The sequence below is a fragment of the Sphaerotilus mobilis genome (assembly GCF_004216565.1).
Lineage (GTDB): Bacteria > Pseudomonadota > Gammaproteobacteria > Burkholderiales > Burkholderiaceae_C > Sphaerotilus > Sphaerotilus mobilis.
In genome coordinates, this window is the sequence record NZ_SGWV01000012.1 from 144190 (window position 1) to 256743 (window position 112554).

Annotated in this window: 109 protein-coding genes and 2 other RNA genes (1 of these 111 only partly in view); 48 read left to right on the forward strand and 63 right to left on the reverse strand. The window is 67.4% G+C overall.

What is annotated here, in order from left to right; genetic code table 11:
* Positions 1-1659: 1659 nt before the first annotated feature.
* From EV685_RS18425 to EV685_RS18435, 3 genes are all read right to left on the reverse strand, one after another.
* Positions 1660-3030, reverse strand: a complete 1371-nt coding sequence (locus EV685_RS18425; RefSeq protein ID WP_338054464.1) for a tyrosine-type recombinase/integrase — start codon at positions 3028-3030, stop codon at positions 1660-1662.
* A 283-nt stretch (positions 3031-3313) separates the two neighbouring features.
* Positions 3314-3688, reverse strand: a transfer-messenger RNA (tmRNA) gene (gene ssrA, locus EV685_RS18430).
* Positions 3689-3877: 189 nt separating this feature from the next.
* Positions 3878-4111 carry a type II toxin-antitoxin system CcdA family antitoxin gene (locus tag EV685_RS18435; protein WP_130483525.1) on the reverse strand — a complete coding sequence of 78 codons (234 nt, stop codon included), beginning with the start codon at positions 4109-4111 and terminating at the stop codon, positions 3878-3880.
* Positions 4112-4316: 205 nt separating this feature from the next.
* Here EV685_RS18435 and EV685_RS18440 point away from each other — a divergent pair, with 205 nt between their 5' ends.
* Entirely contained in the window at positions 4317-4862 is a 546-nt protein-coding gene (locus EV685_RS18440; protein WP_130483635.1) for a recombinase family protein, read from the forward strand.
* Positions 4863-5143: 281 nt separating this feature from the next.
* On the opposite strand, the gene EV685_RS18445 is transcribed toward EV685_RS18440, so the two are convergent.
* From EV685_RS18445 to EV685_RS18500, 12 genes are all read right to left on the reverse strand, one after another.
* Positions 5144-5821: a hypothetical protein gene (locus tag EV685_RS18445; RefSeq protein ID WP_130483526.1), complete on the reverse strand. Its 678-nt coding sequence runs from the start codon at positions 5819-5821 to the stop codon at positions 5144-5146.
* 180 nt (positions 5822-6001) lie between these two features.
* On the reverse strand, positions 6002-6265 hold the full coding sequence (locus EV685_RS18450; protein WP_130483527.1) for a DUF433 domain-containing protein: 264 nt from the start codon (positions 6263-6265) through the stop codon (positions 6002-6004).
* Between the two features lie 240 nt (positions 6266-6505).
* Positions 6506-9676 (reverse strand): efflux RND transporter permease subunit, encoded by a 3171-nt coding sequence (locus EV685_RS18455; RefSeq protein ID WP_130483528.1) that lies wholly within the window; start codon positions 9674-9676, stop codon positions 6506-6508.
* Positions 9673-11208, reverse strand: a complete 1536-nt coding sequence (locus EV685_RS18460) for an efflux RND transporter periplasmic adaptor subunit (RefSeq protein ID WP_130483529.1) — start codon at positions 11206-11208, stop codon at positions 9673-9675. The genes EV685_RS18455 and EV685_RS18460 overlap by 4 nt, the downstream gene beginning before the upstream one ends.
* Entirely contained in the window at positions 11205-12488 is a 1284-nt protein-coding gene (locus tag EV685_RS18465) for a TolC family protein (RefSeq protein ID WP_242615665.1), read from the reverse strand. Before EV685_RS18465 ends, EV685_RS18460 begins: the two co-directional genes overlap by 4 nt.
* A 31-nt stretch (positions 12489-12519) precedes the next feature.
* On the reverse strand, positions 12520-12903 hold the full coding sequence (locus EV685_RS18470; RefSeq protein WP_130483530.1) for a hypothetical protein: 384 nt from the start codon (positions 12901-12903) through the stop codon (positions 12520-12522).
* 70 nt (positions 12904-12973) lie between these two features.
* The gene (locus tag EV685_RS18475) at positions 12974-13312 is read right to left on the reverse strand and encodes a copper-binding protein (RefSeq protein ID WP_130483531.1); all 339 of its coding nucleotides are present in this window, start codon (positions 13310-13312) and stop codon (positions 12974-12976) included.
* Between the two features lie 12 nt (positions 13313-13324).
* Positions 13325-13783 carry a DUF411 domain-containing protein gene (locus tag EV685_RS18480; protein ID WP_130483532.1) on the reverse strand — a complete coding sequence of 153 codons (459 nt, stop codon included), beginning with the start codon at positions 13781-13783 and terminating at the stop codon, positions 13325-13327.
* Positions 13780-14277, reverse strand: coding sequence for a cupredoxin domain-containing protein (locus tag EV685_RS18485; RefSeq protein WP_130483533.1), 498 nt, complete (start codon positions 14275-14277; stop codon positions 13780-13782). Before EV685_RS18485 ends, EV685_RS18480 begins: the two co-directional genes overlap by 4 nt.
* A gap of 14 nt (positions 14278-14291) precedes the next feature.
* Positions 14292-15659: a multicopper oxidase family protein gene (locus tag EV685_RS18490; protein WP_130483534.1), complete on the reverse strand. Its 1368-nt coding sequence runs from the start codon at positions 15657-15659 to the stop codon at positions 14292-14294.
* Positions 15660-15673: 14 nt separating this feature from the next.
* Positions 15674-17074, reverse strand: a complete 1401-nt coding sequence (locus EV685_RS18495) for a TolC family protein (protein WP_130483535.1) — start codon at positions 17072-17074, stop codon at positions 15674-15676.
* A complete protein-coding gene (locus EV685_RS18500; RefSeq protein ID WP_165396862.1) occupies positions 17071-17358 on the reverse strand; it encodes a hypothetical protein in 288 nt (95 codons plus the stop codon). The genes EV685_RS18495 and EV685_RS18500 overlap by 4 nt, the downstream gene beginning before the upstream one ends.
* A 306-nt stretch (positions 17359-17664) precedes the next feature.
* On the opposite strand from EV685_RS18500, the gene EV685_RS18505 reads away from it, so the two are divergent.
* Positions 17665-17904, forward strand: coding sequence for a hypothetical protein (locus EV685_RS18505; RefSeq protein WP_130483537.1), 240 nt, complete (start codon positions 17665-17667; stop codon positions 17902-17904).
* Positions 17905-17969: 65 nt separating this feature from the next.
* Here EV685_RS18505 and cueR read toward each other — a convergent pair whose 3' ends face one another.
* The gene (gene cueR, locus EV685_RS18510) at positions 17970-18425 is read right to left on the reverse strand and encodes a Cu(I)-responsive transcriptional regulator (RefSeq protein ID WP_130483538.1); all 456 of its coding nucleotides are present in this window, start codon (positions 18423-18425) and stop codon (positions 17970-17972) included.
* 172 nt (positions 18426-18597) lie between these two features.
* Here cueR and EV685_RS18515 point away from each other — a divergent pair, with 172 nt between their 5' ends.
* The 7 genes from EV685_RS18515 to EV685_RS18540 all read left to right on the forward strand — a co-directional run bounded on the left by EV685_RS18515 (position 18598) and on the right by EV685_RS18540 (position 23472).
* Positions 18598-18876 (forward strand): heavy-metal-associated domain-containing protein, encoded by a 279-nt coding sequence (locus EV685_RS18515; RefSeq protein WP_130483539.1) that lies wholly within the window; start codon positions 18598-18600, stop codon positions 18874-18876.
* Between the two features lie 60 nt (positions 18877-18936).
* Positions 18937-19428 (forward strand): hypothetical protein, encoded by a 492-nt coding sequence (locus tag EV685_RS18520; protein WP_130483540.1) that lies wholly within the window; start codon positions 18937-18939, stop codon positions 19426-19428.
* Between the two features lie 15 nt (positions 19429-19443).
* Positions 19444-19683 (forward strand): DUF2933 domain-containing protein, encoded by a 240-nt coding sequence (locus tag EV685_RS18525; protein WP_130483541.1) that lies wholly within the window; start codon positions 19444-19446, stop codon positions 19681-19683.
* Positions 19664-20329 (forward strand): methyltransferase family protein, encoded by a 666-nt coding sequence (locus tag EV685_RS18530; RefSeq protein ID WP_130483542.1) that lies wholly within the window; start codon positions 19664-19666, stop codon positions 20327-20329. Before EV685_RS18525 ends, EV685_RS18530 begins: the two co-directional genes overlap by 20 nt.
* A 19-nt stretch (positions 20330-20348) precedes the next feature.
* Positions 20349-20600 carry a DUF2933 domain-containing protein gene (locus tag EV685_RS18535; protein WP_130483543.1) on the forward strand — a complete coding sequence of 84 codons (252 nt, stop codon included), beginning with the start codon at positions 20349-20351 and terminating at the stop codon, positions 20598-20600.
* Between the two features lie 31 nt (positions 20601-20631).
* A complete protein-coding gene (locus EV685_RS20715) occupies positions 20632-20769 on the forward strand; it encodes a hypothetical protein (RefSeq protein ID WP_207224871.1) in 138 nt (45 codons plus the stop codon).
* 459 nt (positions 20770-21228) lie between these two features.
* The gene (locus EV685_RS18540; protein ID WP_130483637.1) at positions 21229-23472 is read left to right on the forward strand and encodes a copper-transporting P-type ATPase; all 2244 of its coding nucleotides are present in this window, start codon (positions 21229-21231) and stop codon (positions 23470-23472) included.
* Positions 23473-23497: 25 nt separating this feature from the next.
* On the opposite strand, the gene EV685_RS18545 is transcribed toward EV685_RS18540, so the two are convergent.
* From EV685_RS18545 to ompA, 9 genes are all read right to left on the reverse strand, one after another.
* Positions 23498-25741, reverse strand: a complete 2244-nt coding sequence (locus EV685_RS18545; protein WP_130483544.1) for an ATP-dependent DNA helicase — start codon at positions 25739-25741, stop codon at positions 23498-23500.
* Positions 25738-26196, reverse strand: coding sequence for a VPA1267 family protein (locus EV685_RS18550; RefSeq protein ID WP_242615666.1), 459 nt, complete (start codon positions 26194-26196; stop codon positions 25738-25740). The genes EV685_RS18545 and EV685_RS18550 overlap by 4 nt, the downstream gene beginning before the upstream one ends.
* 1 nt (position 26197) lies before the next feature.
* Positions 26198-26815 (reverse strand): hypothetical protein, encoded by a 618-nt coding sequence (locus tag EV685_RS18555; RefSeq protein ID WP_130483545.1) that lies wholly within the window; start codon positions 26813-26815, stop codon positions 26198-26200.
* 1 nt (position 26816) lies between these two features.
* The gene (locus EV685_RS18560; protein WP_130483546.1) at positions 26817-30164 is read right to left on the reverse strand and encodes a site-specific integrase; all 3348 of its coding nucleotides are present in this window, start codon (positions 30162-30164) and stop codon (positions 26817-26819) included.
* Between the two features lie 11 nt (positions 30165-30175).
* Complete coding sequence (locus tag EV685_RS18565; RefSeq protein ID WP_130483547.1) at positions 30176-31627, reverse strand: tyrosine-type recombinase/integrase; 1452 nt, start codon at positions 31625-31627, stop codon at positions 30176-30178.
* Between the two features lie 91 nt (positions 31628-31718).
* Positions 31719-32104, reverse strand: a transfer-messenger RNA (tmRNA) gene (gene ssrA, locus EV685_RS18570).
* A gap of 14 nt (positions 32105-32118) precedes the next feature.
* Positions 32119-32790: a phosphoglycolate phosphatase gene (gene gph, locus EV685_RS18575; protein WP_130483548.1), complete on the reverse strand. Its 672-nt coding sequence runs from the start codon at positions 32788-32790 to the stop codon at positions 32119-32121.
* Positions 32787-33503, reverse strand: a complete 717-nt coding sequence (gene ubiG, locus EV685_RS18580; protein WP_130483549.1) for a bifunctional 2-polyprenyl-6-hydroxyphenol methylase/3-demethylubiquinol 3-O-methyltransferase UbiG — start codon at positions 33501-33503, stop codon at positions 32787-32789. Before ubiG ends, gph begins: the two co-directional genes overlap by 4 nt.
* Positions 33504-33655: 152 nt before the next feature.
* Entirely contained in the window at positions 33656-34399 is a 744-nt protein-coding gene (gene ompA / locus EV685_RS18585; RefSeq protein ID WP_130483550.1) for an outer membrane protein OmpA, read from the reverse strand.
* A 274-nt stretch (positions 34400-34673) separates the two neighbouring features.
* Here ompA and gyrA point away from each other — a divergent pair, with 274 nt between their 5' ends.
* The 9 genes from gyrA to lapB all read left to right on the forward strand — a co-directional run bounded on the left by gyrA (position 34674) and on the right by lapB (position 46194).
* Positions 34674-37346: a DNA gyrase subunit A gene (gene gyrA / locus EV685_RS18590; protein WP_130483551.1), complete on the forward strand. Its 2673-nt coding sequence runs from the start codon at positions 34674-34676 to the stop codon at positions 37344-37346.
* Positions 37346-37990, forward strand: coding sequence for a hypothetical protein (locus EV685_RS18595; RefSeq protein ID WP_242615667.1), 645 nt, complete (start codon positions 37346-37348; stop codon positions 37988-37990). Before gyrA ends, EV685_RS18595 begins: the two co-directional genes overlap by 1 nt.
* Before the next feature lie 40 nt (positions 37991-38030).
* Positions 38031-39170 carry a prephenate dehydratase gene (pheA, locus tag EV685_RS18600; protein ID WP_242615668.1) on the forward strand — a complete coding sequence of 380 codons (1140 nt, stop codon included), beginning with the start codon at positions 38031-38033 and terminating at the stop codon, positions 39168-39170.
* Positions 39171-39253: 83 nt separating this feature from the next.
* Positions 39254-40135, forward strand: coding sequence for a prephenate dehydrogenase (locus tag EV685_RS18605; RefSeq protein WP_130483552.1), 882 nt, complete (start codon positions 39254-39256; stop codon positions 40133-40135).
* A gap of 84 nt (positions 40136-40219) precedes the next feature.
* Complete coding sequence (locus tag EV685_RS18610) at positions 40220-42238, forward strand: bifunctional 3-phosphoshikimate 1-carboxyvinyltransferase/cytidylate kinase (RefSeq protein ID WP_130483553.1); 2019 nt, start codon at positions 40220-40222, stop codon at positions 42236-42238.
* A complete protein-coding gene (gene rpsA, locus EV685_RS18615) occupies positions 42135-44108 on the forward strand; it encodes a 30S ribosomal protein S1 (protein ID WP_275938359.1) in 1974 nt (657 codons plus the stop codon). Before EV685_RS18610 ends, rpsA begins: the two co-directional genes overlap by 104 nt.
* Before the next feature lie 60 nt (positions 44109-44168).
* Positions 44169-44555: an integration host factor subunit beta gene (locus EV685_RS18620; protein ID WP_130483555.1), complete on the forward strand. Its 387-nt coding sequence runs from the start codon at positions 44169-44171 to the stop codon at positions 44553-44555.
* Between the two features lie 147 nt (positions 44556-44702).
* The gene (locus tag EV685_RS18625) at positions 44703-45050 is read left to right on the forward strand and encodes a LapA family protein (protein WP_130483556.1); all 348 of its coding nucleotides are present in this window, start codon (positions 44703-44705) and stop codon (positions 45048-45050) included.
* Positions 45040-46194 carry a lipopolysaccharide assembly protein LapB gene (gene lapB, locus EV685_RS18630; RefSeq protein ID WP_130483557.1) on the forward strand — a complete coding sequence of 385 codons (1155 nt, stop codon included), beginning with the start codon at positions 45040-45042 and terminating at the stop codon, positions 46192-46194. Before EV685_RS18625 ends, lapB begins: the two co-directional genes overlap by 11 nt.
* Before the next feature lie 33 nt (positions 46195-46227).
* Here lapB and waaC read toward each other — a convergent pair whose 3' ends face one another.
* The 6 genes from waaC to EV685_RS18660 are packed head-to-tail and all read right to left on the reverse strand — an operon-like array spanning position 46228 to position 52494.
* On the reverse strand, positions 46228-47226 hold the full coding sequence (waaC, locus tag EV685_RS18635; RefSeq protein ID WP_130483558.1) for a lipopolysaccharide heptosyltransferase I: 999 nt from the start codon (positions 47224-47226) through the stop codon (positions 46228-46230).
* Positions 47219-47887 carry a DUF4254 domain-containing protein gene (locus EV685_RS18640; protein WP_130483559.1) on the reverse strand — a complete coding sequence of 223 codons (669 nt, stop codon included), beginning with the start codon at positions 47885-47887 and terminating at the stop codon, positions 47219-47221. The genes waaC and EV685_RS18640 overlap by 8 nt, the downstream gene beginning before the upstream one ends.
* 33 nt (positions 47888-47920) lie before the next feature.
* Positions 47921-48958, reverse strand: a complete 1038-nt coding sequence (locus EV685_RS18645) for an alginate O-acetyltransferase AlgX-related protein (RefSeq protein ID WP_130483560.1) — start codon at positions 48956-48958, stop codon at positions 47921-47923.
* 3 nt (positions 48959-48961) lie between these two features.
* Positions 48962-50446 (reverse strand): MBOAT family O-acyltransferase, encoded by a 1485-nt coding sequence (locus EV685_RS18650; RefSeq protein WP_130483561.1) that lies wholly within the window; start codon positions 50444-50446, stop codon positions 48962-48964.
* A 21-nt stretch (positions 50447-50467) separates the two neighbouring features.
* On the reverse strand, positions 50468-51511 hold the full coding sequence (locus EV685_RS18655) for a glycosyltransferase family protein (RefSeq protein ID WP_130483562.1): 1044 nt from the start codon (positions 51509-51511) through the stop codon (positions 50468-50470).
* Positions 51508-52494 (reverse strand): class I SAM-dependent methyltransferase, encoded by a 987-nt coding sequence (locus EV685_RS18660; protein WP_165396864.1) that lies wholly within the window; start codon positions 52492-52494, stop codon positions 51508-51510. Before EV685_RS18660 ends, EV685_RS18655 begins: the two co-directional genes overlap by 4 nt.
* Positions 52495-52664: 170 nt before the next feature.
* Here EV685_RS18660 and EV685_RS18665 point away from each other — a divergent pair, with 170 nt between their 5' ends.
* Both EV685_RS18665 and EV685_RS18670 read left to right on the forward strand, forming a co-directional pair.
* A complete protein-coding gene (locus EV685_RS18665; protein WP_242615677.1) occupies positions 52665-53327 on the forward strand; it encodes a glycosyltransferase in 663 nt (220 codons plus the stop codon).
* A gap of 37 nt (positions 53328-53364) precedes the next feature.
* A complete protein-coding gene (locus EV685_RS18670) occupies positions 53365-54240 on the forward strand; it encodes a hypothetical protein (protein ID WP_130483565.1) in 876 nt (291 codons plus the stop codon).
* A 12-nt stretch (positions 54241-54252) separates the two neighbouring features.
* Here the strand turns inward: EV685_RS18670 and EV685_RS18675 are convergent, their stop codons facing one another.
* From EV685_RS18675 to EV685_RS18685, 3 genes are read right to left on the reverse strand one after another with little or no spacing between them, the layout of a single operon-like run.
* Positions 54253-55077: a DUF5672 family protein gene (locus tag EV685_RS18675; RefSeq protein ID WP_130483566.1), complete on the reverse strand. Its 825-nt coding sequence runs from the start codon at positions 55075-55077 to the stop codon at positions 54253-54255.
* Between the two features lie 13 nt (positions 55078-55090).
* Positions 55091-56179, reverse strand: a complete 1089-nt coding sequence (locus tag EV685_RS18680; RefSeq protein WP_130483567.1) for a glycosyltransferase family 4 protein — start codon at positions 56177-56179, stop codon at positions 55091-55093.
* Positions 56176-57123 carry a glycosyltransferase family 9 protein gene (locus EV685_RS18685; RefSeq protein WP_130483568.1) on the reverse strand — a complete coding sequence of 316 codons (948 nt, stop codon included), beginning with the start codon at positions 57121-57123 and terminating at the stop codon, positions 56176-56178. Before EV685_RS18685 ends, EV685_RS18680 begins: the two co-directional genes overlap by 4 nt.
* A gap of 322 nt (positions 57124-57445) precedes the next feature.
* Here EV685_RS18685 and EV685_RS18690 point away from each other — a divergent pair, with 322 nt between their 5' ends.
* Positions 57446-57781 (forward strand): ComEA family DNA-binding protein, encoded by a 336-nt coding sequence (locus EV685_RS18690; protein WP_242615669.1) that lies wholly within the window; start codon positions 57446-57448, stop codon positions 57779-57781.
* A gap of 156 nt (positions 57782-57937) precedes the next feature.
* Here EV685_RS18690 and EV685_RS18695 read toward each other — a convergent pair whose 3' ends face one another.
* The 3 genes from EV685_RS18695 to dnaE all read right to left on the reverse strand — a co-directional run bounded on the left by EV685_RS18695 (position 57938) and on the right by dnaE (position 63612).
* On the reverse strand, positions 57938-59308 hold the full coding sequence (locus tag EV685_RS18695) for a patatin-like phospholipase family protein (protein ID WP_130483569.1): 1371 nt from the start codon (positions 59306-59308) through the stop codon (positions 57938-57940).
* 35 nt (positions 59309-59343) lie between these two features.
* On the reverse strand, positions 59344-59874 hold the full coding sequence (locus EV685_RS20835; protein WP_207224872.1) for a hypothetical protein: 531 nt from the start codon (positions 59872-59874) through the stop codon (positions 59344-59346).
* 171 nt (positions 59875-60045) lie between these two features.
* Positions 60046-63612, reverse strand: coding sequence for a DNA polymerase III subunit alpha (gene dnaE / locus EV685_RS18705; RefSeq protein WP_130483570.1), 3567 nt, complete (start codon positions 63610-63612; stop codon positions 60046-60048).
* Positions 63613-63652: 40 nt separating this feature from the next.
* Here dnaE and EV685_RS18710 point away from each other — a divergent pair, with 40 nt between their 5' ends.
* Entirely contained in the window at positions 63653-64408 is a 756-nt protein-coding gene (locus tag EV685_RS18710) for a sulfurtransferase (protein ID WP_130483571.1), read from the forward strand.
* A gap of 27 nt (positions 64409-64435) precedes the next feature.
* On the opposite strand, the gene EV685_RS18715 is transcribed toward EV685_RS18710, so the two are convergent.
* Entirely contained in the window at positions 64436-65107 is a 672-nt protein-coding gene (locus EV685_RS18715; protein ID WP_130483572.1) for a LysE/ArgO family amino acid transporter, read from the reverse strand.
* Between the two features lie 81 nt (positions 65108-65188).
* On the opposite strand from EV685_RS18715, the gene EV685_RS18720 reads away from it, so the two are divergent.
* Positions 65189-66088: a LysR family transcriptional regulator ArgP gene (locus EV685_RS18720; RefSeq protein WP_130483573.1), complete on the forward strand. Its 900-nt coding sequence runs from the start codon at positions 65189-65191 to the stop codon at positions 66086-66088.
* A gap of 92 nt (positions 66089-66180) precedes the next feature.
* Here the strand turns inward: EV685_RS18720 and rsgA are convergent, their stop codons facing one another.
* On the reverse strand, positions 66181-67098 hold the full coding sequence (gene rsgA, locus EV685_RS18725; RefSeq protein WP_130483574.1) for a ribosome small subunit-dependent GTPase A: 918 nt from the start codon (positions 67096-67098) through the stop codon (positions 66181-66183).
* Positions 67095-68372 (reverse strand): M48 family metallopeptidase, encoded by a 1278-nt coding sequence (locus EV685_RS18730; RefSeq protein ID WP_130483575.1) that lies wholly within the window; start codon positions 68370-68372, stop codon positions 67095-67097. The genes rsgA and EV685_RS18730 overlap by 4 nt, the downstream gene beginning before the upstream one ends.
* 95 nt (positions 68373-68467) lie before the next feature.
* On the opposite strand from EV685_RS18730, the gene orn reads away from it, so the two are divergent.
* Positions 68468-69043 (forward strand): oligoribonuclease, encoded by a 576-nt coding sequence (gene orn / locus EV685_RS18735; RefSeq protein WP_130483576.1) that lies wholly within the window; start codon positions 68468-68470, stop codon positions 69041-69043.
* Positions 69044-69055: 12 nt separating this feature from the next.
* Here orn and EV685_RS18740 read toward each other — a convergent pair whose 3' ends face one another.
* From EV685_RS18740 to EV685_RS18780, 9 genes are all read right to left on the reverse strand, one after another.
* On the reverse strand, positions 69056-69529 hold the full coding sequence (locus EV685_RS18740; protein WP_242615670.1) for a MarR family winged helix-turn-helix transcriptional regulator: 474 nt from the start codon (positions 69527-69529) through the stop codon (positions 69056-69058).
* A 65-nt stretch (positions 69530-69594) separates the two neighbouring features.
* On the reverse strand, positions 69595-71406 hold the full coding sequence (locus EV685_RS18745) for an acyl-CoA dehydrogenase family protein (RefSeq protein WP_130483577.1): 1812 nt from the start codon (positions 71404-71406) through the stop codon (positions 69595-69597).
* The gene (locus tag EV685_RS18750) at positions 71403-72164 is read right to left on the reverse strand and encodes an ABC transporter ATP-binding protein (RefSeq protein WP_130483578.1); all 762 of its coding nucleotides are present in this window, start codon (positions 72162-72164) and stop codon (positions 71403-71405) included. Before EV685_RS18750 ends, EV685_RS18745 begins: the two co-directional genes overlap by 4 nt.
* 19 nt (positions 72165-72183) lie before the next feature.
* Positions 72184-73974 carry a branched-chain amino acid ABC transporter ATP-binding protein/permease gene (locus tag EV685_RS18755; protein WP_130483579.1) on the reverse strand — a complete coding sequence of 597 codons (1791 nt, stop codon included), beginning with the start codon at positions 73972-73974 and terminating at the stop codon, positions 72184-72186.
* A gap of 1 nt (position 73975) precedes the next feature.
* Positions 73976-75013: a branched-chain amino acid ABC transporter permease gene (locus EV685_RS18760; RefSeq protein WP_130483580.1), complete on the reverse strand. Its 1038-nt coding sequence runs from the start codon at positions 75011-75013 to the stop codon at positions 73976-73978.
* A gap of 70 nt (positions 75014-75083) precedes the next feature.
* The gene (locus EV685_RS18765; protein ID WP_130483581.1) at positions 75084-76223 is read right to left on the reverse strand and encodes an ABC transporter substrate-binding protein; all 1140 of its coding nucleotides are present in this window, start codon (positions 76221-76223) and stop codon (positions 75084-75086) included.
* Between the two features lie 126 nt (positions 76224-76349).
* Complete coding sequence (locus tag EV685_RS18770; protein WP_130483582.1) at positions 76350-77138, reverse strand: SDR family NAD(P)-dependent oxidoreductase; 789 nt, start codon at positions 77136-77138, stop codon at positions 76350-76352.
* Between the two features lie 25 nt (positions 77139-77163).
* Complete coding sequence (locus EV685_RS18775) at positions 77164-79077, reverse strand: feruloyl-CoA synthase (RefSeq protein WP_130483583.1); 1914 nt, start codon at positions 79075-79077, stop codon at positions 77164-77166.
* Positions 79074-79901 (reverse strand): crotonase/enoyl-CoA hydratase family protein, encoded by an 828-nt coding sequence (locus tag EV685_RS18780; RefSeq protein ID WP_130483584.1) that lies wholly within the window; start codon positions 79899-79901, stop codon positions 79074-79076. The genes EV685_RS18775 and EV685_RS18780 overlap by 4 nt, the downstream gene beginning before the upstream one ends.
* Before the next feature lie 171 nt (positions 79902-80072).
* Between EV685_RS18780 and EV685_RS18785 the strand changes: the two genes are divergently transcribed.
* On the forward strand, positions 80073-80951 hold the full coding sequence (locus EV685_RS18785) for an amidohydrolase family protein (protein WP_130483585.1): 879 nt from the start codon (positions 80073-80075) through the stop codon (positions 80949-80951).
* Positions 80952-81151: 200 nt separating this feature from the next.
* Positions 81152-81463 carry a c-type cytochrome gene (locus tag EV685_RS18790; RefSeq protein WP_130483586.1) on the forward strand — a complete coding sequence of 104 codons (312 nt, stop codon included), beginning with the start codon at positions 81152-81154 and terminating at the stop codon, positions 81461-81463.
* A gap of 151 nt (positions 81464-81614) precedes the next feature.
* Here EV685_RS18790 and EV685_RS18795 read toward each other — a convergent pair whose 3' ends face one another.
* The 12 genes from EV685_RS18795 to fliB all read right to left on the reverse strand — a co-directional run bounded on the left by EV685_RS18795 (position 81615) and on the right by fliB (position 92427).
* Positions 81615-82388 carry a ferredoxin--NADP reductase gene (locus EV685_RS18795; protein ID WP_130483587.1) on the reverse strand — a complete coding sequence of 258 codons (774 nt, stop codon included), beginning with the start codon at positions 82386-82388 and terminating at the stop codon, positions 81615-81617.
* A gap of 98 nt (positions 82389-82486) precedes the next feature.
* Positions 82487-82753: an acyl-CoA-binding protein gene (locus EV685_RS18800; protein WP_130483588.1), complete on the reverse strand. Its 267-nt coding sequence runs from the start codon at positions 82751-82753 to the stop codon at positions 82487-82489.
* 58 nt (positions 82754-82811) lie between these two features.
* Complete coding sequence (locus tag EV685_RS18805) at positions 82812-83444, reverse strand: protein phosphatase CheZ (RefSeq protein WP_130483589.1); 633 nt, start codon at positions 83442-83444, stop codon at positions 82812-82814.
* Between the two features lie 16 nt (positions 83445-83460).
* Positions 83461-83859: a chemotaxis response regulator CheY gene (gene cheY / locus EV685_RS18810; protein ID WP_130483590.1), complete on the reverse strand. Its 399-nt coding sequence runs from the start codon at positions 83857-83859 to the stop codon at positions 83461-83463.
* 100 nt (positions 83860-83959) lie between these two features.
* Complete coding sequence (motB, locus tag EV685_RS18815; protein ID WP_130483591.1) at positions 83960-84931, reverse strand: flagellar motor protein MotB; 972 nt, start codon at positions 84929-84931, stop codon at positions 83960-83962.
* A gap of 9 nt (positions 84932-84940) precedes the next feature.
* Positions 84941-85798 (reverse strand): flagellar motor stator protein MotA, encoded by an 858-nt coding sequence (gene motA, locus EV685_RS18820; protein ID WP_130483592.1) that lies wholly within the window; start codon positions 85796-85798, stop codon positions 84941-84943.
* 33 nt (positions 85799-85831) lie between these two features.
* Positions 85832-86710, reverse strand: a complete 879-nt coding sequence (locus EV685_RS18825; RefSeq protein ID WP_242615671.1) for a class I SAM-dependent methyltransferase — start codon at positions 86708-86710, stop codon at positions 85832-85834.
* Between the two features lie 90 nt (positions 86711-86800).
* A complete protein-coding gene (locus EV685_RS18830) occupies positions 86801-88063 on the reverse strand; it encodes an HD-GYP domain-containing protein (protein ID WP_130483593.1) in 1263 nt (420 codons plus the stop codon).
* 243 nt (positions 88064-88306) lie between these two features.
* Positions 88307-88843, reverse strand: a complete 537-nt coding sequence (gene flhC, locus EV685_RS18835) for a flagellar transcriptional regulator FlhC (RefSeq protein ID WP_130483594.1) — start codon at positions 88841-88843, stop codon at positions 88307-88309.
* A 97-nt stretch (positions 88844-88940) separates the two neighbouring features.
* Positions 88941-89264: a flagellar transcriptional regulator FlhD gene (gene flhD, locus EV685_RS18840; RefSeq protein ID WP_130483595.1), complete on the reverse strand. Its 324-nt coding sequence runs from the start codon at positions 89262-89264 to the stop codon at positions 88941-88943.
* 388 nt (positions 89265-89652) lie between these two features.
* On the reverse strand, positions 89653-91038 hold the full coding sequence (locus EV685_RS18845; protein ID WP_130483596.1) for a tetratricopeptide repeat protein: 1386 nt from the start codon (positions 91036-91038) through the stop codon (positions 89653-89655).
* Between the two features lie 108 nt (positions 91039-91146).
* Positions 91147-92427, reverse strand: a complete 1281-nt coding sequence (gene fliB, locus EV685_RS18850; RefSeq protein ID WP_130483597.1) for a flagellin lysine-N-methylase — start codon at positions 92425-92427, stop codon at positions 91147-91149.
* Positions 92428-92820: 393 nt separating this feature from the next.
* On the opposite strand from fliB, the gene EV685_RS18855 reads away from it, so the two are divergent.
* The 6 genes from EV685_RS18855 (at position 92821) to EV685_RS18880 (ending at position 98314) form a co-directional block, all read left to right on the forward strand.
* On the forward strand, positions 92821-93663 hold the full coding sequence (locus EV685_RS18855) for a flagellin N-terminal helical domain-containing protein (RefSeq protein WP_130483598.1): 843 nt from the start codon (positions 92821-92823) through the stop codon (positions 93661-93663).
* Positions 93664-93970: 307 nt separating this feature from the next.
* Positions 93971-94831 carry a flagellin N-terminal helical domain-containing protein gene (locus tag EV685_RS18860; protein ID WP_130483599.1) on the forward strand — a complete coding sequence of 287 codons (861 nt, stop codon included), beginning with the start codon at positions 93971-93973 and terminating at the stop codon, positions 94829-94831.
* A 164-nt stretch (positions 94832-94995) separates the two neighbouring features.
* Complete coding sequence (gene fliD / locus EV685_RS18865) at positions 94996-96414, forward strand: flagellar filament capping protein FliD (RefSeq protein ID WP_130483600.1); 1419 nt, start codon at positions 94996-94998, stop codon at positions 96412-96414.
* A 205-nt stretch (positions 96415-96619) separates the two neighbouring features.
* Positions 96620-97039 carry a flagellar export chaperone FliS gene (fliS, locus tag EV685_RS18870; protein ID WP_130483601.1) on the forward strand — a complete coding sequence of 140 codons (420 nt, stop codon included), beginning with the start codon at positions 96620-96622 and terminating at the stop codon, positions 97037-97039.
* Between the two features lie 71 nt (positions 97040-97110).
* Positions 97111-97470: a flagellar protein FliT gene (locus EV685_RS18875; RefSeq protein WP_420820840.1), complete on the forward strand. Its 360-nt coding sequence runs from the start codon at positions 97111-97113 to the stop codon at positions 97468-97470.
* Positions 97471-97537: 67 nt separating this feature from the next.
* On the forward strand, positions 97538-98314 hold the full coding sequence (locus tag EV685_RS18880) for a flagellar brake protein (protein WP_165396865.1): 777 nt from the start codon (positions 97538-97540) through the stop codon (positions 98312-98314).
* Positions 98315-98402: 88 nt separating this feature from the next.
* Here the strand turns inward: EV685_RS18880 and EV685_RS18885 are convergent, their stop codons facing one another.
* Both EV685_RS18885 and fliE read right to left on the reverse strand, forming a co-directional pair.
* On the reverse strand, positions 98403-98621 hold the full coding sequence (locus EV685_RS18885) for a hypothetical protein (RefSeq protein ID WP_165396866.1): 219 nt from the start codon (positions 98619-98621) through the stop codon (positions 98403-98405).
* 217 nt (positions 98622-98838) lie between these two features.
* Entirely contained in the window at positions 98839-99213 is a 375-nt protein-coding gene (gene fliE / locus EV685_RS18890; RefSeq protein WP_130483644.1) for a flagellar hook-basal body complex protein FliE, read from the reverse strand.
* Positions 99214-99414: 201 nt separating this feature from the next.
* Here fliE and fliF point away from each other — a divergent pair, with 201 nt between their 5' ends.
* From fliF to EV685_RS18970, 16 genes are all read left to right on the forward strand, one after another.
* Positions 99415-101166, forward strand: coding sequence for a flagellar basal-body MS-ring/collar protein FliF (gene fliF / locus EV685_RS18895; RefSeq protein ID WP_130483604.1), 1752 nt, complete (start codon positions 99415-99417; stop codon positions 101164-101166).
* Positions 101167-101196: 30 nt separating this feature from the next.
* A complete protein-coding gene (gene fliG / locus EV685_RS18900; RefSeq protein WP_130483605.1) occupies positions 101197-102192 on the forward strand; it encodes a flagellar motor switch protein FliG in 996 nt (331 codons plus the stop codon).
* The gene (locus tag EV685_RS18905; protein WP_130483606.1) at positions 102176-103114 is read left to right on the forward strand and encodes a FliH/SctL family protein; all 939 of its coding nucleotides are present in this window, start codon (positions 102176-102178) and stop codon (positions 103112-103114) included. Before fliG ends, EV685_RS18905 begins: the two co-directional genes overlap by 17 nt.
* 17 nt (positions 103115-103131) lie before the next feature.
* The gene (fliI, locus tag EV685_RS18910; protein WP_130483607.1) at positions 103132-104562 is read left to right on the forward strand and encodes a flagellar protein export ATPase FliI; all 1431 of its coding nucleotides are present in this window, start codon (positions 103132-103134) and stop codon (positions 104560-104562) included.
* 33 nt (positions 104563-104595) lie between these two features.
* A complete protein-coding gene (gene fliJ / locus EV685_RS18915; protein WP_130483608.1) occupies positions 104596-105069 on the forward strand; it encodes a flagellar export protein FliJ in 474 nt (157 codons plus the stop codon).
* Between the two features lie 50 nt (positions 105070-105119).
* Positions 105120-106625: a flagellar hook-length control protein FliK gene (locus EV685_RS18920; RefSeq protein WP_130483609.1), complete on the forward strand. Its 1506-nt coding sequence runs from the start codon at positions 105120-105122 to the stop codon at positions 106623-106625.
* A gap of 194 nt (positions 106626-106819) precedes the next feature.
* Positions 106820-107434 (forward strand): flagellar basal body-associated FliL family protein, encoded by a 615-nt coding sequence (locus EV685_RS18925; RefSeq protein WP_130483610.1) that lies wholly within the window; start codon positions 106820-106822, stop codon positions 107432-107434.
* 37 nt (positions 107435-107471) lie between these two features.
* Positions 107472-108479: a flagellar motor switch protein FliM gene (fliM, locus tag EV685_RS18930; protein ID WP_130483611.1), complete on the forward strand. Its 1008-nt coding sequence runs from the start codon at positions 107472-107474 to the stop codon at positions 108477-108479.
* Complete coding sequence (fliN, locus tag EV685_RS18935) at positions 108469-108927, forward strand: flagellar motor switch protein FliN (protein ID WP_130483612.1); 459 nt, start codon at positions 108469-108471, stop codon at positions 108925-108927. Before fliM ends, fliN begins: the two co-directional genes overlap by 11 nt.
* Before the next feature lie 34 nt (positions 108928-108961).
* The gene (locus EV685_RS18940; RefSeq protein ID WP_130483613.1) at positions 108962-109345 is read left to right on the forward strand and encodes a FliO/MopB family protein; all 384 of its coding nucleotides are present in this window, start codon (positions 108962-108964) and stop codon (positions 109343-109345) included.
* A complete protein-coding gene (gene fliP, locus EV685_RS18945) occupies positions 109338-110135 on the forward strand; it encodes a flagellar type III secretion system pore protein FliP (RefSeq protein WP_130483614.1) in 798 nt (265 codons plus the stop codon). The genes EV685_RS18940 and fliP overlap by 8 nt, the downstream gene beginning before the upstream one ends.
* A 16-nt stretch (positions 110136-110151) precedes the next feature.
* Positions 110152-110421, forward strand: a complete 270-nt coding sequence (gene fliQ, locus EV685_RS18950) for a flagellar biosynthesis protein FliQ (protein WP_130483615.1) — start codon at positions 110152-110154, stop codon at positions 110419-110421.
* A 22-nt stretch (positions 110422-110443) separates the two neighbouring features.
* Positions 110444-111214, forward strand: a complete 771-nt coding sequence (gene fliR, locus EV685_RS18955) for a flagellar biosynthetic protein FliR (RefSeq protein ID WP_130483616.1) — start codon at positions 110444-110446, stop codon at positions 111212-111214.
* 48 nt (positions 111215-111262) lie between these two features.
* A complete protein-coding gene (locus EV685_RS18960) occupies positions 111263-111796 on the forward strand; it encodes a hypothetical protein (RefSeq protein WP_165396867.1) in 534 nt (177 codons plus the stop codon).
* Between the two features lie 98 nt (positions 111797-111894).
* A complete protein-coding gene (locus EV685_RS18965; RefSeq protein ID WP_130483618.1) occupies positions 111895-112350 on the forward strand; it encodes a PTS sugar transporter subunit IIA in 456 nt (151 codons plus the stop codon).
* Positions 112319-112554: the 5' portion of an HPr family phosphocarrier protein gene (locus EV685_RS18970; protein ID WP_130483619.1), read on the forward strand. Its footprint extends 34 nt past the window's final position; 236 of the gene's 270 nt are visible here — the first part of the coding sequence; the start codon lies at positions 112319-112321; its stop codon lies beyond the right edge, outside the window. Before EV685_RS18965 ends, EV685_RS18970 begins: the two co-directional genes overlap by 32 nt.

The following is a 112554-nucleotide window of genomic DNA, read 5'->3' on the forward strand; positions in this document are numbered from 1 at the left end:
CGGGGCCTCGACCTCGACCAGGTGCGTGAGCTGGTGCCGCTGCAGCCGGCGGTGGCCGGGGCCTCGACCTCGACCAGGTGCGCGAGCTGGTGCCGCTGCAGCCGGCGGTGGCCGGGGCCTCATCCAGGTGCGCGGGCTGGTGCCGCTGCAGCCGCAGTGGCCGGGCCTCGTCCAGGTGCGCGGGCTGGCACATGCCCATCAGGAAGAAGAAAAAATCCAAAACTCCCGCACGCAAAAATTTGGCTACCAGATCGGTTTCCGGTCGGGCAGTTGCAGAGATTCACCACCCCCCCTCCCTTGCGCTCTCCGCGCGCCGACTCGGCGGCCGTCTTGGCATCGCTGCACGGCCGGCACAGCAGCGGCTGCACGTTGTCGGCCTGGCCGGCTGGACCTGGCTCCTTCAGGGCCTGATCCAGGACGGCGCAGTCGCGATCGCGCTGTCAACGGCACAGGCGCGGATGTAGATGACGCCTGAGTCGGGCAGCGGCCCAGGTTGCCGGCGGACGAGTCGCCGGCCTCGCGGGTGGACTCGGTCCAGGCCACGACCTCGACCAGGTGCACGGCTGGCGCGGTGCCAGCGGCGGCAGGCCATGACCTCGACCAGGTGCGCAAGCTGGTCCCGCTGCGGCCGGCGGCAGGCCACGACCTCGACCAGGTGCACGGCTGGCGCGGTGCCAGCGGCGGCAGGCCACGACCTCGACCAGGTGCACGAGCTGGTGCCCGGCCAGCATCGGCAGGCCTCGACCTCGACCAGGTGCACGAGCTGGTGCCCGGCCAGCATCGGCAGGCCTCGACCTCGACCAGGTGCGCGAGCTGGTGCCCGGCCGGCGGCGGCAGGCCTCGACCTCGACCAGGTGCGCGAGCTGGTGCCCGGCCGGCGGCGGCAGGCCTCGACCTCGACCAGGTGCACGGCTGGCGCGGTGCCAGCGGCGGCAGGCCTCGACCTCGACCAGGTGCGCGAGCTGGTGCCGCGCGGCCGGCGGTGGCCGGGGCCTCGACCTCGACCAGGCGCACGAGCCGGCGCCCGGCCAGTGCGGTGCCCGCGGCGGCAGGCGTCGACCCCCCCCACCCCCGAAACCTGCGCGCGCAGAAAAATGAGGAGCAGGCCGGTCCTCTAGACGAGGCCTCTAGAGTTTCGACGCCCCCCCCGGGGGCATGTTGAAGGCAGGTGATCGGCAAGATTCATCGCGAAAAGCACCGCAAACGCTGGTGAAGCGAGCAGAAGAAGACAAGAAGATGTGATTGAGTCAACTCATCTTCTCTTCCTTCCTGCCCCCGCTGCCCCCGCTTTGCCCCCGCCTCTGCCCCCGGTAGCCTGATCGGGCTGGAAGCCGCGCCAATACTGGGTTTCCGGCCGATTCAGCGCCGCTGCCCCCGTTGCCCCCGGTGCCTGATGCACGTCGGCCAAACGTGCACGCCACCGTTCGGCCATCTGGTGCCCTCGATCGCGTCGCGCCGAGTGCAGCGCGAAGAAGAAACCGCCCCGCCGCCTCCCCCGGCGGCCCGGGGATCGGACCCTGTCCGGGTCTGCTGCAGGCGAAGGATCAGCCCCTAGCCCTGCAGGTCAGGCTAGATGGACAACGCCCGGCGCAAGGCCGGGCGGGTGGTGTGCGTCGGTTGTCGGCCTGGCGGCAGGCGATGTGCCTCGGCCCGGTAGAGCTATCCGGCCTTGAAGGCGAGCACCTGTGCCCCGGCTCGCAGCCGGTCGAGGTAGTCGGCCCATCGGGTCATCATGTCGCGCCGCTGCTCGAGGTACTGCGTCCGGTTGTAGGCCCGGCCCAGGGCATCGGGCACGGCGTGCGCGAGCTGCGCCTCGATCACCTCGGGCGCGATGCCCAGCCGCTCGGCAATCATGGTGCGAGCCATCGCCCGGAAGCCATGCGCCGTCATGTCGTCATTGCCGTAGCCCAGGCGACGCAGGGCGCTGCGCACGGTGTTCTCGCTCATGCAGCGCTTGGATGTGCTCAGGGCCGGGAACACGTACTGCCCGGACCCGGTCAGCGGCTGCAGCTCGGCCAGCGCCGCGAGGGCCTGAGCAGACAGCGGCACCAGGTGCGGAGGGCCGTTCACCTTGTCTGCCTTGTTCCGCTTCATGGCGTCGCCAGGAATGGTCAAGAGGGCGTCGGCGGTGTCGACCCAGGACCATTCCATGTGCCGCAGTTCGCCAGGCCGCAGCAGCAGCAGTGCCGACAGGGTCAGCGCGCAGCGGGTGACCGGGTGCCCCTGATATCCCGCCATGTCGCGCAGCAGCGCGCCGACCTGGCCTGGGTCTGTAATGGCTGCATGGTGACGTGTGACCACAGGCCGCAGGGCGTCGCGCAGGTCGGCAGCCGGGTTGCGGGTGCATGCCCCGGTGGCGATGCCGTACCGGAAGACCTGGCCGCATGCGTCCTTGACCCGGTGCGCTGTCTCGATCGCGCCTCGTTCCTCGACGCGTCGCAGGCACTGCAGCAACTCGGGCGCCTCGATCTCGTCCAGCGGTCGCCGGCCGATCCACGGGAAGGCGTCCTGTTCCAGGCGGATGCGTGTCCGCGTAGCGTGGCCGTCGCTCACCTTGGCGGTGTGGACTGTGGCCAGCCACTCGCGGGCCACGGCCTCGAACGATCCAGCCGGCGGCAGGCCTGCGTCGGCGGTCTTCTTCTCCGCCAGCCGCTGCCGGGCCTCTTGCTTCGCAGTCTTCCGGGCGTCGCTCGGGTCGATGCCTGCGCTGACCATCGCCCGCGCCTCGTTCGCCTTCTTCCTGGCCAGCGCCAGGCCGGTGTCCGGGTAGGTGCCCAGACTCAGGTTCTTGCGGACGCCGTTGATCCTGTAGTCGAGCCGCCAGCCGTGCGAACCGCCCTTGACGAACAGGCGCAGGTAAAGGCCGTCGCCGTCGCTCAGCCGCGTGCGAGGGTCGCCGGGCTTGATGCTTCGGATCGTGACGTCGCCGGGGATGAGGTCGCGCGGCATGCAGGAACTTTTCTTGTGCAGGAACCCGGATTGTGGAGTTCCTGCCAAAGTTCCTGCTTCGAGGGCTGGAAGTCCATGCACTTCGGTGCACGTCTATGGACGAAAAAAAGGCCTAAGTGATTGATTCACTTAGGCCTTCTGGACTTCTATGGCCCTTGATGGACCCTGCAATGGTGGAGCCGGGGGGAATTGAAGCTTTATCTCAGGACTTTTGCTCCACTTCGCTCGATGTGAGTGACTGACTACGAGAGAAGTGCCAATGTGCACAAGTGTGCAGTCATATTCTCAAGCCATATCGGACGTGCACTTTGTGCTGTCCAGAAACACTGAAGCCCGCACAAGGCGGGCTTCAGATGAGGAAAGGGTATGGAGGTGGCGGGGTTCGAACCCGCGTCCGCAAGCCTTTTCCGTCCAGTTCTACATGCGTAGCCGTCTGATTTGAGTCTCACCCTCCCAGTCGCGCAGTGGCACGCTACTGGGAGAGCCAGCACCCTTGAGTCTCGTCAGCGTCCAAGGTGCACGGGCGCTGACCAGCCAATGTGAATGACCTCTCTGTCTAACGTCTTGCGACTTCAGACGCGGCCCATTGGCCTACCGCTGAGAGGCTCACCGGTTTTAAGCGGCGAGGGCGTACGAGGTATCGTTCGCAGTTACTTTGTTTCCAGTGGTTTTACGAGCGAACTGGTGCTCGGCATGCCCTGATACGAATCCGTACCTACGTCGAAGCCAATTCACCCCCATAGATGTGCTTGACGAACAGGACAGTATAGCGCAAGTAGCGAGCATGAGAGCGCCGACGCCCGAAATCGGCCAAACGCACGCCCCACCTTAGGCCAGCTCACTGCATTGGCGGCTGGGGTGCCCCGCCAGCTTCTCCGGAAAGGCTGCGCATGAGGCGTTGGCCCCGCAGCGCAAAGCTGCGCGACGCTCAGAAGTTGCGATAGCGACTCAGCGGCAGCCCGTGCCGTTCGACGAATGCATTGGAGCTCTGCAGGGCCACCTGGTTGTCAGTGAGCCATTGCTCTTGTAGGCGTGTCCCCGCTGCCGCATGGCCTACCTGACCTGTTCGCGCGCCGGGGGCTCCCTCGTCACGGGCTTCGACCGGAATCGGGACAACAGCTTCGTTGCGAGGACGGTGAGCGGTGGGCATGTTCGAGTCCATCAGAGCTGAGTTCAGTCTATGCCACGCACAGCTGCTTGGCCGAGGCGTTCGACTCCGTCCCACAAACCAGGGTTTGTGAGACACCTGAGTTGGGCAGCCAGGAACGAGCTTAGGCGGCTCGTTTTGTGTCTCGATTGCCTGTCTTGTTTTCTATGTCCCGTTTCTGTAGAGTTCAACGGGAATCGAGACACTTCCTCACATGTCTATGCTCATTGGCTACGCCCGAGTCTCCACGGACGAACAGAACTTGGACCTCCAAACGGACGCACTGACGAAAGTCGGATGCGAGCGGCTGTTCAGCGACCAGGTCAGCGGCGCCGCCGCAGTGAAGACCGGCCTTGATGAGGCGCTGGCCTACCTTCGAGAAGGCGACACCTTGGTTGTCTGGAAGCTGGACCGGCTCGGGCGCACAGTGAAAGGGCTAGTAGAGCTGGTCGACTTGCTGAAGGGCCGCGGCATCCAGTTCCGCAGCCTGACAGATGGCATCGACACCAGCACGCCCGCCGGCCGGTTCTTCTTCCACATGATGGCGGCCCTCGCTGAAATGGAGCGGGACTTGATTCGCGAGCGTACGACGGCCGGCTTGGCTGCGGCCCGAGCTCGCGGGCGCAAAGGTGGGCGCAAGTCGAAGTTGGATGAGGCAAAGCTCGACGCCGCCCGAAAGCTGCTCACGGCCGGCACGCCGGCCGTCGATGTCGCAAAGACCCTGGGTGTTGGGCGCGCCACGCTGTATCGGCGGTTGAGTGGATGACTGTGCAGGGACAGCTACGGGGCACAGCCTGAGCTGCAGCTCAGCACTGGGGCGACGAGTCGCCTCGGGGGGCAAGTCGCTGAGTGCTATACTTTTGAGACCTTGCATCAGAGAGACCCGGAAAGGCGTCCCGGTGGCCAAGCCCGTGCACAGGGTTAGGCGCTGATGAGGAAAATGTGCATCCTTGCGAGGGCGACCTCGGACGAGGCGACCGACCAAGGTGTCGGAAGCTGGGTGCGCAGCCGCTCCTCCTCAGGTGCAAGGTTCTTTCTTTTACGACCTCACTTCTTGAGCATGTCTGCTCGAAGTTTGGACACGCTGCCGGGCTTCGTCCAATAAGCCGTCACCAGTTTCAGGTGCACATACGGGGCCCCCGTATGCTGCAGGATTCCTGCTGGAGTCTCACCCATCGCGCTAGGTTCAAGGGCTTTGTAGGTGGCGTCGAACATCACAAGCTGGTTCTGGTACCCCTTGCCATGCTCTCCCTTGCTCGTATTTGGCGCGTAGTTCGGACTACCGTGCACGAACAGCTGGGTTAGCAGCTCGGTGACTGCAGGCTGACTTACCCCTTGGAGCGCCCGATGGTCTCGGCAGTGCTCGACGGCCGCTCTTGAAACGATGACGCAGCCAGTTCCCGCTGGAGACCGCGGCTCAAGCGCCGCAAGCTTTTTCGACGTCAACCAAAAGTTGATGAGGGCATTTGCCCGCTTGCTCAAAAACCACGAGAGTTCATCCTGGTCTGGGCCTAGGCACGGGGCAGCGCCTGTGACCCATTCGGTCAACATTTGGGCCATGGCTGCCTTAACTGCCGTCCCGGCCGCTGCAGCTACCCCCTGGAAGGCGGCCCCTTCTGTCGTCAGTCCCGCAGTCACAACAGTGCTGACGTACGACGCGGCCAGGTTGCCTTGTTGTGCTTGTGGCACCGTCAGGGCATTGGATACCCCGTGGTTGGTGGTCATGCTGGTCGGTGAGGTCAATCTCCCAGCATTGTCGCTGCGCCATGTTGGAGCCAGTCTTCAAGCGCCAACGCTGAGTGCACGGATGCGTTTCGGCCAGATTGGAATGACGAACAGTGGGCTAAGCTGAGGCCATAGCCTGCGAACCCGGCGGCCAATGTCGCCAGCAATCTTGGCCGCCGGTCACTTCCACCGACGCGCGGCGTTGAACGCACCAAGAGCCCACGGTCTCACGCGAATGTCATGCTCAGCCGCGTAGATGCGCGCCGCCTCGACATGTGCTTGCGTGAGCCAGGGCCAACTTTCTAGCAGCCGCTCCCAGGTCACCCCTGCGTCTACGCTCGCGAGCACGTTGGCAATCGGAAGGCGCGAACCTGCAAATACCGGCGTGCCGCCCATGACGTCCGCGTCGACCTCGACTTCAGGTGGATGTATGTCGAAGCTCATGCTGCTTTCCCCTAACGATGTCTTCTGATGGACCGGTATGTGTCGAATCCAGCCACTCCGCGGTGCGACGTCATGCACAGACCATCGTCCCCACAGGTAATCAGCCGGTACGCGCACCGAGTACAGCGAACTGACCGCACTCCGAAATGCGATTCAGCCCACCTTAACAAACGCCGTTGGGCTGTGGCAAAGCGCCGACCGGCTCGATGCTCGACCACAGCGTCCACGGCGCAACTGCCGTCAGTTTGAATCGGCATGCAGGACGTGCACGGGTTGACTCTTCGCGACAAAACCGTGCCTCCTTCGATGCAGCAGATACCACGCCGCCGGCACCACCAGCATCGACAGCAGAGGCGCGGTCACCATGCCACCGACCATCGGTGCGGCGATGCGCCCCATGATTTCCGAGCCGGTGCCGTGGCCCCACATCATCGGCACCAGGCCGGCCATCACGATGGCCACGGTCATGGCCTTGGGGCGCACGCGCAGCACGGCCCCCTCACGGATGGCGGCCAGCAGCGTCGCTTCGTTGTCCGGCTCGCCCGCAGCCAGGCGCTGTTTCAGCGCGTTCTCCAGGTAGACCAGCATCACCACGCCAAACTCGGCCGCCACGCCGGCCAGCGCGATGAAGCCCACGGCCGTGGCCACCGAGATGGCGTGCCCCAGCAGCCAGACCAGCCAGAAGCCGCCGACCAGCGAGAACGGCACCGCCGCCATCACCAGCACCGCGTCCGCCGCGTTGCGGAACAGCAGGTAGAGCAGCACGAAGATGACGGCCAGCGTGGCAGGCACCACGACCTTCATGCGCTCGGTGGCTCGCTCCAGGTACTCGAACTGCCCCGACCAGGAGATGGCGTAGCCCGCCGGCATGACGACCTCCTTCGCCACGGCCGCTTGCATGTCGTGCACCACCGAACGCAGGTCGCGGCCGCGCACGTCGACATAGACCCAGCCGGACAGACGCGCATTTTCGCTGCGCAGCATCGGCGGGCCTTCTTCCAGCCGGACATGGGCGACATCCTGCAGCAGCAGTTGCGCGCCCTTTTCGGTCACGAAGGGCAGCGTGCGCAGGCGCTCCAGCGAGTCGCGTATCTCGCGCGGGTAGCGCAGGTTGATGGGGAAGCGCTCCCGGCCGCTCACCACCTCGCCGACGTTCTCACCGCCGATGGCGGTGGCGACGATGGCCTGTACGTCGGCGACCGACATGCCATAGCGTGCAGCGGCTGCACGGTCCACGTCGATGTCGACGTAGCGCCCGCCGGTCAACCGTTCGGCCAATGCCGACGAGACGCCGGGCACGTTCTTCACCACGGATTCAATCTGCGTGGCCAGCTTGTCGATGGTGGCCAGGTCGGTGCCGGCGACCTTGATGCCCACCGGGCTCTTGATGCCGGTGGCCAGCATGTCGATGCGGTTGCGGATGGGTGGCACCCAGATGTTGGACAGGCCCGGCACCTTGACCGCGCGGTCCAGCTCCTCGACCAGCTTGTCCGGCGTCATGCCCGCGCGCCATTGCTCGCGCGGCTTGAACTGGATGGTGGTCTCGAACATCTCCAGCGGCGCCGGGTCGGTCGCGCTGTCGGCGCGGCCGGCCTTGCCGAAGACGCGTTCGACCTCGGGCACCGTCTTGATGAGCCTGTCGGTCTGCTGCAACAACTCGGTCGCCTTCGAGACCGACAGGCCCGGCAGGGCCGACGGCATGTAGAGCAGGTCACCTTCGTCCAGAGGCGGCATGAACTCGCCACCCAGCCGCATGACCGGGATGGCGGTCAGCGCTAACACCAGCCCCGCAATGAGCAGCGTGGCCTTCGGGAAGCGCAGCACGGCCTCCAACGCTGGGCGGTAGAGGCGCATCAGGAAGCGGTTCAGCGGGTTCGCGTTCTCGTGCGGAATCCGGCCCCGCACCAGCAGGCCCATCAGCACCGGCACCAGCGTCACGGACAGCGCTGCGGCCGCCGCCATCGTGTAGGTCTTGGTGAAGGCCAGCGGCGAGAACATCCGGCCCTCCTGCGCCTCCAGCGTGAACACCGGCAGGAAGGACAGCGTGATGACCAACAGCGAGAAGAACAGCGCCGGGCCGACTTCCACGGCAGAGTCGGTCACCAGCGCCCAGCGCTCCGGCGTGGTCGGCATCCGGCCGTGCTGGTGCTCGAAGGCCTCGATGTGCTTGTGGGCCGCTTCCAGCAGCACCACCACGCCGTCGAGTGCCGCGCCGCAGGCCAGCGCGATGCCGGCCAGGCTGAGGATGTTGGCGTTCAGTCCCTGCCAGTGCATGACCACGAAGGCGATGCCCACCGCGATAGGCAGCGAAATGACCGCCACCAGTGCAGAGCGCAGGTGGAACAGAAAGATGGCGCAGACCACCGTCACCGCGATGAACTCCTCGGTCAGCTTCAGCTTGAGGTTGTCGATGGAGCGGTCGATGAGCTTCGAGCGGTCATAGGTCTCGACCACCTCGACGCCCGGCGGCAGGCTGGGCTTGAGCTGTTCGAACTTGGCCTTGACCCCAGCGATGGCGGCTCGTGCGTTCTTGCCCGAGCGCATGACCACGACACCGCCGGTCACCTCGCCTTGCCCGTCCAGCTCGGCGATGCCGCGCCGCATCTCCGGCCCGAGCTGGACGATGGCGACATCGCGCAGCAGGACCGGCGTGGCGCCGGTGAGGGTGACCGGTATGCCGCGGAAGTCGTCGAGCGACTTCAGGAAGCCGCGCGAGCGCACCATGTACTCGGTCTCGGCCAGCTCGACCACCGAGCCACCGGACGACTGGTTTGCCTTCTGAAGCGCCTCCATCACCATGCCCTGCGTGACACCGACCTGGCGCATGCGGTCCGGGTCGAGCACGACCTGGTACTGACGCACCATGCCGCCGATGCTGGCGACCTCGGCCACGTCGGGCACCGTCTTCAGCTCGAACTTCAGGAACCAGTCGTTGAGTGCGCGCAGCTGGGCAATGTCGGTCTTGCCCGTCTTGTCGACCAGCGCATATTCGTAGACCCAGCCCACACCAGTCGCATCGGGCCCGAGTGCCGCGGTGGCGCCCGCCGGCAGGCGGCTCTGCACCTGGTTGAGGTACTCGACCACACGCGAGCGCGCCCAGTACGGGTCGGTCTTGTCGTCGAACAGGATGTAGACGAAGGAGTCGCCGAAGAACGAGTAGCCCCGCACCACCTTGGCGCCCGGCACGCTGAGCATCGTCGTCGTCAGCGGATAGGTCACGAGGTCCTCGACCACCTGTGGCGGCTTGCCCGGGTAGCTGGTGCGCACGATGACCTGGGTGTCCGACACGTCCGGCAGGGCGTCCACCGGCGTGTTGGCCACCGAGAACAGCGCGGCGGCGACAAGAAAGGCCGTGGCGATGAGGACCAGGAAGCGGTTCGCGACCGACCAGCGGATGAGTGCGGCAATCACTTGGCGCCTCCCAGGCGGTGGACCGAGACCAGCTCGTAGTCGTCGCCCTTCTTCTTGAACTCGAAGTGCACCGAGTCACCGGGCTTCACGTCCGGGAAGGCCTTGGCGCTGGGCTTGTTGAAGCCCATGGTCATCGCAGGCCACTTGAGCTCGGCGATGGCACCGTGGGAGATGGTCAGGCTGTCGGCCTCGACGCTCTCGACCTTGCCTTGCGCCATGTAGCTCGCAGCGGCAGGGGCGGCAGCCTTCGATGCCGGCATTGAGGCCGGCGCGGACGCTTGCGTCGCTGCGGGTTCGGCCGCAGCCAGGCTGCCCAGCACAGAGCGCAGTCGCGCCTCGGAGTCGACGAGGAACTGGCCGCTGGCCACCACCTGGTCGCCCTCCGCCAATCCTTGAAGAACCTCCAGCTGGTCCCCGAGTTCAGCCCCCAGCTTGACCTCACGCGGCTCAAAGGCCCCGTTGTCCTTGCGCACGATGGCGACTGCACGCGTGCCGGTGCGGATGATGGCCTCGGACGGCACCACCAGCCGCGATGCGGTCGGGCCGGCCACCTGCAGGCGCAGCAGCATGCCTGGGACCAGCTTGCCGCCCCGGTTGTCGACCTCGAAGCGGGCCTGCAGCGTGCGCGTCGTAGCGTTCACCTGGGGCAGGATTTCCTGCATCGTTCCCGTGAACGTCTGGCCGGGGTCGGCCTGCAGCGCTGCCGAGACCTTCTGTCCGCGCTTGAGTTGCACGGCTTGGGCCTCTGGCACTTCGGCCACAGCCCAGACCTTCTCCAGGCCGGCGATGCGGAACAGCGTCATGCCGGGCGACACGGCGACGCCCTCGCGCACCCCGAGTTCGGCGATGACGCCGCCGGCGGGTGCGACCAGGGTGTAGCGGGCGTTGGGCGTGCTGCCTTCCTCGGCCTGGCGGACCAGGTCGGCCGGGATGGACATCGCCCGCGTGCGCTCGCGCGCTGCCGCCACCAGCTCGCCCGATGCGCCCGAGCGCTTCAGCGCGATGAGCTCGTTCAGCGGCCCCAGCCATTCCGGTGCGAACACGGTGCCCAGCGCTTGTCCCTTGGCCACGCGCTCCATCGGCGCGCGTACAGCCAGGCGCTCCAGGTAGCCGGCGGTGCGCGTCTGCACCGCGACGTTCAGGCGCTCGTCGAACTGCACCGCGCCGACCGCGTCGAAGGATGCGCTGACATCGGCCCGCTTCACGACTGCGGTGCGGATGCCGAGGTTCTGCTGCACCTGCGAACTCACCTTGACGCCGGTGTCGCTGGCTTCATCGGCGTAGACGGGCTGCAGCTGCATGTCCATGAACGGCGACTTGCCCGGCTTGTCGAATCGGGCACCGGGGGTCATCGGGTCCTGCCAATACAGGACCTTGCGTTCACCGGCGGCGGATGCAGCCGCAGCAGGGGCCTGGCCCTGCGCACCGACGCCATGCGAGGAGACGGCGCTGCTGCGGCCCAGATAGAAGGCGCCGCCGCCAATGACGAGAGCAGCAGCCAGGGCCACGACAGAAAGTTGGACGCGGCTCATTGCGCTGCTCCTTGGGACATTGGCTTGAACACGAGTTGCGCTTGGGTTTTGGCCAGGTCGCGCTTCAGGTTGAGGACCTTGCGCTGAGCCTCAACCTCGGCGTGGCGGGCCTCGAACACCATCACGAGGCTGGCTTGGTTGGAGCGGTAGGCCGCGAGCGTGGCGGCGGTGCGCTGCTTCAAGGGCTCCAGCACGGCGGTCTGGAAGCGCTCGACGCGTTCCTGCAGGCGTCGAGCGTCGCTGGACAGCGCGGCGTACTCGCCCGCGGCGGCACGGCGGGCCTCTTCGGCGTCGGCCTCGGCCTTCTCGACCAGGGCCAGCTTGGCTGCGGTCTCGCGGTCCTGGCGTGCTGCCGGCGCCACCGGGAGCGGAATGCTCACGCCGAAGGACATCAGGTCCGGGCGGCCGACCCGCTGGCCGTAGGACACCTCATAGCTCCAGTTCGGCTTCCGGCTTAGGCGCGCCACTTCGACCTCCTGGCGGGCCACGTCGATGTCGCGCTGCTTGGCGACGACGAGGGGGTGCGCGGCCACAAAGGCGTCGGACGTGGGCGCGATGGCCACGTTCGGTGCGGCGAGTTCTTCGGCAGGTTCTCCCGTCCAGCGACTCAGGCCAGCGACGGCCGCTGCCTGCTGCTGACGGGTGTCGGCGGATTCATCCTCGGCAGCACCTACGGCGCTGGTCAGCCCCAGCACCTCGGCACTGTTGCCGGACAGGGTCGCTAGGCGGCCCTTGCCAGTCTCGAGCTCCTCGCGGGCGTGCTTCTCATTGAGCGCGGTGAGCTTGAGCGCTTCGCCGGCGTAGTAGGCCTCGATGTAGGCCATCGCGGTCTGCATGCGGGCGTCCGCCGCTGCGACGCCTTCCATCACCGTTTCGCGCCGGTGCATCGCGCTCGAGACGGCCTCGCGTGCCGAGCGCTTGTCGGCTGAGACCCACTCCTGGGCGATGCCGATGCGCTTCATCGTCATGTCCTCGGCGTTGGTGCTGAACCGGCCGCTGCCCGTGACGGGCAAGTTGTCGATGCCAACGGTCAGCATCGGGTCGGGCTGCTGGCCGGAGGCGCGGGCCATCTCGGCGGCGCTCATGGCGCCGGCGCGGGCCGCGCGTGCCATCTGCGAGCGCTGGACCGCCAGGTCAACGGCCTGGTCGAGGGTGAAGGGTTCTGCAACCGCCCTGATGGCTGGCAGCAAGGCGGCAGCCAGGGCGACTGCGCGCAGGATGTTTTTGGGCACGGGGAGACTCCGAAGACGAACGGGAAGGACGCTGGCCTGCGGACGCACCGCAGCAGCACCGGTCAGTCGACGGAGTGGCTCAGACTCGGAATCGGAGCGTGGTGAGGAACAGTGGGTCCGGGGGCGGATGCACCTCGGACGACGCGGTGGCAGGCACGGCGTGCGCCTCCAAAGCGTCCAGCACGAACGGCAGCTCAAGCGCCTGGATGACCGCCACCAGGACGACGGCCGGCAACTTGACCGCCTCAAAAGTCTTGGCGGGGTTGGCCGAGTGCTCGTGGCAGAGCGCCGGCTGCTGCGTGTCCATGCCCTCGCATGGCTGGCCCGCCTGCACCATGGCGGCCATCGCTTCGGCCCCCACTTCCTGCGGGCAGACGTAGCTCGCCAATGCCAGCTGCGAGAACAGCAGCGACAACACCACGAAGAACGCGGTGGTCAGGCGGTGGAGGCGCAGGCTGAGCATGGATAGAGGTAGCTTAGAGGGGCTGAGCCAGGCGGGGCTTGTCTTAGGTCAAGCTCCGCCTGGCTTCGGCTTACTTCGCCACTTCGATGGCGGTCACGGTCAGCGCACCGTTGAGGTTCTCGGCAGCGAACTTGACCTTGTCTCCGGCCTTGACGGCGTCCAGCAGCTTGCGGTCGGCCACCTTGAAGACCATCGTCATGCCGGGCATGTCGAGGTTGGCAATCGGGCCGTGCTTGAGGGTGAGCTTGCCCTGGTCCTTGTCGACCTTGCGGACTTCACCGTCGCTCGCCGGTGCCGCTGCAGCGGATGCACCAGCCGGGTGGTGGGCGGAGTGGTCCACGTTGGACTGGGCGTGCGCCGCGGTGGCCAGGGCGAACAGGGCGGCTGCGGTGATGTGAATGAGTTTCATGAGTAGGTTCCTTCAAGCTTTGGGGTAGGCGGCGAACACGGTCTCGTGCCCGCTCTTGTCGATGAGAAAGACGTTGTAGGGGTCCTTGCGGGCGCCCATTTCCATGCCGGGTGAGCCGGGCGGCATGCTGGGTACGGCCAAGCCGACGGCCTTGGGCTTCAAGACCAGCAGGCGCTTGACTTCCTCAGCCGGGACGTGTCCCTCCAAGGTATAGCTCGCGACGGTCGCCGTGTGGCAGCTGCCGAACCGGTCAGGCATCCCGAGTCGTTGACGAACGGCACTGGTGTCTTCGACCAACGTCACTTTGACTGGGAACCCAGCAACCTTCAGATGGTCGACCCAGGCGCCACAGCAGCCGCAAGACGGGTTCTTGAAAACCTCGACTTGCGGCAGCGAGGTCGCCGCAATGGCCGGGAGCGAGGCGAGCGCCGTCGCACCCCAGGCCAGGGAGATAAGACGGCGCCGGTTCACTTGACGACGACCTTGCCGACCATGCCCGCTTCGAAGTGTGCAGGCATTAGGCAGGCGAACTGGTACTCGCCGGCCTTCGTGAATTGCCAAACGATGTCGCCCTTCATGCCCGGCTTGACGTGCGCCATGTTCGCGTCGGCATGTTCCATGTTCGGGAACTTGCGCATCATCTCAGCGTGTTCCTTCAGCTCCGAGACGGTGCCCAGGACCATCTCGTGCATCACCGCGCCATTATTGGCAGCGATGAACTTCACGGTCTCGCCACGCTTGATGGTGACCAGGTCAGGTGTGAAACGCATCGTGTCACTCATGTCGACCTTGATGGTCCGGGTCACCTTCTTCGGGTCGCCCTCGCGACCGAACGCGCGCTCTTCAACCTTGGATGCGTCGAAGACGTGCGCCTTCATCGGGTGACTTTCGTCGCCATGGGCGTAGGCGCCCGCAGCGCTCAGGGCAGCCAAGGCGGCGATGGTGAGGATGTGAAGCTTTTTCATGGGAATTCTTTCGTTCAGTGGCCGGTGTGGCCGTTGGGCTTGCGAACTTGCAGGGTGTTGGCGTCAGCGACGGGCGCGGTCGCCCGGGGTGCCTCGGACACTTCGGCGGTGTATTCAGATGCGACGGTGCCGGCGGGGTGCTGGTACCAGCCCGGGTCCTTGTAGTCGCCAGGGGCGAGGTTGTCGCGGACCTTCACGACGCTGAACATGCCACCCATACCGACGGGGCCGAAGGGCCCGGTGCCGGTCATCATCGGCAGCGTGTTGTCGGGGATGGGCATCTCCATCTCGGCCATGTCATGCATGCCGCGCTCGCCCATCACCATGTAGTCGGGCACCAGGCTCGAAATCCTCTTGGCAACGTCCCGGTGGTCCACGCCAATCATGGTCGGGACGTTGTGCCCCATCGCGTTCATGGTGTGGTGGGACTTGTGGCAATGGATGGCCCAGTCGCCGGCGATGGCGTCGAACTCGATGGCCCGCATCTGGCCCACGGCGATGTCGGTCGTCACCTCGGGCCAACGCGCCGACTTCTGCACCCAGCCGCCATCCGTGCCCGTCACCTCGAAGTGAGGCCCGTGCATGTGGATGGGGTGGTTGGTCATCGTCAGGTTGCCGACCCGGATGCGGACCTTGTCGCCCGTGCGGGCGACGAACGGGTCGATGCCCGGGAAGGCCCTGCTGTTCCACGTCCACAGGTTGAAGTCGAGCATGGTGTTGACCTTGGGCGTCGCACTGCCCGGCTCGATGTCGTAGGCGTTCAGGATGAAGCCGTAGTCGCGGTCGACCTTGAACTGCTTGATGTCCTTCGGGTGGACGATGAACAGGCCCATCATGCCCATCGCCATCTGCGTCATCTCGTCGGCATGCGGGTGGTACATGAAGGTGCCCGAGCGCTGCAGCACGAACTCGTACATGAAGGTCTTGCCGACCTGGATGGGCGGTTGCGTCAGGCCCGTCACGCCGTCCATGCCCGAAGGCAGGAGGATGCCGTGCCAGTGCACCGAGGTGACCTCGGGCAGCTTGTTGGTGACGAAGATGCGAATGCGGTCACCCTCGACGGCTTCGATGGTCGGGCCGGGGCTGGAACCGTTGTAGCCCCAGAGATTGGCCTTCATGCCGGGCGCGATTTCGCGCACCACCGGCTCGGCGACAAGGTGGAATTCCTTGACGCCGTTCTTCATGCGCCAGGGCAGAGACCAGCCGTTGAGGGTCACGATGGGCTGGAAGGGGCGGCCATCAGGGGGAGCGGGAGGCGGCAGGGTGGCGGCTGAGGTCTGGATGACGGCCTCGGGCAGCAGCGCTGCTCCAGCCTTGCTGACGGCGGCGGCCCCAAGGAGGGACGCGCCTGCGGCCTTGAAGAAGGTTCTACGGTTGCTCATGCTTGTTGTCTTTCTCAGTGGCCGCCAGATTGGCTCGATTCGGTCGCCTTGGCGGCGCCGACGCCGCTACCGCCACTGGGCGAGCGCCCCGTGACCGCGGTTTGCAGGTTGGTCTCAGCCACCCAGAAGTCGCGCAGTGCCTCGACGGCCCCCACGACGCCTGTCACCTGGTCCTTGGAGTCGGACAACAGGTCGAACACGCTGGCCAGCATCCCGTTGTAGCGAAGCAGGTTTTCCTCGGAGATGCGCTTGCGCAGCGGCACTACCTCATCCCGGAAGTGCTTCGCTACGTCATAGGACGTCCGGTAGGCCGAGTACGACTCGCGCACCTCGGAGCGGGCCTTGATGGCCACCGCGGCCGTGCGATTCACCGCCTGCATGTAGGTCGATTCCGCACGCGCAACCCGTGCAGAGCCGAAATCGAAGAGCGGCAGTTCCAACTCGATTTCGTAGCCCTGGCTGAGCGCTTCGCCTGTGGCGCTCTTGTTCTGGTAGCCCACATGCAAGACGTTCACGAAGCGCGTGGCCTTGCTCAGGCCGAGTGACTTGGCAGTGGCCTCGGTCGAACGCTTGGCCATGAGCACGTCCAGCCGCTTGTCCATGGCCGTCTGCTCGGCGTCCTTGGGCTCCGCAGGCGCCGTAGGCAGGTCAGGCAATCGGTCCGGCAGCTTCACGTCGAGCTGACTGCCCGAGAGGCCGAGCGCGCGCACAAGTGCCTCGCGCGCCGCGACGGCCTGGTGCTGCGCCTTGGCCAGGTTGGTGACGGCGTCCGAGTAGAAGGACTGCTCGCGCATCTGGGCCAGCTTGCTGAAGTTGCCCGCCAGGACCATGCGCTTGGCGAGGTCGTTGGAGGCATCGGCGGCTGCCTTCACCTGCGCGAAGTAGCCCACCAACTGCTGGGCCGCCACCGCCTCGAAGAATGCCTTACGCGCCTCAGCAGCGGTACCGACGGACTCGTAGGCCGCCTGGAGCTGTGCCTGTTCGAACCGACGCTGCTCGACCTGCTTGGCCAGCGGCATGGTCAACAGCCCAAGGACGTTGAAGACGACGGCACGGTCGATTTCGACCACGCCGTTGCCACTCAGCCGCCCGAAAGTGAAAGAGGGGTTGGCCAGGCGTCCAGCGCGAACCAGGTCGGCCTCGGCGATGCCCAAATCGGCGTAACTGGCCTGCAGCTCCTTGTTGTTCAGGAGCGCGACTTCAACGGCTGCATCTGCGGTCAGCGGCTGCTTGAGCAGTTCAGCCACGCGCGTTGCCGCCGAATCCGCCTGGTCAGCAGACCGCTGATAGGACGGCGACTGGCCGATGCGGTCCTTGGTGAGCTTGTCGACGGAGTCGAACCCGCCATCCTGCGAGAAAGAGGCGCAGCCAGTCAGCACCAGGCTGGCCACGGCAACAGCAGTGAGCCGAATCATGGCTTGCCTCCCTGCATCGGATGGTTCATCCCTGGCATGGACTTCATGTCATGCGCGGGCATACCGGCTTTCGGTGTTGCTGGAGGGACGGTCGCGGGGGCGGTTTGGCTGGGCTGGCTGGGTTGAACACCCTGCTTGGCGGCAGCCGCGCCGACGGCATCGTTCAAGGCTCGCCAGTCGCCTGGTTCGAGGTCCTTGAACGGCTTGAAGTCCGCGAAGGCCGAGATGTACTTGAGCTGAGTGGCCGGTCTGGTCGGCTCAGCGGGCTGGGCAATTGCCAGCATTGGGGCACAGGCACTGAGACCTGCGACCCACAACAAAGTGGATTTCTGCATGGATTGAACACATCTGACGAACCGAGCGGAAAGCTCGGAAATACCTCGCACGCTGGACGTGCGAGTCCCTGTCAGCCTGCTACGGCAGGCTAGGCGGGGTCAGATGGCTCTGGGAGGGCGGTCCTGGCCTTCCGACTGGAAGTCGGGCGCAGGCGCACTGAGAGCGGGAAACACGATGGAAGCAACCGGCATGGCATCCGGGGCGGACGGCAGTTCCGTCACCATCGCAGCGGCGTGACATCCACTGGCACAGATGTGGCAGCTGTCACTCTTGGCTCCATCGTCGGCAGCGGTCACGCCTTTGTCTGCGTGCCCCTGGTCTACGTGGGCAGCAACGTCGTCGCCGTGCATGCCATGGTGCGCATGGCCGACTGCGGCGGTGAACTCACTCGTCTGGCCCGGTTCTGCACAAAGCATGGTCGCGGCCACCGCACCCCGGAAGGGGAGCAGCACGCAAACAAGCAGCAGAACGAGGATGCGAAAAAGTCTCACTGACAAAAGCCTAGCAGAGGTTGGTCAAGCCAATATGTCAAATAGGGCCGAAGTTTAGCGTTCAGGTGTCAGTTCTCACGCTTGGTCGTCGCTTGCACAAGGTGCGAGTGGTGGGCGTGGTTATCTCCACAAGGCACCTCGGACGCGAGCGAGTCGATGATGGGGCACTCGGGTCGGTCATCGCCCTTGCAGCCATGCACCAGATGTTCGAGAGCTGCTTTCATGGCCAGAAGTTCCTTGGCCTTCTTGTCCAGTTCCTGGATGTGTTGAAGGGCGAGCGACTTGACCTCGCGGCTGGGTCGCCCTCGGTCATGCCAAAGACCCACGAGTTGTCCCACCGTCTGCAGTGAGAAGCCCAGGTCACGAGCGTGCCGGATGAAGCGAAGCGTCTCCACATCAGCCGCACCGTATTGGCGATACCCAGAGTCGGTCCGCTGGGCCGCAGGCAGCAGACCTACCTCTTCGTAGTTCCGAATCATCTTGGCCGACACGCCAGATGCAGCAGCTGCCTGACCGATGTTCATCATCAACAAGTTCCTTGAACCGACTTCTCGGTCAGTCTAAACCTTCCCCCTATGGGAGGGTCAAGCGGTCCCGGTGGTGAGATGACAGAGGTCAAACGGGGACCGTGCTTCGCTTGACCTTCCTGCGGAGGGAAGGTTCAAAGTGACCTCACCAACAGCGAAGGAGCTTGTGATGTTCACCTACCAAGTCAACGACATGACCTGCGGTCACTGCGTCAGCGCCATCACGAAGGCGGTCTTGGCCATCGACAACGGTGCGAAGGTCGATGTGGACCTTGCCGAGCACATCGTGCGCATCGAATCGGCCAACGCCGCAGACGACACGCTCAGGCAGGCCATCCAGGCCGCTGGCTACGAGCCCACCGCCGTCAAACCGACCGTTGGGCGTCCCGAAGCGCAGCGCACCGGTGGTTGCTGCTGCGGTACTGGCGCCGCTCGGTGCGGTGCTTGATGCCGGTCAATTGAAGCCCGGCGAAAGCTGCCAGTCTTGTCACATCTTCAGGAGATAACCATGCGTTCGATTCTCGTTCTCGCTACCGCCGCCACGTTTGCAGCCGGTGCGTTCGCCCAGGCCGCCCCGTCTGACAAGGACCATGCGGCACATCATCCCGCAGGTGCTTCGGCACCTGCCGCCTCTGTCAAGGCACCAGCGAAGCCCGCAGCAAAGGCGGCACAGAGGCCAGCTACCGCAGCCAGCACCCCGTCGCCTGCGCAGATGGACACCATGATGAAGTCGATGCAGGAGATGCACGACAAGATGATGGCGGCCAAGACTCCCGAAGAGCGCCAGGCCCTGATGGCCGACCACATGAAGGCCATGAAGGACGGCATGGACATGATGGGGCAGATGAAGGGCGGCAAGTCCTCGATGGGGATGGGTGGCATGGGCGCCAAAGGCGGCATGGAGGGCATGCAGGGTCACCACGACATGATGTCCCAGCGCATGGACATGATGGAAATGATGATGGACCGCGAGGCAACTCGCTCCGCGCCTGCGAAGTGACACCCAGGGGCTGCCATGGACCACGACCATCATGACGTGCCGCCTTTCTGGCGCTCACCTGCGGGACTGACGCTGCTGGTAGCCCTTGCGGTCGGCGGCTTCTTTCTGGTCACGGAGCACACCGCCCACTTGTTGGGTGCTCTGCCTTACCTGCTCTTGCTGGCCTGCCCGCTGATGCATGTGTTCATGCACCGCGGCCATGGTCACCAACACGGGCAACCAAGGAGTACGGATGATGACCAACGTCGGCAATGACTACGGCCTTTGGGGCATGGTTCTCGTCAACTCCGTCGTCTTCGTCGGGTTCGCGTACAGCTTCTTCAAGCCGACGAACCTGCGGGACTGGCGCAGCTTTGGCGCGTACAGCGCCTTCGTGGTTGCCCTGTTCGCCGAGATGTACGGATTCCCGCTGACCATCTACCTGCTGTCGGGCTGGCTGGGGACCAAGTTCCCGGGTGTGAACATCTACGGGCATGACGCCGGTCATCTGTGGTGGGTCCTGACTGGCCGACAAGTTGACCCGCACTTCGGGGTCCTGCACATCCTGAGCTTCGTCTTCCTCTTTGCTGGGTTCACCTTGCTCTCGAACGCCTGGCATGTGCTGTACCACGCGCAGCGCCGGCATCAGCTGGCCAAAGCTGGCCCGTATCGCCGAGTTCGACATCCCCAATACATCGGCTTCGTGGCCATCATGTTCGGGTTCCTGCTGCAGTGGCCGACCTTGCTGACGCTCGCGATGTTCCCGGTGCTCGTGGTGATGTACGTGCGCCTGGCGATTGCGGAGGAGCGTGACTCCGAGATGGCCTTCGGCCAGGCTTGGCGCGACTACGCGTCCCAGACCCCGCGCTTCATTCCCAAGCTGTCGGGTTGGAACACCGACCGACCGGTCAACAGTCACTGAATACACCTCGGACCGCCCCATGAACCAGAACCCCACCCCTCCGTCCCGCTGGCGTTCACCGATGGGCATCTTCATGCTCATCGCTGGAGCGGTCGGTATTTACTACCTCCTGACGGAGCACCTGACGCACGTCACCCAGGCGATTCCGTACTTGTTCCTCCTGGCGTGCCCGTTGATGCATCTGTTCGGACACCACCACGGTGGGCACGGCGGACACGGAAGCCACGGCGAGCAGAGCCAGAGCGACGCCAAGCCTGACAAGCGGGAGTGACGTGAACGGGGGTAGCTGCCCAACGGGCACCTTGAAGGCTGCCGAACTGGCCTCCGGCCTGGGGGCCATCGTGCTGGGAGCGGGGCTGGCCCTGATGCTGCCCGACTGGCTGCGCAACTACGCGCTGCCGCTGCTCGTCGTCGGCGTGGTCGTCCACGGACTGGCATGAGCCTGAAATACCAATTGGCGCGCCGGGATGGGCCTCCCTTTTGGTGGGAGCGGACGCTGTTCTGGCTGTGCTGGACCTGCCTGGCTGGGCTTGTCGTCTGGATTGCCATCGCAGCCATCGCTGTTCAGCCGTGAAACTGGGTTTCGAGAACCGTCGATAGAACTCCGCTTGACCTTCCCGCTCGGGCAAGGTTGAAACTGCGAAGAAGAACAGGAGCACGCCATGCCGTCATCGAACACAGAACACCGCGCCCACGCTGGGCATGAGCACGTCCACCCCGCTGCTGAGCTGCCTTTGGCGGACGGCCACGGACCGGTGGCAGGCCATGACCACCAGGCCCGTGTTGGCCATGGTGGTCACGCAGGTAACGCAGGTAACGCAGGTAACGCAGGTAACGCAGGTAACGCGCATGCACAGGGCGACGTCACCCATCACAACGCGGAGCCCGGAACACATGTGATGCCAGATGGCACGGTGATGAAGGGTTCGCACTGCGACCACGCTCACCATCCCGCAGGTCACGACCACGTCGGGCATGAGCACCACCACTCGGTCGCCTCCTTGCCGGCACCTCAGGGCGACCTGAGCCAGGTCGAATACACCTGCCCGATGCACCCGCAGGTGCGCCAGATGAACCCCGGAAACTGCCCCCTCTGCGGCATGGCCCTGGAGCCGGTGCTGGCCACGGCCGAACAGGGCGAAAGCCCCGAGTTGCGCGACATGACTCGGCGCTTCTGGATTGGGACCGCGCTCACGGTGCCGGTCTTCGCGCTCGAGATGGGGGGGCACTTCTTCAATGTCCACCAGTTCATTGCGCAGCAGGCCTCGAACTGGGTGCAACTCCTACTGGGTACGCCTGTCGTGCTCTGGGCGGGGTGGCCGTTCTTCGTCCGCGCGGTCGCATCGGTGAAGAACCGCAGCCTGAACATGTTCTCGCTCATCGCACTGGGCACCGGTGCGGCCTGGCTGTACAGCATCGTCGGCACGGTGGTTCCTGCGCTGTTCCCCGCCGAGTTGCGCTTGGCGGACGGTGCGGTGCCCATCTACTTCGAGGCCGCGGCCGTCATCACCGTGTTGGTGCTGCTCGGGCAGGTGCTCGAACTGCGGGCGCGCGAGAAAACGTCCGGCGCCATCAAGGCGCTGCTGGGCCTGGCGCCCAAGACGGCGGTCAAGGTCAACGCCGACGGCCGTGACGAGACGGTCCAGGTCGACGCCATCCAGGTCGGCCACTTGTTGCGTGTGCGTCCTGGCGAGAAGGTCCCGGTCGACGGCGAACTCACCGAGGGCAAGGGCAACGTCGACGAGTCGATGGTGACTGGCGAGCCGATTCCGGTGGCCAAGGCCGTGGGGTCCAAGGTCACGGCCGGGACGTTGAACCAGACCGGCGGCTTCGTGATGCGGGCCGAGAAAGTCGGTGCCGACACGCTGCTGTCCCAAATCGTGCACATGGTCGCTGCTGCCCAGCGCAGCCGTGCACCCATCCAGCGCATGGCCGACCAGGTGGCGGGCTGGTTCGTGCCCGTGGTCATGCTGGTGGCCGCGCTGACCTTCGCAGTCTGGCTGGTCTGGGGGCCCTCGCCGGCGTTCAGCTATGCGCTCATCACCGCAGTGGCGGTGCTCATCATTGCCTGCCCGTGTGCGCTGGGGCTGGCGACGCCGATGTCCATCATGGTCGGCGTGGGCAAGGGCGCGCAGCACGGCGTGCTCATCCGTGATGCCGAGGCGCTGGAAAAGATGGAGAAGGTCGACACGCTGGTGGTCGACAAGACGGGAACGCTCACTGAGGGGCGCCCGAAGGTCGTTCACATTGAAGCAGCGGCTGGCTTCGGCGCCGATGATGTGCTGCAGAAGCTGGCGAGCGTCGAACGGGCCAGCGAACATCCCTTGGCAATGGCCATCGTGATGGATGCGCAAGAGCGCAAGCTGACGCTGTTGCCGGTCACCGACTTCGACTCTCCGGTCGGCAAGGGGGTCGTCGGCACCGTCGATGCGCAAGTCGTTGTCTCTGGCAGCGCGAAGTTCCTGGCCGAGCACGCCATCGACTCAGGCCGCCTGGCCGCAGCAGCCGAAGCGCAACGGCAGAAGGCTGCCACGGTCATCTTCGTGGGCATCGGAGGCCAGCTGGCCGGTTTCGTCGCGATTGCCGACCCCATCAAGGCCACGACGCCACAGGCGCTGAAGGCTCTCCAGGCCGCCGGCGTGCGCGTGGTCATGCTGACGGGCGACGGCAAGACGACGGCCGAGGCTGTGGGCCGCGAACTGGGTATCGACGAGGTGGTGGCCGAGGTATTCCCAGAGGACAAGGCGGCCGTGGTCAAGCGCCTGCAGAGCGAAGGCCGCGTGGTGGCCATGGCAGGCGATGGTGTCAACGATGCGCCCGCGCTGGCCGAGGCCACCGTAGGAGTTGCGATGGGGACCGGAACCGACGTGGCGATGGAAAGCGCTGGCATCACGCTGCTCAAGGGCGACCTGATGGGCATCGTGCGGGCGCGCACGCTGTCCCAGGCCACCATGAGGAACATCCGGCAGAACCTGTTCCTGAGCTTCGCCTACAACGTGGCGGGCATTCCGCTCGCCGCGGGCGTGCTCTACCCGTTTTTCGGGCTGCTGCTCTCGCCGGTAGTTGCTGCGGCGGCGATGGCGTTGTCGTCGGTGAGCGTCATCGCGAACGCGTTGCGCCTGCGTACGGCGAAGGTCGAGTGACCGGGAGCGTGGCGTGGCGTCTTGCTTAGCGCAGCAAGTCTGCAAGATGAAGGTCCAGTGAGACTTGGCGACTTTGGGCTCGCGGCAACCCTTCGACAGCCGCCTTCGCCGCCACCTCATCACCGACGAGCAGCACCTGCCGCTGCGCGCGCGTGACAGCCGTGTAGACCAATGTTCGGTCCAACAGGCGGTGGCCGGTCAGTGGCACGATGACGCGCGGCCATTGCGAGCCCTGGGCCTTGTGCACCGTGATGGCGTAGCCCAGTTCGAGGTCGTCGAGCATGTCCTGCACGATAGGCCGGCGCACGCCGTCGTCCCAATCGACCCAGGCCAGCGCCACGCTGGTCGCCTCGCCATCCTCGTTTGTCAGCATGCGCGGCTCATCGTCGACCTGGACGACGACGCCGAGCGAGCCGTTCTGTAAGCCACGGTCCCAGAGGTTGCGCGTGCACAGCACCGGGTCGCCGAGGTGGAGTCCGACCCGGGCGAAGGCCTCATGCCGTTCGTCCCACACCTGAACGGCCTTGGCCTCGGCCGTGAGCGCCGACTGGCACAGGGCGTTGAGCCCCTTGGCGCCGTCGACGCCATTGCGCCGCGCGCAGAGCACCTGGGTGTTCACCGGGTCCTGCCTGTACAGGCGCAGGACCGTCTCGGGGAGGGAGGCTTCCGCTCCGGCCGAGGGGTGGACCCCGCAAGGTATGAACCCGATTGCCGCCTCTGGGTCGGGCGAAAGTGCTGGCCAGCGGCCCTCGCGAATGGAGGTCGCCGCGGCCGCGATGGCGCCGCCGTAGCGCTTGACCACCGTGAGCTGCGCCACGGGCACTTGCGGCACCGCTGTGAGCGCGTGGAGCACCAAGCCGGGCCCGACAGGCATCAGCTGCGCGGGGTCACCTACCAGCAACAGGCGTGGCGCAGGCCCGAGCACCTCGCACATCCGGCTCATCGTGATGATGTCGACCATGCTGGCCTCGTCGACGACGACCACGCTGCGTTCGTCGAAGGTACCCTCTGCTGCAGTGCGCAAAAAGCTTGCGATGGTCGAGGCGGGGCGGCCGGTGGCTTCCTGCATGCGCTTGGTCGCTCGACCTGCCAGGGCCAGTTGCGTGACGGAGATACCGGCACTGTCGTACACGTCGTAGAGAGCCTTGAGCACGGTCGTCTTGCCGACGCCGGCGCCGCCCGTGATGAGGGCGAACGAACTGGCTGCCGCGAGGTGGACCGCTTCCCACTGCTGGGGGTTCAGCTCGATGCCCTCAGCCTTCTCGTAGTGCAGCAGCAGCTCGTCGACATCGTCCGTGGGCAGGAGCGCCGGCCCCGTGGCCGTGAGGCGGTCGGCGACCGCCTGCGCGACCTGGCGCTCCATCACCATGGCACCCAGTGGCTGAACGCCGTGCAGGCCGACCACGAAGCTGCCGTTGGACAGGCCCTGCGACAGCGCGGTCGGGATGAGGCTGCGCCAACGGAAGGTCTTGGTCTGCGCGCCCAGGACGCCCTGAAGTACGTCCATCAGCTTGGACGAGAGCACCGAGGTGTGTCCAGCGGCGAAGACGCGGTAGCAGGCCTCCTCGATGGCGCCCTGAAGGCGGCGAGGGTCGTCCACGGCCACGCCGAAGTGCGTGCGAGCCAGGGCATCCGTCTGGCGCCACGTGGCGCAGAAGCTCAACAGTCGGTAGGGGTCTTCCTCGAGCTTCTCGGCCGTGTCGGAGCCGAAGAACTGCAGCACCTTCCGGCCGAGCGCCAAGTCAAAGCCCTGGGCCTGCAGCCACTGCAGTGTGCGGCTGTCGCCGTGCTGCGCCCAGGCCGCGACAACCTGCGCCGCGCTGTCTTGGGTGAGCACCTTCGCCAGCTCGGCAGCGTTTCGGGCATCCAGGTGGTTGTAGAGCGTCTCCCCGAACGCTTCCCAGAGCTTCCGCGCTTTGACCTGGCCGATGCCCTCGAAAGCGGGGCTGTCAGCCATGAAGGCGATGATGTGCTCGCCCGACGGGCGCAGCAGAACGGCGCTGGAGGCGTCAATCTGCGTCTCGGCCACCTGGTAGCCATTGACCTCCAGCAGGCGCTTAGAGGTCTCGCCAGCCACTTTCCACCATTGGCCAGGCTCGACTCGGGACCCACCCAGCGCTGCGCCCGAAGCCTTGACGACGAAGTAGCCGGTGGCGTCTTGCACCCGACCCTGGTCGTCGATGGGCTTGGCGGAGAAGATGCAGCCGCCGAAACCGCGCGGGTTCTGGCTGCGGATGGAGGCGACCCGAAGGTTCTGCTCGACGGTCAACGCGGCAGCCTCCCCGTCAGGGACAGGGCGTCGCGTAGAACGGCGTACCTCTCTATCGTGCGCTTGAGCTCCGACACCTCGGCTTTGAGGCCGGCGTTCTCCTGCTCCAGGCGTCGGAGCCGTTCGGTCTCCTGGGCGGCACGAAGGCGGCCCGGCTCGCGCACCGTCGACGCTTGGGGGGCGTCAGGGTCGCGCTCAACGGCCGGAGGCAGGACGCCTCGCAGGCGCAGTGCGTCCTCCAACTCGCGAAGGGCGGCCTTGATGCGAGGATTCTGGTCGAGCGCCGACTTGGCGAAACCGCACTCCTTGGCGACCTCAACGCGAGACAACACGCCGCGGCTGGCCATCGCTCGGAAATCGTCGTCGGTCTTGCTCGCGACCCAAGTGGCAAACGTCCGGACGTTCTGCTCAGCCAATTGCTGCCCACTTGCCACTATTTCGTCCTCCTGTCGCAACTCATCGCTCCTGCTCCTTCAGCCGCCGCAGCGCGTCGAGGAAGGGGCGAAGTCGAGGGCCTGAGACAACAACCCGCCGGCCTGGCGCTGCCGCAAGGTCTCGAATCTCTGCCTTGTCCATGTCCACTTCAAAAACATCGCCATCCATGTTGACGCGGTCAATCACCGCTCTGAGCGCCCAGACCGTATCTGCGTAGGCCACATGTGCCTCAGACTCGGATAAGGCCGGTCCTCCGGCCCCAGGACGCACCACATTTCCAGCGTGTTCGCGTACTCGGGCGGCCAACTGCTCCTTCAAGGAACCAAGTTCCATTTGCGCGTCGACGAGTTTCGCCCGCAGCAGTTCAGGGGGGGCATCCTTGTCTGCAACAAAGGTAGACGCTCCGGACTGCCCCGCCAAGAACTCCAGCAGCATTCGGTGATAGAGCGGGTTTCGAATCAAGGTCGTCCGGTGAATCTTGGTCCGCTCTGCCATGTCCGAGACGAGGGTGGCCTTGTCGGGGTACGGCATCTTCCTTCGTCGAGCCTTTTCCAGTTCCGCGCGAAGCAACTCGACCGAGGTTCCCTGCTGGGCCGCCCGGAATGCCTTGAAGTTGTCGGTTCCCTTGGGTACGCCCACCTCAAGCTCCTGCCAACAACGGGGTGGTGCTTGCGGAGGGCAATGCCACGATGCGCGGGAGCTCTTCCACCGCAGAGGCCACCTGCTCGAGCGTGAGGCCGTTCGCGTCGACGTAGGGCTTCATCAACGACGCGAAAACAGTCAGTTCACTGTGGGGAGGAACGTCCAGGAAGGCTGCTTCATCAAGCCGGCCTTGCTTGGCGAGAATCAACCTGGTGTATCGCAGAGCCTTGGCACGCACCTCTGGCGATTCAAGCGACGGGTACGCGTTCGAGTCGGCAATGCGCTGCAGGAAGAACTCGCTCTCAGAGCGGTTGCGGGTGACCAGCTCCAACTGCTTGCGCACCAGTTCCGGCTGGTCCACGTGGTAAGTCTTGTCACCTTCGCCGAATTCCCGCTGCGCAGACCGAAGAATTTCAGCTGACAGCTTCCACCCCAAGAGCTCCTTGGTGTCAAGACTCATCTCTCGGTGCAAGTTGTCGATGTCGGTCTGGTTGCACCCCTTGCGTTCAAGTAGTTGTTGCCTTGCAGCCGCTGTCCGGATGCGCTCATGCAGTTCAGCCTGCTTAGCTTCTATCCCTGGGAGGTGGTCTATGCATTTGGCGGCCAAGGGACAGATACCGCAGCGATTCATACCCCCAGTGTTCGCGATGACTTCCTTTGGGCACTGATTCCCTACAGGGCAAGCGTGAGTCGGATGCCAGCGAATGATGCTCGACGGGCTTTGTCTTAGGAGGTTGAGGGTCGAGGCATCTCCGTCCAGTTCAGACAGGGACCACAAGGCAACCCCAGGTATGAACCTGAAGTCAGCTATGGCCTGCTCCCTGTTTCTCTCGAATGCCAACCGAACGGAGCTGTCCTTGCGCTCAGGGTGGAGGCGCGCTGAACTCTCGCCTGTGGGGTCGTAGGCCTCCCCTTCCATGGTTCGCGCGTCGATGGCCTTAAGTTTGGCCAGCAGCCGCTTGATTTGAGGAACTTGATACGTATTGGTTACTATGGTATTCGAATGACCCAACTGTTCTGCAATCTCAGAGACCTCAAGGTCTCCGTCCTTCAGCGTCGCATAGGTCGCCCGACATGAGTGCGGTGTGTGAATGGCCCGGTAGACGTCGGAGATTGTTCCCCCTTCCACCCACTCGTCACGCTCTCGGAGCAAAATCAACGCATCGTCTGAATCAGAACGGTCCGTACCGTCCTTGCGGTTGTAGAACGCCTGGAATCCAAATAGGTACTCCACCCAGCGGTAGTCGTAGAGGCTGTCGGAGACAGGCTTAGCGGCACGGTCTGACCGAAACAAGGCGTTTACTGGCAAGAACCTGGAGTTCTCGCGGTCCTCGTAGGGCACCTCGACTGACCGGAACTTGTCGACCACCGATTCCTGAAAGTAGTACTCGGCGAGCAGTGACCTACGCACTCGCCACGAGACCAAGTTCTTCCATTCTTCATGGGTCTTGTCCGTGTTGATGTACAGCGCGTGGTAGTTCTGGTTGAGGGCATCGCCATGCAGGGAGGCCAGCGAGGCCAATCGCGGTGCCAGCTTGTCAAAGGTCCTGCGGTCCAGCCACTGCAGCGATTGAGCCCGCAAGCCGCTTTCCGCCATGGCCATCAGCAGCCGTGCAACGGTCAGATGCGGGAAATTCAACGTGACATTTCGGTTGGCTCCGACGTTGATTCGGCGCCCCTGCACGTACAGGCCCTCCAGTCCGTCGGCGTTCGACTTCAGCGTCCGCTTCGATATAGTGAAGATGTTCGGTACCCAATCTAACTGGTACCGGCGCCTTTGGTACCAGAAGACTGGAACGTAGCCCCATTCGGCAGTGTCGTACCCCGTTCGCGGACCGTTTGGCAGTTCGCGGAAGCGATTCCGTAGGTAGGCTTCCTGTTGGAGGAACTCACCAAAGGCCTCAACAGCCTGCCCGTAGTGAATCAGGAATGGGAAAACGTCCTCAGCGAACGGAACCTTGTCTGTCTTGCTCGCGCGCCCAGCAACTTCGTTGTCAAAGTCTGTGCGGAAAGGGTTCTGCATGCCCTTGGTGACGAACCTGCTATCGTCCTCGAAGTAGGTCTGTACGAAGCTGAAAAACTGCTGCATCGCCAAACGGGCGACATTGCGAGAACCCGGCGTGGGCCTTCGCAGGGGCAGCATTTCGTTGAGGGTGCGAGGAAGTGCGCCCAAGCCTTGGGCCTGCTCTGTGTGAAACCGAGTGCGGTCCACATAGAAGAATCTCAAAAATTTCTTGGGAGAAGATGGAAAGTCCAGCGTTGCTCCTGGGTGTCGGGACATCCACCAGGGCAAGTACAACAACACATAGTCTGCAAGCACAATCAAGGCGGACCGGACTTGCCCGTCAGTCTCATAGTCCTTCCTTCGATGGGCTAGGAACGCTCGAAAGGCTATGAACCAATTTGCACCTAGTTTGGCGATGTCTATCGACGGGCGCCCCGGATAGTTGATTGGATTGTCCAGCCAATCGTCCGGCCGAAACCCTTTCACGCTCGACCCCCCGGTCAGGGCGGCGAAGTATTCATCTGAGGAAGAGACGTCATCTGTCGATGCGATTCGTCGAAGGTTTTCGACGAAAGGGCCGTCTGGGCGCTCGGCCCTCCTTTCGGCCTTTCGCTGGTTCTCGCGGGCATGCCGACGCTCAATGTGAGCCTTCAGTTCGATGCGCTCCCTTTCGTGCCCGTGCACGCGCATCCCGGCCAAGTTCTTCGGGTCAGACATGAACTGCTTGAAGTTCATGGTTTTGTCTGCTTCAGAGGCTCGCCAGATTAGGTACCCGTGCCGCAGGTCTCGACCGAGCGCATTCGCATCCGCGAACTCGATACACCGCAGAAGAAGGTAAGCCGGCGCCGCGGTAGAGAACTTCGAGTCGACTCCTTGCTCGAGTAGCCAGCTGTGCAGTTTCACGAATCCGTCTAGTTCAAATTCAGTGGCCTGCCGACAGGCAGTGGCCAGCATCAATTGAAGGTGACTGCGCTTGGCCAGCCAACGCGGAGCGATTTTCTGTACCCAGGCATCAACTTCCATGAGGAAGGGAGGTAGCGCGAAGACGCAGTTTGAGGGGGCGAGGAGAAACAACGAGGGGCCGGTGGCCGGCAGCATCACAAAGCCAGCCAAGGCAAGGTCCACCAAGGCCACCGCCGCTGGCGACCGCTCAGGGCCTGTTTTGCGCGTCAGGCCCATTAGGTCGGCGAGCTGGACGTCAAGCATGACCTCGGAAGAGCCCTCCGGAACGGCTATGAACAGAGGAACCCCAGTGTGGGTGACAGCTCGGTGCATCGCGTCGCGCATTGCCTCCGAAAGCCCGGAGTACGTCAGCGCCACAGGGTGGGTCGAGAGATTCACGAGCATATGTGTCAGCCGATGAGAGGTACAGCGGGCGGCGAAGGCAGCGCCAGGCCAGGGGGGAGAGCCTCCCCTTGGATAAAGTGCAGGTCATGTGCCTGCAACTTCGCCTGCAGGCGGCTGGTACGTTCTCGTGCGTATTTGCGCGTAGTGTTGACGTCCCTGTGCCCCATCAACTGCTGGACCTCCGCCAGCGTCAAGCCAGGCATCGTCTGGCCAGGTACCTCGTAGTCGTTCAACATGTAGACCCCATACGAGTGGCGAAGCGAGTGGGCTGTCCAGGTGTGTTCCCTGGCCACTGGTGGCCCGGGAATCTGCGCCCGCTTGACGGCCGAGGTGAAGGCAGAGTTCAGCGTCTCATCTGTGGCCTCGTGCAGCGGTCTACCGTAGTGCGGCTTGATGAGGTACTGGAAGACAAAGTCGTTGCCATCCTGGGGAAGTCGGTACTCCTCCTTGCGGTACCTGCTCAGGTACTCGAAGAACCAGGTCCGGTAGGGAAGGAAAAGGTACGTGCGAGAGACTGTTCGGCCCTTGAAGCGCTGGTCGCGTTCGGTTTGTGGCATTTCGCGCCCGTAGCGCAGCGAATCGGGGTCCAGGACGAACACCTCCCGCTTCGCGAAGTCGATGTCGCACCATTGAAGGTTGAGCGCCTCCGAGCGGCGGATGCCGCTGGCGAGGAGCAGCGCCCAGAGGGCCCGGTCTCGCCAAGTCGTCGCGGCGGCAATCAAGGCCGGGAAGTGCTCGAGCGGGAAGTCCAACGAATCGACATCCATCTGGCGCTGCTGCCGGACGCTCTTGCGCAGTCCTCGAGGGCGGGTCAACTCGGTGCCGCGAAACCGGATGACCCCGCCCAGCATGCTGGACTGCTTGAGGTGTAGGACCTCTTCCGGGCTAAACGCCGTCACGCCGTCGACTGCTTCCAACAATGGACGGTAGTCCCATGCTGCGTTCGCCACCAGCGTTGGGTCCATGCCGCCCCTGTTTAGTGCCATCTCCTTGGCCTCGTTCTCCAGCATCGCGCAGAGGCGGAGGAAGTGGTTCAGGGCGGCAATGGTGTTAGCCCAACTGCCGGCTGCCAGGGGTTCAATCTTCAGGCGTCGGGCAACGCTTCGCAGCGCTGCCTCACGGGCCTCGTCGCCCTCAGCGTAGCGGGCGCGCTCTCGCTTGCCAATCGTCAGGGAGACGTGCTCACCGCTTCGAAGCAGTTCCAAGTAGTAGTTGATTGCGTCGTTGACGACAGAGCGACTGACTGGTGCTGCGCCAAGCACCTTGACCTCGTAGAGGTAGTCGATGAAGCGCGCGACGACCGTGGTGTACCGAAGCAACGTGGCGTACCGCAGTCCCTTCAGTCTGTGGCAGAACTCTGAAAAGACCGAGATGTACACGCCAGACGGGTCCGTCAGCCGCCAGCTCGGGCGACCGTACTCGTTGACTTCTTCCTTGCGAACGTGGACAAGCGCCATAAATACACTCCTGCGTGCATTCTTATTCAGCAGGATAAAGGCGCACAAGCGAAAAGCGCCACAAAAGTGGCGCTTTTAGAGGTATTCAGAGGAGTGGAGGGGGGCTTAAAGCCGCTCGGAATCGGGTCCTGAGATAAGAACCCCCGTCCGCAAGCCATCCTCAGGCAGTTCTACATGCGTAGCTCTCTGATTTGAGTCTCGCAGCGTCAACGGGCAGGAGCACCCTTCGATCGCCGCCAGTCACGTAGTCTCGTTCTGGGTCGTGTGACCCGGCTCAGAACCAGCCGATGTGCATGACCTTGCCGTTGTTTCCAACACAGACCATCGGCGATCTGCTGCAAGGCTCACCGGTGTTAAGCGGCGAGGGCGTACGAGGTATCGTTCGCAGTTACTTTGTTTCCAGTGGATTTACGAGCGAACTGGTGCTCGGCATGCCCTGCTCCGATTCCGCACCCACGTCGAAACCAGGTCGGCCCCTGAAGGACGAGAGTTTAGGGCATCGAGAGGAAGTTCAAGAGGCCGTTCGGGTGATCGATCACCGCATCGGCGCCCCATTGGTCGATGGGCTCGCCGATGCCGAGGTAGCCCCAGGCTGCGGCGAGAGTGGCCATGCCAGCAGCGCGGCCGGCGATGACGTCTCGGTGGTCGTCGCCCACGTAGACGCAAGCCCGTGGTGCAACGCCGATGCGGCGGGCTGCTTCCAGCAGGGGTTCGGGGTGTGGCTTGGCATGGGCCGTGGTGTCGCCGCAGACCAGCACGCAGCTGCGCGTGGCGATGCCCGCCGCCCGGACCACCGGTTCGGCGAAGCGCGTGTACTTGTTGGTGACGATGCCCCAGGGCAGGCCGGCTGCGTCGAGCGCGTCGAGCACCGGCGCCATGGCGTCGAACACACGCGTCAGGCGCGTCATGCGGGCTTCGTAGAGCGCGAGGTACTCGTCGCGCAGGCTCGGGAAACGTGGGTCGTCCACGCCGATTCCCAGCGCCACGTCCACCATGCCGCGCGCACCCGTGCCGGTCATCGGGCGAAAGTCCGACAGCGGCAGCGGGTCCTGTCCGTGGCGCTGGCGCAGTTCGTTGGCCGCCTCGCCAAGGTCGGGGGCGCTGTCGACCAGCGTGCCATCGAGGTCGAACAGCACGGCGCCCCAGGTGCGGCGTCCGGTCATGCGGCGTCCGGGTCCTTGCGGCAGGCGACCAGGTAGTTGACGCTGGTGTCGTCGTTCAGCCAGTAGCGCTGGGTCAGCGGGTTGTATTGCATGCCGCGGGTCTGCTGCGGCGTCAGGCCGGCCTCGCGACAGGCGCGCATCAGCTCGCTCGGGCGGATGAACTTGGCGTACTCATGCGTGCCGGCCGGCAGCAGCTTGAGCACGTACTCCGCACCGACGATGGCGAACAGGAAGGACTTCAGGTTGCGGTTGAGCGTCGACAGGAAGACCCAGCCGCCCGGCTTCACGAGCCGCGCGCAGGCGTCGACGATGGCGGCCGGATCGGGCACGTGCTCAACCATCTCCATGCAGGTGACGATGTCGAATTGGCCGGGCTGCTCGGCCGCGAGCGCCTCCGCTGAGACCAGCCGGTAGCTCACGCCCGCCTGACCGGACTCGAGGGCGTGCAACTGCGCGACCTTGAGCGAGCGCTCGGCCAGGTCGACGCCCAGCACCTCGGCTCCGCGTTGTGCCATGGCTTCGCTGAGGATGCCGCCGCCGCAGCCCACATCGACGATGCGGCGTCCGGCCAGCGGACCGGTGCATTGTTCGATCCAGCCCAGGCGCAGCGGGTTGATGCGGTGCAGCGGGCGGAACTCGCTCTCCGGGTCCCACCACTTGTGGGCCAGTTCGCTGAACTTGGCGAGTTCCTTGGGGTCGGCGTTGGCGTGCATGGCGTCGTCGTTGTGCAGGGAAGTGGCTCACTGTACCGGGCTGTGTCGGGCCCCGCATCTATGTGGGTCAGCCAAAGAAAAACCCCGCCGTGGCGGGGTTCGGGAGGCATCGACCGCTGCCGGCCTTGCGGCTGGCAGCGGTGTCGGGATGCTTATTTCTTCAGCGTGCGCGTGCCAACCACTTCGATCTCGACGCGGCGGTTCTTCTGCTTGCCTTCGGGCGTGCCGTTGTCAGCGACGGGCTGCTTCTCGCCCTTGCCTTCGGTGTACACGCGGTTCTGCTCGATGCCCTTGCTCACGAGGTACTTCTTGACGGCTTCGGCGCGGTTGACCGAGAGCTTGTCGTTGTACGCGTCGGAGCCATCGGAGTCGGTGTGGCCGACGGCGATGATGACCTCGAGGTTGATGCCCTGGACCTTGCTGACCAGGTCATCGAGCTTGCCGGCGGCTTCGGGCTTGAGCACGAACTTGGCGGTGTCGAAGAAGGCGTCGGCGGCGAAGGTGACCTTCTCGCTGACCGGGGCGGCCGGTGCCGGTGCGGCTGCGGGTGCAGCCACCGGAGCCGGGGCGGGCACGACGGCCGGAGCGGGTGCCGGAGCCGGAGCCGGGGCAGGTGCCGGTGCCGGTGCGGGAGCAGGCGCGGGGGCCGGGGCCGGCGCAGGTGCCGGCGGCGGGGCCGGAGCGGGCGGCGGGGGAACGCCGTCGCAGCCCTGATTGCCGGTCGTCGGCGTGAAGAAGCCGTTGCGCCAGCAGTATTCGTTGGTGCCGTTCTTCCAGGCCGGTGCGCCGGAGGCGTTCTGCGTGTTGCCGTTTTCAGGCTTGCCGCCGCCGACGGTGCCGCATGCGGCGAGTGCGACGGTCGCGAACAGCAGGGACACCTTGCTCAGGTTGTTCATGGTTTTCCTCTCGATGGACCGCAGAGAGCGGCAATGGACGTTCGCCCGAGCGAACGGTCTGACGCAGGACGCTTAGATCCCAAACGACGTGAAAATTATTCTGCCATAGGGACTTCTGGCGTCGGACCGTGGCAACACCCGGTTGTTGAGCCTGTCGTGGCTGTCGTCGACCGGCAACAGGTCGGGCACGCCTAAAATCCGTCGATTCGCCTGGGCGCGCCCGCTTGCGCCGTGTGCCGGAACCTGTGTCCGGCGCCGGCCTTCCCGAGATCTCATGACCTCCTTCGCCAAAGAAACCCTGCCCATCAGCCTCGAAGAGGAGATGCGGCGCTCGTACCTGGACTACGCGATGAGCGTGATCGTCGGGCGCGCCCTGCCCGATGCCCGCGACGGCCTCAAGCCGGTGCACCGGCGGGTGCTGTTCGCGATGCACGAGCTCAACAACGACTGGAACCGGCCGTACAAGAAGTCTGCCCGCATCGTCGGCGACGTCATCGGCAAGTACCACCCTCACGGCGACACGGCGGTCTACGACACGATCGTGCGCATGGCCCAGGACTTCAGCCTGCGCCACATGCTGGTCGACGGACAGGGCAACTTCGGCTCGGTCGACGGCGACAACGCAGCGGCGATGCGGTACACGGAAATCCGCCTGGCCAAGATCGCCCACGAGATGCTGGGCGACATCGACAAGGAAACCGTCGACTTCGGCCCGAACTACGACGGCTCCGAGCGCGAGCCGCTGGTGCTGCCCACGCGCCTGCCGAACCTGCTGGTCAACGGCTCGGCCGGCATCGCGGTGGGCATGGCCACCAACATCCCGCCGCACAACCTCAACGAGGTCGTCGACGCCTGCTTGCACCTGTTGCGCAACAGCGAGGCGACGCTTGAGGAACTGATGGAGATCATCCCGGCGCCCGACTTCCCGACCGCCGGCATCATCTACGGCGTCAACGGTGTGCGCGAGGGCTACCGCACCGGACGCGGCAAGGTGGTGATGCGCGCCAAGGTCCACTTCGAGGACATCGATCGCGGCGCTCGCCAGGCCATCATCGTCGACGAGATTCCCTACCAGGTGAACAAGAAGAGCCTGCTTGAGCGCATCGCCGAGCTGGTCCACGAGAAGAAGATCGACGGCATCAGCCACATCCAGGATGAGTCCGACAAGTCGGGCATGCGGGTGGTGATCGAGCTCAAGCGCGGCGAAGTGCCCGAGGTGGTGCTCAACAACCTGTACAAGCAGACCCAGCTGCAGGACACCTTCGGCATCAACATGGTGGCGCTGATCGACGGTCAGCCCAAGCTGTGCAACCTCAAGCAGCTGCTGGACATCTTCCTGGAGCACCGCCGCGAGGTCGTGACCCGCCGCACCGTGTTCGAGCTGCGCAAGGCACGCGAGCGCGGCCATGTGCTGGAAGGCCTGGCCGTGGCGCTGGCCAACATCGACGAGTTCATCCGCATCATCAAGGAATCGCCCACGCCGCCGATGGCCAAGGCCGGGCTGATGGCGCAGAGCTGGGACTCGTCGCTGGTGCGCGAGATGCTGTCGCGGGCCGAGTCCGACACGCCCGGCGGCCGCGCTGCCTACCGGCCCGACGGGCTGGCGCCGAACTACGGCATGCAGGCAGACGGCCTCTACCGCCTGTCGGACGACCAGGCCGGCGAGATCCTGCAGATGCGCCTGCAGCGCCTGACCGGGCTGGAGCAAGACAAGATCGTTGGCGAGTACAAGGAGGTCATGGCCCAGATCGCTGACCTGCTGGACATCCTCGCCAAGCCCGAGCGTGTCACCTTCATCATCAGCGAGGAACTGGTCGCCCTGCGCCAGGAGTTCGGCCAGACCAAGGTCGGCGCGCGCCGCTCGGTGGTCGAGCACAACGTGCAGGAACTCGGCACCGAGGACCTGATCACGCCGACCGACATGGTCGTGACGCTCAGCCACACCGGCTACATCAAGAGCCAGCCGCTGGCCGAGTACCGGGCTCAGAAGCGCGGCGGGCGCGGCAAGCAGGCCACGGCGACCAAGGAAGACGACTGGGTCGACCAGCTCTTCATCGCCAACACGCACGACTGGATCCTGTGCTTCAGCAACCGCGGCCGTGTCTACTGGCTGAAGGTCTGGGAAGTGCCGCAGGGCGGACGCGCGTCGCGTGGCAAGCCCATCGTCAACATGTTCCCGCTGCAGCCCGACGAGAAGATCAACGTCGTGCTGCCGCTGACCGGCGAGTTCCGCAGCTTCCCGGCCGATCACTTCGTGTTCATGGCGACCGCCCTGGGCACCGTCAAGAAGACCGCGCTGGACGAGTTCAGCAACCCGCGCAAGGCCGGCATCATCGCGGTCGACCTCGACCAGGGCGACTACCTGATCGGTGCGGCGCTGACCGATGGCCAGCATGACGTGATGCTGTTCAGCGACGGCGGCAAGGCTGTGCGCTTTGACGAGAACGACGTCCGCGCGATGGGCCGTCAGGCGCGTGGCGTGCGCGGGATGGCGCTCGAAGACGGCCTGAGCGTGATCGCGATGCTGGTGGCCGAGGACGAGAGCCAGTCGGTGCTGACCGCGACCGAGAACGGCTTTGGCAAGCGCACCTCGATCGTCGAATACACCCGCCATGGCCGGGGCACCAAGGGAATGATCGCGATCCAGCAGACCGAGCGCAACGGCCGGGTCGTGGCCGCGACGCTGGTGCGTGCCAACGACGAGATCATGCTGATCACCGACCGGGGTGTGCTGGTTCGCACGCGGGTCTCGGAAATCCGCGAGATGGGGCGCGCCACTCAGGGCGTCACACTGATCGCGCTGGATGAAGGTGCGAAGCTGTCGGGCTTGCAGCGCATCGTGGAGAACGATGCGAACGAGTCCAGCAGCGAGTCGGCCACCGAGTTGGGGGCCGATGTCCCCAACCCTGAAGGTGATGCCGGCCCGACCGGTGACGAGAACCCCTGATGTCCACCCGCAACCACGTCCTGACGTCCATTCCGCGCATGCCCTTGCGCAACATGCTGGCCAGCCTGGCGCTTGGCGCCGCCTTGTCGCCGGTCCTGGCCGCCGATGCACCGGCCGCACCAGCGGCTGCTGCGGCCGTGGCCAGCCCGGCCAAGAAGGCACTGATCCAGAAGGTGCTGACGCTGCAGCAGCCCGGCATCGAGGCCATTGCCCGTGCGCTGGTCGAACAGCCGGTCGCGCCGATGGTCCAGCAGGTCTCAATGATCATCCAGACCCGCGTGCCGCCGGACAAGCGCGAGGCCTTGCAGAAGGACCTGCAGGTCGAGCTGAAGAAGTACATGGACGCGGCCATGCCGCTGGTGCGCGACAAGGCCGTGGCGGCCGCGCCGTCCACGATCGGCGCGCAGCTGGACCAGAAGTTCAGCGAGGAAGAACTGCGCCAGCTGGTGGCCTGGCTGGATTCGCCGGTCGCCCGCAAGTACCAGTTCACGCTGCCCGAGTTCCAGAAGTCGCTGACCGACAAGCTGGTTGCCGAGACCCGCAGCAGCATCGAGCCCAAGCTGCGCGATCTCGACGCCGCGATCGGCAAGCGCCTGTCCGTTGCCGCGCCGGCGGCCACCCCGGCGGCACCCGCCAAGCCCTGAACCCGAGCGTCGCTCACGCGGCGCCGCATCCCGTCCTGCCATGTCCGACCACGCGCCCGACGACGCCCTCCTTCCACCGACCCCGGCGGCTCCGGTCGACCCCGCGCTGCTCGCGCTGCGCACGCAGATCGACGCGCTCGACCGTGACCTGCTGGCGTTGCTGAACCGGCGCGCCGGGCTGGCCCTCGCGGTCGGCGAGATCAAGAAGAAGGAAGGCTCGGTGGTGTTCCGCCCCGAGCGCGAGGCGCAGGTCATCGACGGCCTGAAGGCGGTCAACCCGGGGCCGCTCAAGGGCGACAGCGTTGCGCCCATCTGGCGCGAGATCATGAGCGCCTGCCGCTCGCTGGAGACGCCCACCCGCGTGGCCTACCTCGGCCCGGCCGGCACCTTCAGCGAACAGGCGGCGCTGGGCTACTTCGGCAGCTCGCTGGTGCGCGTGCCGTGCGCCAGCATCGACGAGGTCTTCCGCGCGACGACCGCCGGTGCGGCCGACTTCGGCGTGGTGCCGGTCGAGAACTCGACCGAGGGTGTGGTGGCGCGCTCGCTGGACCTGTTCCTGACCACGCCCTTGTTCATCATCGGCGAGACCAGCCTGTTCGTGCGCCACAACCTGCTGCGCCGCGAGGACACGCTGGCCGGCCTGCAGGCCGTCTGCGCCCACCCGCAGGCGCTGGCGCAGTGCCACGGCTGGCTCAGCCATCACCTGCCCGATGTGGAGCGCCGACCGGTCGCCAGCAATGCCGAGGGCGCGCGCCTGGCCGCGCTTGACCCGACGCTCGCGGCCATTGCCAGCGACCGCGCGGCCAGCGAATGGGGCTTGCACATGGTCTCGCCAGCGATCCAGGACGATGCCAACAACCGCACCCGCTTTGCCATCGTGACCCACCCGGAACGCCACCCGGCGCCGGCGGCCTCGGGCCACGATTGCACCAGCCTGGTCGTCTCGGTGATCAACCGGCCTGGCGCGGTGCATGACATGCTGGTGCCGCTCAAGCACCACGGCGTGTCGATGACCCGCTTCGAGTCGCGCCCGGCCCGCTCCGACCAGTGGGAGTACTACTTCTACATCGACGTGCAGGGCCATCCCGACACGCCGACCGTGGCGACGGCGCTCAAGGAACTGCGCAGCGTGTGCGCCTACTTCAAGGTCCTGGGGACGTACCCGATCGACGTGCACTGAGGCGGCGCCACGATCGATCCGGCGTACCAGCGAACCAGCGAACCAGCAAACAAGAACAGCAAGACGGGCGGCAAGGCATGGCGATGTTCCGGCAACTGGGGGTGATCGGCTGCGGCCTGATGGGCGGCAGCTTTGCGCTGGCTCTCAAGCGCGGTGGCCTGGTCAAGCGTGTGGTCGGCTACAGCAAGTCGCCGTCGACGGTCGACCGGGCCAAGCGCCTGGGCGTGATCGACGAGTCGGCCGATTCGGCGCTGCTGGCGGTCTCGGGCTCGGACATCGTGCTGATCTCGGTGCCGGTGGCCGCGACCGAGGGCACGCTCAAGACCATCCGCCACGGCATCGAGCCGGGCGCGCTGGTGATGGACGTGGGCAGCACCAAGCGCGACGTGGTCGATGCGGCCCGGCGCGTGCTCAAGGAACGGCTGGTGTCCTTCGTGCCGGCACACCCGATCGCGGGCAAGGAAGTGGCCGGCGTCGAACACGCCGATGCGCTGCTCTACCAGAACCGCCAGGTCATCCTGACGCCCTTGTCGCAGACCGATCCGGCGCTGGTCCAGAAGGCCACCGACGTCTGGGCCGCCGTGGGCTCGCAGGTCTTGCGCATGACCCCGGAGAACCACGACACCGCGTTTGCCGCCGTCAGCCACCTGCCGCACCTGCTGGCGTTTGCCTACTTCAACGCCGTCATGGCCCAGCCGGCCGGACGCGAGTTCCTGTCGCTGGCCGGACCGGGCTTTCGCGACTTCACCCGCATCGCCGCCAGCGAGCCGGCGGTCTGGCGCGACATCCTGGCCAGCAACCGCGAGGAGGTCATCAAGCAGCTGGCCCGCCTGCGCCACGCGCTGGACGCCTTCGAGCACGTCATGCGCTCGGGCAACCAGGAGGCGCTGGAAGACCTGATCCGCAGTGCCTCCGAAGGTCGCGGCAACTGGCAGATGAACGCGCGGCCAGGCTCGGCGCGTTGAACGTTCCCGATCTCCCGAGGGGCCGCACCGGTTGCGGCCCTTGTCCATTTGAACTTCCCTGACTGCTGTCGCAGCCGCGCGCCCATGTACGACATCCCCCACCTCGACCTGCCGCCCCTGGGCGCTGCCGCCGGCACCGTGCGCCTGCCGGGCTCCAAGAGCATTTCCAACCGTCTGCTGCTGCTGGCCGGCCTGAGCCAGGGCCGCACGACGCTGGTCGACCTGCTGGACTCGGACGACACCCGCGTCATGCTGGCGGCCCTGCGCACGCTGGGCTGCACGATCGAGCAGATCGGCCGTCTGACCCACATCGACGGTTTCGCCGGCCAGCCGGCCGTCGCCGAAGCCGAGCTCTTCCTGGGCAACGCCGGCACCGCGATGCGCCCGCTGACCGCTGCACTGGCCGTGCTGTCGACACAAGGCAGCGGCCGGCGCTACACGCTCAAGGGCGTGCCACGCATGCACGAGCGGCCGATCGGCGATCTGGTCGATGCGTTGCGCGGCCTGGGCGTCACGGTCGACTGTCTGGCCAACGAGGGCTACCCGCCGCTTTGCCTGGCCGGTGGAACCCTCGATCTGAACGCACCGGTCAAGGTGCGCGGTGACGTCTCCAGCCAGTTCCTGACCGCGCTGCTGCTGGCCCTGCCGCTGGCGGCCGAGCGCGCCGACGTCGTCATCGAGGTCGTTGGCGAGCTGATTTCCAAGCCCTACATCGAGATCACGCTGAACCTGCTGGAACGCTTCGGCATCGCGGTCCGGCGCGACGGCTGGGCCCGTTTCACCATCCCGGCCGGCAGCCGCTACGTCACGCCGGGCGAGGTCCACGTCGAGGGCGACGCCTCATCGGCGTCCTACTTCATCGCCCTGGGCACGCTGGCGGGCGTCGACGCGCCGGTGCGCATCGAGGGCGTGGGCAGCGCGTCGATCCAGGGTGACATCCGCTTCGTCGAGGCCGCAGAGGCGATGGGCGCCGTGGTCCGCGCCGAGCCCAACGCGCTGGAGGTCCGCCGTGGTGCGTGGCCGCTGCGCGCCATCGACATGGACTGCAACGCCATCCCCGACGCGGCCATGACGCTGGCCGTCATGGCGCTCTACGCCGACGGCCCCTGCACGCTGCGCAACATCGCCAGCTGGCGCGTCAAGGAGACCGACCGCATCGCCGCCATGGCCGCCGAACTGCGCAAGGTTGGCGCGCAGGTCGAGGAGGGCGCGGACTTCATCCGTGTCTGGCCGCTGGACGTGTTCCAGCCCGCCTCGATCCACACCTACGACGACCACCGCATGGCGATGTGCCTGTCGCTGGCGGCCTTCCACCCGCTCAAGGGTGCGACACCGGTGCCCACCCGCATCCTCGATCCGAAGTGCGTCGCCAAGACCTTCCCGGACTACTTCGAGACCCTGTTCTCGGTGGTCGCGGCCGAGCCGGCGCACATCCCGGTCATCACCATCGACGGTCCGACCGCCTCCGGCAAGGGCACGCTGGCTGCCGGCGTTGCCGCGCGGCTGGGCTATCACACGCTGGACTCGGGTTCGCTCTACCGCGTCACCGCGCTGGCCGCACGCTCGGCCGGCGTCGCGCCGGAGGACGAGGCTGGCGTGGTCGCCATCGCCCGGGCGATGAAGCTGCAGTTCGCCGGCGTCGTGGTGCTGCTCGACGGCGTCGACGTCAGCGAGCAGTTGAGGGAAGAGCAGATCGGCGCCATGGCCTCGCAGGTCGCCGCCCATCCGGCCGTGCGCGCCGCGCTGTTCGACCTGCAGTGCGCCTTCCGTCAACTGCCCGGCCTGGTGGCCGACGGCCGCGACATGGGCACGGTGATCTTCCCGGTCGCGCCGCTCAAGGTCTTCCTGACCGCGACCGCCGCCGCGCGGGCCGAGCGACGTCATAAGCAATTGATTTCGAAGGGAATTCCTGCTAGTCTCGCCGACCTTCGCGCGGACCTGGAGGCCCGCGATGCGCGCGACCGAGGTCGCAGCACCGCACCGCTCAAGCCCGCCGAAGATGCGCTTTCCCTGGACAACTCGCTGGTTGGCATCGACGCCTCGGTGCAGCAGGTGGTGGACTGGTGGGAAGCGCGGCTGCCGTTCGGCGCGTTGGCGGGTTGATCCATTTGAGGGTCGCCGTGCCGACACGGCGACGACAGCGAACGGTTCCGGGGCCTTCCCGCCGTGCGTCAGCACACCGAGGCCCCGGTTCGACAACCTAACCCGCCACGGAAGTGGTCCGAGTCGCCGGTTCCATCGCCGGCGCAGAAAGTCCCAAATGTCCCAAGCTGCTGCCTTCGAAGGCATGGAATCCTTTGCCGCGCTGTTCGAGGAATCGCTGCAACGCGCCGACATGCGCGCTGGCGAGGTCATCTCCGCCGAAGTGGTCCGCGTCGAGCACAACTTCGTCGTCGTCAACGCCGGCCTGAAGTCCGAAGCCTACGTTCCCATCGAAGAATTCAAGAACGACCAGGGCGAGATCGAAGTCCAGGTCGGCGACTTCGTCTCCGTCGCGATCGACGCGATCGAGAACGGCTACGGCGACACCATCCTGTCGCGCGACAAGGCCAAGCGCCTGGCCTCGTGGCTGTCGCTGGAAACCGCGCTGGAGTCGGGCGACTTCGTCACCGGCACGGTCAGCGGCAAGGTCAAGGGCGGCCTGACGGTGCTGGTCAACGGCATCCGCGCCTTCCTGCCGGGTTCGCTGCTCGACACGCGTCCGGTCAAGGACATGAGCCCGTTCGAGGGCAAGACCATGGAGTTCAAGGTCATCAAGCTCGATCGCAAGCGCAACAACGTCGTGTTGTCGCGTCGTGCGGTGGTCGAGGCTTCGATGGGCGAAGAGCGCGCCAAGCTGCTCGAGACGCTGCGTGAAGGCGCGATCGTCAACGGCGTGGTCAAGAACATCACCGAATACGGTGCGTTCGTGGACCTCGGCGGCATCGACGGCCTGCTGCACATCACCGACATGGCCTGGCGCCGTGTCCGTCACCCGAGCGAAGTGGTGACGGTGGGTCAGGAACTGACGGCCAAGGTCCTGAAGTTCGACGCCGAGAAGAACCGCGTCTCGCTGGGTCTCAAGCAGATGGGCGACGACCCGTGGATCGGCGTCTCGCGCCGCTACCCGTCGAGCACCCGCCTGTTCGGCAAGGTCACCAACATCGCCGACTACGGCGCGTTCGTCGAGATCGAACCGGGCATCGAAGGCCTGGTGCACGTCTCCGAAATGGACTGGACCAACAAGAACGTCGCCCCGTCCAAGATCGTGGCCCTGGGCGACGAGGTCGAGGTCATGGTGCTGGAGATCGACGAAGACAAGCGTCGTATCTCGCTGGGCATGAAGCAGTGCAAGCAGAACCCGTGGGACGAGTTCGCGCAGAACTTCAAGCGCGGCGACCGCGTCAAGGGTCCCGTCAAGTCGATCACCGACTTCGGCGTGTTCGTTGGCCTGGCCGCTGGCATCGACGGCCTGGTGCACCTGTCCGACCTGTCGTGGAACGAGCCGGGCGAAGCCGCGGTTCGCAACTACAAGAAGGGTCAGGACGTCGAGGCGATCGTTCTGGGCATCGACGTCGAGCGCGAGCGCATCTCGCTGGGCATCAAGCAGCTCGATACCGACCCGTTCACCAGCTACACCACGCTCAATGACCGTGGCGCCCTGGTCAGCGGCAAGGTCAAGACCGTCGACGCGCGCGGCGCCGAGATCCAGCTCAACGACGACGTCACCGGCTACCTGCGTGCCTCCGAGATCGCCCGCGAGCGTGTCGAAGATGCCCGCAACGTGCTGAAGGAAGGCGAAGAAGTCTCCGCCCTGATCATCAACATCGACCGCAAGCTGCGCTCGATCCAGCTGTCGATCAAGGCCAAGGACAACGTTGAGCAGCAGGAAGCCCTGCAGCGGCTGTCGGCCGACAACCGCGAGACCGCTGGCAACGCCGGCACGACCAGCCTGGGCGCGCTGCTCAAGGCCAAGCTGGACCAGGGCAACTGATCCTCGTGATGGCACGGTGCGCCGAGCCGCAAGGCCTGGCGCACCCACCCCGACCTAGCCATGACCCGTTCCGATCTGGTGGCGCTGCTGGCCGAGAAGTTCACCCAGCTCACGCACCGTGACGCCGAGTTCGCCGTCAAGACGATGCTCGATGCCATGAGCGATGCGCTGGCACGTGGCCACCGCATCGAGATCCGCGGCTTCGGCAGCTTCGCGATCAACCGCCGACCGCCGCGCGTGGGCCGCAACCCGCGTTCGGGCGAGCAGGTGACGATCCCGGAAAAGCTGGTGCCGCACTTCAAGCCGGGCAAGGCCCTGCGAGAAGCCGTCGACGAGGACGCTGGCAGCGATGCCGGCGAACCGGTCGAGGTGATGGTCGTGCGCTCGGCGCGGTCGGCTGACAAGCCGGCGGCGCCGGCCAAGCCGGTGTCATCGGTCAACGAGTGAACGGACGGCCGCGAGGTCGACCCGGACTGCCCCGAAACCCGCCCGCAGCTGCGCTGCCGGCGGGTTTTTTCATGCGCGTCGCGGCCCGCTGGCATCGGGCTGTCCAGGGGCGATCCGCAGGGGGCGCCGCACTAGAATCGCGCCCCTATGCGCATCCTCATCTGGGCCGTCCGAGCGGCCCTCTTCTTCGTGCTGTTCGCCTTCGCGCTGAACAACCAGCACGTGGTCCTGCTGCACTGGTTCTTCGGTGTCTCGACCCAGGCGCCGATGGTGCTGGTCGTGCTGGTGACCTTCGCCGCCGGCTGCGCGGCCGGCGTCTTCGCGATGTTGCCGGGCTGGTGGCGCCAGCATCGCCGCACCCGCGCGCTCGAGGCCGCCGTGCCGCGCACCAGCGCACCGCCGATGTCGCCCGGAGCGACGGCCGCATCGGCCACCCGCCCGGCTCCGCTGGCCACTGAACCCGAACTGCCGCACCCGCCCCGTGATGGACTTTGACCTGCAGTGGCTGCTGCTGGCCCTGCCGGCCGCCTTCGCGCTGGGCTGGCTCGCCTCGCGCATCGATCTGCGCAACTGGAAGCGCGAGGTGGAAGCCTCGCCCCGGGCCTACTTCAAGGGCCTGAACCTGCTGCTCAATGAACAGCAGGACAAGGCCATCGACGCCTTCATCGAGGCCGTCCAGCAAGACCCGGGCAGTTCCGACCTGCACTTCGCGCTCGGCAACCTGTTCCGCCGCCGCGGCGAATACGAACGCGCCGTGCGCGTGCACCAGCACCTGCTCGGCCGCGCCGACCTGCCCACGACCGAACGCGACCGCGCCCAGCACGCGCTGGCACAGGACTACCTCAAGGCGGGGCTGTTTGACCGCGCCGAAGCGGCCTACAAGGCCCTCGAAGGCACCGCCTTCGCGACGGAAGCCCGGCTGGCGTTGCTCAACCTGCATGAACGATCGCGCGACTGGAAAGCGGCGATCGAGGTGGCGCGGGGCTTGGAATCGGCCGCCGTTGGCAGCTTCTCGCAGCGCGTGGCGCACTACGGTTGCGAACTGGCGCTGGAGTCCGACGCACAGGGCGACACCGCCGCTGCACAAGCCGCCCTGCAACGTGCCCGGGAAGCTGCGCCGCAGTCGGCCCGACCGCTGATCCTGGCGGGTCAGCGTCTGGCGCGTGGCGGCCAGCACGCCGAAGCGCTCGCCCTGTGGACACCCTTGTCGACCATCCATCCCGAGGCCTTCGGCATCGTCGCCAAGGACTACGCCAGCAGTGCCCAGGCCTGCGGCCAGCAGGATGACGCCCTGGCGCGCCTGAAGGTGCTGCATGCCAAGGCGCCGACGTCGGACCTGCTCGATGCCATCCTCAGCCTGGAGCCGGACGCGCAGGAGCGCCGTCGCCTGCTGTTGCAGCAGGTCCAGGGTCAGCACAGCCTGAGCGCGGCGCTGAGCCTGGTCAACGAGCCGGCCCCCGCGATGCTGCTGACCGAAGCCGAGCGCAGCGCCTTGCAGCAGGCCTTGACGGTGGCGGCCAAGCCGCTGCGTCGCTACCGCTGCGCCGCTTGCGGCTTCGAGGCCCAGCAGTACTTCTGGCAATGCCCGGGCTGCCACGGCTGGGACACCTTCCCGCCGCGCCGGCTGGAAGACCACTGACCGCCCGCTGAAGCGCGTTCAGGCTCGCAAGGGTCAGCCGGTGTGCACGAGCGCCGCGTCGAAGCCGGCCTCGACCTCGGCCAGTGTCGGCACCTGGCCCTTGCCGCCATAGCTGCGCACATGGCCCGAGCCGGTCACGCCAGCCAGACCCGGTTCGTGGTCGCAGTAGATGCCCAGCGTCGGCCGCGCGTAGGCGGCGGCGAAATGGGTGAAACCGGTATCGAGTCCGACGACCAGCCTGGCCGACGCCAGCACCGACCCGGCATCGGCGACGCTCAGGAAGGGCGGCACCACCGCATCAACCCCACTGCCTTCGGCCAGTCGCAGCGCCAACGCCTGTTCGGCCGGACTGCCCCACAGGATCACCGGCGTCCAGCCTTGGCCGCGGATGCGCCGCGCCAGATGCTGCCAGCGGTCCTCCGGCCAGAGCTTCTCAGGCCGGCTGGCGCAGGGGATCAGCACCGCATAGGGCTCTGGCGGCTGCCAGCTGCTGACCGGCGGCGCGAGGCCGAAGTCCGGCGCGTCGACCGGCCGGGCGTAGCCCAGGTGGTCGGCGGCCAGCGCACGGTTGCGCACCACCGCATGCCACTCGCGCGAGACCCGCGCCTTGTGGCGGTAGAACAGCGAGGCCAGCGGTTCGCGGATGCTCTGCCAGTCGTAGCCGGCCCTTGGTCCGTGCGCCTGAACGGCCCACATCACGCTCTTGAGCAGGCCCTGGAAATCGATGATCAGGTCATAGCGCTCGGCCTGCAGGTCAGCCCGCAAGGCGGCGATCGCGGCGCGTGTCTCGGGCCTGCCCAGCGACTTGCGCCACTTGCGCCAGGCGATCGGCATCACCCGGCGCACGGCGGGATGGGCCTTGGGGATGGCTGCGAAAGGTGCCTCGACCAGCCAGTCGATCAACGCGCCCGGATGGGCCCGCGCGATGTCGCTGATGGCTGGCAACGCATGCACCACATCGCCCATCGAGGTCGTCTTGACGACCAGGATGCGCGGCGGCCGCCCGTTGGGCAGCAAGGCGCGCTCAGCCACCCGAGGTCTTCGCCTGTTGCGCCTTCTGCTCGGCCACCAGGGCCGGGTTGAAGCGCGCGTCGTTGTACATCTTGAACTGGCGGTAGACCTTGAAATAGGCCTTGCCGGCGGCGCTGTCAGCCAGCAGGCCGTCGAGGCAGTCGCCCAGGTCCTGCCGCTGCTGCAGCAGGCGCTCAAGCTTGACCTGCGAGCTGGCGCGGTGGGCGTCGTCGACGTCGCTGCGCAGTGTCTGCTTGCGCATCGCGTCGATCTTCAGCGCCATGATGGACATGCGGTCGATCATGCTGCCGGCGGTCTCGCTGTTGAGCCGCGCCCCGGCCGGCACCGTGCTGCGCGGCGCATCGCTGCGGGCGGACTCGGCATCCACCAGCCCCAGCCCGATCAGCAGCAACTCGTCGACCCGCTCGGTCGCATCGTTGCGCGCCTGGTTGTAGCCATCGATCGCCCGCTTGTTCTTGGCGATCTCCGCCTCACTCACCGTGGTCCGCCGCGCAAGGTCTTCCTCGGCCCACAGCAGGCAGTTGTTGCGGTGGTTGGTGGCGACCCAGTGCCACAGCGGCTCGGAGGGCAGCAAGGCGGCGTCGGCGGGCCAGGCGGGGGTGGTGAGGAGGCTGTCGTGCAGTTGGGTGACGGCGGCGGCGAGAGGCGCGGAAGAGGTCATGTCGGTGGCGGGCAAATCGAGGCAGGGCGCAAATTATCGACCGGCGATCCAGCTCAGGATGGCGTTGCCCATCTGCTGGTAGCCGACCGGGGAAAGGTGGCTGTCGTTGGGAAGGTAGACGTCCCGGCGATCGCGACGCAAGTCGTTCAAGGCGCTGAAGAGATCCGGGCCGAGTCCCGCAAGTGCCAAGTTGGCGAAGTGCAACGGGGCTTGAGGCGATTCGGCTTCGCGGACGCCATAGAAGGTGGACTTGTCGGGAACGATCGCCCAGACCACGCGCCATGGGCTTGGTGCCGAGTTCCGCTGTCGCATGACGTCGACCAGTTCGGCCGACAGCGGTCGAGCATGGACGTCAGCGGCCAGGAACAGACCGCGCTCGCATTGCAGGTGGCTGAACCATCGACACCCATCGGGCAGCGGGACAACGCGCACAGCCTCGTTGGCAAACGGTGCCGTCAACTGGATCGGCGCCTCGGCCCTTCGCGCTTGCCGGGTGTTGAACCAGGTCGCGGCACCGTGCAGCAGGTTGGCATGAGCGTGAAACGCGATGGCTGGCGTCACCGACATTTCCACGGCTTGCGTGACGTGCGCCGAATCTCCGAGCGGTCGGGCGACAGGGCAGTTGGCATCCCCCGTCAATCGGTTTGCCACGTTTCGTTCGACGCTCTGCAGGATCACCGTGTGTCCCTGGAAGCCTGACTGGCGCAACCGCGTCTCGAAGTCCGGGCACAACGGTCGCACGGCATCCCAGTGCAAGGTCGCGACGGCCAGTCCGGCAGCCACCAACTGGGCTTGCCAGGCCAGGCCGGTGCGTCGTTCGCCGTTTGACGAGGTCGAAAAACTGTCGCCGATCACGAGCACATCGGCCTTGTTCAGCGAGACCGAAACCAGATGCGCAACTGGCACCACGGCTTGTTGATCCCGGGCGTGGAAGTCGTGCTCAGCCAATCCAGCCAGACGCGTGAGATCACCCTGCGCAGCGGGTGTCAACCAGGACACGCACAGCAACGCCAGGGACAAGATGTAGGCAAGGCCGTAGCCGGTGAGCCATCGTCGAAGCGGGCCTTGCATGGGTCAGAACTGGAAGTAGAGAAAGGGGCTCTGGCGATTCAGGCGGCTCACGCAGAACACCAGCAGGAGTCCGCAGCCGAGGCCTTGCAGCAGGGCGGGCAAGCGTCGAAGGAATCCTGTGCCTTGCACCCAGTTCGCGGCCGTCTCCGACCAGTGACGCGAGTTGGGCAATGTCCATGCGATGAGACTTCCGACGACCAGGGTCTGATAGAAGGTCGACAGCTTGAACGGCAACTCATGGCCACGGAATGGGCCGACGGGCCATCCGTCCGGGCCGAACAGGGCTTGGTAGTAGCGGATCGAAGCATCGAGATCGACGCTGCGAAACGGGACCCACGCGAGGATGACCAGAACAAAGGTGATGGCCTGTCCGGCGCCTCGCCAGACGGGGGATGACGGAGGTCGCATGCCGCTGCGTGTGACGATCGACTGCCAGCCGTGATTGGCGATCAGGTAGAGGCCATGCAGGGCGCCCCACAGCGCGAAGTTCCAGGAAGCGCCATGCCAGAGTCCCCCGAGGATCATGGTGAGCGCCAGATTCAGATGACGGCGTGCGGGCCCGCGTCGGTTGCCTCCGAGCCTGAAATAGAGGTAGTCGCGCAGGAAGGTGGACAGGGAGATGTGCCAACGACGCCAGAAGTCGATGATGTTGCTCGCCCGGTACGGCGAGTTGAAGTTGTCGGGCAGTGTGATGCCGAGGCAACGCGACAGGCCGATGGCCATGTCCGAGTACCCCGAGAAGTCGAAATAGATCTGCAGCGCGTAGGCCAGCAAGGCGAGCCAGGCTTCCGTTCGCCCGATCGCCATGTCCGTGGACATGGCGCCGAAGGTGAGGTCGGCATAGGCACCCAAGGGATCGGCAATCAGCAGCTTCTTGGCGAGTCCGATCGTGAACTGGATCAGCCCCGGCACGATGTTCTGGGCGGCAGGCCGGTAGGTATTTGCCCGTTCGAACTGCGGCATCATTTGCGCGTGATGCAGGACCGGGCCCGCGATCAGATGCGGGAAGTAGGTCACGAACAGCAGGTAGTGGATAAAGCTGCTTTCCCTGACCTTGCCCTCGGTGGTATCGACGAGGAACGCGATCTGCGTGAACGTGTAGAACGAGATGCCGATCGGCAGGGTCCAGGCCAGCAGGGGCACCTCGGGCCAGGCCAGCGCCGCGAAGCCCTGGTTCAAGTTGGACAGGAAGAAGTCCGCGTACTTGAACACGCCCAGCAAGGCGAGGTTGGCGGTCACCCCCAATGTCAGCAGCCACGATCGACGTCGCCCGTCGGATGCGGCGATCAGCCGCGCGAGCGCGAAGTTCACCGTGATCGATGCCAGCAGCAGGGGCAAGGCCTGCACGCTCCACCAGCCGTAGAAGAAGAGCGATGCCAGTCCGAGCCAGCCGGCGGCCAGTTGCACATTCCTGGCGCCGATCAGGAAGAACACCAGCGCCACCAGCGGGAAGAACAGGTAGATGAACTCTTGTGAGTTGAACAGCATCGCCGATGTGCCCGTCGAGATTCAGGGGGTCAGTTCGAGGGCCTGTCGCCAACGATCGGCGATCTGTTCGATCGAATAGTCATTCATGGCCAACGCCCTGGCATGTTGGACATCCAGGGAGCGGCGCTCGGCCTGGTCCAGATAGCCACCGAGTGCAAAGTCCCAGTCGTCCAGCACGCTGCAGGCGCGAAACGGGGTGTAGCTCGGAATGTTGTCTGCCAGCGTGTTGAGTCCGTGCAACGAGGCGCTCAGCAATCGGTTCGCGGTCTTGCAGGTGGTGAACGGATTGCGCTGGATCGGGATCACTGCGGCTGAGTGAAGCGAGAGCGCCTCGGAAAAGGTCCTCGAGGACCACGGGAGATAGAACGTGGGCAACGGCCAGCCTGCCGTGACTTCCGCATGGCGTGATGCGCTGTTGCTGATGACCGTCAGGGACAACGGCTTGCGGGCATGGGCGCTCTTCAGTGCCGACGCGATGGACGAGAGGTCGCCCATGCCGCCCTCGACGCCCGAACTGCCTTGATTGCCGAACCAGACCAGGCGCCTTGCGCGATCGATGCCGGTCCGGCTCATCCAGCGCCGCAGACGGATCATCTGCCACTGCTCCTTGGGGTGTCTCCACCGGACGGACCAGTGAGGAGCGGACGGTGACTCCGCCGCGTCAGGGACGACCACGATGTCCCTGGCCGAGGTTTCGGCGCGGACCACGTCGCCGAGCGACTCCGAGGCCGCGATCACGAGATCCACGGCGTTGCACGCCTGGACGAGGTCATCGCGACGGCGCGCCAGGTGTCCTGTCGGGTCGTCGCTGAACCAGAAGTGGTTGTCGCAGAGGTCCAGGACCAGTCGGGTGCCGGCACGTTGGCGCAGGTCGCACGCGGTCGCCAGGCTGCGGGCGTCGTAGCGCTTGGACAGCACCAGGCAAGCGGGGGGACTGGCCTTCGAGTCGAACAAGCCGACATCCAGGCCACGGCTGGTCAGGCTCTCGATGACCTGCCGACAACGCAGCCGATAGCTGGCGATGCGATCCTGGGTGGTGTGCGGCCACCACGCCGTGTGTGTCACGACGTCTTCCCGTCGTTCGGAAGAGGGCGCGCCCAGAACTCCATGCGACCGCTCTGGTGCGTCACGCCCAGAAGCCAGCCCAGCCAGCGGCGGGCCTTGCGCATGACTCGGCTGCTGTTGAACCATCGCAGCATGGCCAGACGGCGTTTTGAATGAGCGTCGATCAACTTGTATTCGACAGTTCTCAGTAGATTCAATTCGTTGGTTTGCCAGCGTGTCTTGATTAATTCCCAACCGCCTTGGGCAAGAACCGCCTTGAGCGTCTCTTGGTTATAGTGATACAAGTGCGCAGGCAGATGCAAGGCATACCAGTAGGTGCCGAAGATGCGACGATCGAATGCGTCAAAGTCGGGTACGGCGCCGACCAAGTAGCCATCGTCCTTGATCCATCCACGAAGTTTCCGAAGTGCGGCGATCGGCTCATGCAGATGTTCGAGGACCATCCATGCCGCAATCAGGTCGGGCCGCATCTGTGGTTCACTGGCGCCCTCGATACTCGAGGTCTGCACATGCAGGCCGGTTTCTCGAGCTTGGGCGGCGGCGTGATCAGAAAACTCGATCCCTTCGACCGTCCAGCCTTTTGGCTTCATTTCTCGAAGGTAATTGCCTGATGCACAGCCAACCTCCAGCATATGTCCTGGCAGGATTGCAGGCAGGCGCCGGGTGTCGCGTCCCCAGAAGCGTGTCAACCTGCTGCGCAACCGGTGTCGAAACTTGTCTTTGGGTCGACCCGGCCGTGTGTCGACCGCCAGATAGGGGGCATAGTCAGCTGGGTAGTAGGCGCCGATGGTTGAGGCGGTCGGACGCGGATTGGTCCGGGTCAAGCCGCACTGGCCGCAGCAGACCACGTTGAACCGACCTGGCAAGCCATGGATACGGTCACATCCTGAGAGAACGGCCACGTCAGAGGGAGCACAGCCCAGGGGACAAGGGCGGTCTTCAAGTTCGACGCTCTCTGGAAGGCTTGGCTGTGGTGTCAACATGGCGGCGGCTTGGACTGGAAGTCTGATGAGCATCAGATTATCGACCGCCGCTCCAGCTTGAGGACGGGCAACTTGCGGTGAGCCCAGTTCGCTACAGTAGAGCCCCGGCAATCGAGGGCCTCGGGCACTCCAAGCCAACTTGTCCAGTCGCGAGGTCCACCTTGATTCGAGTGTTCATCGGCTACGACGACCGCGAAGCAGTCGCCTACCACACCTTCTGTCAAAGCATCCTGGAGACCTGCTCCGTGCCAGTGGCCTTCACGCCCTTGGTGCTGTCCTCCTTGCCTGGTTACAAGGAGACTCACGTTGACGGCAGCAATACCTTCATCTACTCACGTTTCCTGACGCCACTGCTCTGCAACTTTGACGGCTGGGCCCTTTTCGCCGACGGCGACATGATCTGCCGTCGCGACCTCGCAGAACTCTGGGCCTTGCGTGACCCGTCGAAAGCGGTCCAGGTCGTCCAGCACGACTACCAGACCAAGGCTTCGATGAAGTACCTGGGCAACAAGAATCAGAACTATCCGCGCAAGAACTGGTCGAGCGTCGTGTTGTGGAACTGTGGTCATGCCAAGCACAGGATCCTGACACCAGAATTCGTGATGCAGCAGACCGGTGCATTTCTGCATCGTTTCAGCTGGCTGTCTGACGACGACATCGGGGCGCTGCCCGTCGAATGGAACTGGTTGACGACCGAGTATCCCGACAACGACGACGCCAAGTTGCTGCACTACACGCTCGGGACGCCGTGCTTCAAGGACTACAAGAACGCCGACATGGCCCCGATCTGGCATGAGGCACGTGAGCGATCCCAGTCGGGCATGGACGTCTGATCGACCCAAAGGCCCCGGCTGCGGAGCGTGACGCCAAGTGATCGATGTCTTCTTCTGCACGAATCGCATCAACCACGCCATCGCGCTGGACGGAGCGATGGCCGGTGTGCGCCGACCGGCCCTGATCCTTCACGAGCCTTGGCGCTTCGGCACCGAACGGCGTCGGCAGGTGCGGTACCTGCGCATAGGCATATGGTCGCTCAGGCTGGTTCAACTGCTGGTCTTGTTGGGCTGGGTCGACACCCTGTGCGTGCCGCACCACCGGTTCAACCGCCGTGTGCTGTGGTGCCTCGAACGGGCGCGCCAGGTGGCCTACCTGGACGACGGCCTCGATACCCATCGTCCGGTGCCGAACAATTTCGACCTTGAACGCATTTCCGGTCGCCCGACGTATTTCACGTTTGATGAGTTCCAGCGCTTGCCTGCTTGGCTGGACCGTTTTGTCATCCAGCGTGGCGTGGCGTTGAAGGCCTTGGCAGACCTGCCACCGACATTGCCGCTGCTGCCCTTGGTTGGTATCCGCCATGTCTTCGTCGAGTCGCCGGGATTGGCACCCGCACGATGGATCCGTGACCTGCGTCTCGTCCCTGAAGAGGTGCTGGTGGTGCGGCATCCGGTGGTCGCCAAGCGATCAGCGATACCCGACGGTTGCCGCGTCGTGGAAGGCCAACACCACAACCTCGAGGCAAGCCTGATGTCGCCAAGCACAGGCATCGACGTCTACTTTGGCGAAACCCTCGCCCTCGTGTTCGCCGCCTACGTCGGGTTGCCCCGCGAGGTTCGCGTCTGGGCGCAACTGCGCCCACCTGCGCGTGATCGTCTCCCTGGATTGTGTTGGGACCATGCCAGCCCCTGGGGAGATGACCTGCTGATGCTGTCCAACGACCCCCCTGCTGCGACGACGACCGGTTGAGGCCGTCAGCCTTCAGCCGTTCTGGGCTCGGGACAGGCGGGCCCAGGCCATCAACCCCCTCAGACGCCACGTCCGCCGATCCCGCATCCCCAGCCGCAGGCGCATGTCCAGCAGCTGGCGCGCGGTCTTCAGGCGACCGACGCGGATCAGCTGGCGGCACAGGTCATGCACGTCCAGGCCGCGGGCCATGTTGTCGGGTAGACGGGCGATCAGGCGGTCAAGCTCGCCGGGCGTCATGACGCGGTCCATGTTGAACAGGCCGTGGAAACCGAAGGTCGGCCCGGTTGGTGCGACGCGTTCGTGGGCGAAGCGGCTGGCCAGTTCGACGGGCGCGAAGCGGATGGCGTGCTCGCGTTCGAGGCGCTCGCGGTTCTCGTGGCAAATGCAGAGGTCTTCCGGGTGGCTGATCGCCAGGGTCGGGTCCTGCATGGCCTGCATCAGCTTCTTCGAGCGCAGCGAGAAGCCACCGTTGCCGACCGAGCGGTGGGTTGGTTCGCCTCGCAGTGGGGCGCCCAGGTAGTCGAACTCCAGGAAGCGGGGGTCCCAGGCGCTGGCGTCGAGCACGTAGCCGTCCCACTGGACGACCAGTACGTGCGAGGTGCGCACATGGGCATCGAGGCCGCGCAGCATGAAGCGCGAATAGGCAGGCACGCTGTCGATGACAAGGTCGATGCGCTCGATGCCTTCTGGCACCGTGCCGGTCCATCCGGCATCGGTGAACAGGATGCTGCGGCCGAAGTCGACCTGGGCGAGGCAACGTTGCAGGGCCTCGATCGCGAGTTCCGGCAGGCGGGTATCGACGCAGGCGAGGGTGACGTCGGGCAGGTTCAGGCGCATGGTGGCGTCGGGCTCAGCGCGTCGGCGCCAGGGTGCGCAGGTAGAGGGCGACGCAGGCTTCGGCACAGGCGGTCCAGCTGAAGCTCTTGGCACGTTGGCGCAAGGCGGTGCGATGTGCGGGATGCTCGGCACGGCGCAGACCCGCGTCGACCACCGAGCGCATCGTCGCGGGCGCGAAGTCATCGAAGTAGTCGGCGACGTCGCCACCCACCTCGGGCAGAGAAGTCAGCCGCGACAGGAAGACCGGTACGCCGAAGTGCATGGCCTCGATCGGCGGCAGGCCAAAGCCTTCGGTGAAGGACGGGAACAGGAAGCCCCGGGCATGGGCATAGAGCCAGGCCTTCGCGCCTTCGTCGAGGTCGAGCCGGATCGTCACGTTGTGCAGACCACGTTGTGTGACCTGCTGGCGCACTTCGGCCGTGTAGGGACTGGTGGCGCCAGCCAGCACGAAGGCCTGGTCGGGCCAGCTGGCGGCAAGGTCCAGCAGCGACTGGATGTTCTTGCTCGGCGCCATGCGGCTGATGTGCAGCAAGTATCCTGATGCTGGATCGATGCCGTCGACCGCCTGCTGTGCCACGCCGGTCAGGTCGGTGGCGCCGTTGTGGATGACGACCGGCGCGTGTGGCAGCGGCCCCAATTCGCGCTGGATGTCGGCGGCGACATGGTGGGTGATGGCGATGACCGCGTCTCGCGACAGCAGTCTCAGGCGAGTGCGGGCGCGGTAGCGTTCGATCTTGGCGGCCGACTTGGTGTGCAGGAAGTTCAGGTCGTGCACGGTCTCGACATGGCGCTGGGTGCCCAGCGGTGCACGCAGGCGGTTGTGCTGGTGCAGCGTGTGCCACAGCGCAAAGCGCACCGGCCGGACATGCAGCCAGCGCTGCGTCGTGTGGGTGGCGAGATAGCCGACCTGGTCGCCGAAGACGCCATGCCAGCGCGCCGGCAGGTGGAAGCTCAGCTGCAGGCCGTGCTGGCCTCGCAGCTCATGGGCGCGAGCGGCCAGGGCGAGTCCAAGTTGGCGCGAGAACTCGCCCAGGCCGTCGTGCCAGTGATCGATCCGGCCGAGGCTCAGGCCGATGTGGCGGATCGCCGAGGGCGCGCTCATCGGGTCAGGCGATCTTCGGCCAGGGCCATGACCGCGTTGACCGTCGGCCACTCGGGCCAGCACCGCGCGATGGTGACGTCCGGTCCCCACGGCGCCCATTGCTCGGGCTTGGTCGGACCCAGCACACTGAGCACCGGCGCACCGACAGCTGCGGCCAGGTGGGCCGGTCCGGTGTCATTGCTGACCACCAGAGAGGCGCGCCGAAGCAGGCCGCCGTAAACACCCAGCTTGACGCCGGCCAGCAGCTTCACGCCTGGGTGTTCGCCCGTGATGATCGTGTCTTCGCCCGGACCGGGACAGGCCACCACGTCGCGCCCGGTCTGCAACAGGGCCTGCGTGAATGCGGCGAAAGCAGGCCAGGTCTTGTCCTGTTTCTCGAACTGGCCACCGGCGAAGGGGCAGATCACGACGAAGCCGGGTCGAACGCCGGCAGCTTCGAGCCGGGCATCGGCTTCAGCCTGGTCTGCTGGGCGGGTCTTCAGCGCGATCCGCTCGGGTGGCGGCGCGTCGATGCTCAGGAAGCGGCAAGCCAGCTCCCAGTAGCTGGTCAGTGCATGGCCGCCGTAGGTGATGGGCTCACTGCGCTTGAGCAGGAAACCGCGGGCTTCCTGTGCATAGCCGACGGCCTTCAGACCGGCCAGACGCATTTCGAGCGCGCCCGAGAAGGACGTTGGGAAGACAACGGCGTTCTCGCGCCGGTCGAAAGCCTGATCGATCGCCACGGCAGACCGGCGCAGCTCACGCAGTTGACGCACCCGCTCGCCCAGCGGTCCGGGGCGCACGTGGACAGGCCATCCCTGCCCTGCCAGAAGGGCAGGTGCCCAGCCTTTGCCGACCAGCGTCGGTGCGTAACCGTGGGCTTCCAGCAGTTGCAGGGAGGGCACGCCGAGGATCACGTCGCCGACCCAGTTGCGCAAACGGATGATCAGGGGGCGGGCGGTCATGGGCGGCGTGCGGGCGCTCGTGGGCGCCTGTTGGGCGTGATCGGCAGACTCGGCAAGACGGCTCTGGAGCCGCCCGTGAAGGCGGCGGATTATCGCCGTGGCCGGGCGTCGGTCGTCCGCTTCGGCACGCCCTGGCGGGGGCACCCGCCGCGCATGAGCCTTCCCCCGCCAGAGGGGCCCTCGGGGGAATGCCAGATCCTGCAGGCTTTCCTAAGGTACCCCCTGTGGCGGCCCTCCCGCCACAGGCGCCGCAGCCGTCTGCGGACGTCGCCGCCCCGACCCCAAGGGCTCGGGTGCGGCGGCAACTCGAAGGGGTAAACCTATGTCCAGCTTGTTCAAGTTCCTGATCGCCGCGCTGCTTTCCTTGGGCGCCAGCCTGTGCATGGCCGCCGTTGATCTCAACAAGGGCACGCAGTCCGAACTGGAGTCCGTCAAGGGCATCGGTCCGGCCATGTCGGGCCGCATCCTTGATGAACGCAAGAAGGGCACGTTCAAGGACTGGGACGACTTCATGGCCCGGGTCAAGGGCGTGAAGACGGCCAGCGCGACGCGCTTCTCGGCGGCAGGCCTGACGGTCAATGGCGCGGCGTTTGGTGGCACGCCGGCCAAGGAGAAGGCCGATCCGGCCGCAAAGGTCGACAAGACCGCCAAGAAGTGATCGCGCCGAGGGGGGCAGGCTGTGTGCGCAGCCGGGTCACGTTGCGGGCCGGTCGTGCCCCCGGGCCGCGAACGGGTCTGCTCGTGCCGCGCCGGGGTGGGGTGGCCAACTGGAGCGCCGTGGCCGGGCTCGATGTCGTTGCAGTGATGGCCGCGCTCAGCCCGGTCGACGATCCGCAGCGGCCTCGGCTGACGCCGGAGCTGATCCGAGGCCGCTGGCCCTGGCGGCATCCCCACCCTTGGGGCGAGGCGAGTGCCAGCCGAAGAAGGCGATGACTTCCGTGCGGCGGGCTTCGGTGTCGGCCCGCCCCAGCGCCATCAGCGCCCGGGTGTAGGCCGACTCGAACAGCAGGTAGCTCGACAAGGCGCCGCCATGGGCCGGAACGCCGTGGGCAGCCGACAGGGCGGCCACGCTGGCGGCCGGCTGGCCGGTCGCCACCAGGCGCCGCGCATGGCGGCCGTTCACGCCGACGCCGCGCAGCAGCGTACGCACCGCCGTCGGAAGGGCATCGACGTGCTGGGCGGCCAGGTCATCGAGGCGCTGGCTGGGCGAGATCACCAGCGCCTCGATGGGGCGCAGCGGTGTGCGGGCCCGGGCTTCGGGCGGCAGCAGGGCCAGCGTGCTGTTGATGCGCTGGAGTCGTTCGACATCCACCGCCAGCGCATCCAGGAAGATGTTCGACAGGGCATGGCCGGCGATCTGGGCGACGCTGGGGTAGTCGTCGCTGCCCCGACGTTGGCCGGGCGGCTCGGTCATGCGGCCGGCACCGACGATCAGCACACGTTCGGCGCCCAGGTGCACGGCCGGCGAGATCGGTGCGGCCTGGCGCATCGAGCCGTCGCCGAACCACTCGCTGTCGCCGCCGATCGGCAACTGGATGGCGGGGAAGACAAACGGTATCGCTGATGAGGCCAGCAGGTGCTGGGTGTTCAGCGTGGTCCGCACGGCGATGCGCTGCGAGCGGGTCCACGGCGACAGGTCCTGGTCGGCGTCGGCTTCGTAGAAGGTGACGTGCTGGCCGGTGCTGTAGCTCGATGCGGTGACGGCCAGCGCCCGAAGGTGACCTTGCGCCATCAGCATCGGCAGACGTTCGAAGGGCACCAGGCGGTGCAGCAGCGATTGCAGCGGGCTGTTGTCGAGCAGCGATTTCGGGCTCATGCGCCGCCAGCGGGTGAGCGCCCAGCCGAAGGACATCATCGTGAGCCAGGGCGCGCCAGCACGGATCATCGACAGCGAGTCGGCCCGGTAGACCTGCCCGGCATGCACGTTGCGCCACAGGTCGGCGATCTCGCCGACGGCGTCGGCGAAGTCGTCGCTGCGACAGGCGAGCGCTGCCGCGTTGATGGCACCGGCCGATGTGCCGGTGATGACCTGGAAGGGGTTGCGCGGCGGCGCCTGGCAGTCGCGGGCGATGCGCATCACCGCCTCGAGCACGCCGACCTGATAGGCGGCGCGGGCACCGCCGCCGGTCAGCAGCAGGCCGGTCACCGGGGGGACGGGGGCGGGCAGCTCGACGGCGGCGTTCATGCCGCCAGTCTAGTCACCGCCCGGGGCCAGGCAAGTCAGTCGTGCCCGCGACCGTGACCGTTGCCGCGCCGGTCGTCATCGCGACGGTTGTCGCGGCGATCGTCCCAGCGCTCGTCGCGTCGTTCATCGCGCCGGTCATCGCGGCGATCGTCGCGCCGACCGTCCCGGTAGCTGACGCGGTCGTCTCGGTAGCGTCCCTGTCCGCGATGCACGTGGTCCTGATACCAGCGCTCGCGCACGAAGTAGACCGGCACGCCGCAGGCGTTGTAGCGGCTGCAATGGCGCCGCCAGTCGCGTCGATGGCCCGGTGGCACCCAGAGGTAGACGGGCTCGGGCTCGGCCACGATCACCCGGGGCGCCTCGATGACGACCGGGCGCTGCACCACCACCTGCGGCGGGGGGTAGCGGCCGATGTCGACCCGGCCGTAGACGCCGGGCTGGCTGATCTCGACCGACACGCCGACATCGATGTTTGCCGCCTGGCTTGCACCCGCCACACCGGCCAGGGTCAGGGCCATCACCACGGTCCGGGCCAGGCCTCGGGCACTCAGTTTCCAACGTTGCATCTGTCTCTCCAGAGGCCACCAGCGGGCCTCGACACCACAACGTGGCAGTTTCCGGGGGCGATGACCTCAGAGCGTTTCAGCCTGTATCCCGTGGGGTGTCCGGATGCGAGTCTGGTCGATTCGGGGCGATCGATCCCGCGTGGGCCCCCTTGAACCAGGGGGGGGGTGAGGTCAGGCGGGCGCCTCGTCGCCGTAGACCAATCGGGCCTGCCCGTGGCTGGCGCTGGCGCAGGCCTTCAAGGCCTCGTCGCTGGGGAAGAAGCGGGCGTCGTCGCCAAGGTCGATCTCGGCGCAGGCGCTGTCACGTTCGATCACCAGGCGGATCGGCAGGCCCTGCACCAGCTCGCCGTGTTCGGTCTCGATGCGGCGCGCCGGGTGATCGCGCAGCCATTGTTCGACCGGCGGGACGCTGCCATTGACCGGCACGCGCAGGTAGCGGCCATGGCGGCAGCGGGCCGTGGGCAGGTCCCAGATCTGCTGGGCGTTGAAGCGCACGCCGCCGGTGAAGCGGTCGTTCTGGACCCGGCCCTGGATCAGCAGCAGCTCGTCGTCCTTGACGCGGTCCAGGTTGGCGTTGAGCAGTTCCTCGGCCACGACCGTCTCGACCGCGCCGCTGCCGTCCTCAAGCTGGAAGATCGCCGCCTTGCCGCGCTGGCCGTTGACCACCCGCAGACCGCTGACGATGCCGGCGAGCATCTGCGGCTCGCGGCTCTCGGGCACATCGGCGATCGGGCGGCGCACGAACTGGCGCACCTCGGCCTCGACCTGGTCGAACAGGTGGCCTGACAGGAAGTAGCCGATCGCGACCTTCTCGTGGCCCAGCCGGGTGCGCACGTCCCAGGTCTCGGCGGCGACGTAGTCGGGCTCCTGGGTGGAACTGCCGTGGCTGTCGCCGTCGTCGCCGAACATGTCGAACAGGCCGCCTTGGTTGGCGTGTGCGACCTGGTTGTCGGCGTAGTCGAAGGCCAGGCCGATGCTGCCCAGCAGCTCGGCGCGACCGTCCAGGCCCTTGGGATGCAGGCGGTCGAAGGCGCCGGCCTTGACCAGCGCCTCGACCACGCGCTTGTTGATGCTCTTGCGGTCGACGCGGGCGGCGAAGTCGAAGATCGAGCGGAACGGCCCGCCTTCGTCGCGCGCCCGGATGATGGCCTCGATGGCACCCTGGCCGGTGCCCTTGACGGCGCCCAGGCCGTAGCGGATGCGCTGCTTGCCTTCGGCGCCAGGGGCCGGCTCGAAGCGGTAGACGCCCAGGTTGACGTCGGGCGGGTCGAAGGTGACGCCGAACTTGGCGGCGTCGTCGCGCAGGACCCGCAGCTTGTCGGTGTCGTCCAGCTCGATGGTCATGTTGGCCGCGAAGAACTCGGCCGTGTGGTGCACCTTGATCCAGGCCGTGTGATAGGCCAGCAGCGAGTAGGCGGCGGCGTGCGACTTGTTGAAGCCGTAGCCGGCGAACTTCTCCATCAGGTCGAAGACCTCGTCGGCCTTGGTCTCGCTGATGTCGTTCTTGGCGGCGCCCTCGCGGAAGATCTTGCGGTGGGCGGCCATCTCCTCGGCCTTCTTCTTGCCCATCGCCCGGCGCAGCATGTCGGCGCCGCCGAGGCTGTAGCCGCCCAGCACCTGGGCGGTCTGCATCACCTGCTCCTGATAGACCATGATCCCGTAGGTCTCGGACAGCACCCACTCGACCAGCGGGTGTGGGTACTCGACCGGCTCGCGGCCGTGCTTGCGGGCCACGAAGCTGGGGATCAGGTCCATCGGACCGGGGCGGTAGAGCGCGTTGAGCGCGATCAGGTCTTCCAGCCGGCTCGGCTTGGCGTCGCGCAGCATGCGCTGCATGCCGCCGGATTCGAACTGGAACACCGCCTCGGTCAGACCGTCGGAGAAGAGCTTGTAGACCCGCGCGTCATCGAGCGGGATGGTCTCGAAGGCGAAGTCCTTGCGGTTCGGGTGGCGCGCGACGATGAAGTCCTTGGCCAGCTCCAGGATGGTCAGCGTGGCCAGGCCCAGGAAGTCGAACTTGACCAGGCCGATCGCCTCGACGTCGTCCTTGTCGTACTGGCTGACCGCCGAGTCGCTGCCTGGCTGCTGGTAGAGTGGACAGAAGTCGGTGATCTTGCCCGGCGCGATCAGCACGCCACCGGCATGCATGCCGATGTTGCGCACCATGCCTTCGACCCGCGTGGCAAGGGTCAGCAGTTCCTTGACCTCTTCCTCCGCCTCCTCGCGCTGGTTCAGCTCGGGGGCTTCCTGACGGGCGTAGATGACCTTGTCGTCGGGCTTCTCCGGCACATGGGCCAGCGTCACCGTCTTGCCCGGCGGGGCCGGGATCAGCTTGGCGATCGAGTCGACCTGGCCGTAGCCCATGCCCAGCACACGGCCGATGTCGCGCAGCGCGGCCTTGGCGGCCATGGTGCCGAAGGTGGCGATCTGGCTGACCGCCTGGCGGCCGTAGCGGTCCTTGACGTAGTCGATGACCCGGTCGCGGTTGCCTTGGCAGAAGTCGATGTCGAAGTCGGGCATCGACACCCGCTCGGGGTTCAGGAAGCGCTCGAACAGCAGGTTGTAGTGCAGGGGGTCCAGGTCGGTGATCGACAGCGCGTAGGCGACCAGCGAGCCTGCACCCGAGCCCCGGCCCGGTCCGACCGGGCAGCCGTTGGCCTTGGCCCAGCGGATGAAGTCCGAGACGATCAGGAAATAGCCCGGGAAGCCCATCTTCAGGATGGTCGTCAGCTCGAACTCCAGCCGCTCGACGTAGCGCGGCCGTTCGGCATCGCGCCGGGCGACGTCCGGGAACAACAGCTGGAGGCGTTCTTCCAGGCCCTCGAAGGAGAGCTGGCGGAAGTAGTCGGCCATCGGCATCGACGTGCCGTCGGCCAGCGTCGGCGTCGGGAAGTCGGGCAGCTGCGGCTTGCCCAGCACCAGCGTCAGGCTGCAGCGGCGGGCGATCTCCAGGGTGTTGGCAAGGGCGCTCGGGATGTCTACAAACAGGGCGCTCATGTCGGCCGCTGGCTTGAACCACTGCTCGCGGCCAAAGCGCTTGACCCGCTTGGCGTTGCCCAGCGTCTCGCCCTCGGCGACGCAGACCCGCGCCTCGTGGGCGTCGAAGTCGTCGGGTTCGAGGTACTGGATCGGGTGGGTCGCCACCACCGGCAGACCCAGCTTGGCGGCCAGCGGCACGCTGGCGCGCACGACGGTCTCATGGCCGGGCAGACCGGCGCGCTGCAGTTCCAGGTAGAAGCGCTGCGGGAACAGCCCGGCCAGGCGCTCGGCCAGCTCGGCGGCGCGCACCAGGTCGCCCTGCGTCAGGGCCAGGCCGATGGCGCCGAGCGGACCGCCCGACAGCGCGATCAGGCCGTCGCCCAGTTCGGCCAGCCATTCCCACTTGACCCAGGCCTGGGTGCGCTGGACGTTGGTGACCCAGGCGCGCGACAGGATCTCGCACAGGTTCAGATAGCCCTGCCGGTTCTGGCACAGCAGCAGCAGGCGGCTGGCGGGGCGTTGTTCACCGGCGGCGGCGGGGCCGTCCGGCTCCAGCCAGATGTCGGCGCCGATGATCGGCTTGACGCCCTTCTTGCGGGCCGCGTTGTAGAACTTGATCGCGCCGAACAGGTTGGCCAGGTCGGTGATCGCCAGCGCCGGCTGGCCGTCCCGGGCCGCCGCCGCGACCCCGTCGTCGACCCGCAAGGTGCCGTCGACGACGGAGTATTCGGTGTGGGTGCGCAGGTGGACGAAGCTCATCGGCGGGATTGTAGGGAGGGCCCTTTTTACAATCCGGCCGGTGAACACGCCCATCCTGAACCTCTCCGCCTACAAGTTCGTCACCCTCGCCGACGCCGCCGAATGGCGCGGCGCCCTGCAGGGCCAGGCGGTCGCCTGCCGCCTCAAGGGCACGGTGCTGCTGGCCGAGGAGGGCATCAACCTCTTCGTGGCCGGACCGGAAGCCGGCGCGCGCGCCTTTGTCGACTACCTGCGCGCCGACCCGCGGCTGGCCGATCTGGCGCCCAAGGAAAGCTGGAGCGCAGCCACCCCGTTCCGCCACATGCGGGTCAAGGTCAAGCGGGAAATCATCCGCATGAACCAGCCGGCGATCCGGCCGGAAGCCGGACGGGCCCCCAGCGTCACGCCGCAGGATCTGGCGCGCTGGCTGGCCCAGGGTCATGACGATGCCGGCCGACCGGTCGTCACGCTCGACACCCGCAACGCCTTCGAGGTCGACGCCGGGGCCTTCGACGGTGCGATCGACTGGCGCCTGTCCAAGTTCAGCGAGTTCCCCGCTGCCGTCGCGGCGCACCGCGATGAGCTGGTCGGCAAGACCATCGTGAGCTACTGCACCGGCGGCATCCGCTGCGAGAAGGCGGCGATCGTGCTGCAGCAGGCCGGGCTCGATGCGGTCTACCAGCTCGAAGGCGGCATCCTCAAGTACTTCGAGCAGACCGACGGCGCGCCGGGCTGGCGTGGCCACTGTTTCGTGTTCGACGAGCGCGAGACGCTCGGTGCGCGGCTGGAGCCTCTGCCGGTCAGCCCGGCCGCCTGATCCGGGCCCGGCTCACGCGGGGATGGCTCATGCGGGGATGGCCTGCCAGCCCTGCCAGGCCATGTGCGCCAGCCCGGCGGCCAGGCCCAGCAACATCAGCGCGATGCCGGCGTCCAGGGCCCGCCAGGCCTGCGGGCGCTGGAACCACGGCGCGAGCTTGCCGGCGGCCCAGGCCAGCGTGGTGAACCAGAGCGCGCTGGCGCTCATCGCGCCACCGGCGAAGACCCAGTTGGCGCCGGGCCCTTGCGCCTGCAGCTGCGCATGCGCCAGCGAGCCGATCAGCACGGTCGTGTCCAGCCAGGCGTGGGGGTTGAGCCAGCTGAAGGCGGCGGCCTGCAGCACGATGCGCCGGCGGCTGACCGGGATGGCCGAGCCGGTCGACGCATCGATGGCCGTCGCATCGACCGGCCGCCAGGCCCGCCGCGCCGCCGCGATACCGTGGCTGGCCAGGAAGACCACGCCGACGGCGGTCAGTGCCGGCACCAGCCACGGCAGGCCGCCGGAGACCCAGCTCAGGCCGGCCACGCCCAGGGCAATCAGCACGATGTCGGTCAAGGCACAAACCAGCACCACCGAGCCGACCCATTCGCGGCGCAGACCCTGCCGCAGCACGAAGGCGTTCTGCGCGCCGATGGCGACGATCAGGCCCCAGCTGGTGGCCATGCCGAGCAGAAAGGTGGGAGCGTTCCAGGTGTCCATGGGGGGAAAGGCTAGGGCTGCGGTTCACTGAAGTACAGCTAAACTTTCTAACGATCCATTAGCTGAACTACGGAACCCGCCATGCTCGACCTCCAAGCCCTGCGCGCCCTGGCCACCGTGTTGCGCGAAGGCAGTTTCGAACGCGCCGCCCGGCAAATGCACGTGACCCCGTCGGCGGTCTCCCAACGCATCCGCGCGCTGGAGGAAAAACTCGGTTGTGTGCTGCTGGTGCGGACCTCGCCGGTGACGGCGACCGAGGAAGGCGCGCGGCTCTACCTGCACTTCCTGCAGATCGAGGTGCTCGAGTCTGACCTCGCGCGTGACCTGCAACCGCTGGGCGACGCCGCCTCCAAGCGCGGCCGCAGCATCCGCGTGGCCGTCAATGCCGACAGCCTTGCCACCTGGATCATCCCGGCGCTGGCCGACTTCCATGCCCGCAGCGGCGACACCGTCGCGCTGCACGTCGACGATCAGGACCACACGCGCGAATGGCTGCGCTCGGGCACGGTGTTCGCGGCCGTCACGGCCTCGGCCGAACCGGTGGCGGGCTGTCGCGTCGACCCGCTGGGCAGCATGCGCTATCACGCACTGGCCAGCCCGGCCTTCCAGCAACGCCACTTCCAGGGCCGCGACCTGCAGGCCGCTTTCGCCGAAGCGCCGATGCTGGTCTACAACCAGAAGGACCAGCTCCAGCACCGCTTCCTGCGCGAGCTGCTGGGCGACGTGGACCCGCACCCGCCGGTCTGGTGGCTGCCGTCCACCCACGCCTTCATGGACGCCGCCCGCGCCGGCCTGGGCTGGGGCCTGCACCCGCTGCCGCTGGTCGTCGATGACATCGCCAGCGGGCGTCTGGTGGACCTGAGCCCGGGCCACAGCATCGACGTGCCGCTGTACTGGCAGAGCTGGCGGCTCGACTCCGAGACCGTGCACACGCTGCGCGCCTGCATGCTGCGCGCGGCGGAGGGCACGCTGCAGCAGTGAGGGCGGGGCGGATCGGCCCGGGCGCTGTCAACCCGGTTCGGGTTGGGCTGCTGCCGACAGCCACCGGACCCCAGCCTGCTTCACCGCTCCCCTCACCACCGCTTCTGCGTCAGCTCCTCGCCCAGCTCGAGGTAGATCCGGTAACGACTCGCCGCGATCGCGCCGCGGTCGACGGCGGCGCGGACGGCGCAGCCCGGTTCATGGTCGTGGCTGCAGTTGGTGAAACGGCAGTCGGCCTGGAAGGGCAGCAGGTCGGGCATCCAGCGGGCGAGTTCGGCGCGCTCGATGTGGCGGATGCCGAATTCCTGGAAGCCGGGCGAGTCGATCAGCGCGGCCTGCCGGGCCTCGTCCAGCCAGTACCAGCGGGTGTGGGTGGTCGTGTGGCGGCCGGAGTTCAAGGCCGTTGAAATCTCGCCGGTGGCGGCCGAGGCGCCCGGCACCAGCAGGTTGACCAGCGTGCTCTTGCCGGTGCCGGACGGGCCCAGGACCAGCGTCGAGCCGGTCCCCAGTCGCGGGCCCAGCAGCGCGCGGGCTTCCTCGCGGCGGGTCTTGAGCGCCACTTCCAGCACCTCGTAGCCCATCGCCTTGTAGGGCGCCAGGCGTTCGCGGGCGAAGGCGGCGGGGCCGTCCAGGTCGATCTTGTTGAGCAAGATGACGACCTCGATGCGCGCCTCCTCGGCGGCGATCAGCGCCCGGCTCAGCTGGCTCTCGCTGAAGACCGGCTCGGCGGCGACCAGCACCAGAAGGCGGTCGAGGTTGGCGGCGAAGGACTTGGTCTTCCACTCGTCTTGCCGGTAGAGCAGGTTGCGGCGCGGCTCGATGGCCTCGATCACACCCTCGTCGCCGCGCGCGTCGGTGACTTGCCAGCGCACCCGGTCGCCGACCACCAACTGGCTCTTCTTGCCGCGCGGATGGCCCTTGATCTCGCGCCCTTCAGGCGTCTCCAGCAGGTAGTGGCGACCGTGGCCGGCGACCACCAGCGCGACGTCGAGTTCCTGGTGGCGGCTCACGCGGCTTGCGCCTGTGCGTGCATGGCCGCCAGTCGCTCGCTGGCCGGCGGGTGCGAGTAGTGCACCTTGACGTAGATCGGATCGGGCGTGAGCGTGGCCGCGTTGTCCTCGTAGAGCTTGAGCAGCGCGCCTGACAGGTGCTGTGCCGGGGCCTGCGAGCAGGCATAGGCATCGGCCTCGAACTCCTGCCGGCGCGAGACCGTGGCGGTCAGCGGGCTGACGAAGAAGCCGAACACCGGGCCGACCATCATCAGCAGCACCAGCGCCAGGCCGTGGTTGGGCGCCATCAGGTCAGGCATCACGCCCAGGCCGGCGTAGAAGGCCTGCTGGTTCATCAGCCAGCCCAGCAGGGCCAGGCTCAGCAGCCACACGCCCATCACGCTCACCAGCCGCTTGGGCACATGGCGATGGTGGAAGTGGCCCAGCTCATGGGCCAGCACGGCCTCGATCTCGTCGGCCGACAGGCGTTCGAGCAGGGTGTCGAAGAACACCACCCGCTTGCTCGATCCGAAGCCGGTGAAGTAGGCGTTGGCATGGGCTGAACGCTTGCTGCCGTCCATCACGTAGAAGCCCTGGGCCTTGAAGCCGCAGCGCTGCATCAGGGCCTGCACCCGCTCGGCCAGCACGGTGTCGGTCAGCGGCTGGAACTTGTTGAACAGCGGCGCGATCACGGTCGGGTAGAGCACCTGCATGACCAGCGTGAACACGGCCAGCACGCCGAAGGCCCACAGCCACCAGGCCGAGCCGGCGCGGCCCATCAGCGTCAGCAACAGGGCCAGCAGCGGCACGGCGATGGCGAAGCCCACCAGGCCGCCGATCAGTTGGTCCCGCAGCCACAGGCCCAGGGTCATGCGGTTGAAGCCGAAGCGCTGCTCGATGCGGAAGGTGCGCCAGAGGTCGAAGGGCAGGTCCAGCAGCGAGCCGATCAGCGTCACCGCGACGATCAGGCCGACCTGATAGCCGAGGTCACCGACGATGGGCTGCAGGTGGTTGAGCAGCCAGACGTTGAGGGCATTGAGCCCCCCCAGCAGCGTCCAGCCGAGCAACAGGGCGGCGCTCCAGGCCGTTCCCAGCAGCTCGAAACGTTGGCGTGCGATGGTGTAGTCGGCCGCCTTCTGATGGGCCGCCAGCGTGACGGTGCCAGCAAAGGCTGCGGGCACCGTGGCGCGGTGGCCGGCGACGTGGCGGATCTGCCGGCTGATGAGCCAGAAGCGCACGGCCAGCATCAGCAGCAGGGCACAGACAAAGACGGTGGTGACGAAGGGCGCGGTCATGCATCGATTCTCACCGATCGTTTTCGACCTCCGCTGCACCAAGGTCCGCCGGGGCCTGCGTGTGAGAATTCCCCGCTGAACACATGGAGTTCCCGATGACCGACGTGACCACGAGCCCGCCCAGCCTGCCCCGCCATGACCAGAACCTGATCTGGATAGACATGGAGATGACCGGGCTTGATCCGATGACCGATCGCGTGATCGAGATCGCCGTGGTCGTCACCGATGCGCAGCTGCAGGTGCGTGTCGAAGGCCCGGTGATCGCCGTGCACCAAAGCGACGCCGTGCTCGACGGCATGGACGCCTGGAACCGCGGCACGCATGGCAAGAGCGGCCTGACCGAGCGGGTCAAGGCCTCGACCATCGACGAGGCGGCGGCCGAGGCCCAGGTCATCGAGTTCCTCAAGGGCTATGTCGGCGCGCGCATCTCGCCGATGTGCGGCAACAGCATCTGCCAGGACCGCCGCTTCCTCGCCAACTACATGCCCAAGCTCGAAGCGTTCTTCCACTACCGCAACCTCGACGTGTCGACGCTGAAGGAACTGGGCAAGCGCTGGAAGCCCGAGATCATGGACGGCTTCAAGAAGCACCAGAAGCACACCGCGCTGGCCGACATCCACGAGTCGATCGACGAGTTGCTCTACTACCGCGAGCACCTCCTGAAGATCTGAAGCCGGCCGCTGCTAGCCCCGGCGCGAGTCCGCGACCTTCTGCAGCAGCTCCATCAGGATGGCCCGCTCGCCGGGCGTGAGCACGTCCTGCAGGCTCATCTCCAGCAGCACCGCCTGCTCGCTGCCGCGCTGGGCCAGTTCCGCGCCGTCGTCGGTCAGCAGCACATGCTGCGAGCGGCCGTCGGTGTCGCTGCGCACCCGCGTGATCAGGCCGCGTTCCTGCAGCCGGTCCAGCAGGATGGTCAGCTTGGGGGCGGTGAGCACCAGGCTCTGGGCCAGCTGCTTGGGCGTGACCTGCGTGTTCGAACGCAGCATCTGCAGCAGCGTGTATTCGACCGGGCGCAGGTCCATCGGGTCGCCGACGTGCTGCATGAACAGCGCATGCGTGGCGATCTGCGCCTGCACGACGCGGTAGCCGAGGATGTCGGCCAGGGCGCCTTCGGCGAGGCCGCGTCGGTGGGGGTGGGACTTCTTGGTGGATGGCACGTCGGGTACGTCGTGAAGTGCTGGGGCGGCCATGCCCGGCGCAGCATCCTGCGTCGCCGGTCCGGTCAGCATCGCAACCAGGGCAGGGGCCGCTGCCATTGTTGCAGCCGTGACCAGCGTGCGGACTGGCCGTCCATCAGCCAGGTGCAGCCAAAGCGTGCCAGTTCACGCTTGCGCTGTGCGACGGCGGCGTCCGCGTGGCAGTCGGCCCGGCTGGCGCTGCGCAGCCAGGCCCAGCACAGCAGGGTCCAGCCGACAGCGGCCAGCGCATCGTCGGCCACGGCGAGCACGGCGTCGACGCCTTGGGCGCGGGCCGCCTGCAGGTGGGTGCCGGCATCGACCAGCGCGTCGATCTGACGCTGCAACGCAGCCGCCTCGACGGCCAGGTCGGGCCGATCGGCGGCGCTGGCGACTTCGGCGCGCAGCACCTCGATCAGCGCATCCATGCGGCGCGGCGTGTCCAGCCACTTGCGCATCACCAGGTCGATCGCCTGGATCTCGTTGGTGCCCTCGTAGATCATGGCGATGCGGCTGTCGCGCACGATCTGCTCGATGCCGTATTCGTGCACATAGCCATAACCGCCCAGCACGCCCAGCGCCTCGTCGGCGCCGCGGTGGCCCAGGTCGGTCAGGAAGGCCTTGGCGACCGGCGTCAGCAGGGCGACCAGGTCGCCGGCGCGCTGGCGTCGGTCGGCGTCCGGGTGCTGCTCGGACTCGTCGAGCAACACGCCGATCCAGCCCACCAGCACACGTGCGCCCTCGGTCTGCGCCTGCAGGCCCAGCAAGATGCGGCGCATCGCCGGGTGCCAGGCGATCGGATCGGCGCCGGTCGATGCAGCTGCCTCGTCCGGCCGCGTCGGCGCACGCAGCTGGACCCGCTCGCGGGCATAGGCCAGGGCTTTCTGCGTGGCCGATTCCAGGTGCGCCAGGCCCTGCATGGCCACGTGCAGGCGGGCCGAATTCATCATCAGGAACATCGCGCTCAGGCCGGCACCGGGCTGACCCAGCAGCCAGCCTTCGGCCTGTTCGAAGCGCATCTGGCTGGTGGCGCTGCCGTGGATGCCCATCTTGTGTTCGATGCCGTCGCAATGGGCCGCATTGCGACGACCGTGTCCACCGTGCTCGTCGGGCAACCACTTGGGCACCAGGAACAGGCTCAAGCCGCGGGTGCCGGCCGGTGCGCCGGGCAGCCGGGCCAGCACCAGGTGGACGATGTTGGCGCTCATGTCCTGATCGCCGCCGGAGATGAAGATCTTGTGGCCGGTGATGCGCACCGCCGCGCCATTGGCCAGCTGCTGGCCTTCGGGCGGCGGCTCGACCGGCTCGGCGCGGCTGCGGATCAGGCCCAGGTCCGAGCCGGCTTGCGGCTCGGTCAGGTTCATCGTCGCCAGCCACTCGCCGCTGACGACCTTGGGCAGGTAGCGCGCGCGCAACTCGGGTGTGGCGGTCGCCTTGATCGCCTCGTAGGCGCCGTGCAGCAGGCCCGGGTACATGGTCCAGGCGTGGTTGGCGCCGATCAGCATCTCGAACATCGCCGCGTTCAGCAGCTGCGGCAGGCCCTGTCCGCCGACCTCCGGGTCGCAGGCCAGCGCCGGCCAGCCACCGTCGACGAAGGCCTGCCAGGCGGCGGGATAGCCGTCGGGCGTGCGCACCGTGCCGCCGCCGTCGGCGCTCCAACGGCAGCCCTGCCGGTCGCCTGGGCCGTTGAGCGGCGCGAGCACGTCGGCGGCGAAGCGGCCGGCCTGGGCCAGCACCTCGGCGGCGGTCTCGCCGTCCAGATCGGCGAAGGCGGGCAAGTCGCGCCAGGACGCGGGCGCGTCGATGACGTGTTCGATGACGAAGCGCCAGTCGTCCAGCGGCGGGGTGTAGCGGCTCATCCGGCCGCCTCTGCCGGGTCCGGCTTCTTCTGCGCGCCGAGGTAGGTCTCGATCACGCGCGGGTCGCCGGCCAGTTCGGCGGCCGGGCCTTCAAGGGCGATCGCGCCGGTCTCCAGCACGTAGGCATGGTCGGCCACTTCCAGCGCGGCGCGGGCGTTCTGCTCGATCAGCAGGATGGACACGCCGGTGGCCTTGAGCGTCGAGATGATGCGGAAGATCTCGCGCACGATCAGCGGCGCGAGACCAAGGCTGGGCTCGTCGAGCATCAGCAGCTTCGGGCCGCTCATCAGCGCGCGGCCCACCGCCAGCATCTGGCGCTCGCCGCCCGAGAGCGTGCCGGCGAGCTGCACGCGGCGTTCCTTCAGGCGCGGGAACAGCGTGTAGACCTCGTCGAGCTTGTCGCGCCAGCGGGCGTTGCCCTGACGCATCTGGCGCAGATGCCGATAGGCGCCGAGCACCAGGTTGTCCTCCACCGCCATGGTCGAGAACAGCTCGCGCTTTTCCGGCACCAGCGCCAGACCCATCATCACCCGCTCTTCCAGCGTGATGTGGGCCAGGTCCTCGCCATCGAAGACCACCTTGCCGCGCGAGGGCAGCACGCCCATCAGCGCGTTCAGCGTGGTCGACTTGCCGGCGCCGTTGGGGCCGATGACGGTGACGACCTGACCCGGCGCGATGCGCAGGTTCAGGCCCGAGAGCACCTCGGCGCGGCCGTAGCCGGCGTGGAGGTCCGAGACGGACAACAGCAGTTCGCTCATCGCGGGGACTCCCGGATCTTCAGTGTTCGGTGCCGAGGTAGGCGGCGCGCACGGCAGGGCTTTGCTGCACGTCCTGCGGGGTGCCCTCGATCAGCTTGGTGCCGAACTCCATCACGACGATGCGGTCGGTGAGGTTCATGACGAAGTCCATGTCGTGTTCGACCAGCAGGATGCTCATGCCCTCGGCCTTGAGCTGGCGCAGCACCTCGGCCAGGGCCTGCTTCTCCTTGTGGCGCAGGCCGGCGGCCGGTTCGTCAAGCAGCAGCAGCGCCGGGTCGGTGCACAGCGCGCGGGCGATCTCCATCAGCCGGGCCGGACCGAGGGCGAGGTTGCCCGCCAGCTCGTGCATCTGGCCGGCCATGCCGATGCGGGCGAGCTGTCGTTCGGCCTCGGCGAACAGGCGCTTCTCCTCGTCGCGATCGAGCCGCAGCATGGCCGCGAAGACGCCGTGGCGGCTGCGCAGGTAGCCGCCCAGCGCGACGTTCTCCAGCACCGTCATGTCCGGCAGCATCTTGACGTGCTGGAAGGTGCGCGACATGCCGCGCTCGGCGATCTCGCGCGAGCTCAGGCCGCCGACCGGCTGGCCGCGGAACAGCACCTGCCCGCGTGTCAGGCCCAGCACGCCGGTGATCAGGTTGAAGGTGGTGGACTTGCCCGCGCCGTTTGGCCCGATCAGGCCGATGATCTCGCCGGCCCGGATCGTGAAGCTCACATCGTTGACGGCCACCAGGCCGCCGAACTGCTTGCGCACCGCCTGCACGTCCAGCAGCAGCTCGCCGGCCACGGGCTTGTCGCGCTCGGGCAGGGCCGGGGCGCCGTCCCAGTCGCGCACCCGCTGAGTCGGCGGCATCCAGCGTCCGGCGATCGCGCCGAAGGCCTTGGCCAGACCAGGGAACAGGCCCTGCGGCGCGACCTTGAGCACCACCACCAAGACGATGCCGAAGACGATGATCTCGTAGTTGCCGTTGCCGCCGAAGAGCTTGGGCAGGATCACCTGCAACTGGTCCTCGACCAGCTTGACCACCGCCGCGCCGGTGAAGGCACCCCAGACGTGGCCGACCCCGCCGAGCACCGCCATGAAGAGGTATTCGATGCCCTTGTTCAGGCCGAAGGGCGACGGGTTGACGGTGCGCTGGAAGTGCGCAAACAGCCAGCCCGAGACGGCGGCCAGCACCGCCGCGATCACGAACACCAGCACCTTGTAGCGGTAGGTCGAGATGCCCATGGCCTCGGCCATCGTCGTGCCGCCCTTGAGCGCACGGATGGCCCGGCCGGCGCGCGAGTCCAGCAGGTGGATCACCGCGATCGCCGCCAGCAGCGCCACCAGCCAGATCAGGTAGTAGTAGCTGCGCCCGGAGGCCAGGCTGATGCCGAACAGGTTCATCGCCGGCACGCCCAGGATGCCGTCGTACTTGCCCAGGAACTCCATGTTGGACATGGCGTAGTACAGCGACAGGCCCCAGGCGATGGTCGCCAGCGGCAGGTAGTGGCCGGACATGCGCAGCGTGATCGCCGCCAGCACCAGCGCCACCACCACGGTGAGGGCCACGCCGACCCACAGCGTCAGCCAGGGCGACACGCCATGCGCGGTCGACAGCCAGGCCGAGGTGTAGGCACCCAGGCCGACGAAGGCGGCCTGCCCGAAGGACGTCAGGCCGGACACGCCGGTCAGCAGCACCAGGCCGAGCGAGACGATCGCGTACAGGCCGACATAGTTGAGCTGGGTGATCCAGAACTCGGGCACCGGCAGCACCGGCAGGCTTGCCAGCAGGACGACCAGGGCCAGGAAAAGACGGTTGCGCAAGAGCACCTCATTCCTCCTCGGGGTGCGGATCGCGCAGGCTGCGCCACAGCAGCACCGGCAAGATCGCGGTGAACACGATGACTTCCTTGAACGCGCTGGCCCAGAAGGAGCCAAACGATTCGAGGATGCCGACGCCGAGCGCGCCGACCATCGCCAGCGGGTAGCTCGACAGGCCGGCGAACACGGCGGCGACGAAGCCCTTCAGACCGATCAGGAAGCCGCTGTCGTAGAAGACCGTCGTGGTCGGGCCGATCAGCAAGCCCGAGAGCGCGCCGATGAAGGCCGCCATCGTGAAGCTCAAGCGACCCGCGCCGGTCGACGAGATGCCCATCAGCCGCGCACCCAGCCGGTTGACGGCGGTGGCCCGCAAGGCCTTGCCGCGCAGCGTGCGTTCGAAGAACAGCCACAGCATGACGATCAGAGCGACCGTGACCATGAAGATGATCAGCGTCTGGCCGCTCAGCGTCAGCGCGCCCAGGCTGAAGCGCTCGTCCCAGAAGCTCGGGTTGCGGAAGCCTTCGGCGCCGAAGAACAGCAGGCCCAGGCCGGTCATCGCGAAGTGCACGCCCACCGAGATGATCAGCAGCACCAGCACCGTCGCGTCAGCCAGCGACTCATAGGCCAGCCGGTAGAGCAGACCGCCCATGGGCGTGACGATCGCCAGCGCCAGCAGCGCCTGCACCACCAGCGGGAATTGACGCGGCGCGGCCCAGGCGGCGATCACGGCGATCACCACCGGCCAGGCCAGCGTGACCGCCGCGTTGCGCGCCAGCCGCCCGGCGCCGACATGGTTGCGCCAGCCCTGTGCCGTCTCGATGAGCGCGGTGGCGGCGGCCATCAGCAGCAGCAGCCAGACCGTGCCGGGCGTCTGCCCGAGCTGCAGCATGGCCAGGGTCAGCGCCCCGTAGGCGACGAACTCGCCCTGCGGGATGAAGATCACCCGGGTGACGGCGAACAGCAGCACGGTGGCCATCGCCAGCAGCGCGTACACCGCGCCATTGGTGATGCCGTCCAGCGCCAGGATGCTGGCGATCGTGAAGTCCATGAAGGCTCCGGCGGAGAGAAGACCGGCACGGCGCCCGCCCGGCTGGGCGCTGCGCCGTCACCGGCCGGGTTTATTCGACCTTCCAGTCGCCGTTGACGACCTTGAGGATCACGCCGGTCTCGGTCGTGAAGCCCCAATGGTTGTCCTTGGTGTAGTTCAGCACGCCGTGGGAGACCACCGTGCGGCCCATCGACTCGATGGCCTCGCGCAGCGCGGCGCGGAACTCCTTGCTGCCGGGCTTGCCCTTCTTCAGCGCCACCGGCACGACCTTCTGCAGCACCAGCGCGGCGTCGTAGGCATGGCCGGCGAACTGGTTGCGGCTGCCCGCGCCGTAGGCCTTCTCGTACTGGGTGATGAAGTCCTGCGCGATCTTCTTGGACGGGTGGCTGTCGCTGAGCTGGTCGGCGACGACGGCCGGGCCGGAGACGACGAAGGCGCCTTCGACGTCCTTGCCGCCCACGCGCATCAGGTCACGGCTGGCGGCCGCGTGGGTCTGGTAGATCTTGCCCTTGTAGCCGCGCTCGACGACCGCCTTGTGCGGCATCGCCGCGCCCGAGCCCGAGGCCACGATCAGGATCGCGTCCGGGTTGGCGCTGACCAGCTTGAGCGCCTGGCCGGTGACGGAGGTGTCGGCCCGCGCGAAGCGCTCGACCGCGACGAACTTGATCGGCAGGCCCATGGCGGTGGCCTCGGCCTGGAAGTCCTTGAGCCAGCCTTCGCCGTAGGCGTCGGTGTAGCCCAGGAAGCCGACCGTCTTGATGCCCTGCTTGTTCATGTGCTGCAGCACCGCATGCGACATCACCGCGTTGGACTGCGGCAGGCGGAAGGCCCAGCTGTCCTTGCCGGCCTGCAACGCGGCGGGCGACATCATCATCTGCACGGTGCCGGATTCGGCCACCGTGTCGGCCATGGCGATGGCGGCCGGCGTCGCGACCGAGCCGACCACCAGGTCGACCTTGTCCTCGCTGACGAAGCGCTTGGCGTTCTGCACCGCCTTGGTCGGGTCGCCAGCGTCATCGAGGATGACCACATTGAGCTTCTCGCCGGCGATGCTCGTCGGCCAGAGCTTGACGCCGTTCTGGACCGGCAGGCCCAGGCCGCTGGCCGGGCCGGTCAGCGGCAGGCTCACGCCGATGTTGATGTCGGCCTGGGCGGTGCCGGCCAGCACCATCAGCGCGGCGGCGGCGATCTGTTTGATGACGTTTGTCATGTTGTCTCCAGCAAGGTGGCGGCAATGTGCCGTGGTTGACGGGCGGGTGTCCATCGGTAGTTGTCCGACCGGTCGGTCAAAAGTGTTTGTGGCCGGTCGACGGGGAACAGGGGGTGTGGGCGGGCTTCAGCGTTGCGCCATGCGCAAGGCGCCGTCCAGCCGGATCACCTCGCCGTTGAGGTGGCCGTTCTCGACGATGTGGCAGGCCAGCGCCGCAAATTCGTCCGGCTGGCCCAGGCGCTTGGGAAAGGGGATGGATGCGGCCAGCGACTGCTGCACCGGCTCGGGCAGTTCGTTCATCAGCGGCGTGGCGAACAGGCCCGGCGCGATCGTGCTGACCCGGATGCCCCACTGCGCCAGATCCCGCGCCAGCGGCAGCGTCAGGCCGACCACGCCGCCCTTGGACGCGGCATAAGCCTCCTGTCCGACCTGGCCGTCGTAGGCCGCGACCGAGGCGGTGTTGACGATCACGCCGCGTTCGCCGTCGGCGGTGACGGGCGCCAGCGCCGCGATGCGGGCGGCGGCCAGCCGGGTCATGTTGTAGGTGCCGATCAGGTTGATGCGCACGACCCGCTCGAAGTCCTCCAGCGGCGCGGGCGAGCCGTCGCGCTGGATGACACGCTTGGCGCTGCCGATGCCGGCGATGTTCATCAACAGGCGCGGCGCGCCCAGCGTGGCCTGCACGGCATCGAGCGCGGCCGTCACGCTGGCGCTGTCGGTGATGTCGCAGCGGCAGGCCAGCGCGGTCCCGGCGCCATGCCGGTCGTTGATCGCGGCGGCGCCGGCCTGCGCGCCGGCCTCGTTGACGTCGAGCAACGCCACCTTCGCGCCGCGTGCGGCCAGGGCCTGCGCGACCGCCGCGCCCAGCCCGGAGCCGGCGCCGGTGACCAGCGCCACCTGTGCTTCGATCTTCATGGGGTTGTCCTCTCGTCCGGGTCCATCAAGCGCGCTGCGGCAGGATCACGAAGGGATCGGCCTCGCCGCCCTCGTACAAGGCCTCGACCAGCGCGGCGCGGTGCTGCAGCACCGCGCGCTGGTTGATCGAGCCCTTGTCGGTCACCTCGCCCTTGTCGATCGACGGCGGCTCGGCCAGCACATGCAGGCGCGCGACCCGGTTGGCACTGCCGGTGCCGCTGGCCCACAGGCCATCGGCCAGGCGCTGGAAGAAGGCCCGCACCGTCGGGTGGTGCAGCACCTCCGGGGCCGGCACGGCAGCGTCCAGGCCGGCCAGGCGGCGGCAAGCGTCCAGCCTCGGGAACAGCAAGGCGCCGATCTCGTCGCGGTTCAGGCCGGTCACCACCACGTCCTGCACGCAGGGATCGCTGGCGGCGATCACGCGGGCGCGCAGCGGGCCGACGCTGACGAAGGTGCCGGTCGAGAGCTTGAAGTCTTCGGCGATGCGGCCGTCGAAGCGCAGGCCGCGCTCGGGCCGCTCCGGGTCGATGAAGCGGACCGCGTCACCGGTGCAGTAATAGCCCTCGGCATCGAAGGCCTCGGCGGTCTGTTCGGGTGCGCGCCAGTAGCCGGGCATGACGTTGGGGCCGCGGAAGCGCACCTCGGTCTTGTCCCAGGGCCCATCGCCCTGACGCACCAGCTTGACCTCCACGCCCGGCACCGGCAGGCCGATGCTGCCGGCACTCTGGCCCGCACCGACCGCGAACATCGCCGACGGCGCGGTCTCGGTCATGCCCAGGCCGCTGATCATCGGCACGCGGTGGCCCAGGGTCCGCTCGCCCAGGCGATCCAGCCGATCCCAGACAGCTTGCGACAGGCCGGCACCGGCGAAGAAGAAGGCGTTCAGGCGCGCGCACAGCGTGCGGCACAGGGCGTCGTCGTGTTCGGCGGCGCTGGCCAGTTCTTCCAGCCCCTTGGGCACGTTGAAGTAGACGGTGGGCGAGATCTCGCGCAGGTTGCGCAGCGTCTCGGCCATGCCCGCTGGCGTTGGCTTGCCCTCGTCGATGTAGAGCGTGCCGCCGTTGTAGAGCGCGATGCCGACGTTGTGGTTGCCACCGAAGGTGTGGTTCCAGGGCAGCCAGTCGACCAGCACCGGCGGCTCATCGGCCAGAAAGGCCATGCACTGGCGGATCATCTGCTGGTTGGCGCAGAGCATCCGGTTCGTGTTGACGACGCCCTTGGGCAGCTTGGTCGAGCCCGAGGTGAACAGGAACTTGGCGATGGTGTCCGGGCCGACCGCCGCATGGGCTGCGGCACCGGTCGCCCCCGGCGGGGTCGACAGCAGGGCCTCGAAGGGCGTGACCGCGCGGCCGTCGAGCGTGCCTTCGGTCAGCACCACCTCGACATCGCTGCCCACGCAGGCCGCGATGGCCCGTGCATAGGCCGGACCGCTGGCGAAGACCAGCCCGGGCGTCAGCGTGGCCAGGATGTGGCGCAGCTTGCCGAAGTCCTGCGAGACCAGCGAGTAGGCGCTTGAGATCGGCGCGTAGGCGACGCCGGCCCACATCGCGCCCAGCGCCAGGCTGAGGTGCTCGATGTCGTTGTCGCTGAGGATCACCACCGGCCGCTCGGCGCTCAAGCCGCGGTCGACCAGCGCCTGCCCGATCGCCTGGGCGCGCTGCAGCATCTGCGCATAGCTGACATGGCGCCAGTCGCCCCGGCTGCCATCGCTCTGGCGCACGCGCTGGGCCACCAGGCTGCGGTCCGGCGCCTGGGCGGCGCCTTGTTCGAGCGCGTCGGTCAGGCGCTCGGGATACCAGCGCAGCGGCTCGGTCGACTGCAGCAGCACGCTGCCGTCGGCGCGGGTCTCGGCGCGGGCGTCGACGGCGCCGCCGAAGCGGGTCTCGCGGATGCGCGGGGCGGGCTGCGGGGCGGCTTGGGGAGCGACCGGTGTGTTCATGTCGGCTTGACCTTCGGGGCGCGCTTGTCGAGGAAGGCGCGCAGGCGGTCCTGCGCCTCGGGTGTGCTCTCGGCCACCGCCGCCATCAGCGACTCGGTCATCAGGCCCTGGTCCTGCGACTGGTCGGCGATGCGCGGCAGCGCGTGCATGACGGCGTAGTTGGACATCGGCGCATTGCCGGCCACCCGGGTGGCCAGCGCCAGCGCCTTGTCCAGCGAGGTGCCGGTGGGCACCTGGTACTGGGCCAGGCCGGCGGCGACGCCCTCGGCGGCCGAATAGACCCTGCCGGTCAGCATCAGGTCGGTCATGCGGGCGACGCCCATCAGGCGCGGGATGCGCACCGAGCCGCCGCCACCGACGAAGATGCCCCGGCTGCCCTCGGGCAGCGCGAAATAGGTGCTGTCATCGGCGACACGCACATGGCAGGCCGAGGCCAGTTCCAGCCCGCCGCCGACGACCGCGCCGTGCAGCGCGGCGATCACCGGCACGCGGCCGAACTGGATCGCGTCGAAGGCGGCATGCCACATGCGCGAATGCAGCACGCCCGAGCCGATGTCGCGTTCGACCAGCTCGGACAGGTCCAGCCCGGCGCAGAAGTGTTCGCCCGCCCCGCTGATGACGACCGCGCGGATGTCTTCGGGCAGGTTCACGAAGGCGGTGTGCATCTGCTGGATCAGCGGATCGGACAGCGCATTGCGCTTGGCCGGCCGGTTCAGGCGCAGCTGCAGGACCACGCCGTGGCGGGTGATCTCCAGCAGGTCGAGGCCAGCCAGCAGACCTTCGACAGGCTGGGCGGCGGGCAGGGTCTGGGTGGGCGCGTTCATGGGTCCTCGGGCATCAATCTAGTTGCGAAGCATAAGTAAATCGACCCCGCAGAAATCCCGTGTAAACCCTGATTCTGTCGATTGACAGGTGGTTTGTTACGGGTAAACCCTTGGTGCTGGGGGTGGAAATGCTTTCAGAATGCAAGCAAAGACAGTCTCTAGAGGCCGACCATGAAGACCGACGAACTCATCGCCATCGACATCCACACCCATGCCGAGGTGTCCTGTCGCAATCCCTTCGACAGCTATGGCGAGGAATACGACCGTGCGGCCGACAAGTACTTCGGCTCGGACCGCCGGCCGACGATTGCCGAGACGGTCGCCTACTACCGCGAGCGCAAGATCGGGCTGGTGATGTTCACGGTCGACAGCGAGTCGCAGCTGGGCCGCCGGCGCATCCCCAACGAGGAGATCTGCGACGCCGCGCGCGAGAACGCCGACATGATGGTGGCCTTCGCCAGCATCGATCCGCACAAGGGAAAGATGGGCGCGCGCGAGGCCCGTCGGCTGGTCGAGGAATGCGGCGTCAAGGGCTTCAAGTTCCATCCGACCGTGCAGGGCTTCCTGCCCTATGACCGCATGGCCTGGCCGCTCTACGAGGTGATCGCCGAGCACAAGCTGCCGGCCATCTTCCACAGCGGCCACAGCGGCATCGGCAGCGGCATGCGCTGCGGCGGTGGTCTGCGCTTGCAGAACAGCAACCCGATGTTGCTTGAGGACGTCGCGATCGACTTCCCCGACATCCAGATCGTCATCGCCCACCCGAGCTGGCCGTGGCAGGACGAGGCGCTCAGCCTGGCGCTGCACAAGCCCAACATCTGGATCGACCTGAGCGGCTGGAGCCCGAAGTACTTCCCGCCGCAGCTGGTCCAGTACGCCAACACGCTGCTCAAGGACCGCATGCTGTTCGGCAGCGACTACCCGCTGATCACGCCCGAGCGCTGGATGAAGGATTTCGACGAGGCCGGCTTCAAGGACAAGGTCAAGCCGCTGATCCTCAAGGAGAACGCCAAGCGCCTGCTGGGACTGGGCGGCACGTCCGGCGCCTGATCCCGATTGGCGCGCCGGCCTGCGGCAGGCCCGGCGGGCGCTGTCCATGGATGGCGCAGTCGATGCGGGTCTACCCGGGCGCGAGCGGGGTGCCGGGAGGGGCGGCGACCGCATCCTCGTCGGGCACGGGCATTGCGAAAGCGAACGCCCCGGGCGGCCGTTCGCCCTCCGACCTGACCCGATCCGACCGAGGAGATCCCATGTTCCGTTCCACCGCCACCCTGTCGGCCGCCGCCCTGTGCGCGCTGCTGGCCGCTGCCCCGGCCCAGGCCGCCGACGGCGCCGCCGTCTACAACGCCAACTGCGCGATGTGCCATGTGCCCGGCCTGGCCAATGCGCCCAAGATGGGCGACAAGGCCGCCTGGGCCCCTCGCGTGGCCACCGGCCGCGACGCGATGCTGGCCAGCGCCATCAAGGGCAAGGGCGCCATGCCGCCCAAGGCCGGCAACCCCAAGCTGAGCGACGAGGAGATCGGCGCGGCGCTCGACCACATGCTCGCGGCGGTGAAATAAGCGGCTGTTGCTGCGTGCAAGAAAAAACGCGGCCGAGGCCGCGTTTTTTCATGGGTGAACGATGTCAGCGGGCCGAGCGCCGGGCCGCCCCAAGCCGGCCCGTATCCCCTTGGGGGATCGCTCGACGTACCCGTCGAGCGAGGGGCTGACATCATTGTTCCGCGAAGGCGCGCTCGATCACGAAGTCGCCGGGACTGGTGGTGCTGCCTTCGCTGAACTTGCGCTCCTCCAGCATGTGCTTGAGGTCGCGCAGCATGGCCGGGCTGCCGCAGATCATCACGCGGTCGGCGCCGGGGTCCAGCGGCGGCAGGCCGAAGTCGTTCCAGAGCCGGCCGTCGTTGATCAGGTCGGTGATGCGGCCCTGGCGCTCGAAGGGCTCGCGCGTCACGGTCGGGCAATAGACCAGCTTGTCCTTGACCAGCTCGCCGAGGAACTCGTGGTTGGGCAGTTCCTTGAGGAACAGATCCTGGTAGGCCAGCTCGTTGACCTGACGGCAGCCGTGCACGACGACGACCTTCTCGAAGCGCTCGTAGGTCTCCGGGTCCTGGATGATGCTCAGCCAGGGCGCCAGGCCAGTGCCGGTGCCGAACAGGTAGAGCCGCTTGCCGGGGTTGAGGTAGTCGATCAGCAGGGTGCCGGTGGGCTTGCGGCCGACCAGGATCTTGTCGCCCACCTTCAGGTGCTGCAGCCGCGAGGTCAGCGGGCCTTCGGGCACCTTGATGCTGAAGAAGTGCAGGTGCTCGGCCCAGTTCGGGCTGGCCACGCTGTAGGCCCGCAGCAGCGGCTTGCCGTTCACCGGCAGGCCGATCATGACGAAGTGTCCGTTGGAGAACCGGAAGGCCGGATCGCGGGTGGTGGTGAAGCTGAACAGGCGATCGGTCCAGTGGTGGACCTCGGTCACGGTCTCTTCGTTGAACGGTTTCATGACGACGGGCGCGGCGCGCGGCTGCAGGAAAAAAGGGGACGCTCGGGGCCGCCCGGCGGGGCCGGCGGCGAACCCTAGAGGATACCCGTAGGGCGGTTTCAGCCCTTCAACTCTTCGATCAGATCGATATAACCGCGCATCGCAGTGGCCGCATCGGTGCCGGCCAGTTCGGCCCACGCGTCGTACTTGGCGCGGGCGACGAAATCGGTCATGCCGGGGCGATCGCCGCTGACATCGCCGTCGCTGCCCTGCTTGAACAGCGCGTAGAGGCGAAGCAGCGTGCGGTTGTCCGGCCGCTCCGGCAGCTGGCGGGACTGCGCCACGGCGGCGTCGAACAGGGTCTTGAGATCGGCGGTGTCGGTCATGGACGAAGGGCCTTTCGGCGCTTGGGTTGGACGAGCCGCGCAGTCTAGGACGGTCCCGTCAGAACCCCAGGCTCGCCAGCAGGTCATCCACCTCGGACTGGTCCTTGACCACGTCGGCGCGGCCTTCCGGGCTCACCACCGGGCCGTTGAGGATGCTGCTGTCGACCTTCTCGCGCTGGTCCGGCGGCACGACCTGGACCAGCAGCTTGACCAGCGCGTCTTCCAGGTCATTGGTCAGGGCGACGACCTTGGCCACCACCTGACCGGTCAGGTCATGGAAGTCCTGCGCCAGCATGATGTCGGTCAGGTGCTGGTCGATGCGGGCGGTTGCGGCCTCGACGTCATGGGCGAAGTTCAGCACCGCGCCCGTGGCCACCGCCTTGACCGGATCGGCCACCAGCGAACGGGCCAGCTCGCGCGTGTCGGCGCTGATGCGCTGGTGTTCCATCTTGGCCTGGTCGACCGAGTTCAGCACGCGGTTGGCGGCGTCCGAGGTCTTGTTGGCGATGTAGGTCAGCCGGCTGCGCGCATCGGGGATGCCGTCGGTGGCGATCTGCAGCTTGGGCATCACGCCGAGCTGCTGCATCGTGTCGTGCAGCAGCCGCGTGATCGCGCCGATCTGCTGGAACACCTCGGGCGATGCCATCACCGGTTCGGTGGGCGTCATGCTGGTCAGGTCTTCGATCCTCATGGTGCTCTCCCTGGGTTCACGCCGTGGCGGACATTTTTTGCATGATCTTGGTGACCTTCTCCTCCAGCGTGGCCTTGGTGAAGGGCTTGACGATGTAGCCGGCCGCGCCGCTCTGGGCCGCCAGCACGATGTCTTCCTTGCGGGCCTCGGCCGTGACCATCAGCACTGGCACATGCTTGAGGGTCTCGTCGGCCTTGATCGCCTTGAGCAGGTCGAAGCCGTTCATCACCGGCATGTTGATGTCGCTGACGACGAAGTCGAAGCGGCTGTTCTTCATCATGTTCAGCGCGACCTGGCCGTCCTCGGCCTCTTCGACGTTGTTGCAGCCCATTTCCTTGAGCAGCCCGCGCACGATGCGGCGCATGGTCGAGAAGTCGTCGACAACCAGAAACTTGAGATCGGATGCGTGGGTCATGGCGGGGTCCTTGACGTTCGGGAAAGAGGATCGAAACGGTGCGGTTTGGACGGGTCAGGTGTGGGCGCCCGGCTAGCGGCCGGTGCACCACCTGTCCGGTTTATCGGCTGCTGTGCTGCGGCCTTGAATGCTCGGGAACGATGCGGGGTGGGCCGACCAGCGGGGCCTGTTCGGGCTCCTGCGGCTCGGGCTCGGGGGCGTCGCCGCCCTGGAAGAAACGGTCTTCGGCTTCGCGGGTCATCACGATGATGCTGATGCGCCGGTTGATCGGGTTGAGCGTGTCGGCGCGGTCAAACGGCACGCTGGCGGCCAGGCCCTGGACACGCAGCACGCGTGCATCGGCCAGCCCGCCGAGCAGCAACTCGCGCCGCGAGGCGTTGGCCCGGTCGCTCGACAGCTCCCAGTTGCTGTAGCCCAGCTCGCCGCCCGGGAAGGGTTTGGCGTCGGTGTGACCTTCGAGCGTGAGCTTGTTGGGCACCTCGCTCAGCACGCTGCCGATGGCGCGCAGGATCTCGCGCATGTGCGGCTGCACGCTGGCATCGCCGCTCTGGAACATCGGCCGGTTCTGTTCGTCGACGATCTGGATGCGCAGGCCGTCGCGGGTCATGTCCAGCCGGATCTGGTTCTTGAAGGCCGACAACTTCGCCGACGCGTCGATCACGTCGTTGACCTTCTGGCTGAGCGTCTCCAGACGCTCGCGCTCGGCCTTGGCCTGGGCCAGCTTCATCGACTGCTGGGCGCGCCGACGGCTCTCTTCGTCGATGTCGCCGTTCTTGACCTGACCGCCTTGCCGGGTGATGTCGGTGCCGCCGCCCTTGATGATCGAGGTGGCATCGCCCGATCCCGTGCCGCCGGCCATGGCGACCTTCAGCGGGTTCTGGAAGTAGTCCTGGATGCCCTTCTTGTCGCCTTCGCTGGTCGAGCCCAGCAGCCACATCAGCAGGAAGAAGGCCATCATCGCCGTCACGAAGTCGGCATAGGCGATCTTCCACGCGCCACCGTGGGCACCGTGGCCGCCCTTCTTGATCTTCTTGACGATGATCGGTTGAAGTTTCTTCGCGTCGCCAGCCATTTCAGGTGCTCACTTCTTCTTGACGTGGCTCTCGAGCTCGGCAAACGTGGGCCGCTCGGTGGAGTAGAGGACCTTGCGGCCGAACTCGATCGCGATCTGTGGCGCGTAGCCCTGCATGGAAGCGAGCAGCGTGGTCTTGACGCACTGCAGCTCCTTGCCGTCCTCGTCGATCTTTTGTTCGAGCAGGCCGGCCAGCGGCTCGGCGAAGCCGTAGGCCAGCAAGATGCCCAGGAAGGTGCCGACCAGGGCCGAACCGATCATGCCGCCCAGCACCGCCGGGGGCTGGCCGACCGAGCCCATGGTGTTCACGACGCCCAGCACGGCGGCGACGATGCCGAAGGCGGGCAGCGCGCCGGCCAGCCGGGCAATCGCGGCGGCCGCGCCGTGGGCCTCGTGGTGATGGGTCTCCAGCTCGGTGTCCATCAGCGACTCGATCTCGTGGGCATTGAGGTTGCCCGAGACCATCATGCGCAGGTAGTCGGTGATGAATTCGCTGACGTGGTGGTCATTGCCCACCACCGGGTACTTCTGGAACAGCGCCGAGCTGTGCGGGTCCTCGATGTCCTTCTCGATCGACATCAGGCCTTCCTTGCGGGTCTTCTGCAGGATGTCGTAGAGCAGCGCCAGCAGGTCCATCGCGCGGGCCTTGCTGTACTTCGAGCCCTTGAAGCAGGCGCCCAGACCCTTCATCGTGGCCTTCAGCACCTTGGGCTGGTTGTTGGCCACGAAGGCGCCCAGCGCGCCGCCGAAGATGGTGATCATCTCGAAGGGCAGGGCCTTCAGGATCACGCCGATGTTGCCGCCGTGAATGATGTACACGCCGAAGATGCAGCCGATGGCCACGAGCCAGCCGACGATGACGAACATGGTGGGAGTCTTTCCGTTTGCGGGTTGCCGGCCTCACGCGGGGCGCGTGGCGGACGTGGCATGTCTTGCATATCGGGACGGCGCGCCGTTCACTTGAGGCGCGACTTGTCCAGATCGGGTCAGGCGTGAATTCGGTGACGGCGCGGCCGCATCGGCCCGTTCGGCGGGCATGCGGTAGAGCCACACAGCGTGGCGGCGCATCGGACCTGCCGGCAGGCTCGCGGTGGGCGCGATGCCCGGCACCTCGAAGGCCAGGCTGACCAGCCAGCTGCCGGGCGCCAGTTCGGCGCTGGCCTTGGCCCAGACGCGGGCCATGCTTTCGGGCCGCTGGAAGACGTAGACCATGGCCAGGCCGTCCCAGCGGTCGGCCCACAGGTCGCCGCGCCAGACCTTGGCCTGCGGGCAGCGCAGGCCGGCCAGCAGCCGCAGCGGCAGGCTCCATTCGATGCCTTCGAGGCGGGCCTGCGGGTAGCTGGCGCGCAGCGCCTGCAGGCCGTGGCCCATGCCGCAGCCGGCGTCGCGCACGCGGGCATTGGCCGGCAGGGGCGCCAGCTCGGCCAGGCCGTCCAGCGCATCGGCGGGGGTCGGGAACATCGGCGCGTCGCGCCAGGCGCGCAGCGGGTAGGCCAGCAGCAGCAGCATCAGCGGCAGCAGCCAGGCCCAGGCCGGCACGCCGGTGGACAGGCCGCTGGCCAGGCTCAGGGCCGGCCAGCCCAGCGCCAGCATCCAGCGCCGCCATGGCGCATCGGCGAGCCGCGCGGCGGCGGCGCCCAGGCCGACCGCTGTCAGCGTGGCCAGCGTTGGTGGCGCGCCCAGACCTTGCAGCAAGCCTTGCAGGAGTCCGCAGGCCAGCCACAGCAGCAGGGCGGGTGCGGGCCAGGGCAGGGGGGGAAAAGGGAGCGTCGTGCGCATCCCCAGGTTATGCCCGAGGGCGGCCGGGCCCGACGCGCGGTGCAAGGGGGTGCCAGCCGGCCAATTCCGGTGATGCCGGCCGGCGACCGCTCAAAGCAGCTCGATCAGCGCCTCATGGTTCAGGCGCACCCGCACCTCGTCGACAGGCACGGCGGCCACGACCTTGCGGCTGGCCGACGAGGTGTCGCGCAACACCGGCTGGGGCAGCGGCAGGCCGCTGCTGCCGACCAGCACGGCCACGCGCGGCTCGTTGGCGCGTTCGCCGCGGGCCATCACCACGGCGACCTCGCCGCCGACCAGCTGCACATAGCTGCCCGGCGGGTACATCCCCAGCGTGCGCAGCAGCGCACTGCCGTACTCGTCAGGCTGGCCGTCCGGGCCGACGCAGGCCGCGCGCGCGGCGGCCAGCGGCGACATCGGCGGGCGACCGGCGCGGCGGCTGATCTTGGCGGTGAAGCGGTCGACCACATTGAGCAGCCGGGCCATGCGCTGGGCCGGGTCGAGCGAGGCCAGCGGCGTGGTCAGCAGGCTGGCGTCGTGGTGCAGACGCACGATCTTGATCCAGCGCGGATCGCCCACGCCGCTCGCGGCCAGCAGCTGGGCCGAGCGCAGGTTGTGTTGGTCGACACGCTCGCGCTGCTCAGCCGTCAGCGGATCCTTCTGGCGGGCCAGCGTGTCCTGCAGACCGGTCATGGCGACGTTCATCGTCATCGCGGCCATGGTCAGGGTCTCGCGGTCGTCGGCGCTCCACTTCAGCGTGTGGGCGACCTGGGCGCAGACCGTCGCGCACAGCGCCGCGTGGTGGGCGCTGTACTGGCGGGTCTCGTGGCCGGCGTGCTGGATCAGCAGGAACAGCACCTCGTTGGGCTTGCGTTCGGCCAGCGCAATGCCCTGGGACAGGGCGGCATGCAGCCGGATCACCCAGTCGCTCTCGGGCGAGGCGTCCGTCAAGGCGCCGTTGATCTGCCGCATCAGGCTTTCCCAGCGCTCGGCCAGGCCGACGTCGAAGCTGGCCGACGGGGTGCCGCGGTCGGGGTTGTGGGCGCCGACCAGGGCATCCCGGGCCGGTGCGCTGCGACCGCTGACCGGTTCCTTGCGCCGCGCGATCGAGATGTCCTGCAGCGTCGCGTTGCGCAGCATCAGCGACTCGGCCGTCTCATCGGCCACCCGCAACCAGGGCGCTGCCTCGGTCTCGTCGATGTAGAGCGGCATCGAGCGCAAGGCCTGCAGCCGGCTCTCCAGCTCGATCTTCATCCCGCTGGGCAGCAGCAGCAGGCCCCGTCCGTCGAAGATGCGGAAGGGCAGCGGCTGGTTCAGCGCCAGGTAGCGGGGGTGGAGGACGATCAGGGCCATGTGAATTCCGAAGATGCAACATCTATCGGCTACCACTCTGGGGGACTTGATGGCATGTTTAAGTCATCTTGCCCAAGCCTTGCGGAACGCCCAAGAAAAAACGGGCCCCGAAGGGCCCGTGAATTGCATCGTCGATGCAAGGAGGAGGAGACAAGCAAGAAACTCGGGAGAAGCTCGGAAGGGTTCTGAAGCACTCGGGTGGCGCGCGCGGCCTTCAGGGCCGGCACGCCGGGGCACGGTGGATCAGTGCAGTTGCAGGGCGCCGTTGGCCTTGCCCTTGCCGGCGCGGGCCGGGGGGTTGCACAGGCCGCAGACGTAGTGCTTGGCGATCTCGTGCGGATGCGTCACGAAGTGGCCGCCGCACTTGGAGCAGGCGGTCATCGTCAACATGCCGTTGTCGATGAACTTGACCAGGCGCCAGGCGCGCGTCACCGACAGCAGCGGCTCCAGGTTCTGGGCCTGGGTCTGCTCCAGGTAGAGCTGGTAGGCCTTGATGACGGTGTCGATCTCGTCGAGCTCGGCCACCTTGTTGAGGTATTCGTGGATGTTCAGGAACAGACTGGCATGGATGTTGGGCTGCCAGGTCATGAACCAGTCGGTCGAAAAGGGCAGCTGGCCCTTGCTCGGCGACTTGCCCGCCACTTCCTTGTACAGGCGCAGCAGGCGCTCGTACGACAGGTCGGTCTCCGACTCCAGCACCTGAAGGCGGGCACCCAGCTTGATCAGGGTGACGGCACGTTCAATCTGCTTGGCTTCGGTCAGGATGCTCTTGGCGCGCATGGTTCTCTCTCCGTCTGTTCTCTGTTCGGTAGCGGTCATGTCCGACGCGGACCTTGCCGCCGCCGGGCCCTGTGTCGTCACAGGGCGGGGGCTGACATCAGGCCGCTTCGCGATGCCGGCCGGCCATCAGGATCGACGCATGCAGACGCGAGACGCCGTCGTTGGCCGCGCTCTTGCCGTGGTTGGTCAGCAGGCTCCAGACCAGGTCGTCGTCGACACGCATGCGGCACAGCAGGGTGTTGCCCGAGGCGATCTTCATCATCTGCGAGGGCGACAGCAGCTCGATCACGGCGGCGGTCTCTTCCGAGACGCCGAGGCGGAACAGGGCCTGCTCGCGGTCGGCGCGGATGAGGCTCTGGGCCAGCATCAGGTAGGACAGGTTGGCTTCGCGGATTTCGCTGAGGATCTGTTCGGTGTTCATGGTGTGCTCCTGGCTGCTGGGTTCGGGCGGTCTTCGGTGCTTGCTCGGTGTTGACCTGGGCTTGCCGTTCGCTGCTTGCTGCTTGCTGCTTGCTGCTTGCGGTTTGCTTTTGGTGTCAACGTGGAATGAATTGTGAAGATCCGAACTGGCCGGGAACATCGGCCCTCTTCTGTCGCTTGAGTCCGTCTTGCGCCATCCGGCGTGTCAGGCAAATTCCTACAGGCTGTCAGCCTGGGCGGCAGCTTCGGGGGCCCGTCGGGGGGCTGTCGGGCCGGACCGGGATGCGATCCGTGACGGATCTCTCGGTCGGCCAGTCAGGGCCGGCGCCAGGGCGGCGCCGGCGTGTCGGTGCGCGGATGACAAGGCCTCCCGGCCGGGTCGGCGCGTGTCAGTCGTGCAGGGCCAACGCCACCGGTCGGGTCTGTGTGCGGCGTTGCAGGTCGAGCTGGTGCAGGTGGTGCGACTGCTGGGCGGCCACCGCCGTCAGGTCCGGGTGGGCGCCGCGGAACTCGCGTGCGCTGTCGGCGTGCATCAGGTCGTCGAACAGCACCATCGCCTCGATGCGCTCGCCCAGCGCGGCCAGGCTCATGGCCAGCGCGAACTGGCTTTCGGCATGGCCGGGGTCGCGCAACAGGGCGCGGCGCGCCAGCGGCACCGCCTGGGCCAGGTCGCCACGGTGGAAGCACAGCGTGGCGGCGTCGCCCAGCAGGTCAACCTCGGACGGGTCGGCCAGCGTGGCCTGCAGCAGCAGCGCCAGGGCATCCTGGGGACGACCGGCGGCCAGGGCCTCACGGACCTGGGCGCGCACGGCTTCGCGGTGCTCGCCACGCGGGTCCAGGCCGGGCTCGGTGTCCGTCGCAACCAGGACCGGCGCCAGGACGACCGACTCGGGCCGTTCGGCGCCCGGGTTCTCTGCGCGGGCCAGCAGCGCGTCGATCGACGCGACCACGCGGGCCATGCCCAGGCTGGACGGCGTGAGCGCCTCGACCGGGCGCACCAGCGCGTCCAGCCGCACCATTGGCAGGCCGCACAGATGCAGCACGGCGCGTTCGGCCAGCTGACGCAGCTGCGGGTCGGCGCGGCACAGCAGTCCCAGCCGCTGCAGCGCGTCGCCGGGCTGGGCGCGCAGGGCGGCCAGGCGCGGGCCACGCACCGCGAACACGCCGCCGTGGGCCAGCACGCCGATGTCGGACTGCGCGGCCGCATCGGCCAGCGCGTCCAGGCCGGCAAGGGCCAGGAAGTGCGCCATCACCGGCGCACCGACCGGCAGCTCATGGCTGCTGCGGTAGTGGCTCGCCAGGGCCTCGGCGGCCGGGTCATGCCAGCCCAGCGGGGCCAGCGTCGACAGGCTGTAGCGCTCGGGCCGCACCGGCAGGGCACCGATCCAGTCGCGCGCATCGCGTTCGACCAGCGCCGTCGGCACCGCCGCGCCGATCGACAGCGGCTGCACGTCGGCCCAGCGCTGCGGGTCCTCCAGCAGCTGCAGCAGCGCCGGGGCGTGGCGCAGCGCATCGCCGTCGCAGAAGACGGTGTGCTGCTCGCCCGGATCGAGCGCCGGGTCCAGCACGTGGGCCAGGAAGCTGCCCATCAGGCCGCCCCGGCTGCCGGTCATGACGAGGCGCTGGCTGCCTTCGGGCAGGGCTTCGGCGGCGTCGGTGGCTGAGGCGCCGTCGCGGTGGTCATGCACGACCACACGGCAGTGCGGCGGCAGGTCCTTCAACCAGCCGAGGTCCTGGGCGGGCAACTGGGCGACGACGAGTGTGATGAGGGCCATGGCGGTCTGGATCGGTGAGGGCTGAATCTGTGCATCGGCGCAAGCCGTGCGGAACTTGAGGGCAGGTCAGGGTTTTCGCCGCTTCTGGTGGGCTGGAAGATCCGCCGATCAGTGGATCAGCACCAGCCCGGTCGCCAGGCTGCGGATGCCTTGCGCGTCCATGGCCTGCAGCACGCCGGCCATGAAATGGCGGTCGTGTTCGATGCTGCGCGACAGCGCGTAGACGGTGCGCACGGCATGGTCCTCGCCGAAGCCATCGCCATGACGGGCCATCTGGCCGATCAGCCAGTAGCGGATCAGCGCGGCGCGGATCAGCAGGTCCAGGAAAGCGTCTTCCAGGGCCTTGGGTGAGCCGAAGTGACGTGCCGGCAAGCCGGCCTGCAGGCTGTTGATCAGGTAGTTCTTGAGCAGGTGGCCGTGTTCGGCCTCCCAGGCGACCCAGCGGGTCTGGCGGGTCTGCGCCCAGCGGTCGCGGGCGACCTGCGCGTCGGCGTCGTCCAGGTGCAGGCCGGCGACGACGTCGTCGAGCACCGTGCGGGCCGAGGCGGTCAGGCGGCGCTGCCAGATCTTGTGCGTGACGGTGCGCAGCAGGTCGGGGGCGACGTGCTCGCCGGTCGACAGGCCGCGCACCACGTCCAGCAGCGCGGCGTTGTGGTCGGCGTCCATGAAGCGTGAGAACAGCTCGGTCAGGTCCTGCAGGCATTGTTCGCGCGGCACCGACCCGTCGGGCAGGTCGGACAGTTTCTGCACGTAGGCCACGACACGCCGCACCAGCATCAGGCCCAGTGCCAGGGCATCGAAGGCGTTGCGCTCGGACGGTTCGAACAGGCTGAGCAACAGGTCGTGCAGCACTCGACCGGCGAGGTGCGTGACCCTGGGCGGCTCGGCCGCATCCTGCCAATGCGCACCGGGTGGCAGCTCGCCGGCATTGGCGAACGCGTCGAGTGTCACCGTCACCGGCGCCAGGGCCTGCGGGTCGGTCAAGGCCAGCCGCGCCGCCTCGGGGCAGCTCAGGGTGGCGAAGACGCGGTGCTCGCCGTCGAGCTGCTGGAACTGGCGCGGGTAGTGGTTGCAGGTGTTGGACAAGGCGCCCGCGCCCAGCTGCTTCTGGATGCTGCACAGCCGGTCCTCGTCGAGCAGGCCGCAGTCACCGTTGTCCTTCATGCGCAGGTGGGCCCAGGCGGCGGGCTCGTTGCCGTCGTCGCGCACCAGGTGCGCCAGCACGCGCTGGCGCAGCGGGGCGTCGGCGATCGCCTTCAACATCTTGTAGTTGGCCTTGTCGATCGTGACCCGCCAGCCGCTGCAGCAGGTCTCCGGACAGGCCGGGCCGATGCACTGGAAGGCTTGCAGGTAGCGCGGCATCTGCGCGACGGGGCTGAACTTGGCCATGGCTGTCCGTGGGGGGCTGACGGTCTAAAGGTCTGGGTGGCTCAGCGTGATTCTGCGGACGGCCCCTGCCGGCGATGTATCAAAAAGCAGGGTGATCGATGGGGCTGGCCGGGCCCGCCGGAGAACCGCCAGAGAACTGGGCTCGAAAGTCCCGTCATTTCGACCCTCAAGGATTCCTGAGACGCCACCGATAACCAAATCAACGGGTCGCAGCAATGGGATCCGCGGTCCGGTAAGCCGGCTGATGCAGTGAAGGCCCAAGAGGCAAGAGGCTGCACCGAGCTTGACGAGCGCCGGACATCAGGGTCGGACCAAGGGGTCCGGATCCATCTCAACCCCGGCGCTCATGCCGAGTTCAACCAGTCATCAACGCGACAGCACAGGAGTTTCATCATGGCTTCCACCATCAACACCAACGTCGTTTCCCTCAATGCCCAGCGCAACCAGGCTGCTTCGCAGTCGTCGCTGACCACCTCGATGCAGCGCCTCTCGTCGGGTCTGCGTGTCAACAGCGCCAAGGACGACGCGGCCGGCCTGGCGATCGCCGAGCGCATGAGCGCCCAGGTCAAGGGCATGAACGTCGCTGTGCGCAACGCCAACGACGCGATCTCGCAGATGCAGACCGCCGAAGGCGCGATGGGCAAGATCGGCGAGAACGTTCAGCGCATCCGTGAACTGGCGGTGCAGTCGGCCAACGGCACGCTCAGCCAGGACGACCGCGACAACCTCCAGCTCGAAGTCGACCAGCTGCAACAAGAAATTGTCCGAGTCGTCGACAACTCGAAGTTCAACGGTGTCGCGCTGTTCGATGGCACCAATCAGTCGGTTGACTTCCAGATCGGTGCCGACAACGGCGAAACCATCACCGCCGACACGTCGAAGTTCGACCTGACGACGCTGAAGGGCTATGCGGCCGGCGCCGTCACGGCCAAGTCGATCGACATCAGTTCTCAAGCCAGTGCGGCAACGGCCCTGACCAACATGGACGCGGACATCAAGGCGGTCAACACCGGCCGTTCGACGGCAGGTGCCCTGCAGAGCCGCTTCGAGGCCGTGATCAATCAGCTGCAGGTGTCCTCGGAGAACACCGCCGCCGCCCGTGGCCGGATCATGGATGCGGACTTCGCCACCGAGACCGCCAACCTGAGCCGCGCCCAGATCCTGCAGCAGGCCGGCACGGCCATGATCGCCCAGGCCAACCAGCTGCCCCAGCAGGTCATGCAGCTGCTGCGCTGAGCGCAGGCGCCAACGCGGTGGCGAGGCCGCCGCGTTCCGCACTGGCTGCATCCTCGCCAACGCCAACGCCACCGACACGCCCGCCGTGTCGGTGGCGTTGGCTTTTCCAGACCGGAAACAGCCCGGCTTTGCGCCTCATTTCGACGATTCGCCCGACACACGCCTGCCCACAATTCATTCCACAGCAGCAGCCACTTGCTCCTGTCGCCCGGGGCGGTTCCCGGAGGAATGTTTCCCAAGTCGCTTGGGGCCGCATGGGCAGTCGAGCTGCCAGCTCGACCTGCGATCAATTTAGGGGTGAATCACCATGGCTCAGACGATCAACACCAACATGGCCTCGTTGAACGCGCAGCGCAACCAGGCCGCCTCGCAGTCCTCGCTGATGACCTCGATGCAGCGCCTGTCCTCAGGCCTGCGTGTCAACAGCGCCAAGGACGATGCCGCCGGCCTGGCGATTGCCGAGCGCATGAATGCCCAGGTCAAGGGCATGAACGTGGCGGTGCGCAACTCGAACGACGGCATCTCGATGATGCAGACGGCCGAAGGTGCGCTGGGCCAGCTCAGCACCAACATGCAGCGCATCCGCGAACTGGCGGTGCAGTCGGCCAACGGCACCTTGTCTGACGATGACCGTCTGAACCTCCAGCAGGAAGCCGACCAGCTGCAGAACGAGATCGTGCGGGTCGTCGACAACGCCAAGTTCAACGGCGTCAACCTGTTCGACCAGACCGCCGGCTCGCTGGCCGCCAACGCCGCGCTGACCTTCCAGGTCGGGGCCGACAGCACCGACACCATCGTCGTCGACGGCACCGGCTTCGACATGACCACCCTGGCGTCCTATGCGGCGGGTGCGACGGCCTCCATGTCGGTCGACATCAGCACGCAGGCGGCGGCTTCGGCCACGCTGGCGTCGATGGACACCGACCTCGACCAGGTCAACGCCGCGCGTTCCAACGCCGGTGCGCTGCAGAGCCGCTTCGATGCGGTCATCTCGCAGCTGCAGGTCTCGTCCGAGAACACGTCGGCCGCTCGCGGCCGGATCATGGACGCGGACTTCGCGGCGGAAACCGCCAACCTGAGCCGCGCGCAGATCCTGCAGCAGGCTGGCACGGCCATGATTGCCCAGGCCAACCAGCTGCCGCAGTCGGTCATGAAGCTGCTGGGCTGAGCCAGCAGGGCGACCTGGCGGCGCCGACGCTTGCGCAGGCGCAAGCCGGTGCGGCGGGCTGACCTCAAGTCGGCCGGCCAACTGCCGAAGAACAAGTCGTCCGAGGGCTGGCGCTGTCGGACGACTTTTTGCGTCGGCCCTCGGCGCATCCGGAGGTAAGCACCATGGCCAGCATCAGTTCAGCCGGGATCGGCAGCGGTCTCGACGTCTCGTCCATCGTTTCCCAGTTGATGACGGTGGAGAAGGCGCCTCTGCAGCAGATGCAGACGGCGGCCACCAAGATCCAGAACCAGCTCAGCGCGTACGGCAAGATCCAGAGCTTTGTCTCGACCTTGCGCGATGCGGCGGCCAAGCTGGGCAACCCGACGACCTGGAACAGCACGGCGGCCACCTCGGCTGACAGCAGCGTCTTCACGGCGTCGACCGATGGCACCGCACAGGCCGGCAACTACGCCCTGTCGGTGCAGCAGCTGGCCACGGCGCAGACCGTGGCCTCGCCGGCCAGCGCCTTTCCGGTCGGGGCTGGCGTGCTGCGCATCCAGGACGGCGCCGGCGGCCTCGCCGTCGACGTCAGCATCAGCGCCGGGGACACGCCCGCGCAGGTGCGCGACAAGATCAACGCGGCCAAGGCCGGCGTCGTGGCCTCGGTGGTCACCGACGCCTCGGGCTCGCGCCTGCTGTTGCGTTCGGCCGAGACCGGCGCCGATCACGCCTTCACCGTCAAGGAAGTCGTCCCCGACGGCCTGGGCGGCGAGACCACCAGCACCACCGGCGACCTGGCCAAGCTGACCTACGACCCGGCCTTGCCGGCGGCGGCTGGCGTCAACATGGCGCTGACCCAGGCGGCGGGCAACGCCAAGGCGACCGTCAACGGCCTGGCGGTCGAATCCGCCACCAACCTGCTCAGCGGCGTGGTCGAGGGCGTGACGATCAAGCTCGCCAAGGTCAGCGCCTCGCCGGTCGAACTCGGCGTGAGCAACGACACCGAGTCGATCAAGACGGCGGTGCAGGCCTTTGCCGATGCCTACAACCAGCTCAACAAATACCTGTCCGAGCAGACGGCCTACGACCCGACAACCAAGCGGGCCGGCACGCTGCAGGGCGACTCGGGCACCAACTCGCTGCGCTACGCGATGCGCGGCATCGTGGGCGGCACCGGCACGATGAGCGGCAGCTACCAGCGGCTCGCGCAGATCGGCCTGGACGTGAAGAAGGACGGCTCGATGGCCGTCGACGCCACCAAGCTCGGCAATGCGCTGGGCGGCAAGCTCGCCGACGTCCAGGCGCTGTTCGCGACCAAGGATGCAGCTGTGCCGGCCAACAACGGCTTTGCGGTCCAGCTGCAGAAGTGGGGCGACGACCTGCTCAAGTTCGACGGCGCGCTCACCTCGCGCAGCGACAGCCTGCAGAGCCGGGTCAGCGACAACACCAAGAAGCAGGACGCCTTCAACGACCGCATGACCCAGGTCGAGGCCCGCCTGAAGGCTCAGTACAGCGCGCTCGACACGCAGATGAGCAGGCTCAACAGCCTGTCGTCCTACGTGAACCAGCAGGTCACCACCTGGAACAACAGCTCGGAATGAGCGGTGCTGGCCAGCCCGGGATGAGGGCTGCCAACACCGCCTTGTTCAAGGGCTCGAAACGCCCTCGGCGGCTCAAGTCGCCACCCCCGGCGGACGATAAACAAGGCACGCAGCACACGGCGACATCCCAGACGCCGGACACCTCGCAAGACCTGCCAGCACCCCAGCCAGTACCTCAGTCAGCACACCAGCCAGGACCCGCACCATGTTCAGCCAAGCCTCCACCTTCGGTCGTCCCCGCCACAACGCCCTCATGTACCAGCAGGTGGGCGTGGAGACCTCGGTCGTCGCGGCCTCGCCGCACACGCTGACGCTGATGCTCTATGACGGCCTGCTCACCCAGATCAAGCTGGCCCGCCAGGCGCTGGTCGAAGGCCGCGTGGCCGACAAGGGCCGCCACATCGGCCGCGCCTCGCAGATCCTCGACGAGGGCCTGCGCTCGGCGCTGGACCTCCAGGGCGGCGGCGACCTCGCGCTCAACCTGCGCGACGTCTACGACTACGCCCAGGTCCGCCTGCTGCTGGCCAACCGCCACAACGACGATGCAGCACTGAAGGAAGTGCTGGGCCTGATCGAGCCGCTGCGCGAGGCCTGGGTGGCCATCGGCATGAACGTGCCGGGCTGAAGCCGGACTCCGGTCCACCCCGACAACCCGCTCGCGCCCGTCGCCACCCGACACCTCACACAGGCAGCCCCATGCTCCCGACCATGACCACCACCGCCACCCCGCCTGTCATCACACCCTCGACGACGCCTCACACGGCGCTGCTGCAGTACTACGAGGCCATCGAGAACGCCAGCCGGGACATGCTGCAGGCCGCCCGTGACGGTGACTGGGACCGCGTGGTCAAGCTCGAAGGCGCCTGCGCGGTGCTGATCTCTCAGCTCAAGCACGCCGCCACCGGCACGGCGCTGGCCGGCGAGGAGGCCCAGCTGAAGGCGCGGATCATGCAGCGCATCCTGCTCAACGACGCCGAGATCCGCTACCTCGCCGAGCCCTGGCTCGAAGACATCGACCAGATGCTGTCGGGCCAGCCGCGCCAGGTCATGCACTGATCGAGCGACCGCTCACCGCCCTTGCGCTGTTCTGCCGCCCCGCCGACCCGTTCCCGGAGCCGACATGATGTTGACCGCCCCCGCCACCGCGCCGCGCGAACGTGCCACGTCCGAGCACCGCATCGCCGCCGATCTGGCCGTGCGCGCCCACCTGGTCGAGCTGATCGGTCAGGGCGTTGCGGTCACGCTGGTCACGCCCTCGGGCACGACCCTGTCGGCGCGTCTGATCCATGAGGACACGACGGCCCGCGAGCTGCGCTTCGAGCCCCTTGGCGACGCCGCCGCGCTGCACCGCCTGGGCGAGGCCGAAGAGGCGGTCGTCGTGGCCTACCTCGCCAGCATCAAGCTGCAGTTCGACCTGATCGGCCTGCGCGTGTGCGACGGCGAACTGGTGGCCTGCTACCCGCGCGAGCTGTTCCGCTTCCAGCGCCGCAACGCCTTCCGCGTGCGGACCGAGCCGCCCCCGCAGCTCGCCGCGAAGTTCGGCCAGCTGCAACCCATCCTCACCGGCGGCCCCGAGTTGCTGCTGGGCGACCCGGCTGTGCCGGCGTCACGGCGCCGCCTGCGCGTGCTCGACCTCAGCCACGGCGGCCTGTCGCTGCTGCTGCCCGCGCCCGACCCCACGCTGGCGCTGGGCACCCGCATCCCGGCCGCCAGCCTCGAACTCACCCCCAGCCTGCCCATCCACATCGCCCTGCGCGTCGTGCGCAGCGAAGCCCTGTCCGGCCCGGACGGCCCGCGCCGCCTGGGCTGCGAGATGGAAGGCCTCTCCGGCGTCGCCGCCCGCACGCTGCAGCGCTGGATCGACGAGTGGCAGGTGCAGGCGAAGGTGATGGCGGGGTGATGCCCTGCGACCTGCCGGCCAAGGCCCGAACGTGACGAAGCCCGCTGCGAGCGGGCTTCTGTGCATTCAGCGGGGCGACGTCTTCGCGTCAGGCGGCCTGTCGATGCGTCACCAGCAACTCGCCGGTGTCCACCCCGTCCAGACCGATCTCTGTCAACGGCACGCCCCACACCTCCGCTTCGCTGCGGGCCACTTCCAGCAGTTGGTAGCACGCCAGCGCGACGTCGCTGCCCGGCGCAGCCATGCCGCGTTCCTTGGCCGTCTCGATGACGGCGTTCAAGATGGATGCGTAGCGATCAGGGGTCATGGTTGCTTGTCCTGGAGGATGCCGCGCAAGATGTCGATGCAGTCTCGATGGCGATTGCTGGAGGTACCAGCCATGGTGCTTGCCGCTAGGTTGCCGGGCGATCTCATAGGCCGTTTGCATGGCCGCCGATTCTGACGACGGCCTTGTTCGGTGCATTCCTGCATGTTGATGACGTCGGGCCAGCACCCGAGGTCGCAGCCTCGATCTCGGTCGGCCGTCACACCTGCATGTTCATGATGTCCGAATAAGCCTGCACCAGCTTGTTCCTCACCTGCACCGCCGCCTGGAAGCCGATCTGGGCCTTCTGCATGGCGACCATGGTCTGTTCGATGCTCACCGTCGGGTTGTCGAGGGCGACCTCGCGCTGAAGTGAAGAGGCGGTGGTCTGCTGGTTGCTGACGCCGCGCAGGGCCTGGGTGAAGACCTGCGAGAACTCGGTGCGGTCGACGCCCTGGGTGCGACCGGCCGCGCCCGGCACGCCAGCGCTCAGGCCGGCGGCCTGGGCGCTGTCGCGCACCCGCTGGGCGACCTGGGGCATGCCTGCCCGGGTGGCCGCCTCGGCGAAGTTGAAGGGTTTGAGCTTGACGTCCATGAAGGTGGGCGCAGGGCAGGAAGCCATGACGCCATGGAACGCACTTTAGTTTTCCGCCGGCCTGCCGAAGGGGGGAACTGCGCCGTCGCGGGGGGCTTGTTCGCGGCATGTCGGCACGGGGGTGCGGCGAACAATCGGTGACATCGCGGGACCTGTCCTTGTCCTGCCCGTCGCACCGCTCACCGTCTGCCCGAACTGCTCATGGAAACCGCCGCCCTGCAGCCCCTGACGCCCAACACGGTCGCCGCCGACGCGCCGCCGCCCGGCTTTGCCGCCCGCCTGGCGGCCCTGCCGATGGCCCGCAAGCTGGCGCTGGCCGGCGGCGTGCTGGCACTGGTTGCGCTGTTCGCCTTCATGCTGATGGCCAACCGCGGCAACGACTACAAGGTGCTGTTCGCCAACCTGTCGGACAAGGACGGCGGCGCGATCGTGGCCCAGCTCACGCAGATGAACGTGCCCTACAAGTACACCGAGGGCGGCTCGGCCGTGCTGGTGCCGGCCGACAAGGTGCACGACGTGCGCCTGAAGCTGGCCCAGGCCGGTTTGCCCAAGGGCTCCATCGTCGGCTTCGAGCTGATGGACAACGCCCGCTTCGGCACGACCCAGTTCCAGGAACGCCTGAACTTCCAGCGCGGGCTGGAGGGCGAGCTGGTGCGCTCGATCACCGCGCTGTCGGCGGTGGAAGGGGCCCGCGTCCACCTCGCGCTGCCCAACCAGAACGGCTTCTTCCGCGACCAGCAAAAGCCCAGCGCCAGCGTGCTGCTGACGCTGCACCCCGGCCGCACGCTGGACCGCGCGCAGCTCGCCGGCATCGTGCATCTGGTCTCGGCCAGCGTGCCCGAACTCAACCCCAAGGCCGTCAGCGTGCTCGACCAGAGCGGCAGCCTGCTGGCCGGGCCGCCCGAGGGCATGGCCGGCGCCAACGGCGGTGCGGCCAACGGCATGGACCCGCAGCAGCTGCAGTACGTCAACCAGATCGAGACGCTCTACACCAAGCGGATCATGGACATCCTCGAACCGGTGCTCGGCCGCGAGAACCTGCGCGCCCAGGTCAGCGCCGAGGTCGACTTCTCGCAGACCGAGTCGACGTCCGAGGAGTTCAAGCCCAACCAGAACGGCGAGCCGGCCTCGGTGCGCAGCGCCCAGTCCAGCGAGCAGACCAACGGCAATGCCGCCATGCCCACCGGCGTGCCGGGCGCGATGAGCAACCAGCCGCCGACGCCCGCCACCGCGCCGATCAACGGCCAGGCCCAGGCCATGCAGGCCGCCAACGCGGGCGGTGCGGCATCGAACAACACCGTCAAGCGCGAGGCCGTCACCAACTACGAGGTCGACAAGACCGTGCGGGTGACGCGTGGCGCGACCGGCCAGGTCAAGCGCCTGAGCGCGGCGGTGGTGGTCAACCACCGTTCGACGGTCGACAAGAAGGGCAAGACCCAAACGGTGCCGCTGTCGCCGGAGGAACTCGACAAGCTGACCGCGCTGGTCCAGGAGACCGTCGGCTTCAACAAGGACCGGGGCGATTCGGTCAAGGTCATCAACGCGCCCTTCCAGGTCGAAAAGCCGGTCGAGGACACGACGCCGCTGTGGAAGCAGCCGGAGGTGCAGGACATGGTCCGCACGCTGGCCCTGCCGCTGGGCCTGACGCTGCTGGCGCTGATCATCGTCTTCGGCGCGATCCGCCCGGCGCTGCACGCCGCCCGCCCGCCGGAGCCGGCACCGCTGGTCAATGCGGTGGTCGACGACCTGCAGGAACTGCCCAACGGCAACACCGCCGCAGCCGGTGCCAACGGCGCGCTCGAACTGGGTGCCGATGGCGCCAACCTGCCCGCCCTGCCGGGCCCGGAGGACGACGTCGCCAAGCGGCTGGAAGAAGCCCGCAAGCTGGCGCGCGAGAACCCGGCAGCGGTCGCCAACATCCTGCGCGGCTGGGTCAGCGGCGCGGCCGCCTGATCCAACCCGATACCTTAGGCAACACGCACCATGGACGAAACCGGACTCGAGGACGCGGCGATCCTGCTGATGTCGCTCGGCGAGGAAGAGGCCGCCGAGGTCTTCAAGCACCTGACCCCCAAGGAGGTGCAGCGGCTGGGCGAAACCATCGCGAAGATGAAGACGGTCTCGCGCGAACGCTTCGACGGCGTGCTCGGGCGCTTCGAGTCGCAGGCCGGCGAGCACAGCACGCTGGTCAGCAACACCGATGAATACGTCAAGAACGTGCTGCGCAAGGCGCTGGGCGAGGACAAGGCCAACCTGCTGATCGACCGCATCCTGCAGGGCAGCGACGTCACCGGCATCGAGAGCCTGAAGTGGATGGACTCCGGCGCCATCGCCGAGCTGCTGCGCCATGAGCATCCGCAGATCATCGCGGCCATCCTGGTGCACCTGGAGTTCGACCAGGTCTCCGACGTGCTGCGGCATTTCAACGAGCGCCTGCGCAACGAGGTGATGGTGCGCGTGGCGACGCTCGACGGCATCCAGCCGACCGCGCTCAAGGACTTGAACGAGGTGCTGTCCAAGGTGCTGGCCGGCGGCGACCGCATGCGCAAGGCCAACCTGGGCGGCGTGAAGTCGGCCGCCGAGATCATCAACATGATGGGTTCGGCGATCGAGACCTCGGTGCTGGACTACATCCGCGAGGCCGACAACGACCTGGCCCAGAAGATCATGGACAACATGTTCACGTTCGACGACGTGGTCAAGATCGACGACAAGGGCATCCAGGCGCTGCTCAAGGAAGTGCAGAGCGAGTCGCTCATCATCGCCCTCAAGGGTGCGACGCCCGAGCTGCGCGACAAGGTCTTCAAGAACATGTCCAGCCGTGCGGCCGAGACGCTCAAGGAAGACCTCGAGTCGCGCGGTCCGGTGCGGGTGTCCGACGTCGAGTCCGAGCAGAAGGAGATGCTGAAGATCGTCCGCCGCTTGGCCGACGAAGGCCAGATCGTGCTGGGAGGCGGCGGCGATGACCAGTTCCTCTGACCGCTTCGCCGAACGCTTGCGCCGCGAGGCCGAACAGCGCGCGGAGACCTCCGCGCGCAGCCCCGCCCAGAGCCCCTTGCAAGGGGCGCCGGGCGCCGCCCACCTGGCCGCCCGAGCGGGCGTCTACAGCCGCTTCATCCCGCGCGAGGAACTCAACGGCTTTGCCGCCTGGAAGCCCGGCAGCTTCGGCGACGACCCGTCCCGCCGGCCGCAGGCCGCCCCCGATCCCGCCGTGCTGGCGCGCGAGGCCGAGGCCGCTGCGCGCCGCGAGGCCAAGCGCCAGGCCGATGCCGCGGCGCAGGCCGTGGCCGACCGCATCGAGGAGGTCCGGCAGGCCCGCGACGGCGGCTACCACGACGGCTACCGCGACGGCACCGTCGCGATGGACGCGTTCAAGCAGAGCTTTGCGACCCAGACCAGCGCCCAGGTGGCATCGGTCGTGGGCGCGCTGCAGGCCCAGTTCGCCGAGATGGAACAGGCACTGGCCGACCAGATCGCCGCGCTGGCGCTGTCGCTGGCCCGCCAGGTCGTGCGCAGCGAACTCGTCAGCCGACCCGAGGCCGTCGTCGCGGTGGCCCAGGAGGCGCTGGGCGGCCTGCTGATGTCGGCCCGCCATGTCACGCTGCACCTGCATCCGGACGACGAGGCGCTGGTGGCGCTGGGCTGCGCCGACCTGATCGGCGCCCGCGAGGTCCGGCTGGTCGCCGACGCGGCCATCGAGCGGGGTGGCTGCCGGGTCGAGTCCGACATCGGCGTGACCGACGCCCAGGTCGCCAGCCGCTGGCAACGCGCCTGCGCGGCGATGGGCCGTGAACTGCCGTGGGGCGAGGCTGGCAACACCCTGTCAGATGCAGGCGGAAACGTGCCGGTATTCGAGGGTTCGAACAGGAGCGACGCGCTCGAAGATCCCGGCGACACATGACCGTCGCCCCGCATCCGATGACACCGTCTCCCACGGCCCCCCCGAAGGCCACCGAACGCCCGCAAGCCTGGCGCCGCTACCTCGCCGACCTGCAGCACTTCGCCGACGCGCCGCAGCCGCTGGCGACCTCCGGCACGCTGGTGCGGGTCGCCGGTCTGGTGCTGGAGGCCGCCGGCATCCGCGTGCCCGTCGGCTCGCTGTGCGAGGTCCGCATGCCGGGCCAGCCGGTGGTGCAGGCCGAGGTGGTCGGCTTCTCTGGCGACCGCGCCTTCCTGATGCCCACCGGCGAGGTCCATGGCCTGGTCAGCGGGGCCCAGGTCGTGCCGTGCGAGACGCCGGTGCAGGCGCCGAAGCTGGGTCAGGCGGCGCACCCATGGCGTCGCACCGAGGACCGCTCCCGCCACCTGCCCGTCGGGCGTGGCCTGCTCGGCCGCGTGGTCGATGCGCAGGGCGAGCCGATGGACCGGCAAGGTCCGCTGGCTGACGTGCACCCCGAGCCGCTGGTGCGCCGGCCGATCAACGCGATGGACCGCGAACCGGTGCGCCAGCCGCTGGACACCGGCGTGCGCTCGATCAACGCGCTGCTCACCGTGGGCCGCGGCCAGCGTCTGGGCCTGTTCGCCGGCACCGGCGTGGGCAAGTCGGTGCTGCTGGGCATGATGGCCCGCTACACCGCCGCCGACGTGATCGTGGTCGGTCTGATCGGCGAACGCGGCCGCGAAGTGAAGGAATTCATCGAGGACATCCTGGGCGAACAAGGCCGCGCCCGTTCGGTCGTTGTCGCCGCGCCGGCCGACGCGCCGCCGCTGACGCGCATGCAGGGGGCCGCCTACGCCACCGCGATCGCCGAGTGGTTCCGCGACCAGGGCCAGCATGTGCTGCTGCTGATGGACTCGCTGACCCGCTACGCCATGGCGCAGCGCGAGATCGCGCTGGCGATCGGCGAGCCGCCGGCCACCAAGGGCTATCCGCCGAGCTGCTTCGCCAAGCTGCCGCAGCTGGTCGAGCGCAGCGGCAATGGCCTGCATGGCATGGGCTCGATCACCGCCTTCTACACCGTGCTCAGCGAGGGCGACGACCAGCAGGACCCGATCGCCGATGCGGCACGCGGCATCCTGGACGGCCACATCGTGCTGTCGCGCGAGCTGGCCGAGAGCGGCCACTACCCGGCCATCGACGTCGAGAAGTCGATTTCTCGGGTGATGACCAATGTCGCGCCGCGCGAGCACATCGAATCGGCCCGCCGCATGCGCCAGCTGCTGGCCAAGGTCAACAAGGCGCGGGACCTGATCCAGCTGGGCGCCTATGCCCCCGGACACGACGCCGAGCTGGACGCGGCCGTGCGGCTGCAGCCCGCCATGGTCGCGCTGCTGCAGCAAGACACCTGGACCCGTGCGCCCCTGACCGATGCGGTCGCGGCGATGCAGCAGATCACCCGCAGCGCCTGACGTTGTTGAGCCTGACCACCGGACGGAACCACCATGACGCACCCCACGCTGCAACCGCTGTTTGTGCTGCTCGAACAGGCCGAACAGGCGCGCGATGACATCGTCGCCCAGCAAGCCCGCGCCGAGCAGGCCCATGCCGCCGCGCAGGCCCAGCAGGCCCAGCTGCACGGCTACCGGCAGGACTACCAGCAGCGTTGGCGGCAGCAGTTCGCGCAAGGTGTCGCCATCGCGCTGGCCAACTGTTACCACGACTTCGCCGGCCGTCTGGACGGCGTGGTCGAGATGCAGTCCGAACAGGTCACGCGCGCCGCGCAGGCCATCGAGCAACTGCGCGAACGCCGCCTCGCCGCCGAGCTGCGGGTGGCGTCGGTGCGCAAGCTGATCGAGCGCCGCGAGGCGCTGATGCGTGCCCAGGGCGAACGCCGCGAGCAGAAGGGCGCCGACGAGCTGGCCTCGCGCGCCGCCTGGCAGCGGCTGCAGCAGGGCAACGTCTTCGACATGGCCTGAGCGACGCACCACGTCCGTCGAACCGACCCCACGAGATCCCGGAGACCGCCATGTCCAGCCCATCCCTGTCGGCCCTGAGCGCCGAAACCGCCCGCCTGGACCGCCAGGCCGCGAGCCGCAGCGGGCGAGACGAGGGGACGCCTTCCGGCGGCTTCTCCGCCTTGTTGACGCAGGCGCAGCAGGGCCGGGCTGGCGAGGCCGATGCGCGTGCGGCGACCTTGCAACGCCAGCTGCAGGAGCGTGCGGCGGCGGCCCCGAAACCGGCCTCCGCGCCGGCCCCGGCGACCCGACCGGCGACGCCGTCGAACCCGTCCATGAATGCGTCCACAAACGCGTCCACAAACACGGCGGCGCAGGCCGCCCGAACACAGGAGCAGCGCCAGACCGAGCAACGTCGCGCCGAGGCGTCGCGGGGCGAACGCGCCCGGGACGTCGCCGACGACGAGGACGGCGCCCCGGTCGACGAGCCGGCAGCCGAGCCGACACGCAGCGATCCGAGCGCGGCCAGCGGCGCGACGCCGACCTGGCTGATGCACACGGTGGTGCGCTCGACGATGCGCGGTGGCGCGGCAGGTCAATCGTCTGCGGACACGACAAGCGGCGCGGCAGGCGGCACGGCCGGCGCATCGGCCGCGCCCATCGGCCCGGGCTCGGGCGGCACCGGCGAGCGGGCCGGCCCGCTGGCAGCGGGTGGCTGGGCGGGCGGGACCGGCCTGGGCGGCCTGGGCGGCCAGCCGGGCCAGACCGGTCCGGCCGAGCTGAAGGCGGGTCGTTCCGGCCCGGACGGTCCGGCCGATGCGGCGGGCCTGTCGGGTGTGAAGCCCGGTGCGCCGGGCAACGCGGAAGCCGCAGCTGCCGGCCGCGACGCGGCCGGTGCGATCTCGCTGGGCGAGGCCTTCCAGGCCGTTCCCGGACCAGAGAGTTTTGCTGGCCAACTGGCTGCGCTGGCCACGGCACAGGCCGCACCGACGGCCGCGTCCAACACGGGCAGCGGCCCGATCGGCCACCCCGTCGAGGCGCAGATCGACACACCGCTGGATGCGCCCGGCTTCGGCGAGGCCGTCATGCACACCGTGGCCCGGCTCGCCGGTGACGGCGCGCAGGAGATCAAGCTGCACCTCAACCCGGTCGAGATGGGGCCGATCCAGATCCGCATCGCCATCGAGAGCGGTCAGGCCCGCATCGAGTTCGGCGCGGCCGCCGAGGCGACCCGCCAGGCGCTTGAACAGGCCATGCCCGCGCTGGCCGAATCGCTGCAGGCCGACGGCCTGAACCTCGCTGCTGGCAGCGGCGTGGCGCCGACCACCGATCCGACCTTGGCGGGCCAGGCGTCCGGCAACCTGTCGGCCTGGTCCGGCGGCAGCGGGCAGCCCGGCCAAGGACAGCCTGGCCCCGGACAGCGCGGCCTGTCCGATGGACGCAGCCCGGTGGCCGGCAACGCCCACAGCGCCGCGACCGGCGTGGCGGCCCCCGTTGGCCACGAACTGCGCACCGGCTGGGCCGGCACCACCCGCCCCGGCAATGGGGCCTTGCGGGCACTCGATCTCTACGCCTGAGGGCGGCCACGGGGCACGGCGAGCCCGACTTTCCACCCGCTGGGGAGCCGGTTTTCTCGTTCTTTTCGCGGTTTCAGATCAAGGGCGGACCCGAATAATCGTTCTCAGAGGTTGCCGCTGCGCCGTGTGCGCGGTGGTCGCCGGAGTCGCCGCGGACCCGCCGGGTCCGGCGCTTCCCTTGTCAGGAGAACAGCATGTCCGCTGCCGCTGCGCCCGCCGCCGGCGACGCCCCAGCCAAGAAGGGCTCCAAGAAGATGCTCATCATCATCCTCGCGGCCGTGTTGCTGCTGGGGGGGGGTGGAGCAGCCTTCTTCATGATGAAGAAGAACGCCGCCGCCGCCGAAGGCGAGGAGGGCGAGGAAGCCGGTGCCGACGCCGGCCACGCCAAGGCCGCCGCCCATGCGCCCGCGCCCAAGGCGGTCAAGCACGACCCCGGTCATCCGCCGACCTATGTCGCGCTCGACCCCTTTGTCGTGAACCTGGCCGACCGCGAATCCGAGCGCTATGCCCAGATCGGCATGACGCTGGAGGTCGACGACCCCAAGTTCGCCGAGCAGATGAAGGGCTACATGCCCGCGATCCGCAACGGCATCTTGATGATCCTGGCGCACAAGACCTCGACCGAGCTGCTCAGCCGCGAAGGCAAGGAGACGCTGGCCGAGGAGGTGATGCGCGAGGCGGTTCGCCCGATGGGCATCGAGATCGATCCGCCCGAAGCCGAGGCCGACACCGGAAAGAAGAAGCGCAAGCGCGCGCCGGTCTACAACCCGGTGACGCAGGTCCACTTCTCCAGCTTCATCATCCAGTGACCGCGAGCCTCCCGGGGCGACCCGGGAAACCGACCCGATGAACCAGCAGATCCTGTCGCAAGACGAAGTCGATGCCCTGCTCCAGGGCATCACCGGCGAGAGCCAGAAGCTTGAGCAAGAGGACGCGCCCAAGGGTGGCATCCGCGACTACGACCTGGCCAGCCAGGAACGCATCGTGCGCGGGCGCATGCCCACGCTGGAGATCATCAACGAGCGCTTCTCGCGCAACATCCGCGTCGGCCTGTTCAACTTCATCCGCAAGACGCCCGAGGTCAGCGTCGGCGGCATCAAGGTGCAGAAGTACAGCGCCTTCCTGCGCGAGACGGTCGTGCCGACCAACTTCAACATCGTCAGCGTGCGACCGCTGCGTGGCAACGGTCTGGTGGTGTGCGACCCGACGCTGGTGTTCGCGGTGATCGACGCGCTGTTCGGCGGCGTCGGCAAGTTCCACACCCGCATCGAGGGCCGCGACTTCTCGCCCACCGAGCAGCGCGTGATCCTGCGCATCGTCGAGGTCATCGCCGCCGAATACAAGAAGGCGTGGTCGGGCATCTACCCGCTGGAACTGGAATACCAGCGCTCGGAGATGCAGCCTCAGTTCGCCAACATCGCCGCACCGGGCGAGATCGTCGTGACGACCTCGTTCACGCTGGAGATCGGCGACTCGACCGGCACGATCCACTTCTGCATCCCCTACGCGACGCTGGAGCCGATCCGCGACGTGCTGTATTCCAGCACCCAGGGCGACTCGGCCGAGCCCGATCGCCGCTGGGTCAAGCTGATGACCCACCAGATCCAGGCCGCCGAGGTGCAGCTGGTGGCCGAGCTGGCGCACGCGCCGGCCACGGTCGAACAGTTGCTGGCGCTCAAGGCCGGCGACTTCATCGAGCTGGACTTGAACAAGTCCATCGAGGTCAAGGTCGACGGCGTGCCGGTGATGGAGGCCCAGTACGGCGCCTCCAACGGCCACTACGCCCTCAAGATCGAACGCATGTTGACCAACCAGGCCGGGATGGGCTGGATAGGAGAGAGCCATGTCGGCTGACAACACCGCACCGGACCTGGCGTCCGAGCAGGACGCGATGGCCGCCGAATGGGCGGCCGCCCTCGAAGAACAGACCCACACCGGCGGCGCGGTCGGCGAGGTCGTCGGCAGCGCCGAATCGGTCGCGCCGGCGGCGTTCGCCAACTTCACGCCCACGACGGTGTCGTCCAACCCGGCGGGCAACGACATCAACCTGATCCTGGACATCCCCGTCCAGCTGACGGTCGAACTGGGCCGCACCCGCATCCCGATCAAGAACATCCTGCAGCTCGCACAGGGCTCGGTGGTCGAGCTGGACGCGCTGGCCGGCGAGCCGATGGACGTGCTGGTCAACGGCTACCTGATCGCCCAGGGCGAGGTGGTGGTCGTCAACGACAAGTTCGGCATCCGCCTGACCGACATCGTCACGCCCAGCGAGCGCATGCGCCGGCTGTCGCGCGGCCAGTGAATCCTGCAAGACCGACCGATACAAGAAGGAACCCATGACATCGAGCTGGACGGCCCTGCTGTGGCTGATCGTGGTGGTGGCGGCGATCCCCGTCGCGCTGTGGTTGCTCAAGCGTTCCGGCATGGCCGGGCGGCTCGGCGGCGCGGCGGCGGGCATGGGCCTGAAGCAGGTCGGCGCGCTGGCGCTCGGACCGCAGCAACGCCTGGTCGCCGTCGAGGTGGGCCGTGGCGAGCAACGGCGCTGGCTGCTGCTGGGCGTGACGCCGCAGCAGGTCAGCACGCTGCAGGTGCTCGACAGCTGGCCGGGCGGGCTCGCCGATCCCGACGCGTCGTCGACGGGTGCGATGCCCACGAGTTTCGGCGTCGAACTGGCGCGTCGTCTGCAAGGTGCTGCCCGCCGCAAGGACGACCATGTCTGAGCCTGTGCTTCGTCGCGTCGTCCCCAGGGCCGCCGCGCTTCTGGCCTTGTCGGTGTTGTCGGCCGTTTCTTCACCGGCTTTAGCCCAGGCCGCCGCCAATGTCGCCACCGGCGCACCGGCCACCTTGCCCTTGCTGGTCGGGCAGGGCGGTGGTGGATCGTCGTTCTCGGTGCCGGTGCAGACGCTGCTGTTCTTCACCGCGCTGTCCTTCCTGCCGGCCGTGCTGCTGATGATGACGGGCTTCACCCGCATCGTCATCGTGCTGGGCCTGCTGCGCCAGGCGCTGGGCACGCAAGCCGCGCCGCCCAACCAGGTGATCGTGGGGCTGTCGCTGTTCCTGACCTTCTTCGTCATGAGCCCGACGCTCGACCGCGTCTATGCCGATGCCTACAAGCCCTATGCGGCCGGCCAGATCGGCTTCGAGGAAGCGGTCGCGCGGGGCGAAGCGCCGATGCGCCAGTTCATGCTCAAGCAGACCCGCCAGAGCGACCTGTCGCTGTTCGCCCGGCTGGCCAAGGTCGACCCGAAGATCAAGACCGAGGACGTGCCGCTGCGGGTGCTGGTGCCGGCCTTTGTCACCAGCGAGCTGAAGTCGGCCTTCCAGATCGGCTTTCTGATCTTCATCCCCTTTCTGGTCATCGACATGGTCGTGGCCAGCGTGCTGATGAGCCTGGGCATGATGATGTTGTCGCCCGTGCTGGTGGCCTTGCCCTTCAAGTTGATGCTATTCGTGCTGGCCGATGGCTGGAACCTGTTGCTGGGTTCACTCGCCGCCAGCTTCGTGACCTGACCGAGGACCGACCCCGATGGATGCAACCCAGGTGATGAGCCATGGCCAGGAAGGCCTGGCGATCTTGATGATGGTGGCCGCGCCGATGCTGCTGACCGTGCTCGTGGTGGGCCTGGTGGTGAGCATCTTCCAGGCTGCCACCCAGCTCAACGAGGCCACGCTGTCCTTCGTGCCCAAGATGGTCGCCGCCGTGGTCGTGATGGCCGTGGCCGGCCCTTGGATGCTGACCACGCTGGTGGAATACCTGCAGCGCACGCTGCAGGCCATTCCCGCCGCGGTCGGCTGACGCACGCGCTGGCCCTGACCCGATGATCGGCTTCAACGAGGCCCAGCTGATGCAGTGGCTCACGCCGCTGCTGTGGCCCTTCCTGCGCACACTGGCGCTGTTCTCGTCGGCGCCGGTGCTGTCGCTGCGCACGGTGCCGGTGCGGGTCAAGGTCGGCCTCGCCTTGCTGGTCTCACTGGCCGCCCAGGCCAGCCTGCCCGAGCTGGCTGCGCTGCCGGCGGTGCCGCTGGACAGCCCCACCGCGCTGGCGATGGTGGCCCAGCAGGTCGTGATCGGCCTGACGCTGGGCTTCGCCGCCCGGGTCGTGTTTGCGGCGGTCGAGTTCGCCGGCGAGCTGATCGGCCTGCAAATGGGCCTGAACTTCGCCGGCTTCTTCGACCCGGCCACCGGTGCCCAGGGCACGGCCACGTCACGCTTCCTGAGCACGCTGGGCTCGCTGCTGTTTGTCGTCATCAACGGCCACCTGCTGCTGACGCTGGCGGTGGTCCGCAGCTTCGAGACCTTCCCGGTCAGCGACCACCCGCTGTCGGTGATTGACACGCTGCAGCCGCAGGTCTGGGGCGCCGAGATCTTCAAGCTGGGGCTGTGGATCGCCCTGCCCATCGTGGCGATGCTGCTGTTCGTCAACCTGGTGCTGGGCATCATTTCCCGTGTGGCGCAGCAGATCCAGATCTTCTCGGTCGGCTTTGCCATCACCGTGTCGGTCGGCCTGGTCGGCATGATGCTGACGCTGCCCATGCTGCAGGGACCGCTGACCAGTGCGCTCGAACGCATGCTGTCACTGTTCGGCTGACGCGACGTGGGTGCTGTCGATAATTGATCGATGCGCCCTGTACCCCTGATGACCCCCTTGGCCACGCTGGCGATGGCGATGTCGCTGCCCGCCTGCACACCAACGATGGACTGGCGTGCCGTTCGCCTGGAGCCCGACGCGCGGCTGCAGTTCCCTTGCAAGCCCGATCGCCATGAACGCAGCGTTGAGCTGCCCGGTGACGCAGCACCCGCCCGCGTGCCGGCGCGCATGCTGGTCTGTGACGCGGGCGAGGTCACCTGGTCGGCCACCCAGTACACCTTGGCCGACCCGAACGCGGCGACCGCAGCGGCGGCCAGCCTGCAGGCCGTGCTGCTGGACAACCTGAAGGCGCGCGACGTGCAGGCCAGCTCGCCCCAGGTGCCCGGCGCGACACCCGGCACGGCCTGGCGCGCCACGATGAGCGGCCAGCGCCCGGACGGCAGCGCGGTGCAGGCGCGGGCGCTGTTCGTGGCCCGCGGCGCGCGGGTCTACCAGCTGGTCGTGCTGGCCCGTCCGAAGGCGGATGCGGGCTGGATCCCTGCCGCACAGGAATTTCTCGACGGCTTGCGCTGGTCGGTGTGAACCGCACACGAGGTCCGACCGTTGGAGGCGACCGGCCTTCGAGCCCGAGCCCGTGTTTCGTCCAGGACACGCCCACCCTGCCGCCATAATCCCGCGCCATGGCCCGTCTGTTGATCCTCGCCCACGCTCCGCTGGCTTCGGCCTTCCATGCGGTCGCGGCGCATGCTTTTCCGGAACTGATCGACCGCATTCGCGTGCTGGACGTGCAGCCCGGCGATGTGCCCGAACACGTCGAGGTCAAGGCCCGGTCCCTGCTGGCCGCAGGTGCCGGGGTCGACGGCGAGACCCTCGTGTTGACCGATGTCTTCGGGGCCACGCCCGCCAACGTCGCCCAGCGCCTGGCCGATGGCCTGCGTGTGCGTGTGCTGGCCGGTGTCAACGTCCCGATGCTGTGGCGTGCCTTGAACTACGCCCAGTTGCCGCTGGAAGAACTGGCCAGCCGGGCCATGATCGGCGGCTCGCAGGGCGTCATGCCCATCGCCACCACGCGTCCGCAGAACCAGGCGCACACGACCAACGTCCATGATTCGATCGACCATCACCATCAGCAATAAGCTGGGCCTGCACGCCCGCGCATCGGCCAAGCTGACCAAGCTGGCGGGCAGCTACCCGTGCGACGTCTTCTTGGCGCGGGCCGGCCGACGGGTCAATGCCAAGAGCATCATGGGCGTCATGATGCTGGCCGCCGGGCTCGGCAGCGAGGTCGAGATCGAGGTCAGCGGCGAGCGCGAGCAGGAAGCGATGGACGCGCTGCGCCA

What these genes read in the sequence shown, in the direction of transcription:
- EV685_RS18620 (WP_130483555.1), top strand. Translation starts at nt 44,169, where the DNA reads ATGACCCGTTCCGATCTGGTGGCGCTGCTGGCCGAGAAGTTCACCCAG.
- EV685_RS18475 (WP_130483531.1), bottom strand. Translation starts at nt 13,312, where the DNA reads ATGAAACTCATTCACATCACCGCAGCCGCCCTGTTCGCCCTGGCCACC.
- EV685_RS18960 (WP_165396867.1), top strand. Translation starts at nt 111,263, where the DNA reads ATGACCCCCTTGGCCACGCTGGCGATGGCGATGTCGCTGCCCGCCTGC.
- EV685_RS18645 (WP_130483560.1), bottom strand. Translation starts at nt 48,958, where the DNA reads ATGCAAGGCCCGCTTCGACGATGGCTCACCGGCTACGGCCTTGCCTAC.
- fliN (WP_130483612.1), top strand. Translation starts at nt 108,469, where the DNA reads ATGTCGGCTGACAACACCGCACCGGACCTGGCGTCCGAGCAGGACGCG.
- flhC (WP_130483594.1), bottom strand. Translation starts at nt 88,843, where the DNA reads ATGCGCGCCAAGAGCATCCTGACCGAAGCCAAGCAGATTGAACGTGCC.
- cheY (WP_130483590.1), bottom strand. Translation starts at nt 83,859, where the DNA reads ATGACCCACGCATCCGATCTCAAGTTTCTGGTTGTCGACGACTTCTCG.
- EV685_RS18830 (WP_130483593.1), bottom strand. Translation starts at nt 88,063, where the DNA reads ATGGCCCTGATCGTCCTCCACCCCCGCTACCTGGCGCTGAACCAGCCG.
- EV685_RS18940 (WP_130483613.1), top strand. Translation starts at nt 108,962, where the DNA reads ATGACATCGAGCTGGACGGCCCTGCTGTGGCTGATCGTGGTGGTGGCG.
- ubiG (WP_130483549.1), bottom strand. Translation starts at nt 33,503, where the DNA reads ATGCACGCCAACGCCGACCCCAAGGAACTCGCCAAGTTCAGCGAACTG.
- EV685_RS18485 (WP_130483533.1), bottom strand. Translation starts at nt 14,277, where the DNA reads ATGAAAAAGCTTCACATCCTCACCATCGCCGCCTTGGCTGCCCTGAGC.
- cueR (WP_130483538.1), bottom strand. Translation starts at nt 18,425, where the DNA reads ATGAACATCGGTCAGGCAGCTGCTGCATCTGGCGTGTCGGCCAAGATG.
- fliG (WP_130483605.1), top strand. Translation starts at nt 101,197, where the DNA reads ATGGACGAAACCGGACTCGAGGACGCGGCGATCCTGCTGATGTCGCTC.
- fliR (WP_130483616.1), top strand. Translation starts at nt 110,444, where the DNA reads ATGATCGGCTTCAACGAGGCCCAGCTGATGCAGTGGCTCACGCCGCTG.
- pheA (WP_242615668.1), top strand. Translation starts at nt 38,031, where the DNA reads ATGTCCGACCACGCGCCCGACGACGCCCTCCTTCCACCGACCCCGGCG.
- EV685_RS18500 (WP_165396862.1), bottom strand. Translation starts at nt 17,358, where the DNA reads ATGCTGGCAATTGCCCAGCCCGCTGAGCCGACCAGACCGGCCACTCAG.
- EV685_RS18880 (WP_165396865.1), top strand. Translation starts at nt 97,538, where the DNA reads ATGTTGACCGCCCCCGCCACCGCGCCGCGCGAACGTGCCACGTCCGAG.
- EV685_RS18770 (WP_130483582.1), bottom strand. Translation starts at nt 77,138, where the DNA reads ATGAAGATCGAAGCACAGGTGGCGCTGGTCACCGGCGCCGGCTCCGGG.
- EV685_RS18470 (WP_130483530.1), bottom strand. Translation starts at nt 12,903, where the DNA reads ATGCTCAGCCTGCGCCTCCACCGCCTGACCACCGCGTTCTTCGTGGTG.
- EV685_RS18450 (WP_130483527.1), bottom strand. Translation starts at nt 6,265, where the DNA reads ATGAGCTTCGACATACATCCACCTGAAGTCGAGGTCGACGCGGACGTC.
- lapB (WP_130483557.1), top strand. Translation starts at nt 45,040, where the DNA reads ATGGACTTTGACCTGCAGTGGCTGCTGCTGGCCCTGCCGGCCGCCTTC.
- fliF (WP_130483604.1), top strand. Translation starts at nt 99,415, where the DNA reads ATGGAAACCGCCGCCCTGCAGCCCCTGACGCCCAACACGGTCGCCGCC.
- fliE (WP_130483644.1), bottom strand. Translation starts at nt 99,213, where the DNA reads ATGGACGTCAAGCTCAAACCCTTCAACTTCGCCGAGGCGGCCACCCGG.
- EV685_RS18605 (WP_130483552.1), top strand. Translation starts at nt 39,254, where the DNA reads ATGTTCCGGCAACTGGGGGTGATCGGCTGCGGCCTGATGGGCGGCAGC.
- EV685_RS18515 (WP_130483539.1), top strand. Translation starts at nt 18,598, where the DNA reads ATGTTCACCTACCAAGTCAACGACATGACCTGCGGTCACTGCGTCAGC.
- EV685_RS18680 (WP_130483567.1), bottom strand. Translation starts at nt 56,179, where the DNA reads ATGAGCGCGCCCTCGGCGATCCGCCACATCGGCCTGAGCCTCGGCCGG.
- EV685_RS18490 (WP_130483534.1), bottom strand. Translation starts at nt 15,659, where the DNA reads ATGAGCAACCGTAGAACCTTCTTCAAGGCCGCAGGCGCGTCCCTCCTT.
- EV685_RS18690 (WP_242615669.1), top strand. Translation starts at nt 57,446, where the DNA reads ATGTCCAGCTTGTTCAAGTTCCTGATCGCCGCGCTGCTTTCCTTGGGC.
- EV685_RS18800 (WP_130483588.1), bottom strand. Translation starts at nt 82,753, where the DNA reads ATGACCGACACCGCCGATCTCAAGACCCTGTTCGACGCCGCCGTGGCG.
- EV685_RS18905 (WP_130483606.1), top strand. Translation starts at nt 102,176, where the DNA reads ATGACCAGTTCCTCTGACCGCTTCGCCGAACGCTTGCGCCGCGAGGCC.
- EV685_RS18745 (WP_130483577.1), bottom strand. Translation starts at nt 71,406, where the DNA reads ATGAGCCGCTACACCCCGCCGCTGGACGACTGGCGCTTCGTCATCGAA.
- EV685_RS18805 (WP_130483589.1), bottom strand. Translation starts at nt 83,444, where the DNA reads ATGAGGATCGAAGACCTGACCAGCATGACGCCCACCGAACCGGTGATG.
- EV685_RS18860 (WP_130483599.1), top strand. Translation starts at nt 93,971, where the DNA reads ATGGCTCAGACGATCAACACCAACATGGCCTCGTTGAACGCGCAGCGC.
- EV685_RS18885 (WP_165396866.1), bottom strand. Translation starts at nt 98,621, where the DNA reads ATGACCCCTGATCGCTACGCATCCATCTTGAACGCCGTCATCGAGACG.
- EV685_RS18640 (WP_130483559.1), bottom strand. Translation starts at nt 47,887, where the DNA reads ATGACCTCTTCCGCGCCTCTCGCCGCCGCCGTCACCCAACTGCACGAC.
- EV685_RS18730 (WP_130483575.1), bottom strand. Translation starts at nt 68,372, where the DNA reads ATGACCGCGCCCTTCGTCACCACCGTCTTTGTCTGTGCCCTGCTGCTG.
- fliI (WP_130483607.1), top strand. Translation starts at nt 103,132, where the DNA reads ATGACACCGTCTCCCACGGCCCCCCCGAAGGCCACCGAACGCCCGCAA.
- EV685_RS18520 (WP_130483540.1), top strand. Translation starts at nt 18,937, where the DNA reads ATGCGTTCGATTCTCGTTCTCGCTACCGCCGCCACGTTTGCAGCCGGT.
- orn (WP_130483576.1), top strand. Translation starts at nt 68,468, where the DNA reads ATGACCGACGTGACCACGAGCCCGCCCAGCCTGCCCCGCCATGACCAG.
- fliB (WP_130483597.1), bottom strand. Translation starts at nt 92,427, where the DNA reads ATGGCCAAGTTCAGCCCCGTCGCGCAGATGCCGCGCTACCTGCAAGCC.
- fliS (WP_130483601.1), top strand. Translation starts at nt 96,620, where the DNA reads ATGTTCAGCCAAGCCTCCACCTTCGGTCGTCCCCGCCACAACGCCCTC.
- EV685_RS18795 (WP_130483587.1), bottom strand. Translation starts at nt 82,388, where the DNA reads ATGAAACCGTTCAACGAAGAGACCGTGACCGAGGTCCACCACTGGACC.
- EV685_RS18675 (WP_130483566.1), bottom strand. Translation starts at nt 55,077, where the DNA reads ATGCGCCTGAACCTGCCCGACGTCACCCTCGCCTGCGTCGATACCCGC.
- EV685_RS18685 (WP_130483568.1), bottom strand. Translation starts at nt 57,123, where the DNA reads ATGACCGCCCGCCCCCTGATCATCCGTTTGCGCAACTGGGTCGGCGAC.
- ompA (WP_130483550.1), bottom strand. Translation starts at nt 34,399, where the DNA reads ATGAACAACCTGAGCAAGGTGTCCCTGCTGTTCGCGACCGTCGCACTC.
- EV685_RS18720 (WP_130483573.1), top strand. Translation starts at nt 65,189, where the DNA reads ATGCTCGACCTCCAAGCCCTGCGCGCCCTGGCCACCGTGTTGCGCGAA.
- EV685_RS18780 (WP_130483584.1), bottom strand. Translation starts at nt 79,901, where the DNA reads ATGAACGCGCCCACCCAGACCCTGCCCGCCGCCCAGCCTGTCGAAGGT.
- EV685_RS18440 (WP_130483635.1), top strand. Translation starts at nt 4,317, where the DNA reads ATGCTCATTGGCTACGCCCGAGTCTCCACGGACGAACAGAACTTGGAC.
- EV685_RS18445 (WP_130483526.1), bottom strand. Translation starts at nt 5,821, where the DNA reads ATGACCACCAACCACGGGGTATCCAATGCCCTGACGGTGCCACAAGCA.
- EV685_RS18825 (WP_242615671.1), bottom strand. Translation starts at nt 86,710, where the DNA reads ATGCGCACGACGCTCCCTTTTCCCCCCCTGCCCTGGCCCGCACCCGCC.
- fliQ (WP_130483615.1), top strand. Translation starts at nt 110,152, where the DNA reads ATGGATGCAACCCAGGTGATGAGCCATGGCCAGGAAGGCCTGGCGATC.
- flhD (WP_130483595.1), bottom strand. Translation starts at nt 89,264, where the DNA reads ATGAACACCGAACAGATCCTCAGCGAAATCCGCGAAGCCAACCTGTCC.
- EV685_RS18435 (WP_130483525.1), bottom strand. Translation starts at nt 4,111, where the DNA reads ATGGACTCGAACATGCCCACCGCTCACCGTCCTCGCAACGAAGCTGTT.
- EV685_RS18610 (WP_130483553.1), top strand. Translation starts at nt 40,220, where the DNA reads ATGTACGACATCCCCCACCTCGACCTGCCGCCCCTGGGCGCTGCCGCC.
- motB (WP_130483591.1), bottom strand. Translation starts at nt 84,931, where the DNA reads ATGGCTGGCGACGCGAAGAAACTTCAACCGATCATCGTCAAGAAGATC.
- EV685_RS18525 (WP_130483541.1), top strand. Translation starts at nt 19,444, where the DNA reads ATGGACCACGACCATCATGACGTGCCGCCTTTCTGGCGCTCACCTGCG.
- EV685_RS18565 (WP_130483547.1), bottom strand. Translation starts at nt 31,627, where the DNA reads ATGGCGCTTGTCCACGTTCGCAAGGAAGAAGTCAACGAGTACGGTCGC.
- EV685_RS18650 (WP_130483561.1), bottom strand. Translation starts at nt 50,446, where the DNA reads ATGCTGTTCAACTCACAAGAGTTCATCTACCTGTTCTTCCCGCTGGTG.
- EV685_RS18920 (WP_130483609.1), top strand. Translation starts at nt 105,120, where the DNA reads ATGTCCAGCCCATCCCTGTCGGCCCTGAGCGCCGAAACCGCCCGCCTG.
- EV685_RS18925 (WP_130483610.1), top strand. Translation starts at nt 106,820, where the DNA reads ATGTCCGCTGCCGCTGCGCCCGCCGCCGGCGACGCCCCAGCCAAGAAG.
- EV685_RS18845 (WP_130483596.1), bottom strand. Translation starts at nt 91,038, where the DNA reads ATGGCCCTCATCACACTCGTCGTCGCCCAGTTGCCCGCCCAGGACCTC.
- EV685_RS18855 (WP_130483598.1), top strand. Translation starts at nt 92,821, where the DNA reads ATGGCTTCCACCATCAACACCAACGTCGTTTCCCTCAATGCCCAGCGC.
- fliP (WP_130483614.1), top strand. Translation starts at nt 109,338, where the DNA reads ATGTCTGAGCCTGTGCTTCGTCGCGTCGTCCCCAGGGCCGCCGCGCTT.
- fliM (WP_130483611.1), top strand. Translation starts at nt 107,472, where the DNA reads ATGAACCAGCAGATCCTGTCGCAAGACGAAGTCGATGCCCTGCTCCAG.
- EV685_RS18660 (WP_165396864.1), bottom strand. Translation starts at nt 52,494, where the DNA reads ATGTTGACACCACAGCCAAGCCTTCCAGAGAGCGTCGAACTTGAAGAC.
- EV685_RS18625 (WP_130483556.1), top strand. Translation starts at nt 44,703, where the DNA reads ATGCGCATCCTCATCTGGGCCGTCCGAGCGGCCCTCTTCTTCGTGCTG.
- EV685_RS18460 (WP_130483529.1), bottom strand. Translation starts at nt 11,208, where the DNA reads ATGAGCCGCGTCCAACTTTCTGTCGTGGCCCTGGCTGCTGCTCTCGTC.
- EV685_RS18495 (WP_130483535.1), bottom strand. Translation starts at nt 17,074, where the DNA reads ATGATTCGGCTCACTGCTGTTGCCGTGGCCAGCCTGGTGCTGACTGGC.
- EV685_RS18785 (WP_130483585.1), top strand. Translation starts at nt 80,073, where the DNA reads ATGAAGACCGACGAACTCATCGCCATCGACATCCACACCCATGCCGAG.
- EV685_RS18790 (WP_130483586.1), top strand. Translation starts at nt 81,152, where the DNA reads ATGTTCCGTTCCACCGCCACCCTGTCGGCCGCCGCCCTGTGCGCGCTG.
- gyrA (WP_130483551.1), top strand. Translation starts at nt 34,674, where the DNA reads ATGACCTCCTTCGCCAAAGAAACCCTGCCCATCAGCCTCGAAGAGGAG.
- rpsA (WP_275938359.1), top strand. Translation starts at nt 42,135, where the DNA reads ATGCGCTTTCCCTGGACAACTCGCTGGTTGGCATCGACGCCTCGGTGC.
- EV685_RS18750 (WP_130483578.1), bottom strand. Translation starts at nt 72,164, where the DNA reads ATGAGCGAACTGCTGTTGTCCGTCTCGGACCTCCACGCCGGCTACGGC.
- gph (WP_130483548.1), bottom strand. Translation starts at nt 32,790, where the DNA reads ATGACCGGACGCCGCACCTGGGGCGCCGTGCTGTTCGACCTCGATGGC.
- EV685_RS18595 (WP_242615667.1), top strand. Translation starts at nt 37,346, where the DNA reads ATGTCCACCCGCAACCACGTCCTGACGTCCATTCCGCGCATGCCCTTG.
- EV685_RS18765 (WP_130483581.1), bottom strand. Translation starts at nt 76,223, where the DNA reads ATGACAAACGTCATCAAACAGATCGCCGCCGCCGCGCTGATGGTGCTG.
- EV685_RS18530 (WP_130483542.1), top strand. Translation starts at nt 19,664, where the DNA reads ATGACCAACGTCGGCAATGACTACGGCCTTTGGGGCATGGTTCTCGTC.
- EV685_RS18695 (WP_130483569.1), bottom strand. Translation starts at nt 59,308, where the DNA reads ATGAACGCCGCCGTCGAGCTGCCCGCCCCCGTCCCCCCGGTGACCGGC.
- EV685_RS18875 (WP_420820840.1), top strand. Translation starts at nt 97,111, where the DNA reads ATGCTCCCGACCATGACCACCACCGCCACCCCGCCTGTCATCACACCC.
- EV685_RS18535 (WP_130483543.1), top strand. Translation starts at nt 20,349, where the DNA reads ATGAACCAGAACCCCACCCCTCCGTCCCGCTGGCGTTCACCGATGGGC.
- EV685_RS18965 (WP_130483618.1), top strand. Translation starts at nt 111,895, where the DNA reads ATGGCCCGTCTGTTGATCCTCGCCCACGCTCCGCTGGCTTCGGCCTTC.
- EV685_RS18715 (WP_130483572.1), bottom strand. Translation starts at nt 65,107, where the DNA reads ATGGACACCTGGAACGCTCCCACCTTTCTGCTCGGCATGGCCACCAGC.
- EV685_RS18760 (WP_130483580.1), bottom strand. Translation starts at nt 75,013, where the DNA reads ATGGACTTCACGATCGCCAGCATCCTGGCGCTGGACGGCATCACCAAT.
- EV685_RS20835 (WP_207224872.1), bottom strand. Translation starts at nt 59,874, where the DNA reads ATGCAACGTTGGAAACTGAGTGCCCGAGGCCTGGCCCGGACCGTGGTG.
- fliJ (WP_130483608.1), top strand. Translation starts at nt 104,596, where the DNA reads ATGACGCACCCCACGCTGCAACCGCTGTTTGTGCTGCTCGAACAGGCC.
- dnaE (WP_130483570.1), bottom strand. Translation starts at nt 63,612, where the DNA reads ATGAGCTTCGTCCACCTGCGCACCCACACCGAATACTCCGTCGTCGAC.
- EV685_RS18775 (WP_130483583.1), bottom strand. Translation starts at nt 79,077, where the DNA reads ATGAACACACCGGTCGCTCCCCAAGCCGCCCCGCAGCCCGCCCCGCGC.
- fliD (WP_130483600.1), top strand. Translation starts at nt 94,996, where the DNA reads ATGGCCAGCATCAGTTCAGCCGGGATCGGCAGCGGTCTCGACGTCTCG.
- motA (WP_130483592.1), bottom strand. Translation starts at nt 85,798, where the DNA reads ATGTTCGTCATCGTCGGCTGGCTCGTGGCCATCGGCTGCATCTTCGGC.
- EV685_RS18540 (WP_130483637.1), top strand. Translation starts at nt 21,229, where the DNA reads ATGCCAGATGGCACGGTGATGAAGGGTTCGCACTGCGACCACGCTCAC.